This is a genomic window from Syntrophus buswellii, from assembly GCF_046097065.1.
Classification (GTDB): Bacteria; Desulfobacterota; Syntrophia; order Syntrophales; family Syntrophaceae; genus Syntrophus; species Syntrophus buswellii.
The window spans coordinates 2,452,843-2,567,259 of record NZ_CP175563.1 but is presented as its reverse complement, the minus strand read 5'-3'; the positions used below and the strand labels follow the sequence as shown (position 1 = coordinate 2,567,259).

At 54.6% G+C, this 114,417-nt stretch carries 111 protein-coding genes, 1 tRNA gene and 2 pseudogenes (1 of these 114 only partly in view); 50 read left to right on the top strand and 64 right to left on the bottom strand.

Annotated elements, in window-relative coordinates; genetic code table 11:
- Nucleotides 1-1,181, top strand: the 3' portion of a protein-coding gene (locus ACJ77P_RS11755; RefSeq protein WP_408998329.1) for a YecA family protein. The gene continues 184 nt to the left of window position 1, outside the view; the window shows 1,181 of its 1,365 coding nt (coding positions 185-1,365); the start codon falls outside the window, past its left edge; its stop codon occupies nt 1,179-1,181.
- 193 nt (nt 1,182-1,374) lie between these two features.
- Here ACJ77P_RS11755 and ACJ77P_RS11750 read toward each other — a convergent pair whose 3' ends face one another.
- From ACJ77P_RS11750 to ACJ77P_RS11715, 8 genes and pseudogenes are all read right to left on the bottom strand, one after another.
- Nucleotides 1,375-1,992: a DNA-3-methyladenine glycosylase I gene (locus ACJ77P_RS11750; protein ID WP_367359831.1), complete on the bottom strand. Its 618-nt coding sequence runs from the start codon at nt 1,990-1,992 to the stop codon at nt 1,375-1,377.
- A 48-nt stretch (nt 1,993-2,040) separates the two neighbouring features.
- Nucleotides 2,041-2,391 (bottom strand): annotated as a pseudogene (locus ACJ77P_RS11745) (SAM-dependent methyltransferase); the annotation flags it as partial.
- Nucleotides 2,392-2,465: 74 nt separating this feature from the next.
- The gene (locus ACJ77P_RS11740; RefSeq protein ID WP_408998328.1) at nt 2,466-3,053 is read right to left on the bottom strand and encodes a hypothetical protein; all 588 of its coding nucleotides are present in this window, start codon (nt 3,051-3,053) and stop codon (nt 2,466-2,468) included.
- Between the two features lie 156 nt (nt 3,054-3,209).
- Nucleotides 3,210-3,956 (bottom strand): SAM-dependent methyltransferase, encoded by a 747-nt coding sequence (locus ACJ77P_RS11735; protein ID WP_408998327.1) that lies wholly within the window; start codon nt 3,954-3,956, stop codon nt 3,210-3,212.
- 141 nt (nt 3,957-4,097) lie between these two features.
- Nucleotides 4,098-4,700 (bottom strand): Eco29kI family restriction endonuclease, encoded by a 603-nt coding sequence (locus ACJ77P_RS11730; RefSeq protein WP_408998326.1) that lies wholly within the window; start codon nt 4,698-4,700, stop codon nt 4,098-4,100.
- Complete coding sequence (locus ACJ77P_RS11725; RefSeq protein WP_408998325.1) at nt 4,700-5,905, bottom strand: DNA cytosine methyltransferase; 1,206 nt, start codon at nt 5,903-5,905, stop codon at nt 4,700-4,702. The genes ACJ77P_RS11730 and ACJ77P_RS11725 overlap by 1 nt, the downstream gene beginning before the upstream one ends.
- Nucleotides 5,892-6,329, bottom strand: coding sequence for a very short patch repair endonuclease (locus ACJ77P_RS11720; protein WP_408998324.1), 438 nt, complete (start codon nt 6,327-6,329; stop codon nt 5,892-5,894). The genes ACJ77P_RS11725 and ACJ77P_RS11720 overlap by 14 nt, the downstream gene beginning before the upstream one ends.
- A 36-nt stretch (nt 6,330-6,365) precedes the next feature.
- Complete coding sequence (locus tag ACJ77P_RS11715) at nt 6,366-6,923, bottom strand: hypothetical protein (RefSeq protein ID WP_367359828.1); 558 nt, start codon at nt 6,921-6,923, stop codon at nt 6,366-6,368.
- A 162-nt stretch (nt 6,924-7,085) separates the two neighbouring features.
- On the opposite strand from ACJ77P_RS11715, the pseudogene ACJ77P_RS11710 reads away from it, so the two are divergent.
- Together ACJ77P_RS11710 and ACJ77P_RS11705 are read left to right on the top strand one after the other, a co-directional pair.
- Nucleotides 7,086-7,809: pseudogene (locus ACJ77P_RS11710) on the top strand (integron integrase).
- 243 nt (nt 7,810-8,052) lie between these two features.
- Nucleotides 8,053-10,179, top strand: coding sequence for an acetate--CoA ligase family protein (locus tag ACJ77P_RS11705; RefSeq protein ID WP_408998323.1), 2,127 nt, complete (start codon nt 8,053-8,055; stop codon nt 10,177-10,179).
- Nucleotides 10,180-10,283: 104 nt separating this feature from the next.
- Here ACJ77P_RS11705 and ACJ77P_RS11700 read toward each other — a convergent pair whose 3' ends face one another.
- Nucleotides 10,284-11,219: a bifunctional riboflavin kinase/FAD synthetase gene (locus ACJ77P_RS11700; protein ID WP_408998322.1), complete on the bottom strand. Its 936-nt coding sequence runs from the start codon at nt 11,217-11,219 to the stop codon at nt 10,284-10,286.
- 180 nt (nt 11,220-11,399) lie between these two features.
- Here ACJ77P_RS11700 and ACJ77P_RS11695 point away from each other — a divergent pair.
- Nucleotides 11,400-11,486 (top strand) — tRNA-Leu (locus ACJ77P_RS11695).
- 69 nt (nt 11,487-11,555) lie between these two features.
- Here the strand turns inward: ACJ77P_RS11695 and ACJ77P_RS11690 are convergent.
- From ACJ77P_RS11690 to ACJ77P_RS11680, 3 genes are all read right to left on the bottom strand, one after another.
- Entirely contained in the window at nt 11,556-12,701 is a 1,146-nt protein-coding gene (locus tag ACJ77P_RS11690) for an integrase (protein WP_408998321.1), read from the bottom strand.
- A 145-nt stretch (nt 12,702-12,846) separates the two neighbouring features.
- Nucleotides 12,847-13,098, bottom strand: coding sequence for a hypothetical protein (locus tag ACJ77P_RS11685; protein ID WP_408998320.1), 252 nt, complete (start codon nt 13,096-13,098; stop codon nt 12,847-12,849).
- Between the two features lie 17 nt (nt 13,099-13,115).
- Entirely contained in the window at nt 13,116-13,742 is a 627-nt protein-coding gene (locus ACJ77P_RS11680; protein ID WP_408998319.1) for a recombinase family protein, read from the bottom strand.
- 413 nt (nt 13,743-14,155) lie between these two features.
- Between ACJ77P_RS11680 and ACJ77P_RS11675 the strand changes: the two genes are divergently transcribed.
- Nucleotides 14,156-14,767 (top strand): PEP-CTERM sorting domain-containing protein, encoded by a 612-nt coding sequence (locus tag ACJ77P_RS11675; protein ID WP_408998318.1) that lies wholly within the window; start codon nt 14,156-14,158, stop codon nt 14,765-14,767.
- Between the two features lie 171 nt (nt 14,768-14,938).
- On the top strand, nt 14,939-15,871 hold the full coding sequence (locus ACJ77P_RS11670; RefSeq protein ID WP_408998317.1) for a TIR domain-containing protein: 933 nt from the start codon (nt 14,939-14,941) through the stop codon (nt 15,869-15,871).
- A 949-nt stretch (nt 15,872-16,820) separates the two neighbouring features.
- On the opposite strand, the gene ACJ77P_RS11665 is transcribed toward ACJ77P_RS11670, so the two are convergent.
- From ACJ77P_RS11665 to ACJ77P_RS11655, 3 genes are all read right to left on the bottom strand, one after another.
- Nucleotides 16,821-17,522: a hypothetical protein gene (locus ACJ77P_RS11665; protein ID WP_408998316.1), complete on the bottom strand. Its 702-nt coding sequence runs from the start codon at nt 17,520-17,522 to the stop codon at nt 16,821-16,823.
- Between the two features lie 171 nt (nt 17,523-17,693).
- Nucleotides 17,694-17,912, bottom strand: a complete 219-nt coding sequence (locus ACJ77P_RS11660; RefSeq protein ID WP_408998315.1) for a helix-turn-helix transcriptional regulator — start codon at nt 17,910-17,912, stop codon at nt 17,694-17,696.
- 55 nt (nt 17,913-17,967) lie between these two features.
- Nucleotides 17,968-18,558, bottom strand: coding sequence for a hypothetical protein (locus tag ACJ77P_RS11655; RefSeq protein WP_408998314.1), 591 nt, complete (start codon nt 18,556-18,558; stop codon nt 17,968-17,970).
- Nucleotides 18,559-19,099: 541 nt separating this feature from the next.
- Between ACJ77P_RS11655 and ACJ77P_RS11650 the strand changes: the two genes are divergently transcribed.
- Nucleotides 19,100-19,996, top strand: coding sequence for a radical SAM protein (locus ACJ77P_RS11650; protein ID WP_408998313.1), 897 nt, complete (start codon nt 19,100-19,102; stop codon nt 19,994-19,996).
- A 210-nt stretch (nt 19,997-20,206) separates the two neighbouring features.
- On the opposite strand, the gene ACJ77P_RS11645 is transcribed toward ACJ77P_RS11650, so the two are convergent.
- Together ACJ77P_RS11645 and ACJ77P_RS11640 are read right to left on the bottom strand one after the other, a co-directional pair.
- Nucleotides 20,207-20,980, bottom strand: coding sequence for a class I SAM-dependent methyltransferase (locus tag ACJ77P_RS11645; protein ID WP_408998312.1), 774 nt, complete (start codon nt 20,978-20,980; stop codon nt 20,207-20,209).
- Nucleotides 20,981-21,049: 69 nt separating this feature from the next.
- On the bottom strand, nt 21,050-22,489 hold the full coding sequence (locus ACJ77P_RS11640) for an META domain-containing protein (RefSeq protein WP_408998311.1): 1,440 nt from the start codon (nt 22,487-22,489) through the stop codon (nt 21,050-21,052).
- A 456-nt stretch (nt 22,490-22,945) separates the two neighbouring features.
- Here ACJ77P_RS11640 and trpD point away from each other — a divergent pair, with 456 nt between their 5' ends.
- From trpD to ACJ77P_RS11615, 5 genes are all read left to right on the top strand, one after another.
- The gene (trpD, locus tag ACJ77P_RS11635) at nt 22,946-24,292 is read left to right on the top strand and encodes an anthranilate phosphoribosyltransferase (protein ID WP_367359822.1); all 1,347 of its coding nucleotides are present in this window, start codon (nt 22,946-22,948) and stop codon (nt 24,290-24,292) included.
- Nucleotides 24,282-25,043, top strand: a complete 762-nt coding sequence (locus tag ACJ77P_RS11630; protein ID WP_408998310.1) for an indole-3-glycerol-phosphate synthase — start codon at nt 24,282-24,284, stop codon at nt 25,041-25,043. The genes trpD and ACJ77P_RS11630 overlap by 11 nt, the downstream gene beginning before the upstream one ends.
- On the top strand, nt 25,040-25,735 hold the full coding sequence (locus tag ACJ77P_RS11625) for a phosphoribosylanthranilate isomerase (protein WP_408998309.1): 696 nt from the start codon (nt 25,040-25,042) through the stop codon (nt 25,733-25,735). Before ACJ77P_RS11630 ends, ACJ77P_RS11625 begins: the two co-directional genes overlap by 4 nt.
- 173 nt (nt 25,736-25,908) lie before the next feature.
- Nucleotides 25,909-27,150: a DUF1015 domain-containing protein gene (locus ACJ77P_RS11620; protein WP_408998308.1), complete on the top strand. Its 1,242-nt coding sequence runs from the start codon at nt 25,909-25,911 to the stop codon at nt 27,148-27,150.
- Between the two features lie 25 nt (nt 27,151-27,175).
- Nucleotides 27,176-27,940 carry a tRNA1(Val) (adenine(37)-N6)-methyltransferase gene (locus ACJ77P_RS11615; protein ID WP_367361464.1) on the top strand — a complete coding sequence of 255 codons (765 nt, stop codon included), beginning with the start codon at nt 27,176-27,178 and terminating at the stop codon, nt 27,938-27,940.
- Here ACJ77P_RS11615 and ACJ77P_RS11610 read toward each other — a convergent pair.
- Nucleotides 27,909-28,412: a DUF721 domain-containing protein gene (locus ACJ77P_RS11610; RefSeq protein WP_367359818.1), complete on the bottom strand. Its 504-nt coding sequence runs from the start codon at nt 28,410-28,412 to the stop codon at nt 27,909-27,911. The two genes, ACJ77P_RS11615 and ACJ77P_RS11610, sit on opposite strands and share 32 nt — an antisense overlap.
- A gap of 113 nt (nt 28,413-28,525) precedes the next feature.
- Here ACJ77P_RS11610 and ACJ77P_RS11605 point away from each other — a divergent pair, with 113 nt between their 5' ends.
- Nucleotides 28,526-28,882, top strand: coding sequence for a molybdenum cofactor biosynthesis protein MoaE (locus tag ACJ77P_RS11605; protein WP_367359817.1), 357 nt, complete (start codon nt 28,526-28,528; stop codon nt 28,880-28,882).
- On the opposite strand, the gene ACJ77P_RS11600 is transcribed toward ACJ77P_RS11605, so the two are convergent.
- Nucleotides 28,874-29,413, bottom strand: coding sequence for an O-acetyl-ADP-ribose deacetylase (locus ACJ77P_RS11600; protein WP_367359816.1), 540 nt, complete (start codon nt 29,411-29,413; stop codon nt 28,874-28,876). The genes ACJ77P_RS11605 and ACJ77P_RS11600 overlap by 9 nt on opposite strands.
- 51 nt (nt 29,414-29,464) lie before the next feature.
- Entirely contained in the window at nt 29,465-31,057 is a 1,593-nt protein-coding gene (locus ACJ77P_RS11595; RefSeq protein WP_408998307.1) for an alkaline phosphatase family protein, read from the bottom strand.
- A 222-nt stretch (nt 31,058-31,279) separates the two neighbouring features.
- Here ACJ77P_RS11595 and ACJ77P_RS11590 point away from each other — a divergent pair, with 222 nt between their 5' ends.
- The 9 genes from ACJ77P_RS11590 to gltX all read left to right on the top strand — a co-directional run bounded on the left by ACJ77P_RS11590 (nt 31,280) and on the right by gltX (nt 39,440).
- A complete protein-coding gene (locus ACJ77P_RS11590) occupies nt 31,280-31,678 on the top strand; it encodes a hypothetical protein (protein WP_367359812.1) in 399 nt (132 codons plus the stop codon).
- Nucleotides 31,675-32,331: a protein-L-isoaspartate(D-aspartate) O-methyltransferase gene (locus ACJ77P_RS11585; RefSeq protein ID WP_367359811.1), complete on the top strand. Its 657-nt coding sequence runs from the start codon at nt 31,675-31,677 to the stop codon at nt 32,329-32,331. Before ACJ77P_RS11590 ends, ACJ77P_RS11585 begins: the two co-directional genes overlap by 4 nt.
- 158 nt (nt 32,332-32,489) lie before the next feature.
- The gene (locus tag ACJ77P_RS11580) at nt 32,490-33,374 is read left to right on the top strand and encodes a peptidoglycan DD-metalloendopeptidase family protein (protein ID WP_408998306.1); all 885 of its coding nucleotides are present in this window, start codon (nt 32,490-32,492) and stop codon (nt 33,372-33,374) included.
- Between the two features lie 49 nt (nt 33,375-33,423).
- Complete coding sequence (locus tag ACJ77P_RS11575) at nt 33,424-34,572, top strand: radical SAM protein (RefSeq protein WP_408998305.1); 1,149 nt, start codon at nt 33,424-33,426, stop codon at nt 34,570-34,572.
- 123 nt (nt 34,573-34,695) lie between these two features.
- Complete coding sequence (locus ACJ77P_RS11570) at nt 34,696-35,181, top strand: CarD family transcriptional regulator (RefSeq protein ID WP_367359966.1); 486 nt, start codon at nt 34,696-34,698, stop codon at nt 35,179-35,181.
- A 417-nt stretch (nt 35,182-35,598) separates the two neighbouring features.
- Nucleotides 35,599-36,636 carry a PIN/TRAM domain-containing protein gene (locus tag ACJ77P_RS11565; protein WP_408998304.1) on the top strand — a complete coding sequence of 346 codons (1,038 nt, stop codon included), beginning with the start codon at nt 35,599-35,601 and terminating at the stop codon, nt 36,634-36,636.
- A gap of 102 nt (nt 36,637-36,738) precedes the next feature.
- A complete protein-coding gene (gene ispD / locus ACJ77P_RS11560) occupies nt 36,739-37,431 on the top strand; it encodes a 2-C-methyl-D-erythritol 4-phosphate cytidylyltransferase (RefSeq protein ID WP_367359807.1) in 693 nt (230 codons plus the stop codon).
- Nucleotides 37,432-37,518: 87 nt separating this feature from the next.
- The gene (ispF, locus tag ACJ77P_RS11555) at nt 37,519-37,998 is read left to right on the top strand and encodes a 2-C-methyl-D-erythritol 2,4-cyclodiphosphate synthase (protein ID WP_367359806.1); all 480 of its coding nucleotides are present in this window, start codon (nt 37,519-37,521) and stop codon (nt 37,996-37,998) included.
- Nucleotides 37,998-39,440 carry a glutamate--tRNA ligase gene (gene gltX, locus ACJ77P_RS11550; protein WP_408998303.1) on the top strand — a complete coding sequence of 481 codons (1,443 nt, stop codon included), beginning with the start codon at nt 37,998-38,000 and terminating at the stop codon, nt 39,438-39,440. Before ispF ends, gltX begins: the two co-directional genes overlap by 1 nt.
- 230 nt (nt 39,441-39,670) lie before the next feature.
- Here the strand turns inward: gltX and modC are convergent, their stop codons facing one another.
- The 3 genes from modC to modA are packed head-to-tail and all read right to left on the bottom strand — an operon-like array spanning nt 39,671 to nt 42,171.
- Complete coding sequence (modC, locus tag ACJ77P_RS11545) at nt 39,671-40,726, bottom strand: molybdenum ABC transporter ATP-binding protein (RefSeq protein ID WP_367359804.1); 1,056 nt, start codon at nt 40,724-40,726, stop codon at nt 39,671-39,673.
- A 1-nt stretch (nt 40,727) separates the two neighbouring features.
- The gene (gene modB, locus ACJ77P_RS11540; RefSeq protein ID WP_367359803.1) at nt 40,728-41,414 is read right to left on the bottom strand and encodes a molybdate ABC transporter permease subunit; all 687 of its coding nucleotides are present in this window, start codon (nt 41,412-41,414) and stop codon (nt 40,728-40,730) included.
- 7 nt (nt 41,415-41,421) lie between these two features.
- Nucleotides 41,422-42,171, bottom strand: coding sequence for a molybdate ABC transporter substrate-binding protein (gene modA / locus ACJ77P_RS11535; RefSeq protein WP_408998302.1), 750 nt, complete (start codon nt 42,169-42,171; stop codon nt 41,422-41,424).
- A 691-nt stretch (nt 42,172-42,862) separates the two neighbouring features.
- On the opposite strand from modA, the gene ACJ77P_RS11530 reads away from it, so the two are divergent.
- The 5 genes from ACJ77P_RS11530 (at nt 42,863) to ACJ77P_RS11510 (ending at nt 48,491) form a co-directional block, all read left to right on the top strand.
- Nucleotides 42,863-43,210, top strand: coding sequence for a hypothetical protein (locus ACJ77P_RS11530; protein WP_367359801.1), 348 nt, complete (start codon nt 42,863-42,865; stop codon nt 43,208-43,210).
- 262 nt (nt 43,211-43,472) lie between these two features.
- Nucleotides 43,473-43,754, top strand: a complete 282-nt coding sequence (locus ACJ77P_RS11525; RefSeq protein WP_367359800.1) for an NHLP leader peptide family RiPP precursor — start codon at nt 43,473-43,475, stop codon at nt 43,752-43,754.
- A 70-nt stretch (nt 43,755-43,824) separates the two neighbouring features.
- Nucleotides 43,825-44,817 carry a radical SAM/SPASM domain-containing protein gene (locus ACJ77P_RS11520; protein WP_367359799.1) on the top strand — a complete coding sequence of 331 codons (993 nt, stop codon included), beginning with the start codon at nt 43,825-43,827 and terminating at the stop codon, nt 44,815-44,817.
- Between the two features lie 9 nt (nt 44,818-44,826).
- Complete coding sequence (locus tag ACJ77P_RS11515; protein ID WP_408998301.1) at nt 44,827-47,100, top strand: TOMM precursor leader peptide-binding protein; 2,274 nt, start codon at nt 44,827-44,829, stop codon at nt 47,098-47,100.
- A gap of 68 nt (nt 47,101-47,168) precedes the next feature.
- A complete protein-coding gene (locus ACJ77P_RS11510) occupies nt 47,169-48,491 on the top strand; it encodes a SagB family peptide dehydrogenase (RefSeq protein WP_408998300.1) in 1,323 nt (440 codons plus the stop codon).
- Between the two features lie 215 nt (nt 48,492-48,706).
- Here ACJ77P_RS11510 and ACJ77P_RS11505 read toward each other — a convergent pair whose 3' ends face one another.
- The 15 genes from ACJ77P_RS11505 to ACJ77P_RS11435 form a co-directional block, all read right to left on the bottom strand.
- Nucleotides 48,707-49,714, bottom strand: coding sequence for a calcium-binding protein (locus tag ACJ77P_RS11505; protein WP_408998299.1), 1,008 nt, complete (start codon nt 49,712-49,714; stop codon nt 48,707-48,709).
- A gap of 366 nt (nt 49,715-50,080) precedes the next feature.
- Nucleotides 50,081-50,356 carry a hypothetical protein gene (locus ACJ77P_RS11500; protein WP_408998298.1) on the bottom strand — a complete coding sequence of 92 codons (276 nt, stop codon included), beginning with the start codon at nt 50,354-50,356 and terminating at the stop codon, nt 50,081-50,083.
- Between the two features lie 170 nt (nt 50,357-50,526).
- A complete protein-coding gene (locus tag ACJ77P_RS11495) occupies nt 50,527-51,375 on the bottom strand; it encodes a calcium-binding protein (RefSeq protein ID WP_408999427.1) in 849 nt (282 codons plus the stop codon).
- Nucleotides 51,372-51,518 carry a hypothetical protein gene (locus ACJ77P_RS11490; RefSeq protein WP_408998297.1) on the bottom strand — a complete coding sequence of 49 codons (147 nt, stop codon included), beginning with the start codon at nt 51,516-51,518 and terminating at the stop codon, nt 51,372-51,374. The genes ACJ77P_RS11495 and ACJ77P_RS11490 overlap by 4 nt, the downstream gene beginning before the upstream one ends.
- A gap of 465 nt (nt 51,519-51,983) precedes the next feature.
- Nucleotides 51,984-53,240, bottom strand: coding sequence for a [FeFe] hydrogenase H-cluster maturation GTPase HydF (gene hydF, locus ACJ77P_RS11485; RefSeq protein ID WP_408998296.1), 1,257 nt, complete (start codon nt 53,238-53,240; stop codon nt 51,984-51,986).
- A gap of 115 nt (nt 53,241-53,355) precedes the next feature.
- Complete coding sequence (locus ACJ77P_RS11480) at nt 53,356-53,874, bottom strand: hypothetical protein (protein WP_367359794.1); 519 nt, start codon at nt 53,872-53,874, stop codon at nt 53,356-53,358.
- A gap of 83 nt (nt 53,875-53,957) precedes the next feature.
- Nucleotides 53,958-55,391, bottom strand: coding sequence for a Ni/Fe hydrogenase subunit alpha (locus tag ACJ77P_RS11475; RefSeq protein ID WP_408998295.1), 1,434 nt, complete (start codon nt 55,389-55,391; stop codon nt 53,958-53,960).
- Between the two features lie 12 nt (nt 55,392-55,403).
- On the bottom strand, nt 55,404-55,949 hold the full coding sequence (locus tag ACJ77P_RS11470) for an NADP oxidoreductase (RefSeq protein WP_367359792.1): 546 nt from the start codon (nt 55,947-55,949) through the stop codon (nt 55,404-55,406).
- 14 nt (nt 55,950-55,963) lie between these two features.
- Nucleotides 55,964-57,748, bottom strand: coding sequence for a molybdopterin-dependent oxidoreductase (locus tag ACJ77P_RS11465; protein ID WP_408998294.1), 1,785 nt, complete (start codon nt 57,746-57,748; stop codon nt 55,964-55,966).
- Nucleotides 57,749-58,363: 615 nt separating this feature from the next.
- The gene (locus tag ACJ77P_RS11460) at nt 58,364-60,190 is read right to left on the bottom strand and encodes an NADH-dependent [FeFe] hydrogenase, group A6 (RefSeq protein ID WP_367359790.1); all 1,827 of its coding nucleotides are present in this window, start codon (nt 60,188-60,190) and stop codon (nt 58,364-58,366) included.
- A gap of 91 nt (nt 60,191-60,281) precedes the next feature.
- Nucleotides 60,282-63,341 (bottom strand): NADH-quinone oxidoreductase subunit NuoF, encoded by a 3,060-nt coding sequence (nuoF, locus tag ACJ77P_RS11455; protein WP_367359789.1) that lies wholly within the window; start codon nt 63,339-63,341, stop codon nt 60,282-60,284.
- Between the two features lie 59 nt (nt 63,342-63,400).
- On the bottom strand, nt 63,401-63,784 hold the full coding sequence (locus ACJ77P_RS11450) for a ferredoxin (protein WP_367359788.1): 384 nt from the start codon (nt 63,782-63,784) through the stop codon (nt 63,401-63,403).
- 116 nt (nt 63,785-63,900) lie between these two features.
- Complete coding sequence (locus ACJ77P_RS11445) at nt 63,901-64,395, bottom strand: NAD(P)H-dependent oxidoreductase subunit E (protein ID WP_367359787.1); 495 nt, start codon at nt 64,393-64,395, stop codon at nt 63,901-63,903.
- A 25-nt stretch (nt 64,396-64,420) separates the two neighbouring features.
- The gene (locus ACJ77P_RS11440) at nt 64,421-64,969 is read right to left on the bottom strand and encodes a sensor histidine kinase (protein ID WP_367359786.1); all 549 of its coding nucleotides are present in this window, start codon (nt 64,967-64,969) and stop codon (nt 64,421-64,423) included.
- A 4-nt stretch (nt 64,970-64,973) separates the two neighbouring features.
- Nucleotides 64,974-65,711, bottom strand: coding sequence for a PHP domain-containing protein (locus ACJ77P_RS11435; protein WP_408998293.1), 738 nt, complete (start codon nt 65,709-65,711; stop codon nt 64,974-64,976).
- Nucleotides 65,712-66,213: 502 nt separating this feature from the next.
- Here ACJ77P_RS11435 and ACJ77P_RS11430 point away from each other — a divergent pair.
- From ACJ77P_RS11430 to ACJ77P_RS11395, 8 genes are all read left to right on the top strand, one after another.
- A complete protein-coding gene (locus tag ACJ77P_RS11430; protein ID WP_367359784.1) occupies nt 66,214-66,579 on the top strand; it encodes a DRTGG domain-containing protein in 366 nt (121 codons plus the stop codon).
- 7 nt (nt 66,580-66,586) lie between these two features.
- Nucleotides 66,587-67,045 (top strand): ATP-binding protein, encoded by a 459-nt coding sequence (locus tag ACJ77P_RS11425; protein ID WP_408998292.1) that lies wholly within the window; start codon nt 66,587-66,589, stop codon nt 67,043-67,045.
- A gap of 13 nt (nt 67,046-67,058) precedes the next feature.
- Entirely contained in the window at nt 67,059-68,423 is a 1,365-nt protein-coding gene (locus tag ACJ77P_RS11420) for a [Fe-Fe] hydrogenase large subunit C-terminal domain-containing protein (protein ID WP_408998291.1), read from the top strand.
- A gap of 67 nt (nt 68,424-68,490) precedes the next feature.
- Entirely contained in the window at nt 68,491-68,823 is a 333-nt protein-coding gene (locus ACJ77P_RS11415; protein WP_408998290.1) for a serine kinase, read from the top strand.
- A 347-nt stretch (nt 68,824-69,170) separates the two neighbouring features.
- Entirely contained in the window at nt 69,171-69,962 is a 792-nt protein-coding gene (locus ACJ77P_RS11410; protein ID WP_408998289.1) for a UDP-2,3-diacylglucosamine diphosphatase, read from the top strand.
- Between the two features lie 202 nt (nt 69,963-70,164).
- A complete protein-coding gene (locus ACJ77P_RS11405) occupies nt 70,165-70,713 on the top strand; it encodes a pyruvoyl-dependent arginine decarboxylase (RefSeq protein WP_408998288.1) in 549 nt (182 codons plus the stop codon).
- 650 nt (nt 70,714-71,363) lie between these two features.
- On the top strand, nt 71,364-71,798 hold the full coding sequence (locus ACJ77P_RS11400) for a universal stress protein (protein ID WP_367359779.1): 435 nt from the start codon (nt 71,364-71,366) through the stop codon (nt 71,796-71,798).
- 64 nt (nt 71,799-71,862) lie between these two features.
- Complete coding sequence (locus ACJ77P_RS11395) at nt 71,863-72,297, top strand: universal stress protein (RefSeq protein WP_367359778.1); 435 nt, start codon at nt 71,863-71,865, stop codon at nt 72,295-72,297.
- A 51-nt stretch (nt 72,298-72,348) separates the two neighbouring features.
- Here the strand turns inward: ACJ77P_RS11395 and glyS are convergent, their stop codons facing one another.
- From glyS to pyrR, 6 genes are all read right to left on the bottom strand, one after another.
- Nucleotides 72,349-74,421, bottom strand: a complete 2,073-nt coding sequence (glyS, locus tag ACJ77P_RS11390) for a glycine--tRNA ligase subunit beta (RefSeq protein ID WP_408998287.1) — start codon at nt 74,419-74,421, stop codon at nt 72,349-72,351.
- 81 nt (nt 74,422-74,502) lie between these two features.
- Entirely contained in the window at nt 74,503-75,381 is an 879-nt protein-coding gene (gene glyQ / locus ACJ77P_RS11385; RefSeq protein ID WP_367359776.1) for a glycine--tRNA ligase subunit alpha, read from the bottom strand.
- A 227-nt stretch (nt 75,382-75,608) separates the two neighbouring features.
- Nucleotides 75,609-76,388, bottom strand: a complete 780-nt coding sequence (recO, locus tag ACJ77P_RS11380; RefSeq protein WP_367359775.1) for a DNA repair protein RecO — start codon at nt 76,386-76,388, stop codon at nt 75,609-75,611.
- 47 nt (nt 76,389-76,435) lie between these two features.
- Complete coding sequence (locus ACJ77P_RS11375; RefSeq protein WP_408998286.1) at nt 76,436-77,716, bottom strand: dihydroorotase; 1,281 nt, start codon at nt 77,714-77,716, stop codon at nt 76,436-76,438.
- Nucleotides 77,713-78,636: an aspartate carbamoyltransferase catalytic subunit gene (locus ACJ77P_RS11370; RefSeq protein ID WP_367359773.1), complete on the bottom strand. Its 924-nt coding sequence runs from the start codon at nt 78,634-78,636 to the stop codon at nt 77,713-77,715. Before ACJ77P_RS11370 ends, ACJ77P_RS11375 begins: the two co-directional genes overlap by 4 nt.
- 55 nt (nt 78,637-78,691) lie before the next feature.
- Entirely contained in the window at nt 78,692-79,228 is a 537-nt protein-coding gene (gene pyrR / locus ACJ77P_RS11365; RefSeq protein WP_367359772.1) for a bifunctional pyr operon transcriptional regulator/uracil phosphoribosyltransferase PyrR, read from the bottom strand.
- A gap of 422 nt (nt 79,229-79,650) precedes the next feature.
- Between pyrR and ACJ77P_RS11360 the strand changes: the two genes are divergently transcribed.
- Together ACJ77P_RS11360 and ACJ77P_RS11355 are read left to right on the top strand one after the other, a co-directional pair.
- Complete coding sequence (locus tag ACJ77P_RS11360) at nt 79,651-80,853, top strand: magnesium transporter MgtE N-terminal domain-containing protein (protein WP_367359771.1); 1,203 nt, start codon at nt 79,651-79,653, stop codon at nt 80,851-80,853.
- 27 nt (nt 80,854-80,880) lie between these two features.
- A complete protein-coding gene (locus ACJ77P_RS11355; RefSeq protein ID WP_408998285.1) occupies nt 80,881-82,161 on the top strand; it encodes an Nramp family divalent metal transporter in 1,281 nt (426 codons plus the stop codon).
- Nucleotides 82,162-82,172: 11 nt separating this feature from the next.
- On the opposite strand, the gene lepB is transcribed toward ACJ77P_RS11355, so the two are convergent.
- The 10 genes from lepB to ACJ77P_RS11305 form a co-directional block, all read right to left on the bottom strand.
- Entirely contained in the window at nt 82,173-82,784 is a 612-nt protein-coding gene (gene lepB, locus ACJ77P_RS11350) for a signal peptidase I (protein ID WP_367359769.1), read from the bottom strand.
- A 19-nt stretch (nt 82,785-82,803) separates the two neighbouring features.
- Nucleotides 82,804-83,316: a DUF456 domain-containing protein gene (locus ACJ77P_RS11345; protein WP_367359768.1), complete on the bottom strand. Its 513-nt coding sequence runs from the start codon at nt 83,314-83,316 to the stop codon at nt 82,804-82,806.
- Between the two features lie 2 nt (nt 83,317-83,318).
- Entirely contained in the window at nt 83,319-84,230 is a 912-nt protein-coding gene (gene secF / locus ACJ77P_RS11340) for a protein translocase subunit SecF (RefSeq protein ID WP_367359767.1), read from the bottom strand.
- Nucleotides 84,231-84,268: 38 nt separating this feature from the next.
- Nucleotides 84,269-85,870 (bottom strand): protein translocase subunit SecD, encoded by a 1,602-nt coding sequence (gene secD / locus ACJ77P_RS11335; RefSeq protein ID WP_367359766.1) that lies wholly within the window; start codon nt 85,868-85,870, stop codon nt 84,269-84,271.
- A gap of 17 nt (nt 85,871-85,887) precedes the next feature.
- Nucleotides 85,888-86,223, bottom strand: coding sequence for a preprotein translocase subunit YajC (yajC, locus tag ACJ77P_RS11330; protein WP_367359765.1), 336 nt, complete (start codon nt 86,221-86,223; stop codon nt 85,888-85,890).
- 60 nt (nt 86,224-86,283) lie between these two features.
- A complete protein-coding gene (gene tgt / locus ACJ77P_RS11325) occupies nt 86,284-87,408 on the bottom strand; it encodes a tRNA guanosine(34) transglycosylase Tgt (protein ID WP_367359764.1) in 1,125 nt (374 codons plus the stop codon).
- Nucleotides 87,409-87,446: 38 nt separating this feature from the next.
- Complete coding sequence (queA, locus tag ACJ77P_RS11320; protein WP_408998284.1) at nt 87,447-88,532, bottom strand: tRNA preQ1(34) S-adenosylmethionine ribosyltransferase-isomerase QueA; 1,086 nt, start codon at nt 88,530-88,532, stop codon at nt 87,447-87,449.
- Between the two features lie 123 nt (nt 88,533-88,655).
- On the bottom strand, nt 88,656-88,841 hold the full coding sequence (locus ACJ77P_RS11315) for a DUF2065 domain-containing protein (protein WP_367359762.1): 186 nt from the start codon (nt 88,839-88,841) through the stop codon (nt 88,656-88,658).
- 7 nt (nt 88,842-88,848) lie between these two features.
- Nucleotides 88,849-89,649 (bottom strand): nucleoside triphosphate pyrophosphohydrolase, encoded by an 801-nt coding sequence (mazG, locus tag ACJ77P_RS11310; protein WP_408998283.1) that lies wholly within the window; start codon nt 89,647-89,649, stop codon nt 88,849-88,851.
- Nucleotides 89,646-90,107, bottom strand: a complete 462-nt coding sequence (locus ACJ77P_RS11305; RefSeq protein ID WP_367359760.1) for a GNAT family N-acetyltransferase — start codon at nt 90,105-90,107, stop codon at nt 89,646-89,648. Before ACJ77P_RS11305 ends, mazG begins: the two co-directional genes overlap by 4 nt.
- 353 nt (nt 90,108-90,460) lie before the next feature.
- Here ACJ77P_RS11305 and ACJ77P_RS11300 point away from each other — a divergent pair, with 353 nt between their 5' ends.
- Complete coding sequence (locus tag ACJ77P_RS11300; RefSeq protein WP_408998282.1) at nt 90,461-92,905, top strand: PAS domain S-box protein; 2,445 nt, start codon at nt 90,461-90,463, stop codon at nt 92,903-92,905.
- Nucleotides 92,906-93,012: 107 nt separating this feature from the next.
- Here the strand turns inward: ACJ77P_RS11300 and ACJ77P_RS11295 are convergent, their stop codons facing one another.
- Nucleotides 93,013-93,786 (bottom strand): SIR2 family NAD-dependent protein deacylase, encoded by a 774-nt coding sequence (locus ACJ77P_RS11295; protein ID WP_408998281.1) that lies wholly within the window; start codon nt 93,784-93,786, stop codon nt 93,013-93,015.
- 375 nt (nt 93,787-94,161) lie between these two features.
- On the opposite strand from ACJ77P_RS11295, the gene ACJ77P_RS11290 reads away from it, so the two are divergent.
- Nucleotides 94,162-95,757, top strand: a complete 1,596-nt coding sequence (locus ACJ77P_RS11290; RefSeq protein ID WP_408998280.1) for an AAA family ATPase — start codon at nt 94,162-94,164, stop codon at nt 95,755-95,757.
- Between the two features lie 53 nt (nt 95,758-95,810).
- Here ACJ77P_RS11290 and ACJ77P_RS11285 read toward each other — a convergent pair whose 3' ends face one another.
- Nucleotides 95,811-96,521, bottom strand: coding sequence for an outer membrane protein assembly factor BamD (locus tag ACJ77P_RS11285; protein WP_408999426.1), 711 nt, complete (start codon nt 96,519-96,521; stop codon nt 95,811-95,813).
- Nucleotides 96,522-96,547: 26 nt separating this feature from the next.
- Nucleotides 96,548-96,880 carry a thioredoxin gene (gene trxA / locus ACJ77P_RS11280; RefSeq protein ID WP_367359755.1) on the bottom strand — a complete coding sequence of 111 codons (333 nt, stop codon included), beginning with the start codon at nt 96,878-96,880 and terminating at the stop codon, nt 96,548-96,550.
- Between the two features lie 174 nt (nt 96,881-97,054).
- On the opposite strand from trxA, the gene ACJ77P_RS11275 reads away from it, so the two are divergent.
- Nucleotides 97,055-97,777, top strand: a complete 723-nt coding sequence (locus tag ACJ77P_RS11275) for an MTAP family purine nucleoside phosphorylase (protein ID WP_408998279.1) — start codon at nt 97,055-97,057, stop codon at nt 97,775-97,777.
- Here the strand turns inward: ACJ77P_RS11275 and ACJ77P_RS11270 are convergent.
- The 3 genes from ACJ77P_RS11270 to ACJ77P_RS11260 form a co-directional block, all read right to left on the bottom strand.
- The gene (locus ACJ77P_RS11270) at nt 97,774-98,187 is read right to left on the bottom strand and encodes a hypothetical protein (protein WP_367359753.1); all 414 of its coding nucleotides are present in this window, start codon (nt 98,185-98,187) and stop codon (nt 97,774-97,776) included. The genes ACJ77P_RS11275 and ACJ77P_RS11270 overlap by 4 nt on opposite strands.
- 12 nt (nt 98,188-98,199) lie before the next feature.
- Nucleotides 98,200-100,326, bottom strand: a complete 2,127-nt coding sequence (locus ACJ77P_RS11265) for an acetate--CoA ligase family protein (protein ID WP_408998278.1) — start codon at nt 100,324-100,326, stop codon at nt 98,200-98,202.
- A gap of 79 nt (nt 100,327-100,405) precedes the next feature.
- Complete coding sequence (locus ACJ77P_RS11260; protein ID WP_367359751.1) at nt 100,406-100,714, bottom strand: hypothetical protein; 309 nt, start codon at nt 100,712-100,714, stop codon at nt 100,406-100,408.
- A 284-nt stretch (nt 100,715-100,998) separates the two neighbouring features.
- On the opposite strand from ACJ77P_RS11260, the gene hisI reads away from it, so the two are divergent.
- The 9 genes from hisI to rpoD all read left to right on the top strand — a co-directional run bounded on the left by hisI (nt 100,999) and on the right by rpoD (nt 109,403).
- Nucleotides 100,999-101,370 (top strand): phosphoribosyl-AMP cyclohydrolase, encoded by a 372-nt coding sequence (hisI, locus tag ACJ77P_RS11255; RefSeq protein WP_367359750.1) that lies wholly within the window; start codon nt 100,999-101,001, stop codon nt 101,368-101,370.
- Nucleotides 101,367-102,242, top strand: coding sequence for an ATP phosphoribosyltransferase (hisG, locus tag ACJ77P_RS11250; RefSeq protein ID WP_367359749.1), 876 nt, complete (start codon nt 101,367-101,369; stop codon nt 102,240-102,242). Before hisI ends, hisG begins: the two co-directional genes overlap by 4 nt.
- Before the next feature lie 66 nt (nt 102,243-102,308).
- Nucleotides 102,309-102,902, top strand: coding sequence for an imidazoleglycerol-phosphate dehydratase HisB (hisB, locus tag ACJ77P_RS11245; RefSeq protein ID WP_408998277.1), 594 nt, complete (start codon nt 102,309-102,311; stop codon nt 102,900-102,902).
- A gap of 31 nt (nt 102,903-102,933) precedes the next feature.
- Nucleotides 102,934-103,644, top strand: a complete 711-nt coding sequence (locus ACJ77P_RS11240) for a hypothetical protein (RefSeq protein ID WP_408998276.1) — start codon at nt 102,934-102,936, stop codon at nt 103,642-103,644.
- Nucleotides 103,645-103,754: 110 nt separating this feature from the next.
- On the top strand, nt 103,755-104,483 hold the full coding sequence (gene hisA, locus ACJ77P_RS11235; RefSeq protein WP_408998275.1) for a 1-(5-phosphoribosyl)-5-[(5-phosphoribosylamino)methylideneamino]imidazole-4-carboxamide isomerase: 729 nt from the start codon (nt 103,755-103,757) through the stop codon (nt 104,481-104,483).
- A gap of 204 nt (nt 104,484-104,687) precedes the next feature.
- Entirely contained in the window at nt 104,688-105,035 is a 348-nt protein-coding gene (locus ACJ77P_RS11230) for a histidine triad nucleotide-binding protein (protein ID WP_367359745.1), read from the top strand.
- Between the two features lie 317 nt (nt 105,036-105,352).
- Nucleotides 105,353-105,802: a GatB/YqeY domain-containing protein gene (locus tag ACJ77P_RS11225; protein ID WP_367359744.1), complete on the top strand. Its 450-nt coding sequence runs from the start codon at nt 105,353-105,355 to the stop codon at nt 105,800-105,802.
- A gap of 26 nt (nt 105,803-105,828) precedes the next feature.
- Nucleotides 105,829-107,610, top strand: coding sequence for a DNA primase (dnaG, locus tag ACJ77P_RS11220; protein ID WP_408998274.1), 1,782 nt, complete (start codon nt 105,829-105,831; stop codon nt 107,608-107,610).
- Nucleotides 107,611-107,663: 53 nt separating this feature from the next.
- Complete coding sequence (rpoD, locus tag ACJ77P_RS11215; RefSeq protein WP_408998273.1) at nt 107,664-109,403, top strand: RNA polymerase sigma factor RpoD; 1,740 nt, start codon at nt 107,664-107,666, stop codon at nt 109,401-109,403.
- A 180-nt stretch (nt 109,404-109,583) separates the two neighbouring features.
- On the opposite strand, the gene lpxC is transcribed toward rpoD, so the two are convergent.
- Nucleotides 109,584-110,516, bottom strand: a complete 933-nt coding sequence (gene lpxC / locus ACJ77P_RS11210; RefSeq protein WP_367359741.1) for a UDP-3-O-acyl-N-acetylglucosamine deacetylase — start codon at nt 110,514-110,516, stop codon at nt 109,584-109,586.
- A 422-nt stretch (nt 110,517-110,938) separates the two neighbouring features.
- Here lpxC and ACJ77P_RS11205 point away from each other — a divergent pair, with 422 nt between their 5' ends.
- On the top strand, nt 110,939-111,598 hold the full coding sequence (locus tag ACJ77P_RS11205; protein WP_367359740.1) for an NAD(P)/FAD-dependent oxidoreductase: 660 nt from the start codon (nt 110,939-110,941) through the stop codon (nt 111,596-111,598).
- Nucleotides 111,599-111,843: 245 nt separating this feature from the next.
- Here ACJ77P_RS11205 and ACJ77P_RS11200 read toward each other — a convergent pair whose 3' ends face one another.
- The 3 genes from ACJ77P_RS11200 to ACJ77P_RS11190 all read right to left on the bottom strand — a co-directional run bounded on the left by ACJ77P_RS11200 (nt 111,844) and on the right by ACJ77P_RS11190 (nt 114,321).
- Nucleotides 111,844-112,452 carry a CARDB domain-containing protein gene (locus ACJ77P_RS11200; protein WP_367359739.1) on the bottom strand — a complete coding sequence of 203 codons (609 nt, stop codon included), beginning with the start codon at nt 112,450-112,452 and terminating at the stop codon, nt 111,844-111,846.
- A gap of 178 nt (nt 112,453-112,630) precedes the next feature.
- Entirely contained in the window at nt 112,631-113,053 is a 423-nt protein-coding gene (locus ACJ77P_RS11195; protein ID WP_367359738.1) for a hypothetical protein, read from the bottom strand.
- Nucleotides 113,054-113,268: 215 nt separating this feature from the next.
- Nucleotides 113,269-114,321 (bottom strand): histone deacetylase, encoded by a 1,053-nt coding sequence (locus ACJ77P_RS11190; protein WP_408998272.1) that lies wholly within the window; start codon nt 114,319-114,321, stop codon nt 113,269-113,271.
- Nucleotides 114,322-114,417 lie beyond the last annotated feature (96 nt).

The window sequence follows — 114,417 nt, the reverse complement described above, 5'->3', positions numbered from 1 at the left end:
ATTTCATGGACGGGCCTGATGAAGGGAAATTGGACGCCATTGATGACCTGTCACCACGACTTGCCCAGGCCCTATCCATAAATATCGGCGAGTGGCTGCTGGCGGATGCGGTACTGGATGTCAACGGTAAAGACATCAAGGCGCACGAGCTGATTCTCGGCAAAGGCGGGCCGCTGCTGACATCCCGTGGCAGGGAGTGGATTCGGGAACTGGCAAAGCACCCCTTGTCGCTGTATGAGGTGAAAGAGGTGATCAAAGACCAGGGCCTGGTTCTGACAGACATGCTTCATCCCGACCAACCGCCGGTACGGGTCAGGGAAAGGGCGGCCACCGGCTTTTTAGTGCCATGGGATACCTTGGGCACCCGTCTGATGTGGCAGGACGACAGTTTTGTCATGAGCGGTGCGACGTATCTCATGGAGAGGGAGACGGCCCTTGACTGCCTGGCTGAGATCAAAAGCGAGCGGGAGCATGAATCTGGTGATCCCGCGATTGATCGTTACATCACGGCCAGCATCATTATCAACTGCTGGCTTGACTCTATCCTGGAGATAAGAACGCTTCCCGAACTGGTTGACATGTCAACCGGAGACAAAATCCTGCTGACCACCGATCATTACCGGGTGGCAGACTGGAAAGAGGTTGAGCGTATCCTTGAAGCACAGGAAGATGTCGACGGCGATCGTGACGAAGGCTGGAACCGGTTTGAAGAACTGGAGGATGGGCGGTGCCGCTCCCGCGCTTCCATGGTGCCAAAGGGACCGGACACCCTGGAGGTTTTTTGCCGTACAACGAAATTGGCCGACGAAGCACGGCAGTGGCTGGAAGAAATCGCCGGAAGTGTCATCACTTACAAAATCCGCGAGGTCGTCGATCCCCGTTCGGAAAAAGCCCTTGATGCAGCAAAACTTGCGCCGGAGCCTGACATCCCGCAGGAAATTCAGCGCCAGCTCATCCACCAGTACCTTGCCAAGCACTACGAAACCTGGCCGGAAATTGCACTGCCTGCTCTGAAGGGGAAATCCCCTCTTGAGGCGGTGAAAGACAAGAAGCTGCGTCCATTGGTGGTCGAACTGCTAAAAGCCATCGATCAGCTCGAGGCGCGCCGTATCGATCAGACTGGCGGAGAACCCTTTGACGTCACTTTTCTCTGGGAGAGACTGGGATTGAGGAGAGAATAAAAATTTTCTATGGCAGAAGACCCGTCAGCCAGGGAGAATATTGCTCTTCCAAAACTGAGAGACAACGAATAAGGATTGAACCGACCCTGCGGGCTCGTCTCAGTCCTTATTCGTTCGAGCCCCTTGCGGCGAGAGACATCAATAGCGAAGCTTGCACCCGTTCGCGCCGCCGCAGGCGGCGCGAACGGGAAAATCAGCGGGAGGCAGGCGCAGCCAGCCGGTCCCCTGTATTGATTTGCTGGGCCATTTGCTTCACTTCAGCATGGCGAAAACAGTAAACGACGTGGTCATTCACCATGCCGACCGCCTGCATAAATGAATAGCAGATCGTTGAACCAACGAAGTTGAACCCGCGGCGTTTCAGGTCCTTGCTCATCGCGTCTGATTGATAAGTCCGTGCCGGCAGTTCCGCTATCGATTTCCAATGATTCTGATAGGGCGTTCCGTCCACATACTGCCAGAGAAATGCGGCCAGCGTCCCATACTCCTCTTTTATCTTTAGTACACCCCGTGCATTCTTGATCGCCGATTCTATTTTGAGGCGGTTCCGTACGATGCCGGGGTTGGTGAGCAAGCGTTGGACATCCCGCTCAGAATAAGCGGCTACTTTCTCGGGATCAAAGGAATGGAAAGATTTTCGGTAGTTCTCTCGCTTTTTGAGTATAGTCAACCAACTCAGTCCTGCCTGTGCCCCTTCTAAGAGCAGCATTTCGAATAGGTACCGGTCATCATGAGCAGGCACACCCCACTCCTCATCATGGTAAGTCATGTAAAGAGGATTGTTTCCACTCCATTCACATCTGCATTTCATCCAGTTCTCCCAGCAAGCCCAACGCCTGCATTAAGACACGCCAACGCATCACCGCGCCATCAGCGCGAACACACCCCAGCCCAGGTATTCACGCGTGTAAGCGGCGCAGCGCGCGGGTTTCGAGGTCAGTTGGGCACGAACTTCTTTCGCGAACTCGCCGCCGGGATCGGCTTCAAGCCATCGGCGCATGGTGAGCCATTTGGCCGCCTCGTATCTGTCCCAGCTGTCCTGGTCTGCCAGAACCATTTCCACGACGTCGCAGCCGAGGTGGCCGAAAGACGCGAGAAGTTCCGGAAGCAGGAGAATGTCGGAGATTGAGTTGGCAAGACACCCCTTGGCAACATCTTCCGTCGGCGGCAACTGCCGCCAGTAGGGCTCGCCGATGAGGACCCGCTTGCCGGGTGGTTTGGGGAGGGGAGAGAAAATCTCCCCCTTATCCGATTAGAATATGCCGCAATGATTACCAGCTCAATCTACCCTATATCAATAAACCAGAGAGTATAGCTGCCACCCTGTTTATTGTCGCTGTCGCCATCAAGTTTCAGCCCCTCTTTAGACAGAATCCCATCGGTAAGGGTGAGCTTGAACTCGCAGTCAGGGTCATATTTACAGATGTCAAATCTACTGCTACTCTGCTGTACCCATTTGAATTCCCGGTCGTTTATCCAGATAATCTGTCCGGGTGAGTTTGCAGCCTTGGGAAAGTCGAATATCACGGTACTGCCCGCAATGACGGTATTCCGGTCCATATCCGTATTGAAACGAACAGTGATGGAGAACTTCATGCCGTCATAACCCAGGTGGTGGCTCATGGAGGGATATATCACCCTGGGAAGGACAGCATTGGCAAACTTGGCTGCGTTCTTGTCAATATGATCGGCCTTTAAGGGAGCCGTCTGCCGTATGTTCGTCCCACTTTTCACTTTCCCGGGAATAGCCTTCTGGGTTTCCACTGCCTTTTTATCCTTCAGTAAATCAGGATTCTGAAGTTCTGCAGCAACAGCATAGGTGATACCGACAATACACAGTGCCATCACAACCGATAAAACAAGTTTCCTCATTATAGCCTCCTTTGCTGTTTGAATTCAGTTTGCTTTCTTTCCAACGATCCCTGCAACCGGCTTGTTGGGCAAACCTTGCAATAGCCATCGCCCACGCCCTTTCAAAGAACTGTGGGTGAACATTCACTCCCCGGCTACGACCCGGTAATACCCTCATCACCGCGCCATCAACGCGAACACGCCCCAGCCCAGGTATTCACGCGTGTAAGCGGTGTAACGCTCGGGTTCCGAGGTCAGTTGGGCTCGAACATCTTTCGCGAACTCGTCGCCGGGGTTGGCTTCAAGCCATCGGCGCATGGTGAGCCACTTGGCCGCCTCGTATCTGTCCCAGCTGTCCTGGTCTGCCAGAACCATTTCCACGATGTCGTAGCCAAGGTGGCCGAAAGACGCGAGAAGTTCCGGAAGCAGGAGAAAGTCGGAGATTGATCCGGCAAGACACCCCCTGGCAACATCTTCCGACGGCGGCAACTGCCGCCAGTAGGGCTCACCGATGAGGATGATCCCTCCGGGGCGCAGGCTTTGTGCCAGAAGTTCGATGGTGCCGGCGACTCCCCCGGCGATCCACGTGGCGCCGACACAGGCTGCCACACCGGCTTTCTCGTCAGAGACGTAGCCCGCAGCATCGCCATGGATGAACCTGACTTGATCGGCGACACCGAGTTCTACAGCGCGGAGTTTCGCTTGCTCGGTGAACAACCGGCTCATGTCGATGCCAGTACCGATGACGCCGTGATCGCGTGCCCAGGTGCACAGCATTTCGCCCGAACCGCTGCCGAGGTCGAGCACCCGGGTCCCCGTTTCCAGACGCAGCGCCGTGCCGAGAGTGGCGAGCTTTTCGGGTGTGAACGGGTTATGGATGCGGTGAGCACTTTCGGTGATGTTGAAGATCCGTGGAATATCCAATGCAGAAAATCTCCTTATGGGTGTGAATAGATTCGGTCAGGGCCTAACGATCCGCATAAGCCGCGCCGGCCAATGACCTTGCCGCGAAGCGCCTCGACCAGCTTACCGGCGTCGGTCTTGATGCGGTTGTTGGGCAGTCTTTTATGTTGTTTCCCTGAAGAATTCTTCTATTTCCGTCCTGATTTGTTCCGCCGTTTCAGAGCGGCTTTGACATTTTTCAACCCACGTTCTCCCTGGGTGAATGGTGTCCCAACGGGAACACAATTGATTGTATCTCCCCTTTCCAGGGTCATGATTGCCAAAACCGTCAATAAGTTTATTCCAGATAGGACTAAATTTTGCGATTAATAAAGCCTCGCCAAGTGGAATCCATATGTCATCCACAACGAGATATCGACATAAAAAATCTTCAATATTTAGATTGGTTGCTTGTGCAATGCTTTCGGCATGCTCTTGCAGCCGCTTATATAAAGCGAGTCCTGGGTCTGAGTTTAAACCAAAATTGCCTTTGCGTGCTCCAGGCGGAACTGCTTTGCCGACATATATTGGAATTTCCTTACAGTTTTCTATTGAAATTGGTTTGTATATTGATGAATTGCCTCGATAATAAATTGCATAGATTCCTGCCCCTATGAACGGCTCGATAGCTTGCATTAAAATTTTTTCTTTAGACAACAATGCGTCAGCCACACTCTCTCCAAGATGCACCTTGTCAAGTGGGTTGTATGGCGTTTCTTCCCTCATTAGTTCAGCCCTTTAATCTTATTACACAGGTCAATTTCCCTGTTTCGCACAAGTTCTTTTGCGATACTTGCCCCAACGGTTTTTGCGAGAATAACTGGAACGGCATTGCCAAGTTGACGCATCGTTTCCGTCCACGAACCATGAAAACGGTAACAGTCTGGAAATGTCTGTAATCTAGCAGACTCCCTGACAGTAAAATAACGGACAGAGCCATCGGGCAGCACCATCATGTTCTCCCCACCAGGAACGCCGTGGTCACCTGCTTTTAACGTTTTTGAAGGTAAATCCAGTGGACTACCGGTATGCCCGTGATAAGTTTTTGCCCCCGCCTGAAAGGTGTGGTTGAAATATACCCTTGCCTCGGAGCTTTGAGGGTCTGGCAAACCAAAAAGCGCATCTCTTGTGGTTCGCCAGGGCTTGCTTTCCGTGCCGGGCAGAACAGCTTGACGAAGTTTGTTAACCTTATGAAGATATTTTTCTGGCATTAATGGCCTTTTTTTTGATGAGACATTATGACGTTCCCAATATTCACCCGTTATCCATTGATCATGCAACAGTGCATCAAGAGAGTGAGTTTCTAGAGGAAAACACCATGCTCTATTTTGGTCAGATCGGAAGCCAACTATAAAAACGCGTTCTCGCTGCTGAGGAACACCAAAGTTTGCAGCATTAAGAAGACGAGCCACGACGTTGTAATGAAGTCCGTGCATGTTTCCATGTGTTTTATGTTTTTCGAGTCTGGACAAATGTTGATTCCATGACTCATTGTCTTTTCTTGCCACTTCTGGATATGAAAGTTGAAGCAATATATACAGAAAATAGTTTGCGAAAGATTCTCTTGTGATTCCTTTTACATTTTCAAAAACAAAAGCTCTTGGCGCCAGTTTTCTGACAATATCAACCGCAGCGGGAAACATATCCCGCTTGTCTTGAAATGCTTTGTGCTTTCCTCCAAGTGAAAATGGTTGACATGGTGGGCCACCAGACACCAAATCAATGTCATTTAGTTGTGAAAAATCGAAAGTACGAACATCACCTTCATGAACTTCCCAACCTTGCACCAAGGGATAACCAGATTTTTTATTTTCCCGTATTGTGTCGCAAGCCCATTTATCCCACTCAATAACAACCGAAGGTTCGAACCCCACTAGGCTCAAACCAAGGCCCAACCCGCCGCTACCGGCAAATAGTTCAATGGATTTCATTTGTTTCCTCGCACATCGGAGATAAAAAATTCGTAATTTTTTCTTTCATCTTATCTTGATTGCCTATTTCGCATTCCCAAATTACTAAAAAACTCCATCCCATGTCATGCAATAATTTTTGGTTTTTCTGATCTCGAAGTTTATTGCTTTCAAGTTTTGGCAGCCAAAAATCAAGCCGCGATTTTGGAAGGCGGGCCAGTTTACAGTTTTCATGCCTATGCCAATAACAACCATGTATAAATATCACTTTCTTTTTAGATTTGAATACAAGATCAGGTTTCCCAGGAAGTTTATTGCCATGCAACCGGTAACGATATCCAAGGCCATAAACCATACTACGAACAAGCATCTCGGGTTTGGTGTTTTTATTTTTCACCAAGGCCATTCGCTTGCTTCTTTCAGCTTTATCGAGCGTGTCAACCATCGTTCATTTGTTCGCCCAACCGGAATTGAGCCGGCGCTAGCGATCGGCTCCAATGTCTTGTTGGACGCCCTGTTTCCGTCTGTTATTCCAAACGTATAGCTCCCATTTCGACAAGGACATCTTCGGCCCAGTTCGCTGAATGTGTGCCTGGATGCGCTCAATCGCATCACGGTAGTCTTCGATATCATCCATTTTCGTCCACTTTGTTCGCCTGTCGCCAATCTCGGCGAGGACTATGCTGTCGATAGGACAATGGGGTGGTTCGGGAATCCAACCGTAACACCAAAGCAGTTTCAGGTATATATTCACCGCCTTCTGTGCGATGCCGACGCGAAAGCGTCCGTTCTTCAGAATATGGCCGTGTTTGTCCGACATTCCTTTTGCAACGCCAGCTATCGTCCGCAAATGCTTCTCTGACGAGACATTTTGCTGATACTGAGTCTCGATTCGGCGTAGATATCCCTCAAGATCACGTTTGAGCTGGTCCTTTAAACCATCGTCTTTCCCATCGCTGTAAATGAGGGCGCGCTGAAACGCAGCACCTATCGCGTTGAACAAAGCCGTCTGGCGTAGAAACTCCTTCCGATCTGTCATTTCATATCCTGTCCAACATCGTGTAGACTGCCTCATGTCGGTCTTATAAAACCGCTTAGATTGAAATAAATTGCAAAAACATCATTACATAAGAGGTATGTTGACTGTCAAACGAATACTATAGAGATATAAAAATACCGCAGGTGGTTGTGCTAACCTAAAATTGATCAGGTCAGAGACATCATCCGAAAGAAGCATTACTCCATCCGAACCAAACAGGCTTACGTGGATTGGATGAAACGATATATCTTTTTCAACGATAAACGACATCCAAAAGATATGGGCGCGAAGGAAATATCCGCGTTTCTTTCATATCTGGCGAGAGACAGGAACGTTTCAGCCAGCACTCAGAATCAGGCTCTTAATGCGCTCGTGTTTCTTTATAAACAGGTTCTTGGAATAGATATCGGGGATCTGGGGCCGACAGAGCGGGCCAAAAAACCGGAACGTCTTCCCACTGTCATGTCCCGTGAGGAAGTCGGACTCCTCCTTGCCGCTATGACGGGAACTTATCAACCGATGGCCAAGCTGCTTTATGGTTGCGGTTTGCGTCTCATGGAATGCGCGCTTTTACGGGTGAAGGATATCGATTTCGATCAAAACCACATCATCATCCGGGACGGTAAAGGGATGAAGGATCGATCAACGATGCTTCCGGAGCAATTAAAACCGCATATATCTCAACAGATTGGTAGGGTTAAGGTTCTCCACGACCAGGATTTGCGAAGCGGCCTTGGGTGCGTTTATTTGCCCTTTGCACTGGAAAGAAAGTATCCGCACGGTTCAGGAACTCCTCGGCCATAAAAAGGTAACAACGACGATGATCTATACTCATGTGATGAAGAAGGGCGGCCTGGATGTCCGAAGTCCGCTGGATACGTTGTGAAGGCGCCTGCGAAATGCCGAAGCAGCCTCCGCGGGTGTGCCGGACGTTCTTGTCAGACAAACACCGGCAACGGCACGTTTTTCCGTCTGACAAAAAAAAGGGGGAGGCGCTGATAGAAACACTTTCAACCACGTGTTAGGTTGCCTCAACAACGTGATCCTGGACATCGTTTTTTCGGTCCGGTGAACTTTGTACCCCATACGCCAGTACAGTCAAAGGAAAGGATTGGAGGAGGTTAACATCATGGATTCTCGGACAGGGGAAACAGGTGTCAGTGTTACGTCGGGAGAGGAATGCCGGGCTATTTTCAGCCAGGCCATCGGGGAAAACCGCACCTACCTGATGGAGCACGAATGCAAGGAAATCCTCGAAAGCATGGGGATTGCCACGACGGGTTTTCTGGTGGCCGGTTCCGAGGATGAAGCCGTCGAGATGAGCAACAAGCTGGGTTATCCCGTGGTCTTGAAAATCGTCTCCCCGGACGTGGTTCATAAAACCGATTCGGGCGGGGTCAAGTTGAATCTCGCGGATGAGGATGCCGTTCGAGCCGCCTATGGGGAGATCGTCGGGGCCTTCAAATATCAGCACATCATCGGCGTTGCCGTCCAGAAAATGGCTGATCCCGGAGTGGAGGCGATTATCGGCGTCACCCGCGATCCCAACTTCGGTCCCGTTCTGATGTTCGGCCTCGGGGGGATTTTTGTGGAGGTCCTGAAGGATGTCACCTTTCGGGTGCTGCCCGTGACGCTTCAGGATATCGACGAGATGATCCAGGAAATCAAGGGATACCCCCTGTTGAAGGGATATCGGGGCAAGGCGGTGGATATTGATGCCCTGAAGAACCTGCTGCTCAAGATTTCCGAATTGGTCCTCACCTTTCCGGAAATCCGGGAGCTGGATCTCAACCCGGTTTTCCTCTATCCCCGGGGAAACATGACCGTCGATGCCCGGATGTTTGTGAGCCCTGTGCCGGAGACGGCACCCCAGCAGTCATCGGGGAACACCGTGGAGCAGATGCGGACCCTCTTCTATCCGGGCAGCATCGCCGTTCTCGGGGCGACCAGCGTCGAGGGGAAGCTGGGCTATAATGTCTTCCGCAATCTCCTCTTTCATAAATTTGCGGGGAAGCTCTATCCCATCAACCCGAAAAGCGAGTCTGTCCAGGGGGTGAAGGCTTACCGGAGCATTACCGAGGTCCCCGATCCGGTGGACCTGGCGATTGTCCTTGTCCCGGCTTCAGCCGCCGTGACAGCGGTTGAAGAGTGCTGCAGAAAAGGCGTGAAGATCATCGTCGTGGAGACGGCTGGATTTGCCGAAACCGGCGCGGACGGAAAGGCCGCCCAGGAGAGAATCCGGGAGATCATCAAGGCCCACGGATGCCGGCTGCTGGGCCCCAACTGCTCCGGCGTGATCAACACCCATGTGGGGAACGTCCAATCCATCGGATTGGTGGAAGAGGTGGAAAAGGGGAACATCGGGATGACGGCCCAGGCCGGCGTTTATGCGGCGGGGATCCTCACCGGGCTGCGCCACGTGATGAATTTCGGGATTGTCGCCACCATCGGGAACAAGATGGACATCAGTGAAACGGACATCCTGGAATATCTCGGCAGCGACGATCACATCGATGTCGTGGCCATGTACATGGAGGACGTGAAGAGCGGTAGACGGTTTATCGATGTCGCCAGCAAGGTTACGGAAAAGAAACCCGTCATTGCCCTGAAGGGCGGACGTACGGCGGCGGGAACAAAAGTCGTCTCCTCCCACACGGCCTCCCTGGCCGGCAACGACGAAATCAACAGCGCCGCCTTCCGGCAGAGCGGGATCATCCGGGCCAGGGACAACGAGCATCTCTTCGGTTTGCTCAAAGCCTTCGCCCGACAGCCCCTTCCTCGAGGGGACGGCATCCTGGTGATCACCTACACCGGTTCACTGGGGGTTGCGGCTACGGATACGCTGTATCTCAACGGCATGCGCCTGGCCGAGCTGGAACCGGAGCTGAAGGAGCGCCTCAAGGGAATTCTCCCGGATTATGTCACCTCGTTGAATCCTGTCGATTATTCCTTCAGCATGGACGCCGAGCAGCTGCGCAAGACCATCGAGCTTGGAATTGTAAGTGAGGACGTGGGCGGCCTGATTGTGGTCCTGCAGGGAGAAATTCTGGGGTCCTTCGTGGACACGCTCCGATCGATCGACTATAAGGGTAAACCCATCCTGAGCTGCGTGGCCGTCAAGGAATTCATGATGGAAGACGTGATCCGGATGGAAAAGGCCGGGTTCCCGGTTTATTCCACGGTGGAAATGGCGGCGGAGATTCTAGCCGACATGTATCGGTACAGTCTGAGAAAAGATCGACAAGCACAAGCCTAGTCACATTTGTGCTTCTCTTCCCTTCCGCCGGTTTCCTCCCAAGCCGGCGGAAGGCCCTTCCTCTTTTCAGGGGGTCGAGGCGGCGGCACCGCTGCCGTCGTGCTTCACGAAACGTGCGGCTTCAAGATGTCCCTGGCCCGGGCGACATCCTGGCGAATCCGGTTCGCCAGGGACTCCGGACCGTCAAAGCGGATCTCGTCACGGATTCTGTCGATGAAGAAAATTTCCAGTTCCTCCCTGTAAAGGTCTGCTGAAAAATCCAGAATATGGAGCTCCACGGTCTGGTCCTGGTTCTCGAAGGTGGGATTGTGCCCGATATTGAGGACACCCTGGTGGCGTGTTCCCTTCCGTTCGGCGATGACGGCGTAAACGCCCTCCGGCGGCAGAAGGTCTTTCTCCGGTTCCAGGTTGGCCGTGGGAAACCCCAGCCCGATACCCCGGCGGTACCCTTCGGTTACCCGTCCCTTGACATTGTAGGGCCGCCCCAGGAGAGCCCCCGCCGTCTTCACATCCCCCTCACAGATCGAGTTGCGTATCTGGGTGCTGCTGATGACGATTTCCCCCACTTTGACGGCATTGGTCACATCCACCTGGAAACCGAGTTTTTTCCCGAAGCGGGTCAGATACTCCTCGCTCCCCTCCTTGCCCCGGCCGAAGGTGTAATCGTGGCCGATGAAGATTTTCCGGATTCTCAACTGCTCCCAGAGAATCCCGCAGACGAAATCCTTTGCCGTCGTCTTCGAGAATTCGAGAGAAAAAGGGATCAGCATGACGGCGTCAATCTGAAGGGATTCGATGAGCTTCAACTTCTCTTCCAGGGTTGTGAGCAGGTAGAAGGGGCGTTTTTCCGGATGGAGAACACTCTTGGGATGCGGGTCAAAGGTGATGACCACCGCTTTGCTCTGGTATTGCCTCGCCTCTTCGACAACCTTCCGGAAAATCTGCTGGTGGCCGAGATGGACCCCGTCGAAGTTACCGATGGTGGCGACTGCGCCCTTGAATTCGTCCGACACACTGTCAAAGCTGTTAATGATCTTCATGGTGATTCTGTTCCCGTGGCATCTCCTGGTGATATTTTTAGAGAATGAATACGATGTAAGCTCAGCGGAGGTTCTTAGCACTATCGGCATAATTTTGAAACTCAATTTTGCTTGACAAGGCCAAAAGGATCATTGTAAAAAAGCACCTGCTTCCGGATAGGGAGCTCCGGACTTACGGATGCCGAAGTGGCGGAATTGGTAGACGCGCTAGGTTCAGGGTCTAGTGGGTGTAGGCCTGTCCGGGTTCAAATCCCGGCTTCGGCACCAAATAAAAACAATAGGTTAGCTCACAATGAGCTAGCCTTTTTTGTTGCCTGAAATGGCTTAGTCACTATTTTAGTCACTATTTCCGAAAAATGTCTCCACCTGCTTCATGGCTTGATGAATATCTTGATCATCGATAGTATTGTAACGATCAAACATCTCTCTTGTTGAATGCCCTGTAATTGCCATAATGACGGATTCTGAAACACCGGCCTTTCTCATGTTCGTGTTGGCAGTGTGACGGTAATCATGAAAGATAAATCCCTCCTTTTGAAATCTACCATAAGGTATATTTGCTTTATCACAGGCATTTTTCAAAGCTGTCCGTATGTCTTTAACGGGTTTTCCCTTGAACAAAAAAACGTGATCATCATGAATTGCCCTTGGTATTTTTTTAAATACCGCATAAAGTTCATTACAGATGGGAATTTTTCGTGCTTCACGATCCTTTGTGTCCGATGCTTCCAAACAGATAAATCGATTTTTCAAATCAACCTTATTCCAAGTCAGCCCCAGGATTTCACCCCTTCGCATTCCGGTATAGTAAGCGGTCATCATAATTTGCTGAATATGCGGGGATGCATTGGCTAACAGATTCTTAAATTCATCATGAGTTAGAATCTTGTTTCTTGCGTTTCCGTTCCGCTTCACTAACTTTTTCATTTTCTTGAATGTTCGTATTGTATCACCACTCACAATGTCATTATCAAATGCCTTGAATACCATAGTTTTTGCTGAACCTATTTCGTGATCAATAGTAGCATCAGCACAGCCTTCTTTTCTTCGCTTCTCTCGCAGATTTTCCAAATCTGCTGGTTTGATTTTACTGACAATCATGTGACCATATTCAGAATTGAATTTCCTAAGATAAACCTGAAGGATTGAATACGAAGCAAGTACCTTCACTGATTCAAGTTTTAGATACCATGTTGTCAGTTCAGAAAATGTCATTTTGCTTTCTGGCTTAATATCAAAGAAGCGATTTTCCTTTTTCTCGACTTTCTTTTTCCCCTCAGCTGCTTGTGCAGCTTTGATTGAATAGCCGATAGATTCACGGACTCTCTTTCTTTTTCCATCACTCGAAATGTAATAATAATCTCTCCAATACTTAACCCGATTAGATCCTTTTGCTTTCACAAGATCCACTCCACAAGAGCAGATTCGATTTTTTGCTGATTGTTTCTTCCGGCATACTGGACATTCTGCAAAAATAGCCATATTTCCTCCACCATATTGCCTTCTATTTGAACAACAGGATAATAGCCAGTAATGTTACTTTTCCGATTTTTGGGAAAAAATTTGTGGTCAGGTGCCCCCCGACACCCTCAAAATTTTCTTTTGAGATAGATGGAGACGTACCCCCCTACCTGATGATTCCTCTTCTGTCTTTGTTGTTCGCTTCAAGTTTCTTGTAATAGTTTGGGTCACCGTCTTCCAGCGGGTCATACTCTTTCTCTTTGTCTTTATCTCTTTCGATTAATCGGCTGTAGGCATTCACAAGTTTAGCAAGGGAGTCCAGTTTGTCAGCACCCGATCCACCTTTCTTATCCTTTATGTCTTTACATATCCGATTGATTGCGGATTCAAGATTCTTCACCACTGTCTGTGTATTCATGATTGATACCCTCCTTGCTACCCTCTTGCAGCAACATCCAACCTGTTCTTATCAATCCAATTGTAAAGATTAACAGCGGAGCTTCCGTATTTGCTGGCTACCCGTTTCTTCGGCACTCCGTTTCTGAGCAGGGCAATGATTTCTTCTTGATGTTCATCCAGTTTGCTCTTCCCCGGTCCTTTCGGTCTTCCTAATGTCACACCCGATTCCTTTTTCACTCTCAGTGCTTCTTTTGTTCTTGAGCTTATCAAGTCTCTTTCAATCTCCGCAGCCATTGAAAACACCATCAATATGATCTTGCTCTCCATGCTATTGTCTAAAGTCCAGTTGTTCTTAATTGCATAGATGTTGATTCCTTTTTCTTTTGCCTCTTGAATGATTTCTAAAATATCAAGCATTGATCGTCCAAGTCGGCTCAGTTCCGGGACTATCAGCCAGTCATCCTTTCCCAATTGATCGATGACTTCTTTAATCCGTCTTCTTTTCCATGACACTTTTCCGGAAACGACTTCCTGAACAAAGTGGACTTTCCCTAAATCGTGATCATTGGCATAAGTAAGAATGTCAGCTTTGTTCTTTTCCAAATCCTGATTGATCGTGCTGACTCTCAGATAGCCAATCACTTTACGCGGCTTTTCGTTCATGAATATTCCCTCTCTTTCCGTAAGTGGTGGATAATTAAAAGAAAACGTCTGTTACTGACTTTTTCTTTAAAGCCGTATTAAACGAAAGTCAAGGGATTTATTAGTATATTGGTATAAGATAATTATGTTCGTTTATACTTTATGCTTGTGGATGCTTGGAATCTTGAAGAAATGAAAATACTCAAAATAACGACATTTAATGAGATTTGACTTAAAATCAAAAAATATTTGCAGCCGGTTATTATATCAAAACGCAAATGTGCACATCATCATTACTTAAGGATGATACAGACCAATCCTTACCCTTACAAATATTAGTTTATTTTTACTATAAGATAAGTATTTTAACGGATTGCGTGATGCTGTGTTATCTGGTATTTGTTATTCCAAACTTATAAATGGAGGGTGGCATCATGAGAAATTTAAAATTCTTATTTATTGTTTTTATCCTGATACTTATGCCGAGTGTCGCTAGGAGTAACACAATATTTATTGATTTCACGGACGTTAATCTCTGGAGCGGGGCTAACGGGACGACTTCATATACACAAAATTATGGAAACTTTGATGTGGTGATTAATAGCTATGCCGGAAACATCAATTATAACTTACCACCATTCAATGTTAGCACTAGTGGGATAGAACTAACCGCACCCTTTATCGATGACTCACAATTAACAATAAATTTTCGCCAAATCAATAGCGCTGGAATAGACTACCCCGTACATCTCATTGGCTATTCATATCTCAATTTCGACCAAGGTGACGGTGCTCGTGTTGAAGTGACACGTCTAGGCCCCAATGCCATCTTCTATGACTATGGAAGTGCTGGCTATTATTCTAGAGGAGCAATAAACGAATACGTGGGGACTGGGATTAAATTCTGTGCCATGTCAGGAGATTTTTCATTATCTGGAGTTTGGGTAGAAGCAAACACATATAGTGTTCCTGAACCAGCTACTATACTGCTTTATGGTCTTGGGTTGATCGGATTGGTAAGTGTGAGGAGAAAATTCCCAAATTAACCCTAGTTTCAGCAAATTTCTTAACGACGGTTTATAAAATGGGAGGGAAAGGTAGGGTTAAATGTCTCTGCCTTTTTGTACACGCTGCAGATTTACTCGTAAAGTACGCATTATCCTGAGGTGCCTTAATTTATCAGACCTCTCTATAAAATAGGAGCGTGAACTTTTTAGATGGAGCCAATATTCGATGCTTTTATATGTCACGCCAGCGAGGACAAAGAAGATGTTGTACGGCCCTTGGCTCGAATGCTTGCAGGAACCGGACTCAACATTTGGTATGATGAATTTTCTTTAAAATTGGGGGACTCTCTAAGGCAGAGCATAGAAAAAGGTCTAGCGAATTCCCGATATGGAATAGTGGTAATCAGCCACCATTTCTTTGAAAAGGGCTGGCCGCAAGCTGAATTAAATGGGCTTTTTGCAAGAGAAATGATGGGTGAGAAGATTATAGTACCAATCTGGTTCAATATTGAATATGCAGACATTGTGAAAATATCTCCTATTATAGCAGACAAATATGCGGCAAAAATATCTGACGGTCTAGATAGGGTTGTTGAACAGTTGCTCGATGTTTTAGAACCCACACTCCTCCATGTAAGCAAAAACAATCTTATTACATCGATAGCACCAAATAATTTTCGACTTCAGGGTGGTGATTGGTCAGTAAAGACTTCAGTGTTCGTTTCCAATCGAAGTGAAAGCACTCTATATGCATTAAGTATTAAGCTTACAATACAAAGCGATAATTATAGTGCTAAAGATGTGCATGTCGATATTGTTGGGGATCAAGGCACTGATGTTAAAGCAAGTCCCGGGTTACCTCCTGTTTCTGGTGATAGCATCATATTCGACGGTATTGATTCAGAACGACATGAGGCATTATTGGTGATACTCTCCAAAATTGCACCAAAGCAGAATCGAGAAATCATATTTTCTGGTAGAAGGACTTTAAAAAAGACAGAAGAGGCATTGGCTAGCGTTAAAATATGCGATTTCAACACAGAACCTGTTGAGTTCTTTATGGAATGCCAAGGGAAGGTCGCATTCAAATTCCAAGTTCCTGAAACCTTTACAATGAAGAGTATAAGATGGAAAAAGGCCTAAATGAGCCACACATCGTTCTGGCTTCTAGTGCTGTCAAGCTTCAGCCATACGATGAGTATCAGAATGCTTTAACATTTTTCAGGCATTTCCAAAAAGATGATATACACAGCCCCCTTTTCAGAAGATCGTTCAAGGAAAGGCAGGTTACCAGCGTCAGAAGGGGCATTTTGATGTAAAATTAGACAAGATTTTCAAGCAGAGAATTTGTTATGATTATCCAGCACCGCTGGAACTTGGAAGTCAGGAAAGATCCACCACCGGAAGAATGAGAAGCCATCCAAGATGGAACCATCAAAGTAGCAACCCCGGAATATTTGCCCTCATGAGCAGGAAGCTCCATGAAGTACCAAGCAACCAAATCCATCAAATGAATTTTTTTCAGGAAAACTCAGGCTCCATATGTGTCATAGCAGAATATTCATGTCTTCAATCGTTCTTGATGGAATCGTGCTGTATAGCGCAAATTTGATCAGCTAGAATCAGGATTTCACATCAAAGAAGACAAGTTTTTTCAATGAAGCGCAAATCCATTTTTTGAGCAGAGTGGATCACTGGTTGATCGGCAACCCGCTCCTATCTCGAAAATATTTTAAATCTAAAAAATCCTTCCTGATAAAAAACTTCCCGGAGGGTAAGTACGTCCAAGGACCGGCTTGCCGGTCTACGGACGTCTTTACTAATGATTTAAAAGATATGGACATGGTTAATAAACATAGTTGTTGAAGTTCATGATAATGAACGAAACATGTTTTGCAAACATGTCCATATCTTTTAAATCATTAGACGAATAAACTTATTTTATTTACGTTTTGATTAGAAACGACAATTATTCTGTAATTACATCTATTTATAAATATTCTCAATATATCGATCAATAAAAAGCCCTGATGAACACTGAGTTTCCTAAAGATCGATATATTGAGTCGATATATTCAATATATCGACATTGTCAGTATTTAAAATTTCTCAACGCTTGCAGATGATCTTTTTGATTGAGGATACGGTCTTTTTTCCATCTTCCTAAGGTATCCACTTTGCGAAAATATCCATCAATGTACAGCATAGCTCTGTTATGTGTCTGTAGCTGACCAACCATGTCAAGAATTCCAATATCACCGAAGGCTTGCAGGTATTTCTGCATCGTTTTTTGGCTTATCCCTAAAGCTTCCTCTGCTCTCCTGAAAAAATCCTTATTGACAATGACATGGGACCATTTCCTTATCTCGACTCCGTTCTTTGTTTTTGCCTCGAATGTACTCCAATTTTCAACCTTTATGGAGTCATCATGCTTGCCTTCTTTATCAATGAAATTGATGATGTCCAGAAGCTTCGGATATCGTTTTATTATTTCTTTTATTTTGCTGTCGTTGACAATCCATTTTCTGTTGTATGGATAAGCATCCTTTTGCCAAATTTCACCATTGGACTTGCATTCTTCAATAAATTCATCAAGTTTCTTTGAGACGAATTTAGCAAAATCGGTGTTGGCCTTCGTCCTGAAGTGTTTCAGTGTATCTTTTTGAGATTCATTTTCAAAGGATTCTTCATCGTTTTCTAGCGCATTACCGGTTTTGATGCCGAATTCTAAACGGCTATTTTCAATATGCTCTGCAAGGAATTGGTCCTTGAAGTTGCTCCAATACTGTTCCATCGGATCATTTCCTCTCGTATGTAGTGGTTTTGCATCGGATCTTTAATCCTTACCTTGTGACGTTATAATAGATGTCGTTCCCGGGTGTCCGTCATCCATAAGATACCGAATCATAACAAATACCGGCAAAACTTCAGCCCGCGCTTTTTACAGATAAACATTATTGCTTATCTACGCAGCATCTTTAAGAGATTCTATGTAACTTTCTACGTCTCTGATATCGAACCTTAACAGTCTTCCTACTCGTCGAGGTTTGATGGGAAAGGGGTTTTTAGCCTTTCTCCCTGTTCCGTTGTAAATTGTACGTGGAGAGATACCCAGAACAGCCGCAACTTCCTCCAGTGTTAAAAGCCTTTTAGGACTGCCACATTCAATTTTATAGTATGTCATGTTTTCACCAAAAGCGTGCGCATTGCAAGTTACACACTTATTTTATACAAAAAAATTATACCTCTAACAATGCAGCTTCAACATCGTTTCTTAATTTGCTGAAATTGACTATATAGATTGAATTCCAATCTTTATTTTTCTCAAACAGAACGGCCTTCATATAAGACCACCAGTTTTCATAATTTTCATAGTTGTCGTCGTGCGTAATAACAGGGTATTTGTCTCTTTTGTTAATGAATTTGTCATCTATTAGAATCTTCTCAACAAAGAAAAGTTGATGGACATCGCCCGCGTTGTAATCTGTTATAAGTACCGATGATTTAATCTGTTTATCATCGTTTTTTCCGATGAGTATTTGAAACACCACATACAAGATTTTTGTAATGTCGCTTTCCGCATCAATATTTTCTGTGAAGTCTTTGACATAAATAGCGGCAACGTGCCTATTGAAACCTTCATCGAGCATCCTCCGAAAGAGTTCAACACCGTACACATCCACAATGCTGAATATGTGCTTTGTCCCAGGTCCAACGCCCTTATGGATGCTTGGTGTAACAAACCCTTCGTCAATCCAGACCCTGAGACGTTCTTTCTTGATAAAAAGAGCTTTTGAAATATCGTTTGTGGAATAGTCCTTTTCGGTCATAGATTACCACGTAAGTATGTGTGTTACACACAACCTACCATGCTTCCAGGTTTAGTGTCAATATAAAAATGAAAAAGATGAAAAATTTTTACGGATTTGGTATGGGAGAGGAACTTAGTCACTAAATAGTCACTAAACGAAAGGATATATCCTCAAAATTTGATTATTTTACTTCTATATCATTCTGTTTCTGGAATTAATATAACTATATAATATATAAATGAAATACATTTTTGCTCCTCTTCTTTTGATTTACTTCTTTTTGCAATGGAACTATCTTCAGGGTCTAGTGGGTGTAGGCCTGTCCGGGTTCAAATCCCGGCTTCGGCACCATTTTAAAAATCTGACATGATGGGGATTTAGATCTGATTTCTAAGTCCCCATTCTTGTTTCTGGAGCGGCGGAAAAAGAGGGGGCCGTGTTTACATCTCCGGGTGTCGTGCATAAATTAAGGGCACTGAACGAAAAAGCCCGGTAAAGGTCGCCTATCCAGGCGGAAGGCGGTCTTTCAGCCATGATGTCAAAGTTAAGGAGGTTTCTGGTGAGTATTTTTTCCGAAGACGAAGGGATGCACTACGAGGGGTTTTGTATCCGGCCGCCAAGCGAGGCGGACAGCATCCTCCTGCAGGTAACTCTCGGCTGCTCCCACAACCGCTGCACCTTTTGCGGCACATACCGTGACAAGGGCTTTCGGATCAAGGATAATGATATCATCCTGAGCGACATCCGCTACGCGGCGCGCCATATGTCCCACAATAACCGCCTGTTCCTGATGGACGGAGACGCCCTGATCATCCCCCAGAAAAGGCTGATGTGGATCCTGGGGCAGATTGAAGAGCACCTGCCCCGGGTTCAGCAGGTGGGCGCCTATGCAAACGTAAAGAGCATCAAGAAGAAGACCAGTGAGGAACTGGAGGAGCTGCGCCGGCACAATCTCCGCATTCTTTATCTGGGGGTGGAAACCGGTGACGATGAGATCCGGGAGGCAATCCAGAAGGGTTCCGACGCTGCGACCTGCATTGAGATGGGACGGAAATTGAAGGAGGCGGGCATCCAGGTGTGGGTGACGGTTCTGCTGGGGATCGGCGGGCGGGAAAAATCCCTCCGGCACGCCCGGGCGACGGGCGAACTGCTCAGCGCCATGGACCCGGATTTTGTGGGGGCGTTGACCGTGATGCTCATTCCCGGGACGCCGCTTCATGAGGATTATCTCCACGGCAGATTTGAACTTCCCGATCAGGCCGGACTTCTGATGGAGCTGCGGGAGATGATCGCCCACACCAATTTGAGCCGGGGGTATTTTTTCTCGAACCACGCCTCAAACTATCTGCCGATCAAGGCGAAATTCCCCGGCGGGAAGCAGAAGGCCCTCGATCTGATCGATGCGGCCCTGCGTGGGGACGTCCGCTTGAAGCCGGAATGGATGCGGGCGCTGTAGGACGCCGGCAGAGATCTCTCGAAGGGAAGGGGCGTAAAGTCAAGAAGCGTTTCGTTACGGGCCTGGCAGGCTGTTCCTGAGTGCATCGACGGGCAACAGGCCCGGGTAACCGGAAAGGTGTTTTGGGCGGGCCATTGATATCCGATCGATCCCGCCGAGCCTGGTTTTCAGCGTTTGATGTCGCGGCGGTGAAGGGATGCGCCCATTTCTTCAAATCTTTTTCCCGATATAGAAAACATACCCGTAAAACTCTTTATATATCTCATAGAGCCTGGCTTCATGCCGTTCGTTTTCTACGAGCTCTTCGGCCGTTTTGTTGCCGGCATGCTTTTTTAGAAATTTCTCCTGTGCAGAAACCTGCGGGGCATAAAAATGTTCCGTCCAGCAGTTTTCAGGCTCGACAAACGTCGCTGTCGGGATATATCCGGCTTTTTCCATTTGTCCGACTTTATGGGAGATGATGTCGATTTCCGGATAAGCATCTTGCCAGTACCGTTCGATTTCGACGGGCCGCCTTCGCGTGAACCAGGACGCTTCTGAAACGGCAAGATACCCACCTGGTTTCAGGAACTTCCGCCATTCGCTTATGCCCCGCTCAAACCCGATATTATAGATCGCCCCTTCCGACCAGATCAGATCCAGTTCTTCCTTCTGGAAAGCAAGATGTTCCATGGAGCCGACGATGCCCCGCACTCTGTCTTGGAGATTCCGTTTCCGGCTGTTGGCGTTGAAGATATCGATGAAGTCGGCAAACAAATCAATGCCTGTAATGTGCCCCGGTGCATGTTCAGCGAGCACCATTGTCTGGCCGCCGGTTCCACAGCCGATATCGGCAATATGTGACTCCCCTGTCAGGTTGTCAATAAAGCTCAGGGCTTTAAGCGTTACTTCGGGGCTTCCGGGTCCCTGCCGTTCTACGCTTGAAAAATATTCGCAGATCAATTCGAAATCGAACTCATGGATGGATTTGTTTTCCTCGCTCATTCCTCATCCTTTATCTTCCCTGTGGAATATGATCGGTGCCGTGAACCAGGATCGAATCCCGCGGATCGGTCATTTCTCCTGCAGTGCGACCGCCTCGAACCGCGCGATCACAGTGCCGGCTGCATCCAGGAGCTCGAGGTGGCTGCCCCGGATGCGGTAGCACGCCACATGCTTCAGCGTCTCGATGAGCCGCTTTTCCTGATCCATGCCATCCGGGCAGGACATCCTGGTCGACGCCATGCGGCCGAAACGCAGCCTGTCACCGTCGAGCTCGATGCTGCCGATGATGCGGTTGCAACCGCCGCTTCCGGTGACGCGCAATGCATCGGCGGCAAAGATCAGATGCGCTTCGCGCTGCTTCGTGGCCGCAGTCGCGGGATATTCGCCCAGGCGCACAAGCTTCCAATAGGTGCCGCGCAGGGGGCTGTCAGCCAGCGGATTGCCGCAGCTTTCACGAGGCCAGACAGCGACAAACCGCTCAATCACCAGTGTGGTTTGGGCCGGGCGGCCCTCCTCCATCGACGGACGCTGCGTGATGAGACCTTCCAGGCTTGCCAGCACGGGTTGTCCCGGTTGTGGGGTAGACTTCTGATACGCGGCTTCGAGGGCCTTGTAATCGCCCTCCATCGCCACCGGCAGCCGCCGGCCGTCGACGCAGAGCGTAATGGCGGCGGCATCGGCCATGTAGGTGAACATGCCGGTGAGCATCAGCCTCGGCTCGATGAGGCGGGGTTCGGGCAGCCGGAGCAAGCGGTCGTTATGGCCGGATTCGATGGGCCGGCCGAGAAGATCGAGCTTGCGAAGCGCCGCACCGTCCTTGAGCGGCATGAGGAAAACCAGGGCCTCGCGTCCGCCGCGCAGCACGATGCGTCCTGATTTGTCGCGCGTCCAGCGGCCGATGTCATCGTAGCGGTTCGGCTCAGGCCGGCCGACGTGGATCGTGCGCAGTTGGTAGCGCCCTTCGGGCAGCAGGTCCACGTGCCACACAACGGGGTTTCCGGCACCGGGCAGTTCGCCCTCGTAGGAGGCGGGCAGAACGCCGAGGTCGTCAGTCATCGAGCCCGGCTGCCGTCCGCCGCGGACGGACACCATCTGTATGTGCAGCGGCGCGTTGCGGCCGTCGAGCACCGGGTGGATCCGATCGGTAGTGAACAGCAGCCGTCTCTGGTGCCTGATGGTCGCGCGGACGGTGTAGCGGTGGCCCGATTGCACGGCGGCATCGTCGTAGACAATCGCGAACCGGAATGGCGGCTGCCCGGACGGAGCCAACGTGCTGCGGCCGAGTACCACGGCCGGCGCATCCGCTCTCGAGATTTCCTGCAGCTCAGCCTCAAACACCGCATCGGCCGGCAACGCGATGCGCTCCCGATAGGTTGCGGTGCCCTGCAGGGTGCCGGCCCATGCCGTGCTGAAAACCATAACCCCTGACCAGATCAGCGCACAGGCGGCCAACCGCCAGGGGAGCCTGACCAAGGTTGTCCTCCAGACCACGATCATGTATCTGCTCATTTTCCCCTCCTTGTTGCGGAACCGTGGGGCAGTGTCATACGTCCGGGAGTCATCCGATCTGCCCCTCTCCGACCCTGTCTGCTGATTAACTTTTTTTCAATATAAAATACTTGACAGGGAAAATAAATTTTAATTAAAAGGGCGATCGGGAAGGGTGAAGGAAAACCATGAAACACGTTTTCAACAGCGAAAAGGCCATCCAGTTCTGGTGGTGGACCGCCATATCCGGGTCCGCCAGCGTGACTTTCCTTTGCTATTGAGCCGCATCAAATAAAACAGCAAGGGGCCGTAGGCAGATCCACTGCCTGCGGCCTTTTTTTATCCAATGGGAGCTGGCTTGCCCTGGCGTTCGCTCCAATCCCATGACCGGGTGGAGGGAACTCTCTTTGGATGCAGAGGGTGTTTCCCGGCGCAGCGTCGCCGACAGACAGGTTATTTTCACAGGAGGGTATGTTGATGATTACAGCACTGGTTCTTTTCAAGGCAGAGAAGGGAAAAATCTCCGGGCTGGCCAACAAGGTGGGAGCCATCGACGAGGTCGTTGAAGTCCTGTCGATAACCGGCGAGTATGATCTGATGGCCAAGATTCAGGTCCAGGACTACGAAAATCTGGCGGACATCGTGACGGAGAAGATGCAGAATATGGAGGGCGTTCTGTCGACGAGGACCATGATGGCCTTTAAGACCTATAAGTTCCATGAACTCATCGTGGGCGCTCCTTCGGCATTGATCATGCCGGAGGACGCTCCGGAGACGGCCATGGTGCTGGAGAACGGCAAGAAGACGATCGCGCCGATCCTTGCCAAGCTGACGGAGCACTTCAACCTCGATAAAAATGAAATCAATAACGTGATCGATGCCATCAACGCCGGGCAGTTGTCCGACGTGCAGATTGCCGGATTTCTGGTCGGTCTTCTGTGCAAGGGGCCCAGCATCAAGGAAGTGGCCCACATCGCCCAGGCCATGCGCCGAAACTGTGTGCCCATCAAGGTCTCCACGACAGCGGAACTCACGGACACATGCGGGACCGGAGGCGGGTTGACCACCTTCAATGTGAGCACCGCCAACGCCATCATGGCGGCCTCCGCCGGCATTCCGGTGGCCAAGCACGGCAGCCGCTCCATTTCGTCATCTTCGGGCAGCGCCGATGTCCTGGAGGCCCTGGGCGTCAACATCGACCGGACACCGGAGCAGGTGGCCCGGATGATCGAGGACATCGGGATCAGCTTCATCTATGCCCCCAATTTCCATCCCGTCATGCTCAAGGTATTTGGGCCGGAAAACCAGCTCGGCATCAAGACGATCTTTTTCACGATCATCGGCCCGCTCATCAATCCTGCCGGCGCCAGGAACCACACCATGGGCGTCTACAAGCCGGAGCTGGTTAACATGATGGCGGAAGTGGTTGCCGAGATGGATTTCAACCATGTCATCATTGCCCACGGCATGGACGGGCTGGATGAGATATCCCTGATCGGCAAGACCTCGATTGCGGAAATCAGGCAGAAGCAGATCAAGTACTATGAGTTCGTCCCGGAGGATTTCGGACTGAAGCGCTGCACGCTCAGCGATATCGCCGGCGGCGGGCCGGAGTTCAACGCCCGGGTGATTCGAAACATCTTTGCCGGCACGGAGCGCGGACCCCGCCGGGATTTCCTGGTCCTGAACAATGCCGCCACGCTCTATGTGAATGGCAAGGCGCCCAGCATCCAGGAGGGGATAGAGCTGTCCCGCTCCCTGATCGATTCCGGGGCGGCACAGAGAAAGCTCAATGAACTGGTGGAACGGTCACATGCCGGTTGACGGGAATTTCGATAGAGAAAAAATGGAAGCCCGATGCGGAGGAAGGGGCAAGCCGCCTCTGTCCGCGTCCATACGAATGCGGCAGCGCTCAGGCCTCTTCCCTGTGATCTCCGAGATCAAGGTGCGGTCTGACAAGGAGGGCGATCTCCTGCGGGGCCGCGATCCGGTGGCGCTGGCGCAGGAAATGTCACAGCGCCCTGTGGCGGGAATCAGCGTCGTGACGGAACCGGGGCACTTTGGCGGCCACATGGGCCTTCTGAAGGAGGTCGCCGCCGCGGTCGGCGTCCCCGTCCTCCACAAGGACTTCATCACCACGGAACGCCAGGTTCAGGAATCGGCCGACTGCGGCGCTTCAGCGATCCTCCTGATTACGGCCATGCTCGATCTGCGGCAGATGACGCGGCTCATAGAGGCAGCCAGGGACTGCGGCCTGGAGACTCTGGTGGAGGGACACGATGCGGCAGAGATCAGGAAGATCGAGCATCTTCCCTTCGATCTGCGCGGTATCAACAATCGGGACATCACCGTCTTCGAAGTGGACGACTCCGATGTGAGCCGGACGGAGGAGCTTGCGGGCTTCTGCCGGGGATCCCGTATCCTGATCAGTGAGAGCTCGATCCGCTCGGCGGCGGATGTCCGCCGCGCCGGCAGAAGCGGCGCCGATGCCGTTCTGGTCGGTACGGCCGTGCTGAAAGCGGAGAACGTGGGCTCTTTCCTGGACGAGCTGGTCGCTGTAGGATGGCCGGTATGACACGGATCAAGATCTGCGGCATCACGACCGTCGAAGACATCCGCCTCTGTGCGGCGGTGGGAGTTGACGATCTGGGCTTTGTGGTGGAATACCCCATCGATGTCCCCTGGAATCTTGATCGGGAGCAGGCCGGAAAGCTCATCCGCATCGTCCCCCCTTCCGTCTCGCCGGTCATTGTGGTCGGGGAGGATCCCCGGACGATCATCGAACTGACGCAACTGCTGAAGCCCCGCTCGGTGCAGCTCCACGGCAATGAACCCATTTCCGTGACGGCGGAGCTGGTGTCCGCCATCCATGCGCTCGGGGTGAAGGTCCTCAAACCGCTGCGGTTCTCCGTCGAAACGGGGAGGTGCCGATCCTCCTGTGAAGACCCTGTCGATGCCGCCCGGCAGATAGAGGATACGGGGGTGGATGGACTGGTCCTGGATTCCGTCAGCGAATCCCGGCCGGCGGGGACCGGTCGGAACATGGATTGGGGCCTCGCCCGGCGCATACGGGATCAGGTGCGGGTACCCGTTATTCTTGCCGGAGGATTGAACGCCGACAACGTTGCGAAGGCTGTCGCTGCTGTGAATCCCCACGGGGTGGACGTGATCAGCGGTGTCGAAAACCCGGTGGGGAGGAAAGATCCCGCCAGGTTGAAGGCTTTTGTGGCGGCCATCCGCTCGCTGAACGGCAGCTTGAAATCGTGAGCGGGCTCCCCGATGAGGCTGCGGACCGTGCCAACATCGTAGACCGGGGCCGGAACAGGTTGTGCGGATTTCTGATTTCTGCGCCCCGAGGGGATCGCTGGCCTGTTTGGGGATTGATTTAGCGATTTCAATGTGTCAGTATTCGGGCAAATTTCATATCAGGAGAATTCGTTATGTCCGTCGTGATCCCCTTTCGAGCCCTGAGACCTGCTCGTTCCTTTGCCAGGGATGTGGCCTCCCTTCCCTATGATGTCCTCAACCGGGACGAAGCCAGGGCGCTTGCTTCCGGTAACCCCCTGAGTTTCCTGCGGGTTGAAAAATCTGAAATCGATCTGGACCCGCCCGAGAGCGACGTGCCGGAAAAGGTGTTCGCAAGGGCCAGAGAAAATCTGGACAGCCTGGTTCGCCAGGGCGTTCTTTTCCAGGAGAGTACCCCCGGCTTTTATATCTATCAGCAGCGCATGGGCGATCACGAGCAGACGGGGATCGTCGGCTGCGCCAGCGTCGCCGAATATGAATCGGGGCGGATCAAAAAGCATGAATTGACGCGGGCGGACAAGGAACTGGAGCGAACCCGCCATGTCGATACGGTCAACGCCCAGACGGGACCCGTCTTCCTGACCTACCGCTCAACGGACGATCTTGACCGCCTCGTCCGGGATTTCAAGGCTGCCTCCCCTGAATACGACTTTTCCGCCGATGACGGGATCGTGCACAGGGTATGGGTCGTAAGCGAGCCGGCGGATGTCCGCAAACTGGAGGAAGGGCTGAAAGGACTCGATGCGCTTTATATCGCCGACGGCCACCATCGGGCGGCGGCAGCCTGTTCCGTCTGCCGCTCCCGTCGGGAAAGCAATCCCGGGCACCGGGGCGACGAACCCTATAATTTTTTCCTTTCCGTGATTTTCCCCCACAACCAGTTGAGGATCATGGACTACAACCGGGCCGTCCGGGACCTCAACGGTTTGGATCGGGAAACCTTTTTCCGGAAGGTCGAAGAAAAGTTTGAAATCCGCCCCGATTTCAGCCGGAAATCTCCCGAGGCGTTCCATTCTTACGGAATGTATCTGGACGGTAAGTGGCACCAGCTGATTGCCCGGGAAAATCTCTGCGATGAAGCGGACCCCATCGGCCGTCTTGACGTATCCATTCTGCAGAACCACCTTCTGCACCCGTTGCTGGGCATCGAGGATCCCCGGACGGACCAGCGCATTGATTTTGTCGGGGGCATCCGGGGAATGAAAGAGCTGGAGCGGCTGGTGGATTCCGGCAAGTTCGCCGTCGCCTTTTCCCTCTTTCCCACAACATTGGAGCAGCTGATGGCGGTGGCGGATGCCGGACTGGTCATGCCTCCCAAATCCACCTGGTTTGAACCGAAACTACGCAGCGGCCTGTTTGTCCATCGCCTTTCTTAGCGGGAGGGTCGGCACAGGGGGCATCATGATTCTGGCGCGGGAAAACGAGACCGTGGACGGCCTTCTGAACGGACGCCTCCAGGTTATCCAGAAGAAGAGGGGCTATCGCTTTTCCCTGGATGCCCTGCTGCTGGCTTCTTTTATCCGTCTGGGACAGGAACATTCGCTTCTGGACATGGGAACGGGCAGCGGGGTTCTTGCCCTCATCACCGCCATGCGGCGTACGGATGTCCGGGCTGTCGGGGTCGACATCCAGGAGAGCATGGTTGAAATGGCCATGCGCAGCGCGGCCCTGAATGGTCTCGATGGCCGGGTGTCCTTTAAGGTGGGGGATGTCCGTCAAATCCGACGGTTTCTTGATGCGGAATCTTTTGATGCCGTTGTCTGCAATCCACCTTATCGGAAGGCGAATACCGGACGAATCAACCCCTTGGGCGAGAAGGCCCTGGCAAGGCACGAGATCCGGGGGGCTCTCCGGGACTTTCTTGAAGCGGCCGCCTATGTCTTGAAGCCTGGCGGCCGCTTCTTTGTGATCTATCCCGCTCAGCGGCTGGTGCCCCTTATCGCGGGGATGCGGGAAGCGGCCCTCGAACCTAAACGGTTCCGGTTGGTTCATTCCCGGAGTGACACAGCGGGGACTTTTGTCCTGTCCGAGGGCTGCAAGGGGGGAGGCGAGGAACTGGATGTTCTTCCTCCCCTTTTTATCTACAGGGATTCGGAGCTCTATACCGAAGATATGGAGGAGCTTTTCAGGGAGCTTAACCGGTTTCCGACAGCCGGCGGCGGCTGATTTCCTTCGTCATGACGCGCTTGACGATTTCCCGGAGCTCTTCGTCGGCGATGTGTTTCGTGCAGTCGGCGATCATCTGTAAATCCCTTTTCTTCAGGCTTCGGGAGGCTTCTGACGCTGAAGAAGGGGGCGGCGCGGAAGAGGTTGTCGGACGGGCGTCAACCCGGCCCAGAGAAAAGAAAATATTCCGGATTTCCTCTTTTTGTGCTAGGGAATTGAACTGCCTGATGATATTCTCTTTGAGAAAATGGAGCTGCTGCATCCAGACCGATGTGGAAACGGCCACAAAGAGCGTCCTGGCCCTGATACGGCTGGGCCTTGTCTGGGCGGCAATCTGTGGACCGACGGCCTGGTCCCAAAGGGCGAGAATCCGCTTCTCTTCGAGATCAAAGGGAACATGCCGCCTCTTCAAGGCCTTTTGAAGAACCGGGCCAAGAGGTTCCATTTTTTTCTGTGCAGCTCTTCTTCGCATGGCAAATCTCTTCTCACAGTTACGGGCTCGGGTCAATACGGGTTTGGGCGGGATCTCGATTATTCTAAACGCCCCTTGTTTTTTTTTTCAGGGATTCGAAAAAGGAGGTTGCGATGGATCTGATGGAAATGATTCAAAAGGTAAAGAGTCACCCCGATTTTCATAAGGCGGGGATGATTCTGTGTCATAACGGCGTGGTCCGGGCGACGACCCGGGACGGGAAGCCCGTCTCCGAGCTTACTTTAACAGCCGACCGGCAGCGTCTTGAAGCCATTGTAGCGGAGGCGAAGAAGCGGCCGGGCATTGTGGAAGTCCTCGTTGAAATCCGCGAAGGTCTGCACCCTGTCGGTGACGACGTGATGTACATCGTCGTCGCCGGTGATATCCGCGAGAACGTCTCCGAAACCCTGATGGATACCCTGAACCGGATCAAGGCCGAGGTCACCAGGAAGCAGGAAACGTTAATATGACGGAATAAGGTCCCGGAGAACGGCTGAAAAGGCCTCGAAGGTCTCCTGCCCGAACAGGACAAAGCGGACAAGCTCGATGTCCCGGTGGGCCGCGAGGTAGTCAAGAACCGTTGTCAGGGCAATCCTGGCGGCCTCCTGGAGCGGATAGCCATAAACCCCGGCGCTGATGGCCGGGAAGGACAGGCTTTTCAACCTGTTTGCGGAAGCCAGTTTCAGGCTTTCCCGGTACGCGCCGGCCAGGATGTCCGCTTCACCGTGGGCGCCGCCCCGATAGATTGGACCGACGGTGTGAATGACGTACCGGGCCTTGAGATTGCCGCCCGTGGTTATGACCGCCTGGCCGGGGGGGCAACCCCCGATTTTGCGGCATTGAGCCATAATGGCCGGTCCGCCGGCCCGGTGAATGGCGCCGTCGACCCCGCCCCCGCCTCTCAGGCCGCTGTTGGCGGCATTGACCAGGGCATCCGTTTCATCCAGGGTGATGTCGCCCTGAACCAGGACGACTCTTCTGTTTCCGATTCGATGTTCCATATTCCCATCTTCCTCAGCCGGATGTTGTCACGACAGGGGCTGACCGTTCTTTTATGATTGACAGAAGACGGCTTGCCCCGTTCCGAAGACAAGCATGTCGTAGGTTTTTTTGATTCGGTCCCAGTTTTCTTCCCGGTCCATGGACCAGTACCGGCCAATGACCGAAACCACCTTTCCCCTTTGCAGTTCCGCCGCCTTGTTTTCAATCTTTTCAATATACAGAGCGCCGCTTTCCGGCTGTTCACCCCGACGGCCGAGCATGGCATGAATGTAGACCTCGGGGACACCTTCCCGTTTGGCCATCTCCATCAGGGCAAACAGATGCGAAAGGGAGCCGTGCGAGCTGAAAAAGGAAACGATGCCCAGCAGATGCAGGGCCTTGGAATTGCGCTTTGCCGCAGACATGACGGAAAGGAAGGCTTCGTTCTCGTAGAACGTTCCGTCGGAAATGGCCTGATTGATGCGGACCCGATCGGCATAGATCGGCCTTCCGGCGCCAATGTGCAGATGTCCCGCTTCCGAATTTCCGACCGTTCCTTCAGGAAGCCCGACGGCTTCTCCCGCCGCCTTCAGGGTCGTCCATGGACCGGTCGTTTTCAGGCGATCCATGGTCGGCGTGGCGGCTTGGGCAATGAGGTTGCCCAAGGTCTGGTCGCTTTCTCCCCAGCCGTCGAGAATGAGAACAAGGAGCCTCTGCGCCGGCTTGATCCCTTCGGGACCGGGGGTGATGATCAGCGATTTTCCGGTCATGGCCGCCGGAACGGGGAGGCGGAACAGCTGGAGGACGGTTGGGGCGATATCCGTCAGGGCTCCATCCCGGCGAAGCTCAAGGTCCGGGGTATCGTGGAGCAGGATGAAAGGGACGGGGCTGTCTGTGTGGCCCGTGTCAATAACGCCGTCGGGATAAAGCCATTTTTCGACTGTCCCGTGGTCGGCGGTGACCATGACCGTCAAGCCCCGGCGCTTCGCCTCGTCAATGACCCGGCCCGTCTGGCGGTCGACTGCTTCCACGGCCCTCAGGATGGCCTGCTCATTTTCAATGTGGCCGACCACGTCCACATTGGGGAAATTTGCAAGGATGAACCGGCAGGACGGATCGGCAATCTTGTCGAGAATGGCTTCGGTTATTGCCTCGATGGACATCTCCGGGGCTTCATCGAAAAGATGGACGTCTCTGCGCGTGGGCACGATGATCCTCTCTTCTCCCGGGAGGGGATGCTCCTTCTTCCCGTTCAGGAAATAAGAAACATGGACCGCCTTTTCCGCTTCGGTGATCTTGGCTTGGCTGATGTGGTTCCGGGAAAGGACGTCGCTTAAGGTATCCTGCAGCTCTCCCTCCGGGGGAAAGGCCACTTGCACATTCAATCCCTTTTTGTATTCAATCATGGTGGCAAAGGACAGCAACAGGTCATCCACCGGGGAGAAAGCAGAGAACCCTATTTCCGTCAGGCTGCGGGTCAGTTCGATTTCACGTTCTCCCCGGATGTTGTAGAAAATGACGGCATCATTTTTCCCGATGCGGCCAACCGGCCGCTGACCGGCATCCATCAGAACCAGAGGTTCCAGGGTCTCGTCATCGCTGTTGCGCAGATACGCATTCCTGACGGCCTCTGACATGGCGTGACCTGTGGAGAGTTTCCCCATGGGCATTTCCTCCTTCTTGATTCTTACTAACGAAAGCGGCCGGTGATGTAAAGGAAAAATCAGAGAAGACGGGGTTTGCCTTTTCAGTTGAAAAAAGGAGTGTTCAATGCTAATAATCACCAAATATTGAATTTGAAAATATTTATTTTTATTTAATATATTCAGGGAAATCTTCCAAAATCTGCCATAGATAATTTATGGAATGAAGCGGAGCAGACAATCATGATTCTTCTGACAAAAACCCCCGAAAATGTCCTTCAGGAGGAACTGCTTAGAGAAAAAGCAGAAGTCCTCAGCCGGGCCGGCGAGAGGGTCTCCTCGATCCTTCAGCAACTGCAGGACATGGAAGAGGACATAGAAGGGTCCCTCCGTTTCCTGACGGGGGATTGCTCGGAAGGTTCCGTGAACGTCGCCCTCTCTCCCGATGCGGTCATGCCTGAACCGTTGATGATCGAAAAAATCAATGAAAAAATCCTCCAGTTTAACGCGTTGAGAGAGGAGGCGAAACTGCGCTATCACTATCTGATCATCACCCGGGAGGCCCTGGGTATGCGGAAACATCACTGGGTTGAAGCTATTTATAAAATTCCTGCGCGGAAGGGATATATGCACGGTCGATGATGGACAGATTTCAAAAGCAGCGTTGGCGGATGGTTGAAACCCAGATCCAGGCCAGGGGGGTCACAAATCCCCGCATTCTTGAGGCGATGTCCAAAATACAGCGCCATCTTTTTGTTGAAGAGGCCCTGGCGGATCAGGCATACAACGACAACCCCCTCCCGATTGGTGAGTTGCAGACCATTTCTCAGCCCTACATGGTGGCCCTGATGACGGACGCCCTGGAGCTCAAAGGGAGGGAGCGGGTTCTGGAGATTGGAACCGGATCGGGATATCAGACCGCCCTGCTGGCGGAACTGGCCGAACAGGTCTTCTCCATAGAGCGGGTTGCGTCGCTGGCCAACAATGCCCGTCGCATCCTGGATCATCTGGGATATTACAATGTGGCGATCCGGGTAGGGGACGGCACTTACGGCTGGAAAGAGGAAGCGCCCTTCGACGCCATCCTGGTAACGGCGGGGGCGCCCGGAATCCCGCAGCCGCTGGTTGAGCAGCTGGCGGTGGGAGGGCGGCTGGTTGTGCCGGTGGGTGGAAGGTCTGTTCAGGATCTTCTGAAAATTACGAGACAATCCGAGGATGTGCAGGACTTGAAAAAAGAACACCTGGGAGGCTGCCGTTTTGTAGACCTGATTGGAGAATATGGCTGGTCCGGCTGATCTTCCTTAAGATGTATTTGTGAAACGAGGAGCCGACACTGAGCAGATTGACCCTTTCCAAAAAACATTTCATCTTTTTGTTTCTGCTGTTTATTCCGTTTATCTTCTCTGACGTCTACGGTTTTAAATCCGGAAAACCGAAAGGTGTATACCATCGAGTGAAGAAGGGGGAGACCCTTTACAGCATCGCCAAGGCGTATTCCGTGCATGTGCAGGACCTGGCGGAGGTCAATAATGTTGAAAATCCCGACCTGATTGAAGCGGATCAGGTTCTCTTTGTCCCGCATGCGAATGAGGTCATCGAAGATGTCATGCTGTTGCTGAGGGCTCAGGGATTCGACCCTCTGCGGAACAAACCCCCCGCTGGCGAAGAGCCCGTTGCCAAGAGTCCGCCCGGCGGAGAAAGTCCTTCCCGTTCCAAACCCCTTTTGAAATCTGACGGCAGCCGGACTTCGGATGTTGAGTCCCCCAAGGCTTCGCCTTCCCTTCCAGGCAGCGCAGCAGGAGAGATTTCTGAAACGCCGGAAGAGGAAGCCGCTCCGAAGGAGCGGGAAGAATTGCCTCCCAAAGCGCCCCCCCCCGCCCCTCCGCCGAAGCCTGTAAAAAACGCCGCCGGTTCTTTGAACAAGGAGGAGTTGCCGACGGATGCTTCCGGTAAGCTGCAGTTTGACAAAAAGCGGTTTATCTGGCCTGTCAAGGGCAGGGTCATCTCCCGTTTCGGCATTCAGCCCAACAAAATGTATCACAACTGGATCAGTATCAGCGGAAAGGATATGACGCCCGTCGTTGCAGCGGCCGGGGGAACGGTGATTTTTTCATCGGAGTTGAAGGATTACGGTGAAACGATTATTATCAAACATGCAGATAATTTCGCCACAGTCTATACCCATCTGAAAACCCGGAAGGTCCGGTTGGACGACACGGTCCGAAAAGGGGACACGATCGCCCTGATTGGAAAGATCGGCGAAGAGGATAAAGTGTATCTTAATTTCGAGGTTCGACACCAGAACCGGGCAAGGAATCCGCTTTTTTTCCTTCCCTGATGATCATCGCCCTCTTGGAGAGCGAATGTCATGACATATGAGGTGCCCCATGGATTTTTCGTTTGAACAGGGTCCAATCCGGCCGCCCAGTGAGGCAAAAAGCCTGCTGATCCGGGTGACGCGCAACTGTCCCTGGAACAAGTGCGCGTTCTGCAATTCTTATCGGGGGAAAAAATTTGAGCTGCGGCCTCTCGATGAGATTATTGCCGACATCAAGAAAATGCAGGAAATTGCAAGCCATGTTCAAAAGCTGTCCTGGAAACTCGGTGAAGGGGGGAAGGTGACTAATCGGGTGATCCGGCTCATTTTTGGCCAGGAAAGCACCTACGATGACAATTTCCGCTCCGTGGCCGCCTGGCTGTATTTCGGGGGGCAATCCATTTTCCTCCAGGATGCCGACTCGCTGATCCTGAAAACGGAAACCCTTGTTTCTGTCCTCAACGAAATCAAAAACGCCTTTCCATTCGTAACGCGGATTACCTCCTATTGCCGTTCAAAGACAGCCTCCAGAAAATCGGTGGATGAATTGAAGCGGCTCAAGTCCGCCGGATTGTCGAGAATTCACATCGGGATGGAAAGCGGATACGATCCGTTGCTGGCCTATATCCGCAAGGGGGTTACCGCCGCCGAGCACATTAATGGCGGGCGCCATGTCGTTGAGGCGGGGCTCTCCCTCAGCGAGTACGTGGTGCCCGGTCTTGGAGGGATCCGGTGGACGCGGGAGCATGCCGAAGAAACGGCCCATGTGCTCAACCAGATCAATCCTGACTTCATCCGGCTGAGATCCCTGCACGCCGTTCCGGGGACCGATCTTCACGACAAACTGCTGAAGGGTGACTTTATTCCTTTAAGCGATAATGATGTCGTAAAGGAAATCCGGTCTTTGATTGAAGGGCTTGAAGGCATTGAATCTTGCGTGGTCAGTGATCATATCCTGAACCTCCTGGAAGAGGTCGAGGGGAAATTGCCCCAGGACAAGGAAAAGATCCTGAGCGTTATTGACCGCTATCTGGCCCTGCCGGAAAAGGACCAGCTCATTTTTCGGCTGGGCAGGAGAAAGGGCATCTACCGCAGCGTTGATGATTTCTCCGATAGCCGCCTCTACAATTCCCTGCGGGAGACGGTTGAAGAATATGAACTCCGGGAGCCCGGCCAGCTCGATAAGGCGCTATCCCTTATGATGCATAGCTATATCTAGAGGGGACCTGGATCCTGTTCTTCCGGAGACGAAGAATAAAGAACGTAGATGGGAATTATATTGACGTTTTTTCAAATATTTGATAGTAATAGCAATTCAAAATAGCTTTAAGGAGTGTGGATGATGTTTAAGGTGGGTGATTTGGCAGTATATCCAGCGCAGGGTGTGGGTGTCATTGAGGCCATTGAGAGCAGGGAAGTCATGGGCAGCACTCAGAAGTTCTATATCATGAAAATTATGAGCAATGGCATGAAGATCATGATCCCCACTGGCAGTGCGGAGTCCGTAGGGCTCAGAGAGCTGATTCTCGAGGATGACGTCCCGAAGGTTTATGAGATCCTGAAGAACAAAGATATAACCATCGACAAGCAGACCTGGAATAAGAGATACAGGGAATATCTGGAAAAGATCAAAACGGGTTCGGTATTTGAGATTGCCCGGGTGCTCCGGGATCTGCTCATTCTGAAAAATGACAAGAACCTCTCGTTCGGTGAACGGAAGATGATGGATACGGCCAAAAGTCTTCTGATCAAAGAAATCTCTATCGCCAGTAACGCAGAAGAGACGAAAATCGAGCAGGATCTGAAGTCAATTTTCTCGTTGCAGTAAGTCTGTCCGAAATATTTGCCTTCTTGAAATGCTTTCCTTAAGCCGCAGACGAACGCGAACGATGAGAAGGAGGTAGATAAGCGATCAGGAAAGAGATGAGAGAAGGCTATTCCTTCTGTACAACAGTGTTGACGGTGCTCTTGAATTCTCCATATGAAATATCCCCTTGCTTTCGCAAAAGAAAGCATGAGTGGTGTTTTGTATCAAATTTAACTTCAGCCAAAAAATTCGAAGGAGTTTATTCCGGGTTGCATTCAAAAGGATAACAGGGCGGCAGAGGACAGGCGGTGCGGCAGTTTCTGAACCGGTCGACCAGCCTGTGGCGAAGCCAGCCGTTAGCCTGCAATGAAGGCCGCCTAGTATGGGCCTCGCCGTGCGCGAGGAATAGGGTTGACCCATTTCAGCGAAGGAAAGGAGGTGAAAAAGTTGATCGTCAGATTCCTTTTAGGATTTGTATGTTCCATCAGTGGTTATTTTATTGCCAGCAATTATTATAGTTTCCCGCTTTCATTGATCGGATTGTTGTTGGGATGCCTCACGGCTTTATTTGTAATACAGGTTGAACAGGCCCTCAGGAAGCTGTCTCTGCGGATCATCTTCGGCGGTGTGGCCGGTATGATCGTCGGCTTGCTGATTGCTTTTTTGTTTGCCTATGGTCTGAATTTTATAACCGATATTGAAGAGAAATATCAGATCGCCCCTTGGATCTATGCGCTTTGGACGGCGGTCATGGGTTATCTCGGGCTTGTCCTCGGATCTAAAAAAATTGAAGAACTTTACAACATCATTGGACGTGGCCAGAGTGCAGATAAGGAAAACAGGGATTACAGGATTCTTGATACCAGTACCATCATCGACGGCAGACTGGCAGATATCTGTGACACCGGTTTTTTGGAGGGAACGCTCATCGTTCCTCGATTTGTTCTGGATGAATTGCAGTACATTGCCGATTCGTCTGATTCCATGAAGCGTTCCCGGGGCAGGCGCGGGCTGGATATCCTCAACAGGATGCAGAAGAGCGCCGGGATCAGCATCGAGATTGTCGATCAGGATTTTCCCCGGATAAAAAGTGTGGACGCCAAACTGGTTGCTTTGGCAAAGAAGATGAACGGCAAGATTATCACGAACGATTTTAATCTGAATAAGGTAGCTGAACTGCAGGGGATCCGGATACTTAATGTCAACGAGTTGGCGAATGCCCTGAAGCCGGTCGTTCTTCCGGGAGAAGTGATGACGGTGAAGATCATCAAGGAAGGGAAGGAAGCCGGCCAGGGGGTGGCATACCTCGATGACGGGACGATGATTGTCGTGGACAACGCACAGAGGTACCAGGGAGCGACCGTTGAAGCTCTGGTGACCAGCGTTCTGCAGACGACGGCGGGCCGGATGATCTTTTCGGAGCTGAAGGACATCGTTGGCGAAAAGAAAGCCTATGGAAACGGCGCCAGACAATAACAGGCCCGACAAAAGCCCGGGAGAGTTCTGCTCCCCGGGCTTTTTCCATGTGGTTCTCCTGCCAGGACTTACCATGATGAATTGAAGAATGGACGATTACCGATGAATCCGAAAGTGGTCGCCATCATTCCTGCCGGAGGCTCCGGGCGGCGTATGCAGAGCCGCAATCCCAAACAGTATCTTCTGCTCGATGGCAAGCCTGTTCTTGTTCATACCCTGCTTCGGCTGCAGCAACATTCACTGATTGATGAGATTCTGCTCGTTGTTCCAGAACAGGACCGTTCTTTTGTCGTGGAAAACATTGAAAAACCTTACCGCCTGACGAAGATCCGGGAGGTGATTTCCGGGGGAAAAGAGCGGCAGGATTCGGTCAGAAACGGCCTGGCAAGGGTCGGGGATGACTGCGACATTATTGTGGTTCATGATGGCGTTCGCCCTTTTGTTGCGGAAGAAACGCTTTCTCAGGTCATCGGCGCGGCCCTCAGGTTCGGTGCGGCGATTGCCGGGGTTCCTGTAACGGACACGGTAAAGCAGAGCGACGGGGCCGGAAATATCTCCCGGACTCTGAATCGGGAAGCGCTCTGGCTGGCGCAGACTCCCCAGGCCTTTGGTCGGCGGATTCTCCAGGAAGCCTACCTGAAGGCTGCTGAAGAGGATTTTCACGGGACGGATGATGCGAGCCTCGTGGAGCACCTGGGAATTCCGGTAAAATTGATTCCTGGAAGTTATCGAAACATCAAAATCACAACCCCCGATGATCTTGTCCTGGCGGGGGCTTTCTTGAAGCAGGATTGAGGAGGGATCTTTCCGCCCTCCGATGATCCGGAACCGCCTTGGCTTTCATCCAGGCCGTGCGTTGCATGTCAAAGGAGACGATAGACCGTGAGAATCGGCTGCGGGTATGACAGTCACCGATGGGCTGACGATCGGGAATTGATCCTCGGCGGGGTGAACATTCCTCACGATCAGGGGCTGACAGGCCATTCCGACGCAGATGCGCTGACCCATGCCATCTGTGACGCTCTTCTGGGCGCCATTGCCGGGGGCGACATCGGCCTGCACTTTCCCGACACCGATCCGGCCTTTTCCGGAATATCGAGTCTGAAGCTGCTGGCAATCGTCAAGGACATGGTCACAAAGAAGGGCTTTGCCATCGACTACATCGATTCCACCGTCATCATGGAAAGACCAAGGCTGAGGCCTTATATCGCAGAGATGGAGGAGCGTCTTGCCGAGGTCCTGGACCTGCCTCCCGGTCGGATCAACATCAAGGGCAAGACGAATGAGGGAATGGGATTTGTGGGGCGCCAGGAGGGGGTTGCCGTTTTGGCCGTGGCAACGGTTAGAGAGAGTTCGGATTGATGAGCAGAGAAAAACCGAGAGTGCGCTTTGCCCCCTCACCGACGGGGGATCTTCATGTGGGCAATGCCCGGACCGCCCTGTTCAACTGGCTTTATGCCCGTCACTACGGTGGCAGGCTGATCCTGAGGATTGAAGACACCGATCGTGAGCGGACAACAAAAGCCTTTGAAGACAATCTCATTGAAGATTTGAAATGGCTGACCCTCGACTGGGACGAAGGTCCGGAAAAAGGCGGCTTTCTGGGACCCTATCGGCAGAGCGACAGGTTGGACCTTTATGACGTCTTCCTGAAAAAGCTGATCCAGGAGGAAATGGTTTATCCCTGTTACTGCACCGAGGAAGAGCTGGAGCTGGAAAGAACCGCCCTCCTTTCCAGGAAAATCGCACCCCGCTATCTGGGAAAGTGCCGAAACCTGACCCTGAAAGAGCGCGGAAGGCTGGAAGCCCAGGGACGGAAGCCGGCCTACCGGTTCAAGGTCCAGCCGGGACCGATTGCTTTTCCGGACCAGATCCGGGGACCGATGAAATTTGAGGGGGAGGCGATCGGCGATTTCATCATCGTCCGCTCCAATGGAATCCCCGCCTACAATTTTGCCGTCGTCATCGATGACCACTTCATGGAAATTTCCACTGTGATCCGAGGGGAAGACCATCTGTCCAATACGGCAATCCAGCTGATGCTCTATGAGGCCCTGGGGTTTGCCCCGCCTCAGTTTGCCCATCATGCCCTCATCCTGGGAAGGGATCGGACGAAATTGAGTAAACGACACGGTTCTGTTTCCGTGCGGGAATTCCGGGAGCAGGGGATCCTTCCCGAGGCGCTTCTCAACTATCTGGCTCTCCTTGGCGGTTCCCTCGGGGAAGGCCGGGAAGTCTGTTCTGTGGATGAGCTTGTCGCTGCTTTTTCCCTGGACAGAGCGGGCAAGAGCGGTGCCGTTTTTGACGAGGACAAGCTGGTCTGGCTCAACAGCCTTTACATTCATAACGCGTCGTCGGAGGATCTGAAGAATCGGCTGTGGCCCTTTATCCTGAAAACAGGATATGATCCCGCTTTGATGGACTTGCAGTGGCTGGAAGGGATGGTGGCGGCGGTGCAGCCGAACCTGGCCAGACTGTCCGATATCGGGCCGTATCTTGCGATGTTCGTGAACGAGGGATTTCCCCTCGAAGAGCAAGCCCTTGCTCTTCTCCGGGAAAAGGACTCGCAGGCTGTGCTTCAAGCCCTGTTGAAGCTGGTCGAGGAGGGGGGAAATGGAGCGGACGATTACCCCCAGCTGATGAGGCAGCTTCGCAGCATCACGTCCGTCAAGGGAAAAGGGCTCTTTATGCCCGTGCGGGCAGCCCTGACAGGGTCTATCCGGGGTCCGGAACTGGATAAAATCTTTTCCCTGCTGGAGAAGCAGGAGATCCTGGCCCGGTTGAGGCGGGCCCTGTCTCCTTAGGACAGCTTTCCCCCTCTTTCTAGAACCATCTTCATTTCAACGATATATATCTATTCCATTTCGTTACTATCGTTTGAAGAACGGCGGCTGTGGCTCCCCTGCGGGGCAGGGGTGCGATTCCGTTTCTTCAGCAGCAGGACGCACCGGTTACGGTAGGGAGAAAGAGGCGGCAAGGCCGTTCCGAAAGAGTTTCCTGACGGGGCCTTGAACTGCTGAAATCCTGTCCCGCCTTACCCAAGCCGCCGAAAGGCCGTGGCCTTGAATGCGGCAAAAATCTGTATCCCCCTGACAATGCCGAGATCCTCGGCAGCCTGCCTGGAAATCGCCGCGATCAGGCGTTCTCCTCCACACTCCAGCTCCACGCCCAGCCTAAGACCCGTTTCAAAGATATTGGTCACGCGGCATTCAATGAGATTCCGGGCGCTGATCGCCTCCGGATGCCGTTTGAAGAGAATGATGTCCGTCGAGGAAAGTTCGAAGAGGGCTTCGGACAGATCGCTTTTTCCGGAAACAAGCAGCGGAACCTGGCCCCAGAGGTAAACCTGCAGCCCATCGATGAGTCGGGATAATCTCAGTTTCAGAAGATTGGTGTAATCGGTTTCATTCGCGCCCATCCGGCTCCGCGCCAGTTCCTCCGCCGTCATCTGCCCGGTGACATTCCCGTCGGCGACATTGAGCACCATGTCTGTCATGATTCTCATTTCGAGCAGGGAATGGGAGATGAACAGATACGGAATGTGAAAGGTCTCAGAAACGCTTTTCAAAAAGGGAAGAATCTGAAACTTGAGGATGTCATCAAGGCCTGAGAGGGGCTCGTCCATGATCAGCAGCCGTGGGTTGGACAGGATTGCCCGGCCGATGGCCACCCTTTGCCTCTCGCCACCGGAGAGATTTCCCACGCCCCGCTCCAGGAGATGTTCGATCTGCAGGACGCCGATCACGTTATCCAGGTTAATCTGGCGGTGTTCCTGGGTGCAGCGCTTGTAGCCGTAGAGTAGGTTTTTCCTGACGCTCAGGTGCGGAAAAAGATGGGGGCGTTGAAAGACCATCCCGATCCGCCGGTGCTCCACCGGAACGTTGATCCCCTGCCTGCTGTCGAAAAGTGCCTCTGCATCGAGAAGGATCTTTCCGCGGTCGGGTCTGATCATTCCGGCAACGAGCCCTACCAGGGTGGACTTTCCGCTTCCCGAGGGGCCGAAGAGGCCGATTCGCTCTCCGGCAATCGAGCATTCGGCCTTCAGCTGAAACAGGTCGAAATTTTTTGATATGTCGATGCTCAATTCCATATCAGTCCATCCGGATCATTTTCCTTCCCAGCCATTCATGGAAGATAAGCACGGCTACCGAGAGCGAGAGGGATACGAGGCACAGGGCCATGGCCATCTCATCGCCTCGAGGGGAACTGACGTATTCATAGATTGCCAGCGGTATGGTCTGGGTTAGGCCGGGAATGTTCCCGGCAACAATAATGGTCGCCCCGAATTCACCCAGCCCCCGGGCGAACATGAGAACGGAGCCAGCGATGATCCCCCGGACCGAAAGGGGCAGAATCACTGTGACGATGTTGTCGAACCAGCCGGCTCCCAGGGTACGGGAGGCCTGAATCAGTCGAATGTCGATGGTTTCCATCCCGGTCCGGATCGATCGGACCATCAGGGGAAAGCCCACCACCGCCGTGGCAATGACCGCCGCCTTCCAGGTAAAAATCACCTGAATGCCAAGGGGCTGAAGGATCATTCTTCCAACCCATCCCTGCTGACCCAGGAGAAGCAGCAGAAGGTAGCCGACCACGACGGGCGGCAGCGTCAGGGGGAGATTCACCAGAACATCAAGGGCGATTCTGCCCCGGAATTTCCGGAAGGTCATAAGGTAGGCAACAGCAAAAGCGAAGGGAAGAGAAATCAAAGTGGCCACGATGGCCACCTTGACGGAGAGCAGGATTGCCGAATAATCGGTTGGCGTAAACCCGGGCATGAGGAATTCAGCTTACTGTAAAGCCATATCTGATGAGGACTTTTTTGGCCTCGTCGGATTGCAGGAACCTGTAAAATGCGGCCGCTTCGGCCTTCCTGCTGCCCGATGGGGTCAGCGCCATGAGGAACGTCACCCTTGGGTAGTAGTTCTGGGGAACAATGAAAAGGATCTTCGCATGCTTGGCAAGTGCCGCATCCGTCCTGTAGACGAAGGCGCCGTCCACTTCGCCGCGCTCAGCGTACATCAGGCATTCCCGAACGTCTTTCGCCATCACCAGCTTGTTTTCCAGCTGCCTGTCTATTTTCGCGCTCTTGATCGCCTCCATGGCGTATTGACCTGCAGGAACGCTCTTCGGGCTGCCGATGGCGATCCGCTCCAATGTGACCACATCCTGAAGAGTTTTCAAATGGAGGCTGGATTTGCCCACGAAAACCAGTTGACTGAAAGCAAAGTTGGAAACGGTCTTGGCATCGACCAGCATCTTTTCCTTCAGATAGTTCATCCATTCCACATTGGCGGATAAGTAAACGTCACAGGGGGCACCGTTCGCGATCTGCTTTGCCAGCGCCCCGGAGGCGGCAAAGTTTCTCTGGAATGCCGTTCCACGGTTTTTCTTCTCAAATTCCGATGAAAGTTCAGTGACCACATCCTTGAGACCGAGCGCAGCGGACAGGTTGATATCAGCCGCAAGGGCGGATCCTGTCCACGAGACAAACCAGATCACAGCAAACAGCACGTTCATGACACACTTTTTCATTGTTCATCGTCCTTTCCGTCGTTTGATTTTGGGGGCTGCAAAGGCTGATGACGGAGCCCCGGCTCCCGCCGATTAACTTATATTATGCCTGGCATAACATAAACAGATTCAAAAAACAAGCTTCCCTCTTGCCACAAATTTCATTGCTGCAGGCGAGCAGAACATCTTGCATCGGCCATGGGCATTTCCGGAGGTGGAATGTCTTCCCATCCCCTTTATTTTACAGGAGAATTTCAATAATTAACCTAATATTACGAATACTAACATAAGATAACCTTAAATTCTTGATTTCGGATTCCCGCCGTGATAGGGTCGAAAAAAGCTTCTAAAAGGCCATGCAGTGCGGCATCTCTCCGGGGACCATGGAGTCTGAAAGGGACGTGACGCTGACCTTTTTTCCCGTGATGTCATGGCCTTTAGATGTGTTAATATTGGTATATTTTCCGTATGAAAGTTGAGTCGGCATGCAATGAGTGAAAGCGGGAATCCAGCCCTTGAAAGCTCTCTCTGTTATGAGAGCTCTGAAACAACGTCCCATGTTCGGACAGGCGGTCTTTCTGGTGGGAGATCTTGTTCTCGTGCCAGTCACGTTGTCTTAAATAAGATGAAAGTTCTTGTGGTTTCCGGTGCACGCTCCCATGTCGGAAAGACTTCTCTTGCACGGGCACTTTGTCGGATGCTTCCAGGAGCTGTGCGAATCAAGATCGGCCATCATCCCCGTAAAGCAGGTTATGATGACGGTTTCTTCTATCCAAAGGGGACCGGTTTTAAGGTGATTGCCTCCGAACACGACACGGTGGAGTTTCTGATCATTGAAAGCAACAGCATCCTGGAGGAGGTCAGTCCCGACTGCACCATTTACCTCCCGGCGGATAACCCCAAACCTTCGGCTGAAATGGCCCTGAAAAAAGCGGATATCATCCGTGGGCATCCCGTTTCGCTCTCAGGAATAGCCATGCTGGCGCAACGGCTTGGATGCAAAGAAGCGGTCATTGAGAAAATCATAGAGGTGTCAGGGGCGCACAAAGAGCAGGGATGAAGGTTTTCTTTTCACTGTCCGTGATGTGAATATGGTTTTTTCTTAAAAGAATCGATATCCCCGGGCGGCAGCCATCGGAGATGGGTTCTTTCGACAATACCTCCCGATATTCCTTCCCAGGCAAATGCGTATCAGGATCTGACCGTTCACGTTCTTCCTGACAGCGATCAGGTGGACCGGATTGATAACTCTATCCAGGCCTTTTCCGGAGGTGAAAACAGGGTGGTTTTGTATTATCAGAAATAAATGCAACGAGGAAAAAATGAAAAAAGAAGACGAAAAAAAAGAGCAAAACAAAAAGATGGCGAAAATCATAGCCAGGGCCTGGAGTGACGAATCCTTCAAAGGGCGTTTCCTTTCCAACCCCAGGGCTGTTTTGTCCGAATATGATGTTTCTGTTCCGGCGGGAGTTGAAGTAACGGTCCTCGAGCAGACCGATAAACTCATGTATATCGTCCTGCCGTTGAAACCGGGTGAAGAGCTGCTGGTCAAGCCCATGATGAGTGATGAAACGGATGAGATATCCTGTGTCAGATGCGTTTAAAGGGATGCCTGACTGCATGCCGCTTACGATTCATCGACAGACCAGCGCCATGGCATCGGATGAATAACCCATGTTGATTTCCCCTCTGAACCCGCTCGAACTGAAGATTGAAATCACGGACGCATGCAACTTGAACTGCACGTTCTGCTACCTCGGGGGAGAGATCCGTCAGGGCAGATCGTTCATGCCGGACCAGGAGGTCCTTGGCTGGATCGACTGGGCTGTGGATAACGGCATTCCGGGAGTCCGTTTTACAGGGGGAGAGGCCACGATGCATCCGCAGATTGAAATGTTCTGCTGTTATGCACACCTCTGCGGCCGCACCGTCATCCTGAACACCAACGGCACCGGCGACACCGTGCTCTACCGGAGGCTTTTCCCTGTCGTGGATGACCTTCGGATCAGCCTGCCCTCGCTCGATGCCGGGCACCTGGACCGGATGACTGGAGGGCTGGGCCTGCTGCACCAAAAGGAAGGGCTCATCGAACAGGCGCTGGAGGCTGATGTGCCGCGAATCTGTCTTCTAACGCCCCTGTTGCCGGAACTGCATGGAACATTGGAGAAGTTTGTCCGGTTTGCAAAAAAATCTCCCCGGCTTTTCTGGATGCCGCTGCGCTACGAATCTACGCCGATTCTGCCCCGCCCCTGGACGCGGCCGGATGCACAGGCCTTTGCCGAGGAAATGGCGGATTTGATGGATAAGCACCCCGATCAGGCCAGGGGGGTCTTTCTGGCCATGCCCTTCTGCGCGGTCAGGCCGACGGAGCTTGGGGCGCGTGTGTTTCACGGCCGAACGAGGGACTGCGGCCCCTTCGTGGCATTGAACGTCAGCGCCCGCGGCCGGATGCAGGCCTGCTTCGATGTATGCGAGCTGAAGGAAACCGGGAATCTCGAAGAAATCCGGAAGAGCCCGGAAATCCTGTCCTGCGCATCGACCGAAGCGCTGCCTGCGGAATGCCGTCACTGTGCTTATCTCGCCCGGTGCGCCGGCGGCTGCCGCAAACCCTATGGCCTGGTTCAGCACGGCGGCCGGAACATCGATTATCTGGCTGGATATCTATAAGTTTTCATTATGGGAAATCTTAAGATCAAACGCGGAATGGTTCCGGTCGCCGATGGGAAGGGCGGCTGGTTTCTTCTGGATGAGGCGGGACCAGGCAGGGTTACCTCGGCCCTGGCTTCGGAATTGATCGGCCTGATTCTGCAGGGGATTTCCGGTGAAGACGATCTCGCTTCGGCCCTTGAGAGCCGTTTTTCTCCCGAGGAGGTCTTTTTCACTCTCATCCATCTCGAACGGCAAGGGGTGATCGTCAAGGATTCCGGGCAGCGCGAAACGCCTGCGGATGTGTTCCGGGCCGGGGTTCTCAGCCAGGGATTTTCGGTATCTCCCGGTCGGCGGACTTCAACCCTGGCTGTGAAGATCTTTGCCACCGGCGGGGCGGATTCCCTCGCCGACGACCTTGCCGGGCTGTTGTCGCGTTCAGACATGCTGAACATTGAGCGGATCCCTGACGGTTATCAGAAAGAACTCAGTCCCGATGACCTTTATGTGGCCGTTACATCCGATATCCTCGATCCGGAGCTGGAGGCGTTCGGACGCTTAGCCCTGCAGCGCGGGCTCCGCTGGCTGTCCGTCAAACCCAGTGGGATCGTTCCGCAGATCGGGCCGCTCTTCCTTCCGGAACAGACAGGGTGCGCGGTTTGCCTCCTGGACCGGGTCAAGGGGCATCGCCGGCGGGAATGGGAAGCAATCCTTGCCGCGAAGGATCGGAAACCCCTTCTCCTGTCCGTGGGAATGACGCCTTTCTCCCTGGAAGCGGTGACGGGCGTGCTTGCCGTCGAACTGGAAAAACTCGCCGCAGGCGATGTGTCGGATCTGGTCGGGTGCGCACTTACCCTCAATTTCCGCGAGCTTCGACTCGATCGGCATCTTCTCACAAGACGGCCCCAATGTCCGGAGTGCGGCACCCTGGCCAAAGGGGGGGCTCATTTCGGTTCCCTTCCGGAGGAACCCCTGCGGCTGCAGTCGAGAATCAAGGCGGATCATCGCGACGGCGGCGAACGGGTCTGTTCGGCTGTGGAGACGCTGGAGACGTATGCTTCCCTGATCAGCCCGGTGACAGGTGTGGTGAAACAGCTGACGTCTCTTGATAAATGTCCGGCTTGCTTCGGCCACATTGTCCGCAGCGACTGGATTGTCCGAAACGCCGGCAAGCCGGCGCGAAGTGAGGGGAATTCCCGTCTGACCGCTACAGGTTTCAGCACAGGAAAGGGGAGAACCGTCCCGCAGGCGCGTGCCAGCGCTCTGGGGGAGGCCGTTGAGCGTTACTGTTCTCAGTATGAGGGATATGAACCCTCTGTCCGAGCTACCTTTTCGGAACTGGGGGACGCGGCGATTTCTCCAAGCGACCTGATGGGCTTCAGCCAGCGGCAGTACAGGGACCGCGAAGCCTGGCGCCAAAAGGGGAGCACGGCTTATGTGGCGGATCCCTATGACGAAGGGCGCTCCATCGACTGGACGTCTGCCTGGTCTCTGACGCGGAAGCGCTGGCGACTGATTCCCAGCGCCTTTGCCTATTATTTTTATCCCGCGGAGGGAGGCGGCGACATCTGCTGGGGTTGCAGCAACGGCGTGGCTGCGGGAAACTGCCTTGAAGAGGCGATCATGCAGGGCTTTTTCGAACTGGTCGAGCGCGACGCCACGGCGATGTGGTGGTACCAAAGGCTGCGTAAACCCTCCGTGGATTTGAACCGGATCGGCTCGCCGTTTGCCGCTTCTGTGAATGCGGCCATGGATGAAATGGGCATGAGGCTGGAGGTGCTGGATCTGACCCATGATCTGGGAATTCCCGTCTTCTCGGCCACCCTCTTCGAATCCGGGGTTGGCGGCCGCCTTCATTCCCTGGGGCTGGGCTGCCACCGCGATGCGCGGATCGCCCTGGAACGGGCCCTTGGGGAATTGGGGCAGTGCTGGGGGCTGGCGGACAGAGACGAATACAGTCTCCAGTTTCAAGGCACCCCCTTGAGCAGAGAGCCTTTTTTAAAGCCTGATCCCGATAAGCCTCCAAAGACCCTTTCGGATTTCTCTCGTGGACAGAGCATCGATTTCCTTGATGACATCGAAGATTCCGTGCGCCTGTTGCAGGAGTTGGGATTGGAGATGCTGGTGATGGATCTGACCCGACCGGATGTTGGCTTTCCCGTGGTCCGGGTGATCATCCCCGGGCTGATGCATTTCTGGCCCCGTTTCGGTTTCCGCCGTCTTTTCGAGGTCCCGAGGGCTCTTGGATGGATTGGAGAGAACGCCGGCGAAGATGACCTCAATTCCGTTCCGTTTTTCTTATAGGTACCATGGCGAAATCAACCGAAGCCGAGAATCCGTTTTCCTCCCCGACAGATGATGCCGCTTTTTTCGTGAAGCTGAGGGATGGACTGACGGAGGAAAGGCAGGAAAACGGACGAATCGCCCTCGTTCGAAGCGGGGTAACCGTTCTGGATGCGCCCGACCATCCCCTTGTTGAAGATCTGATGAACGGCTGGATGACGGAGGCCTGGATTGACCGCCTGGCGGAATCAGCCGATAATCCGCCGGTTGTCTATTTTCTCTGCGAAACGTTATTTTCCCGGGGGCTTCTGCAGGTTCAATGCAGAGCCGGCGGACGTGCTCTGTTTTCACTTCAACCCGCGCCGCCCTGGCAGGCCTGGAAGGAGCCTCTGCCGGAGTCCTTCCCCGGGTTCTCACCTTCCGCCTGTCTGCGGCGATCTGGTGATGCGCTTTTACTGGAGATGCCCCTTTCCCGTAAGAAGTGTCTCATCCATGACGAACGCTGCATGATCTGGCTCATGGAGATGATCCGGGAGGGATCTTCCCCTCCTTCAGAGGACACCGCCCGCATGGCCTTCTATCGGGCCTTGCAGCTCATGAACGCTCTGGAAGAGGTAAAGACGGACAGTCCCATCTGGGAGTTTCACGACCTGTTGTTTTTTCATGCCTCGAGCATCGGTTTTCATGATGACCGCATCGGCGCAACCTGGCGGCTCAGGAAAAAGCTTCCTCCCGCACCCCTTTTCAAACCCTGCAGGGGGAGGGAGCTTCCGCTGCCGAAGCCTGACGAACACTTCAAGGAACTGCTGGACACCCCTCTTGCCGAGGTGCTTGCAGGCCGCCGCAGCGGCCGAATCCCCGGCAGGCGGCCGATTTCCCTGGAGGAACTGAGCGCGTTGCTGTATGCCACGGCTCGCTGTCAGGACATCCTCGATGACGCTTCACGTCCCTGTCAGGGGTCCCGACGCCCATCACCCAGCGGCGGCGCCCTCCATTCGCTGGAAATCTATCCCCTGATCCACCAATGCATCGGCCTTGGAACCGGAGCTTGGCGCTATGATCCGGAAACCCATGGTCTGGAATCCATTCCTGTGGACGGCAAGTTGCTGAACGTTTACCTGAACAGCAATCCCCACGACCAAATCCACGGGGCCGGGCTGCCCAATGTCCGGCTTGTTATAACCTCCCGTTTTCTAAGGAATTCCTGGAAGTACGAAAAGATTGCATACCGCCTGATCCTGCAGGATCTGGGCTGCCTCTATCAGACCCTCAGCCTTACCGCCGCGGCCCTGGGATTGGCGTCCTGCATCCTGGGAGTTGTGGATTCCAAGCGCCTGGGGAAGGTTATGAACCTGGAATCGCTCGTCGAGCCGGTCATTGGCGAGATGACCCTATCCTCACAGCCCGGCTAGGGTCAGGGTTGCCGCCTGCCTTTACGGACGGCACAGGGATGGGGGAACTGTGTTCCCGACGTTCGAGAATTTTCACCTGTTGGCTTCGCTTTACGGGCTCCGGGCGGGACCTACCATGCTTTAAGCGCCGGACTCAGGATTTTTTGAGGGGCCGAAAGGGAAAACAGGGGCGGGGCGCGTTCATGAACGCGCCCCGCAGACGAGATTGGAACTGCTCAGGCTGAATAGGTGATGTCGGCGCTGTCCAGCAGGGTGGCTATTGCACCCGGGACTCCGATCAGGGTGCATATTTTGACGGAGTCTCCGCCCTCACCGGTTGTAGGATTGTACCAGACGTCCCCGTTTGCCGTGTCATAATAAATTCCGCTGTCTTCGGCTCCGTTACCCGTAAAACCGTCGCCCTCGAAATAGCAGTCGTCATCCAGTACGGTTCCATCGAACTCAAGGCCCTCGATGGAGCCGTCTGTTGCACCGTCAAGGATGTCCTTCAGCACGATCGTGTCGCTGGCGTCATGGGAAAAGTCGGCAATCTTATCGGCATTGGCTTCACCTTTGTGGCTGAAGACAAAACGGTCCTGACCTGCCCCGCCGTTCAGATAGTCGTTGCCCTTTTCGCCATACAGAGTGTCGTTTCCGTCACCGCCATAAAGGAAGTCTCTGCCCGCCCCTCCATACAGGATGTCATTGTCGGCATATCCCTTCAGGATGTCGTCGCCGTTGCCGCCTCTCAGGGTGTCGTTGCCGCCCAGGCCATACAGGGTGTTGGCATTGCCGTTGCCGACGAGCTCGTTGTCAAGGCTGTTGCCGGTCCCCTTAACGGCTGTGTCATACAGATACAGGTTTTCCACATTGGCGCCCAAGGTATAGTCAACATAGGCATTGACCCTGTCTATACCCGCATCCAGGGTTTCGTAAACCATGTCATTTGCACTGTCGACGATATAGGTGTCGTCGCCGTCGTGACCTCTCATGATGTCATCGCCTGCGCCGCCGCTCAAATAATCGTTTCCTGCGCCGCCAAAGAGGGTGTCGTTTCCCGCACCGCCGTAAAGGCTGTCGTCGCCGTTGCCGCCTTTGAGGGTGTCGTTGCCGTCACCACCCTTTAGAATATCGTTGCCCGCATATCCACTGATGATGTCGTCGCCGTCCAGCCCGTAAAGCGTGTCATTTCCGGTCGTCCCATCGATCACATCGTTGCCGTTTGTTCCATATTGAGTCGCCACGATTTTATACCTCCTGAAGTTTATATTGTGTAATGATGCACGGTAATACTTTTAGACGTTTTACAGGCCGCTTTCAATCAGGGAAACCCTTAATTTTTGCTTCCAAATCCCTTAATCTTTTTATTCCTGGGAAAAAAAGAGGCGTCCTCCGAAGTGGAATATGGAACGCCTCGGAGGCGTTCATTGTCAATGGGATCCATAGCCACCCGGTGGTCATTGGGCTCGGCGGCTTTTTGCCTTGGGGCCTTTCTGTTTACCGTGATCGTTGACAGCGCTGCGGGTTGTATCAGGATTTTTAAGGAGGATAATAACGGAAACAGGGCGGGGCGCGTCATGAACGCGCCCCGGAGTCGAGATTGGAACTGCTTATGCTGAATAGGTGATGTCGACGTTGTCCAGCAGGGAGGCTCTTTCTCCCGGAACTCCAATCAGGGTGCATATTTTGACGGAGTCTCCGCCCTTGTCGGTTGTAGGATTGTACCAGACGTCGCCATTTGCTGTATCATAATAAATTCCGCTGTCTTCGGCGCCGTTACCCTTAAAGCCGTCGCCTTCGAAATAGCAGGCTTCGTCCAGTACGTTTCCAGTGAACGTAAGACCCTGGATGGAATAACTATATTTTTTATCCAGATAATCCCCCAAAACGATCGAGTCACCTTCATTGTGGGAGAAGTCGACAATTTTATCGGCATTGGCTTCACCGGTGCAATAGAAGAAGAAACGGTCCTGACCTGAGCCGCCGTTCAGATAATCGTTGCCGTCACTTCCTACTAAACTGTCGTTGCCGTCACCGCCGTAAAGGAAGTCTCTGCCTACCCCCCCCCATACAGGATGTCATTGCCGGCATGTCCCTTCAGGGTGTCGTCTCCGTCACTGGCGGACAGATAATCGTTGCCGTTGCCGCCATAAAGGAGATCCCGGCCTTCCCCGCCATAAAGTATATCGTTTCCATCACCGTCTCTCAAGATGTCGTCACCGTCGCGGCCGTTTAAAAAGTCGTCGCCGTCCAGGCCATACAGGGTGTTGGCAAGGTCGTTGCCGACGATCCTGTTGTCAAGGCTGTTGCCGGTTCCCTTTACGGCCGTGCCATACAGGGACAGGTTTTCCACATTGGCACCCAGGGGATAGTCAACATAGGCATTGACGCTGTCGTTTCCCGCAATCAAGTTCTCGTAAACCATATCATCCGAACTGTCGACGACATAGGTGTCTCTGCCGCCGCCACCACTCATGATGTCCTTGCCTGTGCCTCCATCCAGATAATCTTTGCCCCTGTTTCCGTAGAGGGTGTCGTCTCCGTCACCGCCGCTGAGGGTGTCGTCGCCGTCCAGGCCATACAGGGTGTTGGCAAGGTCGTTGCCGACGATCACGTTGTCAAGGCTGTTGCCGGTCCCTTTTACGGCCGTGCCATACAGGTACAGGCGTTCCACATTGGCGCCCAGGGTGTAGTCAAGAGAGGCACGGACCCGGTCGGTCCCTGCATCCAGGGTCTCGTAAACCCTGTCATTGGCACTGTCGACGACATAGGTATCGTTGCCGTTGTGACCTCTCATGATGTCATCGCCTGTGCCGCCGTTCAAATAATCGTTTCCGACACCGCCAAAGAGAATGTTGTTGCCTCCGTCGCCGTAAAGGGTGTCGTCTCCGTTGCCGCCTTTCAGGGTGTCGTTGCCGTTGCCACCCCCAGGATGTCGTTGCCCGTATATCCACTGATGATGTCGTCGCCGTCCCGACCGTAAAGAGCGTCATTACCGGTCGTTCCATCGATCACATCGTTGCCGTTTGTACCATATTGAGTCGCCACGATTTTACACCTCCTGAAGTTGATTGTGTTGAAATGTACACGATAATAGTACCAAACTTTTGATCGTCAGATTGCAATAAGTGATATATTTAAATTATTCTAGTATTCATCTCATATATTTTTCTAAGGAAAAACCAGGGGCACCTCCGAAATGTAGGATGGAAACGCTGACACATAAATAAATCGGAGCAGGAGGCCTTGAAAGAAAAGGTGGAATCAGGAAATGAGACAGCGGTACAAAGGCTCCACCAGCCGGGAAATCATCGCTCCGAGACCCAGGGGAACAAATTCCGGAAAAAGGGGGAATCGAGACGTGATCAGAAGGTTCCTTAATTTTGTCCGGAATGGGAAAATCGAGGAGTCCCGTCAATGAAAAGGGGTGAGATCATCCGTCCTGCCCGGCGATGGAAGACAAGCGCCCGGCATGACAACGCCGCTATAGCCGGGGCATCGGGTTGCAGGCGGTTAGGGGGGGTGAAGCTCCTTGATTTTCCGGTCAAAGGCGAGCAGGGCGGAAGGGAAGGGGGAGAGGGTCCGCCGGACGACCCCCTGGGTGAAAGAGATCGCCAGTCCGTAATTGGTGACCGGCACTTCAGCCTCTCTGGCCTGCTGTTGCCGGCCGAGCATTTCGCGCCGGGTCAGCATGCAGGCGCCGCAGTGGATGATCAACTTGTATTCCCGCAGGTTTTCCGGGTAATCCCGTCCTGCCGAGATATCGGTCTGAATATTTCCTCCCGCATACTGCTTCAGCCAGCGGGGGATTTTGACCCGGCCGATATCGTCCTCCAGGGGGTGATGGGAACAGGCTTCGGCGATGAGGACCTTGTCCCCGGATTGCAGGTTCTCAATGTAAGCGACCCCTTCAGCCGCTGTAGCGAGATCCCCTTTCTGCCGGGCGAAAAGAATGGAAAAGGTCGTCAGGGGAATGGCCGGGGCCACATCGGCGGAAACCTTGAGGATCACCTGGGAATCACAGATGACGATGTCCGGTGGCCGGTTCAGCAGGGCCAGCGTGGCGGGCAGTTCCCTTTCCTTGACGACAAGAACCGCCGCATCGTTGTCCAGGGCGTCGCGGATCGTCTGAACCTGGGGAAGGATCAGGCGGCCCCTGGGAGCCTGCAGATCGATGGGAACCACGAGGACGGCCAGCCCTCCGGGAGGAAGGAGATCCCCCACCAGAGACGGAGGCTGAACAAAATCGTCGGGGGCCGCTTCCAGCAGCCGTCGCTTCAAGGTGTCCAGGAAGGCATTTCGTCCGGCTGTGTCGAGACTGGAGACGGGTATGACGTGAGAGACTTTTGCCTTGAGATTTTGGAGAAAGCTGTCTGAGGGCCGGTGGAGATCGATCTTGTTGACCACAACGATCACGGGAACCCTTCTCTTATCCATTTCCGCCAGAACTTCCTCTTCGTAAGTTCCCCAGACGTCCGGTTCCGTCACCAGAAGAGCGATGTCGGCCCGGTCAAAAATCTTTTCCGTTTTTTTGAGACGGAGTGCCGAGAGTTCCGAGGCGTCGTCCAGTCCGGCCGTGTCAAGAAACAGGACCGGACCCAGGGGTAGCAGCTCCATGGCTTTCTCCACGACATCCGTCGTGGTCCCTGCCACGGAGGAGGTGATGGCGATGTCCTGCCCGACTACCAGATTGAGAAAACTGGATTTTCCCACATTGGTGCGCCCCAGCAGGGCAATGTGGAGGCGGTTTCCCTTGGGGGTGGTGTCCATTTTCGCTGAACCTCGAAGAGATATTGGATTTAAATCGATCAAAGCGTCCTGATCATTGCAGAAAAAGGGGAGGAAAGGCAACGTCTTTTTATCGGGGACGGACGGGTTGGGCGATTCAGCAGCCGGGTGCAGTGGCTGGTGCCTCTCGCTCAAGCAGGCTCAGGATCCGGTCTGTCGCTTCCTCTACGAGGGCGTCTGTTTCCGGAGAGAGTTTCCGAAGAAAGTCGAAGTTGTGGCCGACAATCGAAACAAGGTATCCCTTGATGTCACGGCCATGGAGAGCCTTGAAAAACGCCAGAAGGGTTGCCGGGCTCATGTGATGCGTCAATGTCAGGCCGGCCTCATCGGGCGATACCAAGCCGCAATGTAGCTCATCCAGGTTAGGATCGACATGGGCGTCCACGAAGATCACCTGCTCGTATCCTTCAAGGAGATCGATTAGTTCCGGCACCAGCTCAACCATGAAGATGGAGTCCAGAAGACCGCCGAGATCTTCGAGTCCCGTGCAGCCCTCGTCCAGTGCCGCCTGTCCCAGCCGTTTCCGGAATGCATTGACCACGAAAAAGGCAACCCCGTCATCGGCACGGTCCAGGTTGCCGAAACCCACCAGCAGGGTTCGTTTTTTTGAATTCATTGGAATCTCTTCGGAAGGCGAAAGAAGGGAAGGGGGGAAATAATCCGTTCCCCGCTTCTCTTCTTCATCGTATGATTTGCGCATCAACGTGCGATGCGGTCCAGCACAGTTCCATCCGCAGCGATCAGCGATACCTCGAGGGGCATCTTGCCGATCGCATGGGTGGAGCAGGAAAGGCATGGATCGTAGCAGCGGATGGCGGCCTCGACCCTGTTGAGCATGCCCTCCGTAAGTTCGTTGCCTTTCACAAAGGCCTTCGCCACGGCTCCGGAGGCCGTATGCATGGCCCAGTTGTTGTGGCCCGTGGCCACAATGAGGTTCACCCTTGTCAAGAGTCCGTTTTCGTCGGTGCTGTAGTCGTGGATCAGGGTCCCGCGGGGGGCTTCGATGACGCCCACTCCCTGGCCGGGAATATTCAGCTTCGTCGGATAGGTCCGAACGTCCCTGGACATAATATCCGGGTCGTCGAGCAGCTGACCGATACGTTCGAGACTGCTCAGGACTTCGATCATCCGGGCGTAATGATAATAGAGGGATCCTTCGACAGGCCTGCCGCCGTTGATCGTCCGGAAGTGACGGAACTCCTCGTTGGCCATGGGCGTTCCGATCTCGTCAATCACATTCATGCGCCCCAGAGGGCCGACTCGATAGAAACCCTGGGGGAAGCCCTGCTTCCTGTAATAAGGGTGCTTTAGAAAAGACCAGGGTTCCACGTGTTCGGCGATGTGCGAAAGGTAAGCAACGTCCTCAAACTGGGCGAGGTATTCCCCCTTCGCATCCTTTATGCGGATTTCACCGTCGTAGAGCTGCATGCCGCCTTTCTCATCAACAAGCCCCATGTAGTTGGAGGGGAAGGAAGCGAAGGTGTCGGCCAGGGCCTTGTTGGACTCGAGCCAGCCACGGGCGATGCCGATGGCGATTTTTCCGATTTCAATCATGTCATCAAGTTCGGAGGCGATGGCGTCACGGTCCTGCATACTGAGCGGTGCGTTAACCCCGCCGGGGACAGCGAAATTGGGGTGAACACGTTTGCCTCCCCCAAGCCTTTCGATGATCTGCTGGCCATAGCGGCGCAGATTGACGGCCTTGATCGCCAGCTCGGGGTTGGCCTTGACGATCCCGAAGACGTTGCGCTCCGCAGGATCGGCATCGAAACCCAGGATGAGATCCGGTGCCGCTAGATGGAAAAAGTGCATCCCGTGTGACTGGATGATCTGGCCCATGTGCATCAGCTCGCGCAGTAGATTTGCCGGCCGCGGCGGTTCCACCCGGGCAACGGCATCGCAGGCCTTGGCGGCCGCCAGGTGATGGCTTACGGGGCAGATGCCGCAGATGCGCTGGGTGATCTGCGGCATCTCAAGATAAGGACGCCCTTCCGTGAACTTCTCCAATCCGCGGAACTCGTCCACATGGAAAAAAGTCTCCTCAACCTCTCCCTGTTCGTTCAGATGAATCGTTATACGCCCGTGGCCCTCGATTCTCGTCACGGGTTCAATGGTTATTTTGCGAGCGCTCATGGTTGTTCTCCTTTAGTCATACTTGAAGTATTGGGGCGGAAGGACAACAGGCGTGCGCCCCGCGAGCAGTTCCGACAGGGCATAGAATATCGCATCGGCACTCGGAGGGCACCCGGGGATGAACAGATCAACCTTTACCACCTTGTCGACACCAACCACTTCATCGAGAGGGATGCCGAGTTCCGGGGAGTCGGGAATGAGGCCATCAACGGTGCTTTCCGTCTCCAGGTAGGCACGCTTTAATGTCGCCTGCGTTCCGCTGAGATTACGCATGGCGGGAATGCCCCCGAAAGTGGCGCAGTCGCCCAGGGCGATAAGGATCTCGCATCGCTCGCGCATCTGCTTGGCGACTTCCACGTTATGGGTATTGCAGATGGCGCCCTCGAGAATTCCCACGGTCACACCCTCCTTCGGAGGGTGCTTCAGGTCCGTTATAGGGCTTGATGTAAATTCCACCAGCTCCATCAACTTGAGGATGCGATCGTCAATGTCGAGAAAAGACATGTGACATCCGGCGCAACCGGCCAGCCAGTCTGTAGCAATCTTGACCTTTGACATGGATCAGTCTCCTTTCACTTCAATTCCTGTGCGGCGCGGGCCGAGATATCAGCGAAGGATGCGCCGATGTTTTTTCCCAGTCTGTCGCCCAGCATGGCGAGGATTTCCCAGTCAGGCTTGGCTTCTCCTTCGGGCTCCACGGCCTGGTTGGCCATCTGTACAATTCCTTCGGTATTGGTCAGGGAGCCGGACCGCTCCGACCAGATCGCAGAGGGAAGCACCACGTCGGCCCTGTCGGTAAGCAGGGAGGCGTAACCGGCCTGGAGGATGACGAAGGCGTCTGGATCCAATGTGTTCAGGATATCTCCTCCATTCCAATCCGCCTCGCCCAACATCGTGTAGAGGATCTTGGCCGAGGCTGGCTGGAAGCCGTTATTCATCCCGAATGCCACGGCAGCTCGCGTATTGACGCCCGGTTCAAGGGAGACGAAAACGGCTTTTGCGGCGAGCCTTGTGAGGGCCTGCGCCGCCTGCCCGGTGACATCCTTTCCATAGAGAACGGCCACCTTCTTCACGGTGTCGGCGATCTCGATCGCTTTCCCGATGTCTTCAATGTTCAGGGTGGTTTCGGCAACAGGGGACAGTCCGTTTTGCCCGTCATCGACTACGATCAGCCGCGTCCCTTTGTCGACGAGACGCTTAACCAGGAAGGAGGCGACGGGCTGATCCGAAACGGGATTTGCGCCAACCACAAGAATCAGGTCGCTCCCTGAAAGGTCGCTGAGGTTGCCCGTTTTCTGAGCCATCAAATCAGGGGATGCGCCGGAGAGGAGGCCCACATTTTGGGCATTAAGTCCTTCCTTGAAGAGGCGGTTGGCTAGATACAGCGCTTCGTTGGTTGCGTCACCCGAAATCAGCAAGCCTATCTCCGTTGCCTTGGCATTTTCCATTTTGTCGGCGATTCCTGCAATGGCTTCTTCCCAGCTTGCCGTCTCAAGCTTTTTCCCACGGCGGATCATGGGCTGGAGAAGGCGCTTTCGTTCGTCATAGAGCGGTTCAAAACGGCCGCTTTTGCAGAGCAATCCGCCATTTACCGGTGAGCCCCAGTCACCTTCGATGCGCAGGACGTTGCCGCCCCGCGTTATGATCGATGTCCCGCAACCGATGCTGCACCGGTTGCAGATGCTCTTAACACGCTCCGCCTGATTGCTGCGTCCCATAAAAGAGCTGCGCCGGTCGGTAAGGGTTCCCGTGGGGCAAAACTGCAGGCAGTTGCCACAGGAAATACAGGTGGACTGGGAAAAAGGCATGTTGGCGTCTGCGCTGACCATCGCCAGGGATCCGCGCTGACTGAGCCCGAGGGTGTGGTTGGCAACAAGTTCATTACAGGCCCGTACACAGCGCTGGCACAACACGCAGCGGTTCTGGTCCATGAAGAAATACGTTCGGGTGGAATCTACGGGGAATGCCCGGGTGTAAGTCGGAAAGACCCAGTGATCAATTCCATAGAGATATCCGAGGTTTTGCAGTTCACAATCACCGCTCATCTCGCAGAACGGACAGTAGTGGTTTCGCTCGGAAAACAGCATGTCCAGGATGAGCTTTCTGGCGGCCACCACTTTCGGAGATTCCGTTTCGACTTCCATGCCCTCAAAGACCGGAAACGTGCATGACGTTACAAGGCTTCTCTGTCCCTTCACTTCAACGACGCAAATTCGGCAGGCACCGATCGGTTCGAGTTTTGGGTGATGACAAAGTGTAGGAATGTTGATCCCCACTGATTTCGCGGCATCAAGAATCGTAACGCCCTGCGGCGCAAGCACTTCACTGCCGTTCATAGTGATTCTTATTTTAACCATATGATGCTCCTCCTTGTATCATGCAGCGATTACTTAGATAAGCTTAATGGAAACCGTAACGGCCTGGAACCCGCAAAGAATTATTTGATTGCCTTTTCACAGAAAAAGTTATCATTAATTTATAATAACACTCGGAAATTAGAGATGTCAATCACTATGACAATGCTCCTCAAACTCAACTTCAGCTGCGGTAACCCATTTTGTGCGACATGTTGAAGAGTATGCGGAACTTGGCAAAAACGTCTCTTATACGGATGGGTTAAACCAAAAAAATGATCGGGAGGTAAAAAAGCACCATCAAACGGGAAGATCGATGATCTTTTGAACATGTTCAAAAAAAACCGGGATCAGCCTGGAAAATGACTCCATGGGGATTTGTCGAACTGTCAGCGGGGCTGTGATCACTGGTTTGCTCTCTTATTCAGTTCATGGACCGGAAATCTTAAACTGGGAAAAAGGATGAAAGGCGGGTACGGCGTGCGGAAATAACGTATCGACAGCAGAGGAAGAGATAAGGGGATAGAATAAACCATTCTTCCAGATTCCCAAAATTCCGGGTTTTGTCGTGCAATAACCAAAGGGGGTTTGACCGGACGGTCAAACCCCCTCCTGGAATCAGTGAACTCGCTGCTCCAAGTTTTCTGCGTGGTGTTCAGGCATCTCCGTCCCGCCCAACTTGACATCCTTGTGGGGAAGTTCGGTGCCCCGCTTTGTGTAGTGGGTGTGAAGAAGCCTGTGTGAAAGTTCTCCGTTTGGCTGCCCCAGGAAGGTCTCATAGGCCTTCCTGATTGAGGCGTTCTCGTGTGACTGCCGGTGCTCCTGGACCTCGGAGTCATCTTCGTAGAGCGCCTGGGAGCGCAGTGTACGGATTTCGTTTGTCGTCGGAATCGGCTCACCGCCGCCGGCGATGCAGCCACCGGGGCAGGTCATGAACTCGATGAAGGCCCAGTCCGCCTCGCCGGAACGGATCCTGTCGAGGATTTTTCTGGCATTAGCCATTCCATGGGCAACGGCCACTTTGACCTTTCCCAGTTCCCCCACCTCAAGAGCGGCTTCTTTAACGCCATCCAGGCCGCGGACGGGGGTCACGTCGAGACTCTGAAGGTTCTCACCCGTTACAACGGCGTAAACGGTCCTCAGCGCCGCTTCCATGACTCCTCCCGTGGCTCCGAAAATCGTTGCCGCACCGGTATACTCACCCATGGGGGCGTCGAAGGTTTCATCGGGCAGATTGACAAAGTCAATGCCCGCTTCCTTGATCATCCGGCCGAGTTCTCTTGTCGTGAGAACGTAATCCACGTCCCGGTAACCCGATGCGCACATCTCAGGCCGCTGGGCTTCAAACTTCTTTGCCGTACAGGGCATGATCGAGACGACGACCATGTCTTTCGGGTCGACTCCTGCTGTCCTGGCATAATAGGTCTTGGCCATGGCCCCGAACATCTGCTGGGGCGATTTGCAGGTGGAAATGTGATCAAGAAGATCCGGGTAGAAGTGTTCACAGAACTTGATCCAGCCTGGGCTGCAGGAGGTGATCATCGGGAGGGCACCGCCGGTCTTGACCCTGTGCAGAAGCTCCGTCCCCTCCTCCATAATGGTGAGATCTGCAGCGAAGTTCGTGTCGAACACCTTGTCGAATCCAAGACGCCTCAGGGCCGCGATCATTTTTCCAGTTACAAGGCTTCCGGGGGGCATTCCGAATTCCTCGCCCAGGGCCGCACGGATTGCCGGTGCCTCCTGAACGACGACATGCTTTGTCGGGTCCTCGAGAGCCTTCCAGACTTTATCCACATCATCTTTCTCATAAAGGGCTCCCACGGGGCAGACCATGATGCACTGCCCGCAGGCGATACAGTTGGTCTCCAGCAGGGGAAGATTGAAGGCCGGCGCTACCTTGACTTCGCTGCCGCGCCACGACGGGGTCAGGACGTTGACGGTCTGGACCTTATCGCAAACGGCGACGCATCGGTGGCACTGGATGCACTTGCGGCTGTCGCGCACAATGGATGGGCTCGACATGTCTATCATGCTTTCCCTCTGGTATTCCGGGTATGGGAAGCGCACTTCCCTCACTCCCGTAATTTCGGCCACCTTCTGAAGATCGCAATTTCCGTTGCGGACGCAGTGGTTGCATTCCGTGGGATGATTGGACAGAAGCAGTTCGACGACCATGCGGCGCGCCGTTCTCACGCGCTCCGTGTTCGTCCGCACGACCATGTTGTTCGCTACCGGGTAAACACAAGAAGCCACAAGGCTTCTCATCCCGTCGACTTCCGTGACGCAGACGCGGCAAGCGCCCGGAAAATGATCCAGCTCCTGGTAGGCGCAAAGGGTAGGAATCCTGATCCCCAGCTTCTTTGCCGCCTGCAGGATGGTTGTTCCAGGTTCAACTTGCACACTTTGGTTGTCTATCGTAACGTTTAACATTTCATTGGAATCCATACAATTTTATTCTCCTATCAAGGGACGCTCCCTGCAGGCAGGCCCTTTGGCTCATTCCTGCAGGGAGTGCTGAAACATTAAAATTTCAGGATCAGAGCTCCACATCACAGCGCAGGCACCGGGTCGCCTCTTTCATGGCGATCTCCCGGGCATATCCGAGTTCGACCTCCAGGAAATTCGACTTCCGGAGAGATGATTCCATCTCAGGCATCGCTGCCATGGGGCATTCCACCGTTTCTTCATCCATGACGAAGGGGATGGAGATTTCTTCTTCCGGCGGGGGCGTCCAGGCCGGTTCGCCATTCTTCTTCCGGATGGAGGCATCGATATCGTCGGCGGCCTGGTGTCCTGCCGCGATTGCCTTGATGACCGTGCTGGGGCCTGTGACAGCGTCCCCGCCGGCGAAAAACTTCGGGTTTGTCGTTCCGGAGCGGAACCCGTTGCCTGCTACATCGAAACAGGACCATTTGTTGACGGAAACGTTGCTTCCCTCGGGAACAAAGGTCAGATCAGGCGTCTGGCCGATTGCGGCGATGACGGTGTTCACGGCAAGGGTGAAATTGGACCCCTCGATCACGACAGGGCGCTTGCGTCCACTGGAGTCGAAATCCCCAAGGGTCATCCTCTGGCACTCGATCGCCGTGGTCTGTCCGTCTGATCCGATCACCCGCACAGGCGCGACGAGGTACTCAATTTTGATTCCTTCGTGTTCGGCCGCTTCGATTTCCTCCTTGGCGGCGGGCATATCCTCCCGAAGGCGACGATAGAGGATGGTGACGTCAGCCCCGAGCCTCAGTGCCGTGCGCGCCGCGTCGATGGCGGAATTGCCGCCGCCGATGACGGCGACCCGGTCGCCCAGCGATTTCTGGCTGCTTGTCCAGGCCGCTTCGTTCATGTTGAAATCGCGCAGGAACTCAACACCGCCCCAGACGCCCTTGAGGTCCTCGCCCTCGATGCCCATTCTCTGGCTCTTGTGGGCGCCCGGTGCAAGGTAAACGACATCAAAGTCTCTGTTCACGTCATCCCAGGAGATGTCGCGTCCGACTCGAACGCCGCACTGAATAGCTACTCCAAGTTTCCGGATGTCATCGATTTCCCTGTTCAGAATTTCCCGGGGCAGCCGGTAGGAGGGGATACCCCAGCTGAGCATGCCGCCCGGAGTGGGAAGCTCTTCAAATACCTTGACGCTGTAACCGCGCAGCGCAAGGTCCCTGGCGCAGGTCAGGCCGGCAGGGCCTGCCCCGATCACGGCGATCTTTTCCTTCCGTGTCACGCTGACAGGCTTGATGTCAGGCCGAGGTGCCTGATCCGTAATGTATCGCTTCAGGTACTTGATGGAAACGGGTTCATCCAGGGTCCCCCGGCGGCATTTGGTCATGCACTGGTGGTCGCAGACGCGGCCGCAGGCTGAGGGGAAGGGGTTTGTTTTCAGCAGCACCTTGTAGGCATCCTCCACCCGGTCGGCGCGAACGAGCGCAATGTAGGAAGGAATGTCCATCTCGATCGGACAGGTATGCTGGCAGGGTGACTTGAAAAGAGCTGTACAGACAGCGGCGCGGCATTTTTTGTCGCGGATGTGCTCCTCATACTCATCCCGGAAATACCTGAGGGTGGAAAGCAGGGGATTGGGGGCCGTCTGGCCCAGACCGCACAGGGCGGCATCCTTGACCGTGTAGGCCATTTCCTCGAGAAGTTCGATGTCCCCTTCCTTCCCTTTTCCATTGCAGATGTTGGTGAGAATTTCGAGCATCCTCTTTGTGCCTTCGCGGCAGGGAGTGCACTTCCCGCAGGATTCTTCCTTGCAGAAATCCATGAAGAAACGCGCCATGTCGACGGCGCACTTGTCTTCGTTCATGACGATAAGTCCGCCGGATCCCATGATGGCGCCCAGTTCGGCCACCTTCTCATAATCGACGGACGCGTTGAGGTGCTGGATGGGAATGCAGCCGCCGGAAGGACCGCCGAGCTGTGCGGCCTTGAATTTCTTGCCGCCGGGGATCCCGTTGCCGATGTCATAGATGATGGTTCCCAAGGTTGTGCCCATGGGAACTTCCACGAGACCCACATTGTTGACGTCGCCGGTGAGCGCAAAAACCTTCGTCCCCTTGGACTTTTCCGTACCCACGTTGGCGTACCATTCGCCGCCCCGCAGAACGATCTGGCCGATATTAGCCAGCGTTTCCACGTTGTTGAGCACGCTGGGTTTTCCCCAAAGGCCGGCCTCGGCGGGGAAGGGCGGTCTCGGACGCGGCATGCCGCGCTTGCCCTCGATGGAGGTCATCAGGGCTGTTTCCTCGCCGCAGACGAAAGCGCCGGCGCCCTGGTAGATCTCGATGTCGAAATCAAAGCCGGTATCCAGGATGTTGTTGCCCAGAAGGCCCATTTCGCGGGCCTGCGCAAGGGCCACGTTAAGGCGCTGGATGGCAAGGGGATATTCGGCGCGGCAGTATATGTAACCCTTGTTCGATCCGATCGCCTTGGCGGCGATCACCATGCCCTCAAGAACGGCGTGGGGGTCCGCCTCCAGAACGCTGCGGTCCATGAACGCCCCGGGATCTCCCTCATCGGCGTTGCAGAGAACATACTTTGTGTCCCCTGTGAAGCGCTGGGCGAACTGCCACTTGAGCCCCGTCGGGAATCCTCCGCCGCCGCGGCCGCGCAGACCGGATGTGAGGACTTCCTGTACGATCTGTTCGGGCGTCAGTTCCGTGAGGGCCTTGGCCATGCCGGCATAACCGTCCCGGGCGATATACTCCTCGATGTTTTCCGGGTCGATGAGGCCGCGGTTACGCAGAACGCGGAGATCCTGGAGGGCAAAGAAAGGAATGTCCTGCATGGAGGGAATTCCCTCTTCCTTGCCCGGTTCCTTGAAGAAGAGTCTTTCCACGGGGCGTCCCTTGATAAAATGCTCTTCGACGAGTTCAGGGACATCCTCCGTCTTGATTTGCATATAGATGATACCCTCGGGGTAGACGACCATGATGGGCCCCATGGCGCAGAATCCGTTGCAGCCTGTTTCCACGACCTTGATTTCTTCCGACAGGTTGCGCTTATTGAGCTCGTCGATAAGGGCTTTCTTGACGGCAATACTGCCCGATGCGTGGCACCCGGTACCACCGCAGACAAGTGCGTGCGAGCGAAAAACTTTCATTAAATCTTATCCTCCTCTGTAAATGGAATCCACAATTGGGGACAACCGTCCCCGTCCCCCTACCGGACGATCTCGGCGCCTTTTGCGAGGACAAAGGGTGTCTGAATTTCACCTTCCATGACGTGGCGTTTGAAAACCTGCCGCATCTTGTTTTCATTCATCTTTTCGTATTTGATGGGTTCCTTGCCTGCCAGTTCCACGGTGACCAGGGGCTCCCGGCTGCACAACCCCATGCAGCCCGATGTGGTGACGATAACGTCCGACACGCCGGTTTCTTCCATCTCGCGCATCAGGGCGTCAAGGACTTCACGGGCGCCTGACGCGATGCCGCAGGTACCCATGTGAACGGTGACTTTGGCCCGGTGCCCGCCCTCTCTCAAAGCTGTCTGGGACTGAACTTTCTCTTTGATCTTCTTCAGATCTTCAATCTTCAACTTCGCCATTTTGTTTACCTCTTTCTCATAGCTCCCGGATTGAAGGTGTCAGGGAAAGGGGTGGAACGTTCCGTGCGTTCCTTCGTGCCCGATATCCACTGCCTTGAATCCATCAGGCCCGGTTGTTATTCGTACTCATCCAGAACCGTTTTCATCTTCTGCGCTTTGATCCGTCCGTGAACATTTTCATCCACCACGATGACCGGAGCAAGACCGCAGGCACCGAGGCAACGGACCGTCTCATAGGTAAAACGCCTGTCTTCCGTCGTTTCCCCTTCCGCAAGATTGAACTCTCTCTCCATGTTTTCCGCTAGGGCCTTCCCGCCGCGGCAGTAGCAGGCCGTTCCCAGGCAGACCCGCACCGTGTGACGGCCCCGCGGAGTCATCGTAAAGAAGGAATAGAATGTTACAACGCCGTAAACCTGGGACAACGGCACGTTTAGTCCCTCTGAAATTCTTTTCTGGACCGGGAGCGGGAGATACTCCAGGACCACCTGGGCCTCTTCCAGGCAGGGAATCAGCCCCCCTGGCTTTCCTTTGAAGCGGGCGATGATCTCGTCCAGCTTTACCACCTGTTCTTCTGTAAACTCTTGAAGTAATTCGCTGTTGCCGTTCTCCATGAAACCTCTCCTCTCTCAGGGGAAATTACACCGCTGCACCAATGTCCCGCAGCCCCTCCGCAATCTGCTCACGGAGGAAAGCTGTAACTTCAGGATGATTCAGCGGAACATCCTCTAATGCTTCTTTTATGTTTCTGGTGTCGAGCAGGTAGATCCTGCCCTGCACTTCGTGCCTGTAAATAAAGTCGATGCCGGGATTGCCCACGATGATCGCCATCAGGACCGAAACAATGTCGCCCATGGGTTGACGGTCGATGTGCCGATGCCCGAACTCTGCTGAAATTGCTGTTCCCACCCCGGGCCTCGATTTCAAAATCATTTTGCCCCCCGACCGTTCCGCCGCGTCGGACAGAAGAGGGAGCCCCATCCCTATCCTTCTCACCTTCTTTGTCGAATAGAATGGATCCATCGCCTTTCTCTGCTCTTCCGGCGACATGCCATGTCCGTTATCGGTGATCCGCAGCAGAAAAAGATCCCTGGCCTCGTCTTCCCGGACCTGGATGCGGACCAGGCCGGCCCCCGCGCGGATTGAATTTTCGACGATGTCCAGAATATGAAGTGCCAGTTCCAGCAAGATCCTACTCCGCGATGTAGCGGCCTCCCGTCTTCTTGAAGGCCATTTTCAATTCCGATGTCGTTGGTTCTTTCATGAACGCCCTGGTGATTCCCCTCCCGATGTCGCCGATCACATGGGAATCCGAAGATTCTATGAAGGCAAACCGTGCGAGCTCTGGATAAAGGAGACGCGCCTTGGCAATTCCTGTGCGGCTTGATATTTCAAGGGCGTCGAGCGGGATGTCTTTGGGGATGAATCCGAGCTGCCCCAGGATGCTGAAGCTTTCCCTGTCGATGTGGGCGGCTATGGCGACCCCGTTCCGGTTGTGGATTTCGTCCACAACCCGCTGAAGAGAAAGCTCTGTCGATCCGATCAGGAGCCGGTCGCTCAGCCCTTCCACTTCGTCATGTTCGTTGACGATGGCCTGGCATCCGAAGTATTTCTCGTCGTTTTGTCCGGGCAGGTGGCGGTAGACAAGTTCCTGCAGTGAAAGCAGATTTTCCATCTTATCAAAGAGCCCGAGAACGTGAACCTCTTCGCTGCTCGTGATTTCCATGCCTGCAAAGACGGTCAGCCCCGTTGTTTCCGCAGCCTTCATGACATAGAGAACGTTTTCCGATGCGTTGTGGTCGCAAATGGCAATGATATCGAGGCGTTTTGCAAGGGACATGGCTACGATGGCCCGGGGATACATATCAAGATCAGCGCACGGTGAAAGGCACGTATGAACGTGAAAATCGCAGCGGAACTCCCGGATCATCGGCGGAAGTCCCCGTGAGCTTTCCCTGTTATCCCCGGGGCAGGGCGCACTGAGAACGAACAAAAAAGGCGGTCCACACCTTGGTGGGCTTTTTTACTATCAATTCCCGGTTTAGTCAATTGTTTAGTCATCATTTTATGATTAATAATTGAAAAGGAATCAACAAATCAATCACTAATTAACGGAAGCCTGAAGTGCTTGCTTATTCTACTGTTTTCTCTACAGGCATTCTGCTGTCCATCCGGTCCCGCAGTTCGATGGGCACGGAAACTTCCCCACCCGTTTTCCGCCGCGGGCTTTGCTGAAAAAAAAAGCGTTCAGGACAGTAGAACCCTGCGTTGTGCGGACAATGATTGACAAGAGATTCATAATGCTCTATAGCCGTTACATTGAAAATAAGGGTAATGTATGGTGCATGATCTCTGCTCGGGGGGAAGTGCGGCACAGCCTTCACCCCGGGTTCGGATTGGTTGCCAAAACAAGCTTCTGCGGGATATCGTACATGAGAATAAGGGATATACAGGAAATTATTGAAGCGCAGTTGCTTTGCGGAGATGACTGCCTTGACCATGAGGTAAAGGACTGTTTCGCCTGCGACCTCATCAGCGAAATGCTCCTTCATCTCAAACCCGGCTCGCTCCTCGTCACATCGCTGCTCAATGCCCATGTCGTTCACACGGCCCATGTCATGGACGCCAGTGGCGTGGTCTTTGCCGGCGGGAAGAAGCCCAATGAGACGATCATCGTCAATGCCCAGCAGAATGGGATTCCTATCCTCTCGACATCTCTTCTGATTTATGAATGCTGCGGCCGACTTTTTATAAAGGGTGTTCACCAGGAAGATCTGAACCTGGTCAGCGGGGATTGACGGACCTATGGCGGCCAGCGATGCTTCCACTCCCCAGATTACCCTGGAATTTCCCATAGAAGAAAAGGATTTCTTCATGGCCGGAGAGTCTGCATCGCGCGTAAAAAAAATATTGCAGCAGCTGGGCTTAGGCCAGGATATCATCAGGCGGGTAGCCATCATTATCTACGAAGCGGCCATGAATGTCGCGATCCACGGAAGCCATGGGCAGCTTGAAGTCCATGTTGACCCGGTGGCCATCTACGTTAAGACGGCGGATGAAGGGGCCGGAATTCCCGATATTGAGCTGGCCATGTCGGAGGGATTTTCCACAGCCTCTGACGAAATACGGGAGATGGGCTTCGGCGCCGGGATGGGGCTTCCCAATATCAAAAAGAACTCAGATGACCTGTCCGTTGAATCGAAGATCAATGAAGGGACCCTTCTGAGAGCCACCGTTTATTTGAATTCTGTGCCCAGTCCTTAGGGGTGGAGGTGCTATGATGCAGTATTTTCATTCCGTGAAGCTCAACGTCAAAAAATGTATCGGATGCACCATCTGTATCAAGCACTGCCCAACGGAAGCGATCCGGGTGCATGACGGGAAAGCCGCCATTATGGATGAGAGGTGCATCGACTGTGGAGAATGCATCAAGTCATGCCCCCACCATGCCAAGTATGCCCACAGCGACACGCTCAAAAAGCTTTCCGAGTATAAGTACAACATCGCATTGCCGGATCCGTCATTTTTCGGGCAGTTTAAAGAGGGCGAGAACATTGAAGACATTCTTCAGGCCTTTCTGCACATCGGTTTCGATGAGGTATTTGAAGTTTCCCTTGCCGCTGAAATCGTCGCTTACATCGTCAGCCAGAAACTCCGGAGCTCAAAGATAAAGAAACCCATCTTTTCCACCTCCTGTCCCGCCGTTCTCCGCCTGATGCAGATCAAGTTTCCCGGCCTTCTGGAGCAGACAACCCAGGTCCTCTCTCCGATGGAGATTGCTGCACGCATTGCCAAGGATGAGGCGGTAAAGAAGACCGGGATCGCCTATGACGAGATCGGCGCCATCTTTATTTCACCGTGCCCCGCAAAGGTGACGGAGGCGAGGCAGCCCATCACAACGAAGCATTCCGCTGTCAACGGTGTAATCGGTGCCCACCTCATCTACCGGGACATCATTAAAAATCTCCACAAAGGGCCGGTCGATCAGGAAGCACAGGCACAACAGCGCAGTCTCCATAAGGCGACCAAAAAAGGCATGTCCTGGGGATACCTGACCGGAGAACCGCAGAGCATCGAAGTCGGAACCACGCTGGCGGTAAGCGGGGTTCAGAATGTCATGAGTCTTCTTGAAGAAATAGAGCGCGGTGAACTGCAGGATGTCGATTTCATCGAGATGAAGGTTTGCGATGCAGGATGTGTGGGCGGCCCCCTGAACATCCAGAACAGCTTTGTCGGGAGAGTCCACCTGAGGGGCCTGATCGCCCGTGCGGGCGGACAGCCATCCTACTACAGCGAGGAAGAGCTTCGTGACATGTACGGGAAAGGACACTTCGAATCCACGGAGCCGATCCTGCCCCGTCCCATTATGACCCTGGACGAGGACGTGGCCATGGCGCTCGTGAAGATGGAGCGCCTTGATCAAATTACAAAAGAGCTTCCCGGACTCGACTGCGGTGCCTGCGGCTGTCCGAGCTGCCGGGCGCTGGCTGAGGACATCATCCGGGGAACAGCCTTTGAAACGGATTGCGTAATCAAATTGAGAGATCGCATCAAGATCCTGGCCCAGGAAATTCTCTACCTGGCCCGTATCGTTCCGCCCTCCATGGCGGCGGATCATCCGGAAAAGAAGGAAGGCGCATAAAAGCAACCCCGGCCTGCTTGATGATTTCGCCGGCGGCATCGAAAAACCTATGGGAGAGATAAGAAAAATGACCCTTGCCGAGTTGATCGGGAACATTCGTTGTGAAGCAATAACAGGTGACATCAACATGGACCGGGAGATTCGAACCGGTTACACATCGGATCTCCTGTCCGATGCCATTGCAAACATTGAAGAAGACTCCGTCTGGATCACCATGCAGAGGCATATCAACATCCTCGGGGTCGCCAAACTGAAGGATGTGGTCGCCATTGTGATTCCCCGAAGCCTTCAGGTGGAGCAGAGCGTCATCGACAAGGCCCGCGAGGAGGGCATTGCAATCCTTCGGGGTCCGCAGACGGCCTTCGAGATTTCGGCGCTCATTTACAATGCCTTGAGATAAATTCGTTTTGCCCGGCGGAAGCACCGCATGTAAGCTGCCGGCCTGAATTCTCCGTTTCCGCAGCGGGGGAGGACCGGTGCGGCGTTTCAACGGTGTTTTCCTTCGCTGTAGCCGAACGGCCAGGTGCGCTCATGCGGCAGGGCTCCCCTGACTGTCCTGCAGCAGGGGAGCCCGCAGACAGCAAACCCGACTCTTCCCGAAACTTCGCCATCAGCCCCCATCTGCTTCCAGAGACTAAAAAAAATCACCTTTTTCCAGGTGATCCTTTATGCTAATGAAAAGCCCCTCCGGCACCCCAGAGGCTCAACAATCGAAAACGCACCAGGCGGAAGGAACCTTCGGCATTCATGAAAGCCCTCTTTATTGCTGATGCGCATCTGAAAAGCAGCCATGATGATCATTATCGGAAACTGATGGTGTTTCTGGATAATCTGGTTTCCACCGTCCATAGTGAGCATCCCCTGGAGACCTCATCGGGGAGCCATCCGCTGATCCCCGTGGACGATCTCTATATCGGTGGGGATTTTTTTGATTTCTGGTTTTGCCGGGGCGGGAGGGTTTACCCTGAATTCGTACCCGTCATAAAGGCGTTGACGGCAATCCGCGATCGGGGAATTCGCGTCCATTTCGCAGAAGGAAACCACGACTTTTTCCTGGCCGATTATTTTACAAGACTGCTGGGCATGGAAGTCTTTCCCGAATGGGGCACATTGATGCTGGATGACTGCAGGGTCCTTTTTTCACATGGCGACACGGTGGATCGGGAGAACCTGAAATACCTGCGCCTCCGGAAACTGTTGCGGAGTTCCCCGGCCTACCGGCTCCAGCGCCTCCTGCCGCTGCCCCTGCTCTGGAAGATAGCCGGCGCCAGTTCAGCGGCAAGCAAACAGTCCGTCCGATTCTCCGAAGAAAGGCTCACGGAGATTCTGCACGGCTATGCCGAGCGTAAAATCCGGCAGGGCTTTGACGCCGTGATTCTTGGACATTGCCACCAGCCCCTGATGAAGGAGTATTCCATCGGGAGCCGCAGAGGATATTCCATCACCCTGGGGGACTGGATCCGTCATTTTTCCTACCTGTATTACAAGGACGGAATTTTTGAACTCCGCTTCTTCGGTGATGAAGCCGGGAAGGGATGAGCTATTGCAACTGTTTGAAAATATAAACTAATAATTTATTTCCACGAAAATAACATAATGCTGGACATATCGTTAATGATGTGTTAGTCCGCCCACGGATTTGGTTAGGAACCCGGGGAACGGCTGCGGGGGCATGTTGACCCATCGCAGAATGTGCCCCTGGCGGGGCTCAGGAAAACAGTACGGTAAGGAGTGGATCAACGTGAACAGCCTTGTGCCGAAAAAAATATTTTTTACCAAAGGTGTCGGGACGCACCGGGAAGAGCTGCACTCCTTCGAATTGGCCCTGCGGGATGCCGGCATTGAAAAGTGCAATCTCGTTCAGGTGTCAAGCATCCTGCCTCCCGGCTGCAAGGTTGTTTCCCGGGGGATGGGGTTAAGGGAGCTGAAGCCGGGGGCGATCACCTACTGTGTCATGAGCCGCTGCAACAGTGACGAGCCCAGACGCCTGCTGGCCGCTTCCGTGGGCTGCGCCATTCCCGCCGACCGCAATACCTATGGTTATATCAGTGAATATCATGCCTTCGGCCAGACGGAACGCCAGGCAGGCGATCACGCGGAGGATCTTGCCGCGGCCATGCTGGCCTCCACCCTCGGGATTGACTTCAACATCGATGAAAGCTGGGATGACAAAAAAGAAATCTTTAAGATCAGCGGAAAGATCGTCGGCACGAGAAACATCACCCAGTCCAGCATCGTCAAGAACGGGGGGCACACCACCGTCGTCGCCGTTGCCGTTTTTCTCTTTTAGCCCGTTGGTTCTCCGGGTATTGGGCGGAAAGCACCCCCTCCTCGGCCGCAATGGTTCCATCGCTGCCCATTTCGGATAAAAATCCGTCTGTTTGCAAGCCGGCTGCAGAATCACCGAAAGCGGAATGAACATTTCCGGAAGCCCTGTTTTTGATTCCATGACACGGAACGGTCAAGATGGAAGGCCAAGACAGACAGGTCAAGGCGCTCCTTTGCCACGACGCCGACCCGCCCAAGATCCTCCCCCGGCAATATCGCCTTGAATTTCACGAAGAAGAAGCGTATAAAATGATATAGTATTTCAGTCCTTTATGCCTGTGAAGCCCCTTCCGGACATTTTGGCGGAGATCAAAAAGCGCGTTGATTTCCTCTTCGCCCGGCGGCCTTGGCCATTGATCCTGTTCCCTCTTTTCCGGAAGATTCTGCCATGCTCTCGGGACGGAGCATCAGGGACTGAAGAGATCCCTTTATTGAGGGAGCGGAAAAGCAGGTTGCCGTTTTTCGTTGTGACCATTTTAAAATACCCGGGTCTGGAACAAGAGAAGCTTTGGGTGATTTTTTGAAGGCCGGGCGGAAGCGTTGAGGACGGCGGCAGGATATCGGGCAGAAACGATGAACGCGATAACGTCACACAAAAAAGGAGGGAAGGCCATGTTTGATCGCATTCTGTACCCCACTGATTTTTCCGATGTGTCGATGAAAGCCGTAAATTATGTCAAACAGTTGAAGGACGCGGGCACAAGAGAGGTTACGGTTCTGCATGTAATCGATGAAAGGACTCTGCTGGCGCCGGATGTTCTGAGCGGCATCGATTTTATTGCCTTGCAGGATGAGCTGAGACGGATTGCCGACGAGGAGTGCAATAAAATTGTGGAGCAGTTACGGGAAGGGGGGCTCTCCGCCAAGTTCATTGTAAAAAATGGAGTTCCTTTTCTGGAAATTCTCAGAACAGCGCAGGAGGAAAAGGCTTCCCTCATCGTGATCGGATCTCACGGAAAAAGCAACCTGGAGGAAATGCTGCTGGGCTCCGTTTCTGAAAAGGTGATCCGTAAAGCTGTCCAGCCGGTTCTGGTGATCAAGCGTTAAGGAGGAGGCGCAGAGGGCGTCTGAAGAAAGGTTGTCATTGCCATCAAAAAAGGAGGAGAAGATCATGTTTGAGCGCATATTGTACCCCACCGATTTTTCTGATGTATCCATGAAAGCCGTTCGTTACGTCAAGCAGCTCAAGGACGCAGGCGCAAAAGAGGCCATCGTCCTTCATGTGATTGACGAAAGGTCCCTCGTTCTGACGTCACACGAAATTGCCATTGACTTTGCAGCCATTGAGAACGAACTGAGGAAGGCCGCCGATGAGAGGGGCAACAAGATTCTGGAAGAATTGAGGGAAAGAGGGCTGGAGGCCAGGTTGAAGATCGTAAAGGGGAATCCCTTTAAGACAATTCTCAAAACAGCGCAGGAAGAGGACGTTTCCCTGATCGTGATCGGGTCTCACGGCAGAAGCAACGTAGAGGAAATGCTGCTGGGGTCGGTCTCCGAAGCGGTGATCCGCAAGGCCGTCCGCCCGGTCCTGGTGGTGAAGAGGTAGGATGCACCGGGGCGCGTTGAAGGAAAACCGTTCGACGCGCCCCGATTTTTTTCAGGATGCCGTCACGATTTTCGAGAAGTCGGCAATGCGGCGGAAGAGGGAAAAAAGAGCCTCCAGAAGCGACAGCCGATTGAAGCGGATGGCTTCCTCCTCCACCATGACCATCACTGATCCGAAGAACCGGTCGATCGGCTCGCGCAGGGCGGCGAGTTCCAGAAGTGCGGCAGGATAATCCTCCTTCTGCAAAGCCTGGAGAACTTTATCGCGGGTTTCAATAAAGGTCGAATGCAGCAGGATCTCCTCTTCCAGGTTGAACAGTGACGGTTCGATGCGGCCCTTTCCGAATTCCTTCAGGATGTTTCCGGCCCGCTTGAAGGCGATTGCCAGCGGTTCGTAAGCGGGATGCGTTTTGAAGGTTTCCATGGCTTCAATCTTCTGGATGACCTGAACGAGGTCGGAGAATCCCGCGGCAAGAACGGCGCTGACGACGTCCTGGGGGTGACCCTGGGAAATCAGCATATTTTCGAGCCGCCCCCGGAAGAACTCCAGGACATCCTTCGCCGTTTCTTCCGCCGGGCGCGTCATCTTTCCATCCAGGATGGCCAGGCTTGTACTCACCAGGTCCTCCAGCATAAGGGGATACCGCTTTTCAAGGATGATGTTGATGATGCCCAGCGCCTGGCGGCGCAGGGCATAGGGATCCGCCGTGCCGGTGGGAACCAGGCGGACGCCGAAGAACCCGGCAATGGTGTCCATTTTGTCCGCTATGCTGACGATGGCGCCTTCATGGGTTTCAGGAAGATTTCCTCCGGCGGTGAGCGGGAGGTAATGCTCATAGATCGCCTTGGCCACGGCGGGATCTTCACCGGCCAGCAGGGCGTACTCTCGTCCCATGATCCCCTGAAGTTCTGAAAATTCGCCAACCATCTGGGTGTCCAGGTCGGCCTTGGCCAGCAGGGATGCGCGATCCACCCGGTCTTTCAGGGAGGGGCCGATGCGCTCGGCGATATAGGCCGCAAGTTTTCGAAAACGCTGAACCTTTTCGTAGGATGTACCCAGCAGTGTGTGGAAGACGACCTGCTGGAGCCCCTCGACGCGGTCCTCAAGGGGCGTTTTCTGATCTTCCTCAAAGAAGAACTGGGCATCGGACAACCTCGCCCGGATGACTTTTTCATTCCCCCGCTTTACAACGGCGGGGTCCCGGGCCAGGGTATTGTTGACCGTGATGAAATAGGGCAGCAGCTGACCCGCCGAATCGACGACGGGGAAATATTTCTGATGGGACATCATGGAGGTGGTCAGGACCTCCCCGGGAAGGTCCAGGTATTTCCGGTCAAAGCTGCCGCAGACAACGGTGGGGTACTCCACGAGGTACGTCACCGTTTCCAGCAGATCGCCGTTTTCCAGGATGCGGCCGGATACGGCGGCTGCGGCTTTGCGCGCCTCCTCGAGAATGATCCGCTTGCGCTCCCCGGGATCGACCATTACAAAATGGTCCCGTGTCCCTTCGAGATATTCGGACAGGTTGGAGACGGGGAATGCCTCGGGCTTCATGAACCGGTGTCCCCGGGACAGGTTTCCGCTCTCAATGGTTTCAATCCGGAAGGGGACCACGGCGCCGCCGTACAGGGCAAGAATCCAGTGGATCGGGCGGGCGAAACGGAAGTCCAGGTCTCCCCACCGCATGGACTTTTTGAAGGAAAGAGACGCCACCAGCCTGGATAGGATTTCCGGAAGCAGGGAAGCGCTGTCCTGGCCGGAAATGTGTTTGCGGATGCAGAGGTATTCCCCCTTGTCGGTCGACAGGGTGCCGACTTCCGAGATGTCGACGCCCTGCCCCTTTGCAAAGCCCAGGGCCGCCTTGGTGGGATTTCCCTCGGAATCAAAGGAGACCCTTTTTGCGGGGCCGAGCTTTTCAATCAGCTGATCCTCCTGCCTCTCGGCCACATCGGCCACGGCCAGACAGAGCCGTCGGGGGGTTCCGAAGGTCCGGATCGTTCCGTATGAAATCCGTTCATCGGTCAGCGCTTTGCGGATCAGTGAACTCATGTCGTTCAGCGCCTTGGGAATAAAGGCGGCAGGAATTTCCTCCGTCCCTATCTCCAGCAGCAGTTCGTTGCTCATCTGACTCTCCCATCTTTTCATCGTTATGGATTGCTTTTCAAAAAGCGTCGTGTTGGATTTGTTCGAAACCAGACCCCGGCTCTAGGCTTCTGCTCTGTTCAGCAGGGGAAATCCCATGCGCTCCCGCTGACGGATGTATCCTTCGGCGGAAAGCCTGGCCAGGTTTCGGACTCTTCCGATGTAGCTGGTCCGTTCGGCCACACTGATCGCTCCGCGGGCGTTGAGGAGGTTGAAGGTGTGCGAGCATTTGAGGCAGTAGTCGTAAGCGGGAAGAACCAGGTCCTTCTCCGCCGTCCGGATGGCTTCCGCTTCATAGGCATCGAAGAGTTTTCTCAGCATGTCCACGTCGGCAATTTCGAAGTTGTAGGTGGAGAATTCCACTTCGCCCTGGTGATGAACATCTCCATATTTGATGTTCTCACTCCATTGTAGATCATAGACATTGTCGATCCCCTGGATATACATGGCGATGCGTTCAATGCCGTAGGTCAGCTCAGCGCAGACGGGCTTCACATCGATGCCGCCCACCTGCTGGAAATAGGTGAACTGAGAGATCTCCATGCCGTCCAGCCAGACTTCCCAGCCCAGGCCCCAGGCCCCAACGGTGGGTGATTCCCAATCGTCTTCCACAAAGCGGATGTCATGATCCAGCGGATCGATGCCGAAGCTACGGAGAGAGTCCAGGTAGAGATCCTGGATGTTCAGGGGCGAGGGCTTCATGATGACCTGATACTGGTAGTAGTGCTGCAGGCGGTTCGGGTTTTCGCCGTAACGGCCGTCCGTCGGCCGGCGGGACGGCTCCACGTAGGCCACATTCCAGGGTTCCGGACCCAGGGCCCGCAGGAAGGTGGCGGGATTGAAGGTCCCTGCACCCACTTCGATATCGTAGGGCTGCTGAATCACGCAGCCCTGATTCGCCCAATAGTGTTCAAGGGCAAAGATCAGTTCCTGAAAAGTCACCTTGTGCCTCCTGTGCTTTATTGCATATTCCCATTATTTTTAAGAAGTTCCGGCGGCTACCTAACATGATGAGGTCTTCGTGTCAACACGAAAAAGCCGCGCTACCCGATTCCGCCGCCGGGAACGTTCTCCTTCGGCGACCGGATCGGACCCCTGGCCTGCCTCTCCGGGCGCCGGCGTGCTGCCGCGCTTTGCCTCCGGCGGTCACGTGTGATCCGGGACCGGGTTTACACGCCCATTGACTGGATTTCGTCAAGAACCTTGAGGGACTTCAGCTCCTTTCCGAGGATATGGCCGATAAAGAGGGAGAGGAGCGACTTGCTTTCCCGGGCGGTCTGCCCCGAGAACAGGATCCGCTTCATCTTTCCCGCTTCGATTTCCTTCCCGAGAAGGAGGGTCTTGATGGTGCCGAGGGAAACCGGCAGGATGTTGGAATCCGGCGATTTGGAAAAGCAGGACCGGCAATGCAGGCCGCCCTGGGCGATGCTGAACACGTACTGCTGCCGCGAATCCAGGGGCGAGTTGCACAGGATGCAGCGGTCAAGCGCCGGTGCGAAACCGGAAAGCTTCAGGTGACGGATCTCGAAGAAGCGCAGAAGTCGTTCCGAGGTGTCCCCCTCTTCAATAAGCGACAGAAAGGTCTGCAGATGCAGGAAGAGTTCCGGATCCGTTTTCTCCTCTGAAGAGAAATGATCGACGAGATCGATGAGATACGAGGCAAGAAGGGTTCGGTCCAGGGATTTGCGGATTTGAGGATATTCATTGAGCCGGTGGCAGCTTTCCAGCCAGGCCAGCTGATCCCGCTGCTTCCGGGCGAAAAGGAGGGAGGAACAGCAGAAGGGCTCAAGAACATTGACAAACCGTTTACGGCTGTTTCTCGCCCCCTTGGCGATGGCGGTCAGCTTTCCGAAATCCCGGGTGTAGAAGGTCACAATCAGATCCGAGTCGCCGTAGTTCAGCGCCTTCAGAACGATTCCCTCGGTTTTGTGAGTGGCTCGAGCATTCATGTCTGAACATTCAAAGAGGACGCTGCCGGCTTCGGGCGGGCCGCCTCCTAATCTTCCGAATAAACGACTCTCCCTTTCACCAGGGTCATGAGCACTTTCCCCTTTAGCGTCCAGCCGAAGAAGGGGGAATTTTTCCCTTTTGAACGCCAGCTGAGGGGGTCGACGATCCAGCTCCTGTCGGGATCGAAGACCGTAATGTCCGCGTCGGCTCCCGGAAGGAGCGCTCCCCCCGGGATGTTCAGGATCTTGGCCGGATTGGTGCTCATCTTCCGGACCAGTTCCGAAAGGGTCAAAAGCCCGTCATCGACGAGCCTGAGGCTCAGGGCAAGCGCCGTTTCAAGGCCGGAGATGCCGCTGGCGGCATATTCAAATTCCACCTCCTTGTCGGTGGCGGCATGGGGCGCATGGTCCGTGGCGATCACATCGAGGGTGCCGTCCCGCAGTCCTTCCCGGATGGCCTTCCGATCCAGGGGGCTCCTCAGGGGGGGATTGACCTTGAAGGAGGGGTCAAAATCCCGAAGGGCTTCGTCCGTCAGGGTGAAATAGTGGGGCGCTGTTTCCGCCGTGACCGGGATTCCCCGTGCTTTGGCGTTGCGGATCATCCGTACGGATCCGGCGGAGCTCACATGGGAGATGTGCAGGGCCGCCCCGGTATATTCGGCGAGAAGAAGGTCGCGGGCGATCATCACCTCTTCGGCCAGAGTGGGGATGCCGGGAAGCCCCAGCTCCGTGGAGATCCGCCCCTCGTTCATGAGGCCGCCGGCAGACAGCGAAAGATCTTCGCAGTGGGGGATAATCACCAGGCCCAGCGAAGAGGCATATTCCAGGGCCCGTCTCATGAGGCCGCTGTCCACGACGGGCTTTCCGTCGTCGGAAAAGGCGACCGCGCCGGCCTCTTTCAAATCGCCGAATTCTGCAAGGGTCCTTCCCTCGGACCTGAGGGAGATGGCGGCTACGGGATAGACATGGACAAGGTTGCACTCCCCGGCCCGCTTCACGATGTATTCCGTCACGGCCCGGCTGTCGTTGACGGGGTCGGTGTTCGGCATGCAGGCGATTGAAGTAAATCCCCCGGCCGCAGCCGCTTCGCTGCCTGAGCGGATGGTTTCCTTGTATTCATACCCGGGTTCCCGCAGATGGGTGTGCATGTCCACAAGGCCGGGCAGAACGACTTTGCCCTCAAGGTGCACAACGCGTGTTTCTCCGGTGGTGTCGTCCATGGAATCCGCGATGGCGGCAATCTTTCCTTCCTCGATGAGGATATCTTTTACACCATCGAGATTCCGGGAGGGGTCGACGACTCTGCCTCCTTTCAGCAGTATGCTCATTCTATGGCTCCTGTCAGAAGATAAAGAAGGGCCATCCGGACGGCGACCCCGTTGGTGACCTGTTCCAGAATGACGGAGTTCGCCCCGTCGGCTATTTCGGGAGAGATCTCCACGCCGCGATTGACGGGACCAGGGTGCATGACCAGGACATCCGGTCTGGCCCGTTGGATGTTGTCCCCGTTCAGGCAGTAAAACGCGGAATATTCCCGAAGGGAGGGAAAGACGCTCCGCTGTTCCCGCTCCGTCTGAATCCGGAGCATCATGACCACATCCGCGTCTTGAAGGGCCTCCTCCAGGCGAAAGGATACCTTGACCCCCAGTTCCCGGATGTCCCTCGGCATCATGGTGGCGGGGCCTGCCACAGTCAGATGGGCCCCCATTTTGTTCAATCCGTAGATGTTGGAACGGGCGACGCGGCTGTGGGCGATGTCGCCGACGATGGTCACGTTCAACCCGGAGAGGGTGCCCTTGCGGCTCCGTATCGTCATCATGTCGAGCAGCGCCTGGGTGGGGTGCTCATGGGCACCGTCGCCGGCATTGATGATGGACTGTCTGACCAGCCGGGCCAGCATGTGAGGCGCTCCGGCGCAGCTGTGGCGGATCACGATCACGTCCGGATTCATGGCTTCGAGGTTCCTTGCTGTATCCGCCAGGGTTTCCCCCTTGACCAGACTGCTCGTGGAGGCCGAGATATTGATGGTGTCGGCGCTCAGGCGCTTGCCGGCGATTTCAAAGGAGGTGCGGGTCCGGGTACTGGCCTCGACAAAAAAATTGATGATCGTTTTACCGCGGAGAGTCGGCACCTTTTTGATGTCACGCGTGGATACCTCGAGAAAAGACTCCGCCGTGTCGAGAATCAGGGATATTTCCTCCCCGGATAGGTCCTTGATCCCCAGAAGATCCTTACGTTCCCACTTCATGGTACAACTCCTGATTTCCATAGACGAACGGGTTAATTTTCTGCCGGCATTTCCTCTAGTTGCTGTCCTCGACGACCACTTCATCACGACCGTTCTTCTCAATCAGGTTGACGCTGATTTCCTCCCAGAGGAAAGAGGGAAGATTCGCCCCGACGAAATCAGCCCTTATGGGAAGTTCACGATGCCCGCGGTCGATCAGGACGGCAAGCTGGATCGATTGAGGGCGTCCAAAATCGATGAGGGCATCCATGGCGGCCCGGATGGTCCTTCCCGTGAAGAGAACGTCGTCAACGAGGATGGCCTTCTTCTTATCCAGGCTGAAGGGAATCTCCGTCTTCATGATCCTGGGCTTCCTGTGAGCTGAAAGCAGATCGTCACGGTACATCGTGATATCCAGGATGCACGAAGGGACTTTAACCCCTTCAATGTCGAAGATTTTTTTCTGAAGACGTTCTGCGAGAAAAACGCCTCCCGTCCGAATGCCCACCAGAACCAGATCGGTTACGCCCTTATTCTTTTCGAGGATCTCATAGGCGATGCGAGTCAGCGATCGGTCGATCTCCGCTGCATCCATGACCAGTTTCTTTTGCATTTTCCCGGATTCCTTTCCTGGATTTCTGCTGCCGCATCATAGAAAAAAGCCGAAGACCGGGATTTCCCGCAGTGTTTCTGTAACGACTATCGTTCGGCAAAAAAAAACCTTCCCGTAAATTGAGAAGGCTGGTCTCTCTGTATGAAAGCCGATTGTTACCAGGGTCATTCCTTGCCTCATGCTCACTGTTCCTATTGGAGATGCTTCTAGTAGAATATTCCTGTTCTGTCAAGCCGCAATGTGATTTCGGAGAGTTAAGACCGCCGTTTTCAGGATGCCATAAAAGGGAAGGCCGTCCGGGGGAAAAATCTTTTTTTTACCGGTCAATAATGTTATACGCACTGCACCTGGAGGGAAAATGTATGGCGGCTGAATACGAACCTCAGGTTTTTTTGTTTTTGAGCCAGATCCTGAGGAAAAAAATGATTGATGTCAAGGGGCGGCCCCTGGGCCAGATCCTTGATGTGGTGGTCCCTCTTGGTGAACCTTATCCCTCCGTAAGCGGTGTCCTGGTGAAGCCGGACCACCGCGGGACGCCGGTGATCATGCCCTGGCGGAATCTTGTCGAAGTGAACGGATGCTTCGTGGTTGACACCCGGGAAGCGGACACCTCCTGGGAAGGGGGGACGGAGGCGGAGGAGATCTGGCTGAAGGAAAGCCTCCTGGATAAGCAGATTGTTGACACCAATGGCGCCAAGGTGCGGCGGGTCAATGATCTCCAGTTCCTCATGGCCCGGGGAGGCCTTTACCTGATCCATGTGGATGTGGGCTTCCGGGGCCTCATGCGGCGGGTCGGCCTGGAAAAGGTGACGGATTATCTCCTGAAGGGGCTTTTTGAATACGACCTGCCCGATCAGTTCATCTCCTGGCAGTTTGTCCAGCCGCTGTCTTCACCGGGCCTTCTGCGCCTGAACGTTGCAGAAAGCCGGTTAGCCCAGCTTCACCCGGCGGATATCGCCGACATTATCGAAGAGCTCGATATCCGCCAGCGCACGGCGGTTTTCCAGTCCCTGGATGTGGAAACCGCGGCGGAAACGCTGGAGGAAACGGATCCGAAGATCCAGGTCACCCTGATCGAGAATATGGACGTTGAACAGGCCAGCGATATTATCGAGGAAATGTCCCTGAGTGATGCGGCGGACCTGCTGGCGGATCTTCCCAGGGACAAGGCGGAAGACATTCTCGAGGCCATGGAGCAGGACATTGCCGATGATGTCAAGGAGCTTCTTGCCCACCCTGAGGAAACGGCCGGGGGGCTCATGACGACGGCCTACCTGAGCTTCCTGCCGCAGACGACGGTTATGGAGGCCCTTCAGGTGGTCCACCGGGAGGCCGAAGATCTGGATTTTGTCTATTACCTGTATGTTGTCGATGAAGAGGAGCACCTCCTGGGGCTTTTGAGTCTCAGAGAGCTGCTGGTCGCCCTGCCGGAGACCTGCCTTTCAGACCTGATGTTCCGACGGGTCGTCACGGTCGAGCTTGATGAGGACAAAGATTCGATTGCCAGCGATTTTGCCAAGTACGGCATCATGGCCATCCCGGTGGTGGATGATCAGATGAGGCTGCAGGGGGTCATCATGTTCAAGGATCTGCTCGAAGTGGTTGCACCAAGACTGGGGAAATAAGGCGATGAAAGACGATGGTGGCCACCTATGCCCGGTGACGGTTTTCTCGGATCAATCCGCGATCGATTCCACGCCATTTCCTCGAAGAGATTCTGGAAGTCTCTCGGAGTTCTGCTTGCCTTTGTCGGGCCGGGGATCATCACCTCCAACGTGGACAACGATGCAGGCGGAATCACGACCTACTCCCTGGCCGGAGCCCATTACGGCCTTTCCCTCCTGTGGCTTCTGATTCCCATAACGGTCGCCCTTGTCATCATTCAGGAGATGGGCGCCCGGATGGGCGTTGTTTCCGGAAAAGGGCTGTCCGACCTCATCCGCGAGCGATTCGGTGCCAGAATCACCTTCTATCTCATGATTGTCCTTTTTCTGACCAACCTGGGCAATACGGTTGCCGAGTTTGCCGGTTTGGCGGCCAGCATGGAGATCTTCGGCTTGAGCAAATATCTGTCGGTGACCTTCGGTGCCGCTTTTGTCTGGTGGCTGGTGGTTAAGGGCAGCTACAAGTCCGTGGAAAAGGTTTTTCTCACCGCCTGCGTCTTCTACTTTTCGTACATCATTTCCGGCTTCACGGCAAACCCTGACTGGGGAGAAATCGGGCGTGCGACCGTGACGCCTTCTCTGCGTTTCGACGCCGGATATCTGACCATGGCGGTGGGTATCGTGGGGACGACCATTGCGCCCTGGATGCAGTTCTATCTCCAGTCTTCCGTGGTCGACAAGGGGCTGCAGGTCGAGGACTACCCCTATACCCGCCTGGATGTGGTGGTCGGTTCCGTGATGGTCAACGTGGTGGCCTTCTTCATCATCATGCTCTGCGCCATCACGCTCTACCAGGCGGGGATCCGGGTCGAAACGGCCAAGGACGCGGCCCTGGCTTTGAAGCCGATGGCAGGAACTTACTGTTCCGGTCTGTTTGCCTTCGGCCTTTTGAACGCCTCGCTGTTTGCCGCCTCCATCCTGCCGTTGTCCACGGCCTACACGATCTGCGAAGCCTTTGGCTGGGAATCGAGCCTGAACCGCAAGTTTCTCGAAGCGCCGCAGTTCTACGGGCTCTATTCCATCATGATCATCCTGGGGGCGGGGATTATCCTGTTGCCGAATGTTCCGTTGATTCCCATCATGTACTATACCCAGGTGGTCAACGGGCTTCTGCTTCCCGTGATCCTGATCTTCATCCTCCTGCTTGTCAACGACAGGAAAATCATGGGGGAGCACACCAACGGAACCGTCATGAATCTCATTTCCTGGCTGACCGTTGCCGTGCTGATTGTTCTGTCCCTGGCCACGGTGCTGGCTGCCGTCCTCTGAAAGCGGCCTCCCTAATGGAGAAGATCACCCAGCCGATCCCAGCGCACGCCGCGATTTTCCCGGTCCCATGACCAGTAGATGACGATGGCTTTTCCGAGAACGTCCTTCAGGTCTACGAATCCCCAGAAGCGGCTGTCATAGCTCTGATCCCGATTGTCACCCATCACGAAGAGGGAGGAGGGGGGAACGGTCACGGGTCCGAAATTGTCCCGGGGCTGAAGAGACCCTGGAAGGATGAACGAATCGACATAAACCCCCTTGCCGTCCTTATAAAGCTTTCCGTTGAGGTAAATCTTCTTGTTGCGGATTTCCACCGTGTCACCGCTGACGGCAATCACCCGCTTGATGAAGTCTTTGCTCCGGTCTTCCGGATAAATGAAAACCACGACGTCCCCCCTCTGCGGTTCATTGATGGGGAAGATGGTGTTGCGGAAGTGGGGGACCTTGATCCCGTAGAGAAATTTGTTGACGAGGATATGATCGCCCACCAGAAGGGTCGGTTTCATCGATCCGGAGGGGATTTTATACGCCTGGATCACGAAGGTCCGGATGAAGAAGGCGATGATCAGGGCAATAACAATGGCCTCGGCGTATTCCCGAAATTTTGATTTCCTTTTTGCCATAGAGATATCCTTGGGTTTTCTAGGAGTAAATGCTCATCAGAGCCAGGACCATCATCGACAGGGCCAGCCCCCCCTTTGTCAGAGTCCCTGCGGACCGTCCCAGAATCGAGCCTTTCGTCCTGCGCATGGAGGGCCTCAGCTGCATCTGGTGCATCAGCTCCATGAGCAGAATCCCCAGGAACCCGCCGAGAAAGATTCCAGCCAGGGTTCCCAGACCGTAGAGATAACGGGTCAACAGGAGCGCCCCGGCCACGCTGCCGAGGACCGAAACGGCGATACCCTTTTTCGAGACGGAGAAGCGGGACGCGCCGGCGGCATAAAGAATCAGCTCCAGGCCCTCAGCCAGGAGAGCGATGGCAAGAAGGGAAACAAGCAATGCCTTTCCGATCGTGCAGAAGCCTGTAACCGAAGCGTAGACCAGGACGTCGATAAAGATGAGCACGGTCCCCGGCAGTCCGTAGATGTTGGCATACAGGCCGACAATCAGGACGGCGAAGAAAAGCGACCATCCGGCGGTTTCCAGAGGCGGCAACCCTATTTCTTACCTTTCATCCGGGAGGGCCGGATCCTTTCAAAGGCCAGCACGATGGGGCTGGCAATAAAAACAGTCGAGTAAACTCCGGCAAGACAGCCTACCAGCAGCGTGAAGGCAAAGTCGTGGATGACTGAACCGCCGAAGAAGAACAGGACCACCAGGACGATCAGCACCGTGAAGGAGGTCAGAATGGTTCGGCTCAGGGTCTGATTCACGCTGAGATTGATCACGTCCATAAGGGGCATCTTCATGTTTTTCCGAGTATTTTCACGGATCCGGTCAAAAATGACGATGGTGTCGTTGATGGAATAACCGATGATCGTGAGCATGGCTGCGACGATGTTCAGATCGAACTCCTTGTTCAACAGGGAAAGGGTTCCGATCGTAACCAGGACATCGTGAATGAGGGCGATGATCCCGCCCAGGGCATAACGGAATTCGAAGCGAAAGCCCACATAAACGAGAATGCCGATCCATGAGAAGATGATGGCCAGCAGGGCCTTCCGCGTCAGATCCCGGCCGACTTTCGGCCCCACGGATTCCAGCCTGCGAATCTCCGTGGCACCCTGGCCGTAGGCTCCCTGGAGGGCGTTTTCAACCTGGCCGGAGAGCCCCTTGAGATCCACATTCGTAACCGGGATTCTCACCACCATTTCATGCGGTCCGAACTCCTGGATGATGCTGTTTTCCAGGCCGATGGATTTGAAGACCTGCCGGAGCTTTTCGACAGAGGTCTCTCCGCTGAACCGGATCTGGATCAAGGTCCCTCCCGCAAAATCGATTCCGAAATTCAGGCCTCCATGCCAGAAGATGGAACCGATTCCGATCAGGATATAGACCAGGGAGGCTATGGCGGCCATTTTCATCATGGCGACGAAATTAAAATGGGTTTCCGATTTAATGATTTCCATGAAGATCTCCTCGAAGGTTCAAATGCCCGTTGCCGGTTTTATATGCTGATGGACGAAATCTTGCGGTTCCATATGAAGTAGTCAAAGATGATTCTCGTGACAACGATCGCGGTGAACATGCTGACGATGATCCCGATGGTCAGGGTAACGGCGAACCCCTTGATCGGGCCCGTTCCGAAGCCGAAGAGGAAGAGGGCGGCCACCAGCGTGGTGACGTTGGAGTCCAGAATCGTCAGGAAAGCCTTGTTGTAACCGGCGTCAATGGCGGCGCGGGGCGTTTTCCCCGTCCGGAGTTCTTCCCGGGTCCTTTCGAAAATCAGCACGTTGGCATCCACCGCCATTCCGATGGTGAGAACGATGCCGGCGATGCCTGGAAGGGTCAAGGTTGCCTTGAAGGCGGCCATGGCGCCCATGAGGAGAATGAGATTGAGGACCAGTGCGATATCCGCCACGATGCCGGACAGCCTGTAGTAGAAAATCATGAAGGCGATGACAAGAATGCCGGCGATGACGCTCGACCAGATCCCCATATCAATGGAGTCCTTTCCGAGGGATGGCCCCACGGTCCTCTCCTCCAGGATCTTGACCGGAGCGGGCAGCGCACCGGCGCGAAGCACGATGGCAAGGTCGCGGGCCTCATCCATGGTGAAGGAGCCGGTAATCTGCGCCTGCCCCCCGGAAATCTTTTCCTGGATCACTGGAGCGGAATGGACGATGCCATCGAGGACGATGGCCAGGCGCTTTTTGACATTTTCGCCCGTGATCCGCTCGAAATCGGCAGCCCCGCGTGCATTGAACTTCAAGGCGACATGAGGTTCGCCGAAACGGTCGCTGATCTTAACCTGGGCGTTTTCCAGCGCGTCGCCGGTCAGCATGGCCTTGCCCTTCAGCAGATAGGGAACTTCCACACTCTTTCCGGACATGGGGTCGATCTTCCGCTCGTAGGCAATGATGTCGCCCTCGGGTACACTGCCTCTGAGGGCTTCCTCGAGGCTGTGCTCCTCGTCGACAAGCTTGAATTCCAGAAGAGCCGTTTTGCCGATCAGGCTCTTGGCCCGGGCGGGATCTTTGATCCCCGGGAGCTGGATGAGGATGCGGTCCTTTCCCTGGGGGACGATTTCCGGCTCCGTAATGCCGAACTGGTCGACCCTGTTTCGGATGGTTTCCAGGCTCTGCTCGATCGCCAGTTTGCGGATTTCTTCCTTCCGCTTCTCATTCATGCCCAGGGACACCCGTTCGACTCCCTCCACGGTTTCCGCAGATAGGATTTCCAGATCCGGATAGGATTCCCGGAGACTTTTTTCAAAGGCCATCCGCGAGGCGCTGTCCGGCAGTTCAACCGAGAGGGTCTGATTGGCGGTCCGCTCCAGACGGCGGAAGCGGATTCGTTTGTCCATCAGCGCCTCCTTGAGATCGACGGACGTTCGTTCCAGGGTTGCTTCAATGGCCTTGTCTGCCTCCACCTCGAGGACAAGATGCATCCCGCCCTGCAGGTCGAGCCCCAGGTGAATCTTGTCCTTGGGGAGCTTCTTTTCCCAGAATTCCGGGAGCTCCGACGTCATGGTGGGAACCAGATAGAAGACCGCAACCAGGATGACGACAAGGGCAAAAATACTTCGAACTTTCAGACTTCCGAACATAGGATTCCCCTTTTCGACTATTCCTTTCCGGCCTTATCCCCCGATTTTTCAAGGACGGCCGCAATAAAGCTTCTCGAAACCTTGATGCGGACCTTGTCGGCCACTTCAAGGGTTATGACGTCGCCGGTCATGGCGGCAATTTTTCCGTGAATGCCCCCCGAGGTCACCACGACGTCGCCGTGGTTCAGGTTGGCCAGCATTTCCTTGAGCTCCTTCTGCTTCTTCTGCTGCGGTCGGATCAGCAGGAAATAAAAAATGCCGAATATGACGGCCATCATGATCAGGAAAGAGACATCTCCACCTGCCGGCCCCCCTCCTCCCAGGTTTCCCATGGCATGAGCTAAGTCTGTCAATTCTTTGTCCTCCTTTAAGTTGTTTCCGTTATGAAATCTTTGCGGGTCAGGATTCCAGGCTTACGCCTTCAGCCGGCTCTCCAGAAACCGGGTTTTAAAAGCCGCGTATTGACCGCATCCTATGGCGTTGCGAATCTGCTCCATGAGGCGCATGTAATAGCGGATGTTGTGAAGAGTATTCAGGGTCATGGCCAGGATTTCTCCCGCCACATATAAATGCCTCAGGTAGGCCCGCGAGAAGTTCCGGCAGGTGTAGCAGTCGCATTCACTGTCCAGAGGCCCGTTGTCTTCCCGATAACGGGCGTTTTTTATAACAACCTTTTCCGCATTTGTAAACAACAATCCATGGCGTGCGCAGCGGGTGGGCATGACGCAGTCGAAGAGGTCAATGCCGCAATCCACCGCCTTTACGATGTCCTCCGGTGTCCCCACGCCCATGAGATAATGCGGCCGGTCTGCTGGAAGAAGGGGGGCCGTTTCCTGGACGATCTGCTCCATCTGCGCCTTGGGTTCTCCAACGCTGAGGCCTCCCAGGGCGTAGCCGTCAAAGTTCATGGCCGAAATGGCTTCAACCGCCCGCTTTCTCAATTCGGAATACATCCCGCCCTGGACGATGCCGTAGAGGGCCTGGTCAGAAGAGTCCGCCCTGGCCTTCCGGCTCCTTTCCGCCCAGGAGAGGGTCAGGGAAAGGGAGGACTCCGCCTCCCGGAAGGTGGCCGGGTAGGGCGTACATTCATCGAGGCACATCATGATGTCGGAATGGAGCGCCTCCTGGATTTCAACGGCCAGCTCCGGGGTGAGCCTGTGGCGGGAACCGTCGATATGGGACTGAAAGATGGCGCCTTCAGGCGTGATTTTCCGGAGCTTCCCCAGGCTGTAGACCTGAAAGCCGCCGCTGTCGGTCAGGATGGGGCCATGCCAGTTCATGAAGGAGTGCAGCCCGCCCAGGGAGGCGATGAGTCCGTGCCCCGGCCTCAGGTAGAGGTGGTATGTATTGCAGAGGATCATCTCCGCGCCGAGCTCCTTGACCGTGTCGGGAGCCAGGGACTTCACCGTGCCCTGGGTTCCCACCGGCATGAACGCCGGAGTGCGGACGTCGCCGTGAGGCGTGGAGAGCAGGCCGCACCGGGCCGCGGATCCCGGATCCGTCTCCAGAACCTTGAAATGTTGTTTTATCGGGGGCATAAGGTCATCCAAACCATCCTTCCGGGGAAGCGGGCCGCTCAGAGAATCAGCATGCAGTCGCCGTAACTGTAGAAGCGGTATTCCTCCTGCACGGCCTCGGCATAGGCCTTGAAGATCAGATCCCTTCCGGCAAAGGCGCACACGAGGAGGAACAGGGACGACTGGGGAAGATGAAAGTTCGTCAGCAGGGCATCCACGCGCCTGAAGCGGTATCCCGGATAGATGAAGAGGCTGGAAGAGGAGGCCATCGGCCGGACGCGGCCATGACCGTCCGACGCGGATTCCAGGACCCTGGTGGAGGTCGTTCCGACGGCGATGACCCGACGGGCGGAATTGATCCGATCCGCCGATTCCGGGGAAAGAGAGAACGATTCCTTCTCCATGACGTGGTCCTCCACGTTCTCCGCTTCTATGGGGGTAAAGGTGCCGAACCCGACGTGAAGGGTCACGGGGGCAATGGCAACTCCAAGGTCCTGCAGGGCCCGAAACTGCGTTTCCGAAAAGTGGAACCCCGCCGTCGGCGCGGCGACGGAACCTGGATGGCGGGCATAAATGGTCTGATAGCGCTCACGGTCCTGCGGCGCCGGTCCATCCTCCCGTTTCCGCTTGATGTAGGGGGGCAGGGGAGCCTTGCCGAACTGCTGGAGAAACAGATCAAAGGGCAGGGCCGTGAAGAAGGCCACCCGCCACTTCTTTTCGCTGACCCTCTCTCTGACCGAGGCCCAGTTCGAATCCCCGAAAAAAATTTTCGTTCCGATGGAAACCCGCTTGCCCGGCTTGAGAAGCACCTCCCATGTTTCTTCGGCGCCTGGTTCAGCCGGGGGCGAGGCCGCCGTCACGTCTTCCGACGGGCGGCGCGGATCGGGGCGGCGGGAAAGGAGAAGAACCTCGATGCGGCTTCCCGTCTCCTTTGTTCCGATGAGACGGGCCGGAATCACCTTGGAGTCGTTGATGACGAGGCAGTCGCCCTCCTGCAGAAATTCGGGGAAATCGAAGAAATGACGATGCTGAAGACGCGCTTCCCGGCGGTCAAGAACCATTATGCGGGCGTGATCCCGCTGGGCGCATGGATGCTGCGCAATCCTGGATTGCGGGAGATCGTAATGGAAGTCTTTCAGCTTCATCTCGTGACGGCCCCTGTCCTTACTCCTGATGTGCAGGGGCGGCTTCCCTCCCGTTTTCGGGCTCCGCCGCCGATGCTGCGGTCCTGATAATCCAAATTCACAGGGAAAGTCAATGATCTTGTTTCAGCTTCTTCCAAAGTAAACCAGAAGAACGCCGAAGAGCATGGCAATCAGCCCCAGGAACTGCAGGGTCGAGTCCGGAAGGGTGATAAGTCTGGACAGGTAGGCTTTGAGCTTTCCGGGAAAGGCGACATAAGGGAGGCCTTCGACAATGAAGACCATTCCCAGGACACAGAGAAAGAATTTCATAAGGGGCCTATTCCTCTAATTCAAACTTGGCTTTGTTCCACAAATGGTCCATCTCTTCCAGGGTGGCCTCCTCGGGGGATTTCCCCTGCTTTTTCAGTTGTTCCTCAATATAGCCAAATCGCGTTCGAAATTTGAGGATCGTCTTCGATAGGCTCTTCTCGGCATCCATGGAAAAAAAGCGGCAGAGATTCACCAGCGAAAAGAGGACGTCTCCCGTTTCCTCCTCGATGTTCCTGTGGTCCCCTGCGATAATCGCCGCTTTCAGTTCTGAGAATTCCTCCTCAATTTTGGCGAGCACCTCCTCGGCGTTCGGCCAATCGAATCCGCACTTCGAGGCCAGTGCGGACACCTTCTGGGCGCGCATCAGAGCGGGCAGAGAGCGGGGGACTTTATCCAGGAGGCTCGCATGCTTCTCGTACTTTTTCTCGGTATTCCTTTTGATCTCTTCCCAGTTGGCCCGGATATCGGCGACGCTGTTCACCTCCCGGTTCCCGAACACGTGTGGATGGCGGCGGATCATCTTGGCGCCGATGTCATCCAGGACCTCGCCGATTCCGAATTCGCCGGCCTCTTCAGCGAGCTGCGCCAGGAAAAGGATCTGAAAGAGCAGGTCCCCCAGCTCTTCCTTCAATTCCTCCGGCGAACCGCCAGCGACGGCATCGAGCACTTCGTAGGATTCGTCCAGGAGATACCGGCCGATATCCTCTTTCTTCTGCTGCCGGTCCCAGAGGCATCCCCCGGGGGAGCGGAGGCGGCGAAGAATCTCGACCAGGTTCGTAAAGCGGCGCTCCAGATGCGGATCGTTCACATGGACCTCCCTCGTATGTCCAGTTCCAGGTTGATCATGTCCCCCCGCTGAAAGCCCAGCTTGTCAAAGAACTCGAGCAGGTTTCCGGATCGCCAGCTCACCAGGGTATAGATCTTTTCCACGCCGACTTTTTTCATGTTTCCGATCATTTCGAAAAGAAGAAGCCGACCGATTCCCTGGTGATGATAAGCCGGGTCTACACCGAGCGTGTCGATCCAGCCTACCGTATCAGGGATTCCAAATTCCCATCCGCTGGCATTGCCCAGGACAAACCCCACGACCCGGCCTCCGTTGTCCGCAACCAGTGAAGCCAGGGGGGATGCCTGCTCTGACAGCTCGACCTTCAGCTGCCAGTACTCCGGTCTGCTCTGACCCAGCAGCTTCCGGTCAATTTCGATGATGGCCTTCAAATCCTTTTCCTCCAACTCCCGGATGACCACTTCCCCAACCTCAGCCATTTCAAACCATCTCCTTTAAAAATTCATTCATTATGGAGGGTCAAGCCAGCGCTTTTCCGGCAATCTATTATAAGGCACGAACGCAGTCAAGGCTTTCGAGAGCATCCACTGGATGGGGATTTTCTGATGAACGGGAGGTCCGACGGCCGGCCATCCCTTCAGATAGATGGCGCGAAAGGGAGAAAAGGGAATGAATCTTGAAATTCCATTTTCCCGGTCCAGGAAGCATCGGCGGCGCCCGGGGGGGCGTCCCTTCCGCTGATCCGGTGCGGGCCGGGGACGATCAGGGGCGGAACGCGTATCTTCAGGAAGCGTCAACAGGTGTTTACAGGTTCCTCCGGAGAGATGTTTTCATGATGAAAGATGAGGATAAGACCAGGGAGCAGCTCATGGCCGAATTGGCGGAAATGCGCCTGAAAACGGATGAGCTGGATCAATCGGGCAGGGAGCTCAAGCGGCTTGAAGAGGAGCTGAAGGCAGCCAGGGACTTTGCCAAGGAACTGATTCAGACCGCCAATATCCTGGTCGTGGGTCTGGATACCCAGGGCAACCTGAGGATGTTCAACCCGGCGGCGGAAGAGATCACCGGGTACACCATGGACGAGTTGAAGGGCAAAAACTGGTGCAAGGTGATGGTGCCGCAGGCCGGTTATGAGCAGATCTGCAGGGAGTTTTCCGGGCTTCTGAACGACAGGGTTCCCAGGAAATTCGATAATTCCATTCTCACCAGATCCGGTGAGGAGCGTTACATCGCCTGGCGTAACAGCGTGCTCGTTGAACAGGGGGAGATAACGGGGACGATTTCCTTTGGAATGGACATTACCGAGCGGAAGATGGCGGAGGAAGCCCTGAAGCAGTCCGAAGAGCTTTATCGGGCAATCTTCGAGAATACGGGAACGGCCACCGTCGTTCTGGAGAAGGACAAAACCATTTCCCTCGTCAACACGGAATATGAAAAATTATCCGGCTATTGCAGAGAGGAGATTGAAGGAAAGAAGCGCTGGACGGAATTTGTCGCTCAAGAGGATCTGGAAGGGCTGTTGAGCAGGCGGGGTCGGCGCGAAGGGGATGAAAGCCCCGACCGGAGGCGGGACGAATTCCGGTTTGTTGATCGTCATGGAGCCATCAAATACGTCGTCCTCTGTTTCGATTCGATTCCCGGCACCAGCAAGACGATTGCCTCGCTTCTGGATATAACGGAACTCAAGCGGGCAGAAGAAACATTGCGGGAGTCCCAGAGGGAACAGGCGGACATTATAGAATTTTTCCCCGACGCCACGATGGTCGTTGATCAGGACGGGAAGGTCACCGCCTGGAACCGTGCCATGGAAGCCCTGACCGGTATCAGGGCGGAAGACATGCTGGGCAGGGGAAATTATGAATATGCCATCCCGTTCTGCGGCCGGAGAACCCCCATTCTTGTCGATTTCGTCCTGGAGCCGGGCGACAGCGGGGACATCGAGAAGGATCATCCTGGCGTCCAGGGGCGAAAAGACATCCTGCGGGCAGAGGGCCTGGCTGCAAATCTGCCTTCAGGGGAAAGGTATCTTTCCACCACGGCAGCGGCGCTGCGCGATTCGCGGGGGAGAACAATCGCCGCCATAGAGTGCGTCCGCGATATGACGGAGTATAAAAAAATTGAGGCCCGCCTCCATCGGGCGGAAACGATGGAGGCCCTGGGGACGCTTGCCGGCGGAGTGGCCCATGACCTCAACAACGTCCTGGCGGTTCTGGTCGGTCACGCAGAGCTGCTGCTGGCGAAGCTGCCCGAAGGCAGCTCCCTGACGGGAAATGCGCGGCACATTCTGCAATCCAGCGAAAAGGGTTCGGCGATCATTCAGGATCTCCTGATCCTGGCAAGACGGGGAGTGTCCGTCTCGGAAGCGGTCAACCTCAACAAACTGATTTCCGACTATCTGGCTTCCCTCGAGTGCGAGAAGTTGAGGTCCCTCCATGGAGAGGTTCTCGTCAAATGTGTCCTCGCGGAAGATCTCTACAGCATCCGGGGGTCGTCGATCCACCTCGCCAGGACGGTCATGAATCTCGTCTCCAATGCCATGGAGGCTATTGCCGGACCGGGCACCGTGACGATCCGGACGGAGAACCGCTACGTGGACTACGCAATCAGCGGATACGACGATGTTCAGGAGGGAAATTACGTTATCCTCTCCATTTCCGACACGGGCAGCGGAATCCCGGCAAAGGATGTGGGAAAGATCTTTGAGCCCTTCTATACAAAGAAGATCATGGGAAGAAGCGGGACGGGGCTGGGATTGGCCATTGTGTGGGGAACCGTGAAGGATCATCACGGCTACGTCGAGGTGAAGAGCGATGAGGGGATAGGGAGCACGTTCACCCTCTATTTTCCCGTTTCCCGCGAGGAAATGATCCGGGAACGGAAGAAAAGGGATGACGCGTTGTGCATGGGGCGGGGAGAGTCGATTCTTATTGTCGATGACATGGAATTTCAGAGGGAGCTTGCCGAAAATCTGCTCGACAATCTGAATTATGAAACTGCCACGGCATCGAGCGGAGAAGAGGCCGTCGCCTATATACAGAACCGTCACGTCGACTTGATCCTGCTGGATATGATCATGGACCCCGGGATCGACGGCCTGGAGACGCTGAGAAGAATCCGGGAAATTCGACCCGATCAGAAGACCATCATCGTAAGCGGCTTTGCGGCGACCGAGCGGGTCAGAATGGCTCAGGAGCTTGGGGCGGGCGAGTACGTCAGAAAGCCCTACAGCCTGGAACAGATCGGAACGGCAATCCGGAGGGCGCTGGATCGGACGTAGGACGGAAAACTTGCCCGGCGCCATCGAGCCGTGTCCCGTCTTTTTGGAAAGTTGCAGTTCGGTATGAAGGCGGCGGAACCGCACGCTCCCGCCGTTCAAGAAGATCTTTAGCCCTGGGCGATCCTTTTTACGCCGTTCAGCAGGGCCGTCATCGCGGGACCGGCCAGGTCATGGATGACGATGTCGGCCATGCTGTCGCAGGGGGTCGGGTCTCGGTTGATGATGACGAGCCGTGCGCCGCTCCTCTTGGCGGTCACCGGCATGGATGCGGCAGGCTGAACGACGAGGGAAGACCCGATCACGATGAACAGGTCGCTGGCGGCGGAGCGGCTGTAAGCCTCCTGGGTTTCTCTGGCCGGCATGGCCTGGCCGAAGGAGATCGTGTCGGGCTTCAGAGGGCCGCCGCAGCTGTCGCAGTAGGGCACCTTCATTTCCTCCTTCAGTTTCTTCTGCACCTCCTCCCGGTCGAATTTTTTCCGGCAGTCGAGGCAGGAGACGGACATGGCCGTGCCGTGAAGTTCGATGACCTTCTCCGGCGAGCTTCCCGCCCGCACATGGAGATTATCGATGTTCTGGGTAATGACGCAATCCAGCCTTCCCATTTTTTCCAGCTCGGCAATGGCGATGTGGGCGGCATTGGGCTGCGCTTTTTTCATCGGCTCGTACATTTCCGTGGACATCTGCCAGTATTTCCAGCGGGAGATTTCCGAGGCGATAAAATTATCAAAATAGAAGTCTTCCGGATTGTACTTGTCCCAGACGCCTCCGGGACTGCGGAAATCGGGGATTCCCGACTCCGTGCTGAGCCCCGCCCCTGTGAAGATGACGACCGTCTTCGCCTCGACGATCCACCGGGCGATACGTTCTAGCTGCCTGTCCATAAAACCTTCCCTCCGGGACGTCAAAGTTGACGTTAAGATGATGTTCCAGCAGAAACCGGCAGGAAAGAACCCGGACGGCTCCGGCAGGCCTTGGGTTTGCCGTCGCAGCCGGGTGATGCCTCAAGCCGGTGACCTCACCTTTTTATGGGCGCCGGTGGGAAAAGGCAAGGGAAATGTTCTTTCCGGGAGTCCGTCCGAAAAGCCCTCCGCCGGCGATCACCACAGGCGGGAGGAACCCTGATCAGCCGCCCCATGGCGATTCTCAGTTTCATCTTGATTAACCTGGGCGGATTGATTAAAGGATGAGGCAGCCTTCGGGACAAAAAGCGAATCGAATTCCCGCCCATCACGGGGGAAATCCACAGAGGGGAAAAAATGGAGAAAACGCATCCTCAACTGGTTGCCGCCATGAGCCGGCCGGAGTTCTATCCCGGCAGCCCGGAGCGGGTTGAACTGCTGCAGACGCACATTTCTTTCATCTTCATCGCCGGAGATCTTGTTTATAAAATCAAGAAGGCCGTGGACTTTGGATTCCTGGATTTCACGACCCTCGAAAAGCGGCGATTCTACTGCGGGGAAGAATTGAGGCTGAACAGGAGGCTGGCCCCGGAGGTCTACCTGAACGTCGTCGAGATCGTCGAGAAACCGGATGGGCGGCTGGCGTTCGGCGATTCAGGGAAGGTCGTGGACTATGCCGTCGTCATGAAAAAAATTCCGGAGGAGCGCATGCTCAAGAGGCTGCTGGCCCGGGGAGACCTGCCGCCTGCCGCGATGGAGAGGGTCGCCGGAAAAGTCGAGGATTTTCACCGCCGGGCGGAAACAGGCGGAACGATCGACGAAGTGGGCGGACCGGAGACGATTCGAAGGAATATCGAGGAAAATTTCGAACAGACGCGAAGCTTCATCGGCGTAACGATTCCCGCCTATCAGTACTCTTTCATCCAATCCCGGGCCCTCGATTTTCTCGAAAGACGCGAAGGGCTGCTCCGGCGGCGGGTGGAGAACCACCGGATCCGGGATTGCCACGGCGATCTGCATCTCGAACACATCTGTCTTCTCGATCCTGAAATCGTCATTTTTGACTGCATCGAGTTCAATGAGCGGTTCCGCTACGAGGATGTGGCCGCGGAAGTGGCTTTCCTGGCCATGGACCTTGATTTCAACGGCTACCCGGAATACGGGAAGGCCTTTGTCGAAGCCTACATCTCGCTTTCGGGGGACGAGGAGATCCGCCGGCTCCTCAATTTCTACAAGTGCTATTATGCCTATGTCCGGGGGAAGGTCGTCGGCTTCAAAAGCCAGGACGCGGCCGTCGGTCGGGAAGAGCGGGAGGGGGCCAGAGCGGCGGCGGGACGGTACTTTGAACTGGCCTACGCCTGTGCCGGCCGTTTGGAGAGGCCGGCGCTGATCCTGCTGGCCGGCCTGATGGGGACGGGAAAGAGCGTTCTGGCCCGTAACCTGGCGACCCCGCTGGGGGCGGAGATCCTGCAGATGGATGCCCTCCGCAAGGAGCTTCTCAACATCCCGGCTGAGGATCATCATTTTTCGGAGTTCGGGCAGGGGATCTATTCGGAGGAAGTTACGCGGCGCACCTACGAGGCAGCCTTGAGCCGGGCGGAGGAAATTCTCAGGGATGGCAGGCCCGTCATCATCGACGCCTCCTACAAAAGGCGCGGTGAGCGGTTGAAGGCGAAGTCGCTTGCCGAAGGGTTGCACGCCGATTTCTTCGTGGTTGAATGCCTGTGCCCGGAGGAAATCCTCGAGGAGCGTCTGAACAGGCGTTTGACGGAGGCGGGTGAGGCGTCGGATGGCAGGTGGGAGATTTATATGGCGCAGAAAAGCGATTTCGACCCCATCAACGAACTTGCCCCTGGCGAGCACCTGTCCGTGAATACTGCCGGCTCTCCGGAGGCGTGCGCCCACGAAATTCTTCTGAAAATGAGGAAGGCTGGAGAAGGCCCCGCTCAATAGGCGGGGGGCCATTCCCCCGCGGCGAGGCCGCTGGATGAACGATCGGAGAATCCTTATTTCTTATCGGCTTTCTTCTTTTTGGACTCTTCGAGCTCCATCAGCTTTTTTGTTTCCTCAATGTAGACGGACGTTTTGTAATCCAGGCCCAGGCCCGCATATTCCCGGGTTATGGTTTCGAAGCGCATAAGCGCCGACGGATAATTCTTCTGCTTGAAATAGAATTCCCCCACGTAAAACTCATGTTCAGCGAGCCTGATGCGGCATTCCCTGAGCATTTTCTCCGCCATCAGGGAGAATTTGCTGTCCGGGAAGCGCAGCAGAAGCTTTTCGAATTCCTTGGCCGCTCTCCGGGCTTCGGTCTGGTCGCGGTCAATGGACAGAATCTGCTCGTAATGGCACATCCCTATCTGGTACATCACATAGGGGATGTTCTCGTTCGTGGGATGAAGGTAAATGAAGTCGCCGTAGGCGGCTTCCGCTTCCGCATAGGACTTGTCGCTGTAATGGGCGTCTCCGATTCCCAGCTTGGCCAGAATGGCCAGTTCGCTCATGGGATGCTCGTCCCGGAGCCGTTCAAAGGATTGAATAGCCTTTTTGTACCGGCCGTTCTGGTAGTCGGTATATCCTTTCTTGTAAAGGCCCTCGGGGGTCCCCCGGGTCATGTCCGACTTCCTGAACAACTGACAGCCTGTCGAAAGAGAGAGGATCAGGATCCAGGAAAGGACAGCGATCAGGAAGCGAAGGTAAGGGGTTCTGTGAGTCATGGGCTTTATGGTCTTGCGCCGGGCCATTAGAGGCTCTGATTGATGAATTCTTCCAGCCGTTCCCGCGAAACGACCCCGACCAGGGTGTCCATCACCTTGCCTTCCTTGAAAAGCATCAGCGTCGGGATGCTGCGCACCCCGAAATCTGCGGCGGTTTTCGGGTTTTCGTCCACGTTGAGCTTTGATATCTTCACCTTGTCCTTGTAGGCTTCGGCAAGTTCTTCCACCAGGGGACCGATGGCCCGGCAGGGCCCGCACCAGGTTGCCCAGAAATCAACCAGGGCCGGTTTATCTGATTTGATGATTTCCGCCTCGAAATTCGCATCGGAGACATGTACCACTGGTTCCTGCGTACTCATGGAGAGACCCTCCCTGTCAGATTTAAATTTCCTGTATCTATGTCATATCCTCCCGAGGGATGTCAATGGCATTTTCAGGGCGGAGCCGGGGAAAAGATCCGGCGCTTTTGACAGGAGGAAGGCGATCTGTTATAGGGGGGCAGTGATTGCAGGGAAAGGGGGATGAGGAGACGGATGCGGCCTTTGGGAATTCTTTCCGGGACGGTCATCCCGCGGGGCGGCGAGCTTTTCGGAAATCTCCGGGAGGCGCTCATTGAGACGGAATACGGCCCTGCGGAGGTGATGCGCTCCGACGAAGTCGCTTTTATTTCGCGGCATGGGGCAGACCCCGAACGATACGTCCTGCCGCACCGGATCAATCATCGGGCCAATATGAAAGCCCTTGCCGAACTGGGGGTGAAGGAGATCGTCGCCATCAACTCGGCCGGTTCCCTCCATCGAAAATGGAAGCCGGGAACGATCATGATTCCCGAGGATTTCATTTTCCTGGCCGGCATTCCCAGTATGTTCCGGGACCGCTACGCCCATATGACCCCGCGGCTCGATCCGGGAGTGAGGTGGCGTCTCCTCGAAGCCGCCCAACAAAGCGGGGTGAATGCGGTGAACCACGGGGTTTACTTCCAGATGCCGGGACCCCGGCTGGAAACGCGCGCCGAGATCCGCATGATCGCGCAGTTTGCCGACCTGGTCGGCATGACCCTGGCGAGTGAAGCCGTAACGGCGCAGGAATTCGGCCTGGCCTATGGGGCGCTCTGCTCTGTGGACAATTACGGAAACGGTCTGGCGGAAGAGCCTTTGACGGTCGAGCAGATTGTGGCCCATGCCCGGGAGAACGCCCGGGTCATGATTGCCGTGGCCACCCGGTACCTGGAGAATTATGGCCGCCGGACCCCCTAAAAGGCTCCGAGCTGGCAGGGGCTGATCTTGATCTTCAGGGTTTCGCAGGCCGAGGAAACGGCCATCTTGGGGATTCTTCTTCTCTTGGCGATGGCCCAAGCCTCTATGCAGGGCAGGGAATTTCCCTTCATGGCGTTTCGAATCTCCTCTTCCAACTCCGCCGATACTTCCGCCGCAGGTTGGACAATCTTCTTCTCGGGCTTGTAGCCGTAAAGCCCAAGCTGACATTTAACAAGGCGGATTTTCATTGCGTCGAGCCTCTGTCCCAGATTCCCGTGAGTCTCTCCGAACTGCGCGGAGATCTGCATGGCCGCCGCGCAGCTCAGCTCGCCGCCTTCGGCGCTTTTTCTGATTCCCTCTTCAAGAGCCGGGTCGCTCGCAATCTCTACTTCCTTTTTTGGACCTTTCACTCCTTTTTCTCCTTACCGGTGATCTGTCCTTGAAATGGGGCCGCCTAAAACGACCGTCGCATCCACGGCAACAGCGCTGTTTCCAGTCGCAAGGACGGGGTTGATGTCAATTTCCCGGATGCGGGGACAGCCGATCATCACGTTGCCCAGGTTGACCAGAAAAGCGGCGATCACGTTCCGGTCGACAGGTTCAGATCCGCGGAAGCCGTCTAAAATCTGGGGGGTCCGCAGCCGGCCGATGGCGTCTAGCGCTTCCTCCCGGCCCAGCGGGGCGGGCGCGAAAACGGTGTCGGCGACGAGATGGGCCAGGACTCCGCCAACGCCGATCATGACGCAGGGGCCGAACTGGGGATCACGGATGGCGCCCAGGATCAGCTCCACACCCCCCTGCACCTGCTTCTGGAGCAATACCGAACCGTTACCGTTCATCCTCTCCATGAGCCGCTCAAAGCTTTCTCCTGCCTCCTGCGGATTCCGGATGTTCAGTACGATCAGCCCGTGCTCCGTCTTGTGGACAACCCCCGGCTGCAGTCCCTTCATTACCAGGGGAAAACCCATCCGGGCCGCCACCCCCTCGAATCGGGAAAAATCCTCAATCACGGCCTCTTCCACGGATGGAATACCGAAGGCTTGAAGAATCCTTTTGGACGTCCACTCATCCTGGGGACCCTCCGCATCTTCCAGGACGCGGGAAAGATCCGCTGAAAGCCCCGTTGAACTTGGCGCCGGGACGGGCTGAGCCCCCTCGAACCGCGGAAGCTTTCCCGAGGGCTGAAAGAGAATGGACAGGCACTCCACGGCCCGGTGCAACTCCTGAAAGACCAGGAGCCCCAGGTCGCGGGCGCTTTTCCTGGCCTGAAAGACCTCTTCATGCCTGCCCAGCAGCCACAGCAGCACGGGTTTTCCGGAAGCGCGGCTCTGCCTGGACATTTCCTCCAGGTTCAGCCGGATTCGCGTGTATCCCGAAAAGGAATGGACGAGGACGGCATCCACACCCGGGTCGTCAAGAACCGCTTCCAGGGCGAGGCTGTAGATGTCGAGATCCGTTCCGCTGTGCTGTTCGATAGCCGGCCAGATGTCCACGGGATCGGCCACGGGCATCCACTGGGGAAAAAGGCGGCCCAGGCGGATTTTCGTTGCCTCCGAAAGCTCGGCAACGCTAAGACCCTGCTCTTCCATGAAATCGGAGGACACGATGCCCGAAGCGCCGCTGAAGGTGATCACGGCGATCCGTCCCCGGGATCGGCTGCGCCGGGGGGGGTGGAGGGCAAGCGTCCGGCAGAAATCGACAAGCTGCTTGAAGTCCTGCGCCTCGTAAACTCCGGCATGGGCGAGCGCGCCGGCGGCAACCCGGTAATTGCCTGCCAGGCTGGCGGTGTGGCTGATGGCGGCCTGCGCCCCCGTTTCGCTCTTTCCCCCCTTCAGGACGACCACGGGTTTGTCGCTGTTCCGGCAAAGATCCAGAAAGCGTCTGCCGTCAATGAAGGATTCGAGATAGAGGCCGACGGAACGGGTGTCGGGATCTTCGAGGAGATGGGCAAGGACGTCGCTTTCGTGGATGTCCGCCTTGTTGCCGATCGAGCAGATCTTGCTGAAGCCGGTGATCCCATGGCTCAAGATGTCGACGACAAACCCCGCGGAGAGCATGCCGCTCTGGACAATCAGGGACACCGGTCCGGGGAGGAGGCAGGAAGGAAGGACCTTCGGGTCCGTGAAAGAGAAGATGTGCCCCCTGATGCCGTCCACGAGCCCCATGCAGTTCGGTCCCCAAACCCGGATTCCCGTTCGTCTGACAAATTCCGAGATCGCCCGCTGAAGGGCTCTTCCCTCGTCATCCGTCTCCGCAAATCCGCCCGATTCGATCATAATCCCCCGGACGCCTTTGGCGGCGCATTGCTCCAGCGCTTCGGGAACCATCCTGGCCGCGATGAAGAGGATCACCAGGTCGACGGGTCCCTCGATGTCCGCCAGAGCGGGAAAGCAGGGAATGCCTTCAATGCTTGCATGCTGGGGGTTGACGGGATAAATCCGTCCCTGGAACGTCGAAATCAGATTCCTGAGAATGGCATATCCCCCCTTGAAGGTTTTGGGGGTTGCACCGAAGACGGCAATGCTCTGAGGATTAAAAAAATAGTGCATATTTCAGAAGGCGGTAAGGAAAAAGAATGTCTTTCGTCGACAGGACAGGTCATGGCAGCTGAGTGTTTTCAGAAGAGAGTCACTCCCCGGCGGATGTCTTCGAAGCCCCTTCCCTCAACCTGTCCAGCTCTTCACGATACAGGTTGGTCTGGGCCTTTACGGCCTCGATTTCATCCCGCGCCCTTGCCAGCTCTTCATCCTGCTTCTGCCGCTCGCGGTTCAATTTGTCCTGGATGTCATCGAAACCGATATAGACGGCCAGGACACCCCCCAGGATCAGGAATATGGGGACGGCCCCTTTCAAGAGCGCCACGAAATCAGACCACCAGAAGATCAGCCCAAGCAACCCAAGAAACGTCGAAATTGCGCCGCCGGTCAATAGTGACATCGCCGTTTACCTCCCTTACATAATGTGATGACTCATTATAAATAAAACGGCCCCGAGAATTCAAAGCAAATGTTTTCAGCGGACATTGGAGCCTCTGAGCGCTGTATCGCATCATCTGTTCTGAGATAGGTTGCTCTAAAATGAAAGTCAAGAGAAATCAGGGGGAAAATGGAAAAAAAGCTTGATCATCAGGGGTTTTTAAATTAGCATTTCCTGCTTTGATAATAGATGCGTTTTATTAAAAACGCGTTTGTGTAGGGTGATATTCAGCGAGGAGAAACAGGATGTTGGAACCGAATTTTGAAAAAGGAAACGGATTGATACCTGCAATCGTCCAGGATTACGACACCGGCGAAGTGCTGATGCTTGCGTACATGAATCGTGAAGCCTGGCTTAAAACTCTGGAGACCGGAAAAGCATCCTATTGGAGCCGCTCCAGGAACAGCCTCTGGATCAAGGGTGAGACATCGGGTCATTTTCAGACGGTCAGGGAGATTCGGATCGACTGCGATGAGGATACGGTTCTTCTGAAGGTCGAGCAGGCCGGCGCGGCCTGTCATACGGGCTACCGGTCCTGTTTCTACAGGAAGATCACCGCCGGGGGCGTCGAAATTGTCGGCGAAAGACTGGTGGATCCGGAGGACGTCTATAAATGAATAATAAGTTGAAGCTGGGGATACCCAAGGGGAGCCTTGAAACGAAAACCGTCGATCTTTTTGGAAGGGCCGGGTGGCACATCACCTATGACAGTCGAAGCTACTTCCCCGATGTCGACGACGAGGAGCTTTCCTGCACCCTGGTCAGGGCCCAGGAAATGTCCCGGTACGTGGAAGACGGCACGCTGGACATGGGGTTGACGGGAAAGGACTGGATCATCGAAAACGGCTCGAATGTCGTGGAGATACAGGACCTAGTCTACTCAAAGACATCGGCCAAGCAGGCCCGGTGGGTCCTCGTTGTCCGGGAGGACTCTCCGATCACCAGGATAGAGGATCTCGAAGGAAAGCGCATCGCAACGGAGCTGCGCAGCTTTACGGAGCGGTACTTCAAGGAGAGAAACATCCGTGTTCACGTCGAGTTTTCCTGGGGGGCGACGGAGGCCAAGGTCGTTGAAGGCCTGGTGGATGCCGTCGTGGAAGTCACCGAGACGGGGAGCACGATTCGAGCAAACAACCTGAAAATCATCCATGAACTGATGCGGACCAACACGGTTTTAATCGCCAACGAGGCGGCCTGGGATGATCCCTGGAAGCGTCAGAAGATCGAACAGATCCGGACGCTGCTGAACGGTTCCCTCCAGGCCATGGGCAAGGTGGGAATCAAAATGAACGTGCCCAGGCAGAACCTGGATCGGGTGATTCAGCTGCTCCCCTCACTGAGGGCTCCGACGATTTCCAACCTGTATTCCACCGACTGGCTTGCGGTTGAAACGATCCTTGATGCGAAGTCCGTCAGGGACCTGATCCCCCTGCTCCAGGAGGGCGGGGCCGAAGGGATCATCGAGTATCCCCTGCACAAGGTCATTTGAGGGCAGGGGGAACGGAAAGGCCGGAGACGAACGGGCAAGATCGGGAAAGGAGTGTTGACGGGAGCAATGACAGCAAGACAGGCTAGGGTTCAACGAAGCACCTCGGAGACCGACATCTCTGTGGAAATCAATCTCGACGGCAGCGGCCGGGCCGCCATAGACACCTCGGTCCCATTCTTCGATCATATGCTGACCCTCTTCGCCCGGCATGGACTTTTTGATCTGACGATCAAGGGCCGGGGGGATACCGAGATCGATGACCACCACCTTGTGGAAGACATGGGCATCTGCCTGGGGCAGGCATTGAAGGATGCCGTCGGTGACAAAACCGGCATGACCCGATATGGAACGGCGACCGTACCCATGGACGAGACCTTGTGCTCCGTGACCGTGGATGTTTCAGGAAGGCCTTACCTGGTGTACCGCGTCGAATTTTCTCCCGGTGCAAGGGCCGGAGGGTTCGATCTTCAGCTGATCAAGGAATTTTTCAAGTCCTTTTCAGATCATAGTGGAATCACCTTGCATATCAATGTATTTTATGGTGAAAATAACCATCACATTACAGAAGCCATCTTCAAGGCCTTTGCCCGTGCATTGAGCATGGCCGTAACCACCGACAACAGGATTTCCGGTGTGCTATCCACAAAAGGCTGCTTGTAAGTTAACATTTATGCCGTCACGGGGAGAGGAAATGGGGACTTTGTTCATCCTATTGAAAGCCAGGAGGCCTGCGGTTGCCTGCCTCCTGGTTGCTGTCATCTTGTCTGTATTTCTCATCGGTTGCGCTCCGCACAATCTTTCAACGAAAACCTATGCGTTGGATGAGCCGATCAACGTTCACCGCATCGCCGTATTCCCCATCCAGAAGCTCGATTCGGATGACGCCGTGGACAATACGGTGCGTTGCGAGGTTTGCGGTGCCGTTGTGACTCTCGGCAGTGTTGAGCCTCAAGCCGAAAGGGTTGTGGAGGAAGTTGTCCTGTCGCGGCTCGAGAAGACGGGAAAATTCGAAATCGTTCCGCCGGAAAGAACCCAGGGGGTATATCAGCGGATTTCCTCGAATTTCCTGAAGGATTCCCTGAAGGGCTCCCTGAGCAAGGTCGGGCGGGAGCTGGGCGCGGATGCGATCCTGTATGGCCATGTTTATCGTTTCCGGGAGCGCAAAGGTTACGCTTACGGGACGGACCAGGCCGCCTCGGTCGCCTTTGCCCTGCATCTCATCGATGTCCGCGACGGCTCACTGATCTGGAGGGGCAAGTTTGACAAAACCCAGACGTCGCTGATGGAAAACATCTTCCAGCTTTTTGCCTTTTACAAGGAGCGGGGCCGCTGGCTGACAGCCAGGGAGCTTACCGATGAAGGTGCGGCGGGAATGATTGAGACCTTTCCCGGTGCGAACTAACGGTTTCTGTCTCCAAATAGGCGTTCCGGCGGGCCCGGTTTAAGATTTTCCCAAAGGGCGTCAAGGCCCGGTCGTGTCAAATCCGTCAATTACTGAGAGGGTTTTTCGAAGTGGTTATTATTCCTGCAATAGATCTGAAGGATGGAAAATGCGTACGGCTCCTTCAGGGAGACTTTAACCGCGTCACGGTATACTCCGACCACCCTGCAGAGATGGCGCGGTTGTGGCGTGAGAAAGGTGCTGAGCGCCTGCACCTGGTGGATCTCGACGGATCGGTTGCCGGCGCACCGGTCAATGCCGGGATCATCCGTCAAATTGTCAGGGAGGTCTCCCTCCCCGTGGAAATCGGCGGCGGAATCCGGGACCTGGCGACCGCAAAGAGCTATCTGGATATGGGGGTGCAGTGGGTGATTCTGGGAACGGCCGCCCTCAAGGATCGTGTGCTTGTGTATAAAGCCTGTGAAATGTTCCCGGGGCGCATCATCCTCGGCATCGATGCGGCCAACGGGAAAGTTGCCGTCGAGGGCTGGACGGAGCAGAGCGAAATGACGGCTTCGGAGCTGGCAAAGTCCTACGAAAACCGCGGCGTGGCCGCCGTGGTCTATACCGATATCAGCAGGGACGGGATGCAGACCGGGGTAAACGTGGATGCTACGAAAAGCCTGGCCGAAGAGATTGAAATTCCGGTGATCGCCTCCGGTGGAGTCGCGACCCTCGAAGACATCAAAAAGCTCCTTCCCCTGGAAGAGGCGGGCATTTCCGGGGTTATTGTCGGCAAGGCCCTCTATTCAGGTGCCATTTCCCTTGAAGAGGCGATCCGCCTGACGAAGCGGGTCTGAAGCCCGGGGTGCGAACAGCGTGTTCCTTCCTCTGGCAGCCCCGTCCATTTTCCGGGCCGCGCCCGAAATGAACCTGCATCGCCTCCATCTGTCCGGCTTGCCCCCCCTGGCTCTGAAGCGGGCGGAAGGGGAGGACGGCAGGAAAGGAAGAGACCGAAAACCTGAAATCTGCCGGAATGTTTTATCAAAGAAGGAGAGCGCAACATGTCGGAAGACTGCCTGTTCTGCAAGATCATTGGGGGTGAGATTCCCTGCTCCAGGGTTTATGAGGATGATTCCGTACTGGCCTTTGATGACATTCACCCCATGGCACCGGTGCACGTCATTGTGATTCCCAAGCGCCACATCTCCACGTTGATGGATGTCTCCTCCGATTCCATGACGGATCTCATGAAGTTGATGGCCGCGGCCCAGAAAGTCGCCAAGCTCAAATCCATTGATGAAAAGGGGTTCCGAGTCGTCATCAACTGCAACGCGGAGGGCGGCCAGGTCATTTTCCATCTCCATATGCACGTGCTGGGGGGGCGCAAACTGAGGGATGAAGTTGGATAAATAAAGACGTTGACAAGTCTTAAGAAGTAATTAAATTTAGTTACGATATTGATTCTCAGATGCATTCCTGCGCGGCTGTCTGCTCCGCGGATTGGCCGCTTCCTGATGTGTAATGTAAGGCTCTTTCATGACATGGTGATTTTGAAATCCGCAGAGGTGCAGCCATAGATCCTTATTCTTTCAAAGAGAAACTCCTCGTTTAATCCCCAGCACGCAAGTCCGCCCTTGTGTGTTGTTTTGCTTTTGATGAATCCTCATCCTGTAGTAAGGGGCAAATCCCGGAATGGCGGAACAAAGAACGGAAAAAGGGAGAAACAATGAGCTTCAAGGAAATCGTGGAAACAGAGTTGATAAAGGCGGCGAAGCAGCAGGACAAGGCGCGTCTTTCGACGCTGCGTCTCATGAAGGCCGCCCTGCACAACAGGGAAATAGACTTGCACAGGGAGCTGAACGAAGCGGAAGTCCTGCAGCTGCTCTCATCCATGGCCAAGCAGAGAAGGGATTCCATCGAACAATTCAAACTCGGTGGAAGGGACGATTTAGTTCAGAAGGAGTCCCTGGAATTGGAGATGATACAGGCGTTCATGCCCCAACAGCTCTCCGAAGAGGAACTGGATGCCGAGATTGAAAAGGCCATCCAGGAGGTCCAGGCGGCCAGCATCAAGGATATGGGGAAGGTTATGAAAGTCCTGATGCCCAAGGTGACGGGAAAGGCGGACGGCAAGGCGGTCAACGAACGGTTGAAGGCGAGGCTTTCCGGTTCGTGATGATGCGGCCGTGACGGAGTGGCGAAGTGAAAGGAGTTCAGCCCGGGGACAAGGTAGCGGAAATCAAAAGCAGGCTGGATATCGTTGAACTGATATCGGAGTATGTCTCCCTGAAAAAAGCCGGGAGGAATTTTCTGGGGCTGTGCCCTTTTCACAACGAAAAGACCCCGTCTTTCACGGTGAATCGTGAAAAACAGATGTTCTATTGTTTCGGCTGCGGAGAAAAAGGGGATATTTTCGCCTTTTTGATGCGCCTGAACAACGCGACCTTTCCAGAGGCCTTGAAGCTGCTGGCGGACAGGGCGGGGGTTGCTCTTCCTGCTTCTCCTTTTCTTCGAGGGGGAAAACATTCACCCAATGCCAGAGAGCAGATCATCCAAATCAATCACATTGCAGCAGCCTATTTTACAGCCAACCTGTTATCCCCCGGCGGGAAGGCTGCGCTGAGCTATTTGAAGGAACGGGGGCTGAAAGAGTCCACCATAAAGGAATTTGGCCTGGGATATGCTTCCGATGGCTGGCGGCATTTGAAGAGCCATCTCGAACAGCAGAAGGTTTCGTTAAAAATGGCCGCCGAAGCCGGCCTCATCGTGGTCAAGGAAGACCGGCCGGACGTTCAGTACGATCGCTTTCGTCACCGGCTGATGTTTCCCGTCAAGGACGTGGAAGGAAGGATCATCGCCTTTGGAGGCAGAATTCTGGGGGACGGCGAGCCGAAGTACTTGAATTCGCCGGAATCGGCTGCTTACAGCAAAGGAAGGCAGCTTTACGGATTGAATTCGTCGAAAGACGCGATCCGAGAGAAGGGGTATGGAATCTTCGTTGAAGGATATTTTGATCTGATCGCTCTCTGGGATGCGGGAATCAGGAATGTCGTGGCGACGCTGGGCACGGCCCTGACCAGGGACCATGTCGTCTTGATCAAGCGTTATGCCGAGCGGGCTGCCGTTCTCTTCGATTCAGACGAGGCGGGAAAGAAGGCGCTGGCGAGAAGCGTGGAGCTGTTCGTTGCGGCGCACATGGATGCGAGGGCCGTCATTCTCCCTGAAGGGCTGGACCCCGACGATTTTGTACGCCGCTTCGGCGGAGAGGCTCTGGAACGGAGAGTGGAAGAGGCCCCCTCGATCGTTGATTATTATATCGACACCGTCATTGGGGGAGGTGCGACCTTCGAGGAGCGGGGAGAAGCCGCCGTCCGGGCGGCTGCGTTCATAACCGGGATCGAGGATGTCATCGACCGGAATCTCTTTATCAAGCGGGTGTCGGAGAAGCTGGGCATCGATCAGGACATCCTGAAAAAAGAAGTGTACGGGCGGCTTTCTCCAAAACGAAGCAGGGAAGCCCCACCGTCCCGGCGGCCGGAAAAAAGAGCGGCCGGACCGGAAGTCAATCTCATTCATCTCATGATGGAATGTCCGACGGTTGTTCCTTCCGTCGTTGAGGCAAATGCGATGAACTATTTTCTGGATCGCGAACTGAAGTCCATCGGAGAGGCCTGGGGCCGCTACGTATCCGGGGAGGCAAACCCGGCTCCCGAAAGCGCCCTTTCCTTTCTCCAGGGGCAGGAGCCTTCCGAACGTTCGGAGGCATTGGTGAAATTGCTGATCCAGGAAAGCCCTTTTTCGAAGGAGAGCCTGGGGCCTCTCTCCTCTGACATGATCCGGCAGGTGAAGAGGCGCTGGTACAAGGAGCGGCATAAAAGCCTGACGGAGCGTCTGTCGGCTGCTCAATCCTCCGGAGATTCAGATCTTGGCCGAAAACTTTTAATGGAAAAAGAGCGATTAATGAGGGAAGAAAAGGATTTGTAGGCCTTCCCCGGCTTTTTGTCCTGATCATTCACCGAATTCATGGAGTGACCGTTATGGGAAAAGATATACAATCAGAAGACTTTAAAAAGTTGATCTCGCTGGGCGAGGAAAAGGGATTCCTGACGTATGACGATGTAAACGACCTTTTGCCGTCCGACATCACGTCTTCCGATCAGATCGACGATATCATCATGCTGTTTGGAGAAAAGAACATCGATATCATCGATACGGACAAGGGCGAAAAGATCCTGGTGAAGAGCCCCGTCGAAGAGCACGAGACCACAGCAAAGGAAGGCGAACTCGTCGATATGATGTCCGTCGTGGGCAAAACGGGCGACCCGGTGAAGATGTATCTGCGCGAGATGGGCTACGTGTCCCTGCTGAGCCGTGAGGGTGAGGTGGAGATTGCCAAGATCATTGAAGAGGGCGCTTCCGAGGCCATGGGGGCCGTCTTCGGCGTCAAGGCCTCCGTAAAGGACGTCGTTGATATCGGGAAAAAGCTGAAAACGGATGAGATCCGCATCAAGAATGTCATTGATAATCTCGAGGATGAAGACGGTTATGTCGAGGAGGATACCCAGCGGGAGCGTGTTGTAAGACTGCTCGATAAGGTCGCCATGCTGGACGGCAAGAACGAAGTCATTCTTCAGAGGCTCAAGGCGAAGGACATCGGAGAGGAGGATAGAAAGGCCTTAAAAATCCAGCTGGAAAAAAACAAGAAAGCCATTACCCGGCTTTGCCGGAAAGTCCGGTTCGGGAAAAAACAGATCGACAAGCTCATTTCCAATATCAAGGTCTACCTTTCCGACCTGGAAAAGGCAGAGGAGGACATCCAGAGGTGCAAGGATGAAACAGGCCTTTCGCTCACGCAGATCGAAAAGGCCTGTGCCAGGCTGAAGAAGGAGTCGGAGGAGGCTGTCTGCGGAGAGTACGGCATTACGCTGGATAAGCTGCAAGCCGCGGATTCCGCGATCCGGGAGGCCAACCGGAAGCTCAAGAATATTTCGAGGGAGACAGGCTACTCGACCACCGCCTTCAAAAAAATACTCTTTAACATCGAGAACGGCGAAAAAAAGGCCGAGGAGGCCAAGCGGAAGCTGGTGGAAGCCAATCTGCGCCTGGTGGTCAGTATCGCGAAGAAATATACGAACCGTGGCCTGCAGTTTCTCGACCTGATCCAGGAAGGCAATATCGGGTTGATGAAGGCCGTGGATAAGTTCGAATATCAGCGGGGATATAAATTTTCAACCTATGCAACCTGGTGGATCCGGCAGGCGATCACCCGGGCGATTGCCGACCAGGCCCGAACCATCCGGATTCCCGTGCACATGATTGAGACCATCAACAAGCTGATCCGCACTTCGCGTTATCTGGTGCAGGAGCTGGGCCGGGAGCCGAGTCCCGACGAGATTGCCAACAAGATGGAGTATCCCCTGGAGAAGGTGAGAAAAGTTCTGAAAATCGCCAAGGAGCCCATCTCGCTGGAAACGCCCATCGGGGAAGAGGAGGACAGCCATCTGGGCGATTTCATCGAGGACAAGAAGATCATGTCGCCTTCGGAAGCAACAATCAGCATGGACCTGGCGGAGCAGACAAGAAAGATCTTGTCGACGCTTACCCCCCGGGAAGAAAAGGTTCTCCGGATGCGTTTTGGAATCAGCGAGAGAATGGATTACGGTGACGAAGAGCTGGAGAAGGGGGAAAGCGAGGAGGAGATTCCCGATCCCATCGAGATCAATGTCATCCGCAAACTGAGAAACCCATCCCGGCGGCGGGTGAACAAGCAGTTGTAATCCCGTGGCCGGGCGAAGATAACGGCCGGTCGACACGGCAGAGGGGGCGCGGGCATGTGCCCCAATGCGGCGGAGCCTACGATGCCGCCATGCGGGCGGACGTTGATGGGGAATCGGGATGGTAAGATTCCGGGAGGAAGTTCTCTGCGGCGTTTCCGCCGCAGGGGTCCGGTCGATGCCTTACGCGTGGACGGCGTTCAGCATTTTGTAGGAAGGGGCATCCAGGGCGTTCAGCGCTTCGTAAGGCTCCTGGATATTCACCGCCGTCGCCGTCGTCCAGCTTTCTTTTTGTTCGAACAATGCCTTCAACAGCATGGAATTCAATTTGTGGCCGGATTTGTAGGCTACAAAATGCCCCATAACGGGCATTCCTGTCAGCGAGAGATCCCCGATCGCATCCAGGATCTTGTGCTTGACGAATTCATCCGGGGCTCTCAGGCCCTCCTTGTTGATGATCCTGGTTTCGTCCAGGATGACGGCGTTCTTGAGAGAACCGCCGAGGGCCAGGCCTCTGGCCTGAAGGTATTCCACATCCTTTAAAAACCCGAAAGTCCGGGAATTGCAGATTTCCTGTTCGTACGATTCGTCCGACACGATGAGATGATAGGACTGAACCCCGATGGAGGGGTGGTCAAACTTGATTCTGTACGTGATTTCGAAAGAGGCCGAGGGCACAAACATCGCGTAACTCTCCCCTTCCGATACATGAACGGGTTTTGTTACGACCAGGTATTCCCTTAATTTCTCCTGCATGCAGGTGCCGGCCTTCTTCACCATTTCGACAAATGGAAGGGCACTGCCATCCATGATCGGAATTTCCGGCCCGTCAACTTCGATAATCGCGTTATCCACGCCCATGCCGCTGAATGCCGAAAGGATGTGTTCAACCGTGGAAACCGCCGTGCCGTTCGTGCCGATGGTTGTTGCCAAGGTGGTGTCCGTAACGTTTTCCAGGGAGACCTTGATGCGATGGCCGCGGTCCTTGTCCCTGCGGACCAGCAGAATGCCCTCATCTGAGGCCGCGGGCCTGATGGTCATGGTGATTTTTCTACCGGTATGCAACCCTACACTCTGGCAGGTCAGTTCATTTTTGAGAGTTTTTTGAAAATTCATAAATAGGATCCTTCGTTAATAGATAGCTGACCGGATAAAGCAAGACATGTTCCAGAGAAAAAAGTCACACTTCGCGAGGACCGCATTTCTAAGCAGTTGATAATATTATTATATTTTTTTGCCGTTCCGTGTTCCGCCCTCCGCGTTGAAAGCGCGCTGTGTTCTTTTTACCACAGTCCGGGTTGAAGAGGGAATCCCGCGGGGCGCTCCGGGATGACCGCCGTGACGGAATGCCATTGGCATTGAGATAACGGCCGGGGAGTATCTTTTTCCAGAAAAGGAAACGATTCAATCTGCTTCAGCATCCGGTGATCAATTCCGCCGATTCCGGTGGGTGCTGCCGCGATTTACTTACGGCTGAAAACAATGTAATATGGATTTTCAGAACAGTAAACTAAAACTTCAGGAGGTTCGAATCGATTATGTCCAAAGACATTCTGGAAAAGGGGGCCATTGTTCAGAGGGACAAGGAAACGTTTGCCATTGCTCCGCACATCCCCGGAGGAATCATCGATCCGGCGGGTCTGCGGAAGATCGCCGACGTCGCCGAGAAGTACAAGGCGAAGGCGCTGAAGATAACGTCGGCCCAGCGCATAGCCATCGTAGGAATCGATCCCGATGACATCGACCATGCCTGGGCGGATCTGGGAATGCCCCCCGGGGCGGCCATCGGCCTCTGCATCAGAAGCGTCAAGATCTGTCCGGGGACCACCTTCTGCAAGAGGGGGCAGCAGGATTCCGTGGGAGTGGGCCTGAAGCTGGACCAGATTTATCACGGCATGGAGCTCCCCTGGAAATTCAAGATGGGGGTGTCGGGGTGCATCAATTCGTGCGCTGAATCGGCCATCAAAGACGTGGGGCTGATCGGAACCCCCAAGGGCTGGAGGCTGCTGGTCGGCGGATGCGCCAGCGCGAGACCGAGAATCGGTCAGCTCCTGGCGGAGAACCTGTCGGATGACGAGGCCCTGGCCCTTATCGACAAGGTGGTGAACTACTATAAGGAAAATGCCAAGAAGCAGCGCCTGGGCGATTTCATCGAGGGCGTCGGCTTCGAGACGTTCAAACAGGCCGTCTTGCCCTGAAAGGGGAGAATTCCGTAAGGCCGGTCCGCCTGCCTGCTTTTTCCCCAATCCCGGGCCCGGCATCGAATCCCGGCGGTTTGCGGGGCCCGGGATGGCGGATCGGGATGAAAAGGGCGGCCGGGTCTTGCCGGCCGCCATCGATGACCCGGAAGACCGGTGGCTGCGGGCGGTGCGGTGAAAAGGCGCTTCCCGGTGGCCGGCATCCCGGAAGGGCGACAGGGGGCGTGATGGCGGGCCCCTTCCGCTCAGGGCCTGGCCACACGAATGGTCTGCCTGTAAACGTTGTTGGCCTCGTTGCTTTCCGGCACCTCGCCGGAAGAGTCGACGACCGATTTTGTCACCAGTTTCGCATACCAGCTTCGATATCCCTCGTAGGTGCCGGTGAGGACCCTTCCGCCCCGGGCCGCCAAGCCGTCTATCCGCCAGGTGCAGGCCGCTGCCGGGAAATTTTCGCCGGGCCACCACTGGACGGTAAAGGGTCCGGACGCGGCTTTTCCCCTGTTGTAAACACCGATGCGGACGGACACCGGCCTTCCCTGGACGGGAGGGGACGGATTCAAGGAGAACTCGCTGACAAACAAATCCGGAGCCGCTCCTGCTTCAGCGGCCGGTTCCGCTGCAGGCCGGGGTTTTTCTTCCGTCGCCGTTGGCTTCGCTTCCGGCCGAGGCTGCTCCACTTTTCCCTGTGAGGGGGATCCCTGTTCCGTCGACGTGGGTTTCCCTCCGCCACCCAGAATGCCCGCCTGGTGCAAAGCGATAATCAGCCCTGCAACCGCGGTGATGATGGCGGCAACCGCCGTCAGGACGCCGGGCAGGGTCTGCCACCAGCCCTTGGATTTTGACTCCTCCTCCATTTCGCCACTCCTCTCTTCCAGGCCGAAACGAACCCCGGATCACAAAACGTTCCCAGTTGCCCCGCTGCGGATTCCAGGATGGCGCCTTTTGATCAGGATCGCACAACAGGGGACGTTATTGAATGGACAGCCTTGACGGTTCCACTTCCGCGAATGCTGCGGCAAGGCCGGACCGGATCTATTCGCCCTCTGTACGCGCGTCCTGTTCAGGTCCGCCCGGTGTCGGTCCGCCGACTTTGCCCGCAGTGCTGCGCCCTTCGCTTTTTTGTTTTCCGGCGGGCTCCAGGGGGACCGTTCCCGCCTGTTCCGCCTCATGAATGTCACTCCATCGAAACCATATGTAGAGGGTGTCCAGTTCCCTCATGATGTCGGTTTCCGTGATGGTTCGAACATCGTGGCAGGCATGCCACGCGTTCATCCAGCGATGATAGGCGCACCCCTCTTCCTGAGAGGATATTTCATGGGAAAGCGGCATATAAACCCCGTCGGGTCTTTTCCAGTAGGGGGCCACTATCCGTCGAAAGACGAGCTCGACAAGCTCTTCCTCCCGCAGATTCCACCGGTTCTTCAAAAAATCCTTGTCGCGCCACTCGCTTTCCATGGCCTTTTCCTTTTTTGCCCCCTGTCCCGAACATTCTCACCAGAAGGTCAATGAAGCGCCGAATCCCGCTCTCATTGCCCCCGCGAAGACAGCTCTTTAAATTCCTCTCCCGACAGGTTTCCGATCCGCGCTTCTTCCCGAGCCACTTTCCGTGGACAGGGCGCAGGTCTGCCCGCTGAGAACATTCCGGCGTTCATGAAGAAGGTAAAAATCTGTCAAGGCCTCAAGTTCTTCCAGTACGGGCTGTGAACCCGGAAGACATGGCCCAACGCCCTGTCAACGGACACCGGGTTTGCCAGCGCCGCCATGGCCGCGTGGTTTGTGAAGGACAGCCCGGCCAGCTCTTTCAGGACCGCCCTGACGGAGTCTCTCAACCCCTTGAGGTCATACCCCCCTTCGAGGGTGAGCACAACCTTGCCGCGGCAGCAGGATTCGGCGATATCCAGAATGATGCGCATCAGCCCGGCAAAACCTTCCGGGGACACCTTCATCCCCCCCAGGGGGTCTCCCCGGTGGATGTCGAAGCCGGCCGACACCAGGATGAGGTCGGGCTTGAAGTCCGGTGCGATGCCGTGAAGGATCCTCTCATAAATGACGGCATATTCTCCGTCTCCGTATCCCGTGGACAGCGGGACATTTACGGTGAAGCCTTCCCCCTCCTGCCTGCCCACTTCTCGATAGGAACCGGTCCCCGGGTAATGGGGGTACTGGTGGGTTGAGAAGTAGAGGATGGAGGGATCCTGCTCGAAGGAGTGCTGGGTGCCGTTTCCATGATGAAGATCCCAGTCGATGATGAGGATCTTCTTGAGATGAAGGGCTGCCTGGGCGTACCTGGCGCCGATGGCCACATTGTTGAACAGGCAGAAGCCCCGGCCCTCGTCCGATTCGGCGTGATGCCCCGGAGGCCGCACCAGGGCGAAGGCGTTTTGCAGTTTGCCGGAGGCCACCATCGAGATGGCCTCGCACATCCCCCCCGCAGCGAGCAACGCCGCTTCGTAGGATCCGGACGAGGTGGTCGTGTCCGGGTCCAGGTAATCATAGGCCATTCCTGCGGTCGCTGCGACCCTCTTCACGTAACGCGGCACATGGATCCGGTGAAGCTCTTCCGCGCTGGCCTGCCTGGCCGGTATATCCACGAAATTTCCCGCCATGTCGGAATCTTCGAGCATGTCATAAATGGCTTCCAGCCTGCGGGGGCTTTCCGGATGTCCAAATCCGGGATGATGATCCAGATACCTGATGTCTCTTACAATGCCCGTCTTTCCCATGATCCTCTCCCGTTTAAAGGTCTATAGACGTTGGGCTGTGTTGACGATGATCGGCTGTCTCGTGTCCTCCTGCCTGGATTCCCGGGGCTGGCGAAG

Bases quoted from the DNA above. Each gene is read 5' to 3' on its own strand.
- ACJ77P_RS11750 (WP_367359831.1), bottom strand. From the start codon at position 1,992: ATGAAATGCAGATGTGAATGGAGTGGAAACAATCCTCTTTACATGACT.
- ACJ77P_RS11740 (WP_408998328.1), bottom strand. From the start codon at position 3,053: ATGAGGAAACTTGTTTTATCGGTTGTGATGGCACTGTGTATTGTCGGT.
- ACJ77P_RS11730 (WP_408998326.1), bottom strand. From the start codon at position 4,700: ATGAGGGAAGAAACGCCATACAACCCACTTGACAAGGTGCATCTTGGA.
- ACJ77P_RS11725 (WP_408998325.1), bottom strand. From the start codon at position 5,905: ATGAAATCCATTGAACTATTTGCCGGTAGCGGCGGGTTGGGCCTTGGT.
- ACJ77P_RS11720 (WP_408998324.1), bottom strand. From the start codon at position 6,329: ATGGTTGACACGCTCGATAAAGCTGAAAGAAGCAAGCGAATGGCCTTG.
- ACJ77P_RS11715 (WP_367359828.1), bottom strand. From the start codon at position 6,923: ATGACAGATCGGAAGGAGTTTCTACGCCAGACGGCTTTGTTCAACGCG.
- ACJ77P_RS11705 (WP_408998323.1), top strand. From the start codon at position 8,053: ATGGATTCTCGGACAGGGGAAACAGGTGTCAGTGTTACGTCGGGAGAG.
- ACJ77P_RS11700 (WP_408998322.1), bottom strand. From the start codon at position 11,219: ATGAAGATCATTAACAGCTTTGACAGTGTGTCGGACGAATTCAAGGGC.
- ACJ77P_RS11690 (WP_408998321.1), bottom strand. From the start codon at position 12,701: ATGGCTATTTTTGCAGAATGTCCAGTATGCCGGAAGAAACAATCAGCA.
- ACJ77P_RS11685 (WP_408998320.1), bottom strand. From the start codon at position 13,098: ATGAATACACAGACAGTGGTGAAGAATCTTGAATCCGCAATCAATCGG.
- ACJ77P_RS11680 (WP_408998319.1), bottom strand. From the start codon at position 13,742: ATGAACGAAAAGCCGCGTAAAGTGATTGGCTATCTGAGAGTCAGCACG.
- ACJ77P_RS11675 (WP_408998318.1), top strand. From the start codon at position 14,156: ATGAGAAATTTAAAATTCTTATTTATTGTTTTTATCCTGATACTTATG.
- ACJ77P_RS11670 (WP_408998317.1), top strand. From the start codon at position 14,939: ATGGAGCCAATATTCGATGCTTTTATATGTCACGCCAGCGAGGACAAA.
- ACJ77P_RS11665 (WP_408998316.1), bottom strand. From the start codon at position 17,522: ATGGAACAGTATTGGAGCAACTTCAAGGACCAATTCCTTGCAGAGCAT.
- ACJ77P_RS11660 (WP_408998315.1), bottom strand. From the start codon at position 17,912: ATGACATACTATAAAATTGAATGTGGCAGTCCTAAAAGGCTTTTAACA.
- ACJ77P_RS11655 (WP_408998314.1), bottom strand. From the start codon at position 18,558: ATGACCGAAAAGGACTATTCCACAAACGATATTTCAAAAGCTCTTTTT.
- ACJ77P_RS11645 (WP_408998312.1), bottom strand. From the start codon at position 20,980: ATGAGCGAGGAAAACAAATCCATCCATGAGTTCGATTTCGAATTGATC.
- ACJ77P_RS11640 (WP_408998311.1), bottom strand. From the start codon at position 22,489: ATGAGCAGATACATGATCGTGGTCTGGAGGACAACCTTGGTCAGGCTC.
- trpD (WP_367359822.1), top strand. From the start codon at position 22,946: ATGATTACAGCACTGGTTCTTTTCAAGGCAGAGAAGGGAAAAATCTCC.
- ACJ77P_RS11630 (WP_408998310.1), top strand. From the start codon at position 24,282: ATGCCGGTTGACGGGAATTTCGATAGAGAAAAAATGGAAGCCCGATGC.
- ACJ77P_RS11625 (WP_408998309.1), top strand. From the start codon at position 25,040: ATGACACGGATCAAGATCTGCGGCATCACGACCGTCGAAGACATCCGC.
- ACJ77P_RS11620 (WP_408998308.1), top strand. From the start codon at position 25,909: ATGTCCGTCGTGATCCCCTTTCGAGCCCTGAGACCTGCTCGTTCCTTT.
- ACJ77P_RS11615 (WP_367361464.1), top strand. From the start codon at position 27,176: ATGATTCTGGCGCGGGAAAACGAGACCGTGGACGGCCTTCTGAACGGA.
- ACJ77P_RS11610 (WP_367359818.1), bottom strand. From the start codon at position 28,412: ATGCGAAGAAGAGCTGCACAGAAAAAAATGGAACCTCTTGGCCCGGTT.
- ACJ77P_RS11605 (WP_367359817.1), top strand. From the start codon at position 28,526: ATGGATCTGATGGAAATGATTCAAAAGGTAAAGAGTCACCCCGATTTT.
- ACJ77P_RS11600 (WP_367359816.1), bottom strand. From the start codon at position 29,413: ATGGAACATCGAATCGGAAACAGAAGAGTCGTCCTGGTTCAGGGCGAC.
- ACJ77P_RS11595 (WP_408998307.1), bottom strand. From the start codon at position 31,057: ATGGGGAAACTCTCCACAGGTCACGCCATGTCAGAGGCCGTCAGGAAT.
- ACJ77P_RS11590 (WP_367359812.1), top strand. From the start codon at position 31,280: ATGATTCTTCTGACAAAAACCCCCGAAAATGTCCTTCAGGAGGAACTG.
- ACJ77P_RS11585 (WP_367359811.1), top strand. From the start codon at position 31,675: ATGATGGACAGATTTCAAAAGCAGCGTTGGCGGATGGTTGAAACCCAG.
- ACJ77P_RS11575 (WP_408998305.1), top strand. From the start codon at position 33,424: ATGGATTTTTCGTTTGAACAGGGTCCAATCCGGCCGCCCAGTGAGGCA.
- ACJ77P_RS11570 (WP_367359966.1), top strand. From the start codon at position 34,696: ATGTTTAAGGTGGGTGATTTGGCAGTATATCCAGCGCAGGGTGTGGGT.
- ispD (WP_367359807.1), top strand. From the start codon at position 36,739: ATGAATCCGAAAGTGGTCGCCATCATTCCTGCCGGAGGCTCCGGGCGG.
- gltX (WP_408998303.1), top strand. From the start codon at position 37,998: ATGAGCAGAGAAAAACCGAGAGTGCGCTTTGCCCCCTCACCGACGGGG.
- modC (WP_367359804.1), bottom strand. From the start codon at position 40,726: ATGGAATTGAGCATCGACATATCAAAAAATTTCGACCTGTTTCAGCTG.
- modB (WP_367359803.1), bottom strand. From the start codon at position 41,414: ATGCCCGGGTTTACGCCAACCGATTATTCGGCAATCCTGCTCTCCGTC.
- modA (WP_408998302.1), bottom strand. From the start codon at position 42,171: ATGAAAAAGTGTGTCATGAACGTGCTGTTTGCTGTGATCTGGTTTGTC.
- ACJ77P_RS11525 (WP_367359800.1), top strand. From the start codon at position 43,473: ATGAAAAAAGAAGACGAAAAAAAAGAGCAAAACAAAAAGATGGCGAAA.
- ACJ77P_RS11520 (WP_367359799.1), top strand. From the start codon at position 43,825: ATGTTGATTTCCCCTCTGAACCCGCTCGAACTGAAGATTGAAATCACG.
- ACJ77P_RS11515 (WP_408998301.1), top strand. From the start codon at position 44,827: ATGGGAAATCTTAAGATCAAACGCGGAATGGTTCCGGTCGCCGATGGG.
- hydF (WP_408998296.1), bottom strand. From the start codon at position 53,240: ATGGACACCACCCCCAAGGGAAACCGCCTCCACATTGCCCTGCTGGGG.
- ACJ77P_RS11480 (WP_367359794.1), bottom strand. From the start codon at position 53,874: ATGAATTCAAAAAAACGAACCCTGCTGGTGGGTTTCGGCAACCTGGAC.
- ACJ77P_RS11475 (WP_408998295.1), bottom strand. From the start codon at position 55,391: ATGAGCGCTCGCAAAATAACCATTGAACCCGTGACGAGAATCGAGGGC.
- ACJ77P_RS11470 (WP_367359792.1), bottom strand. From the start codon at position 55,949: ATGTCAAAGGTCAAGATTGCTACAGACTGGCTGGCCGGTTGCGCCGGA.
- ACJ77P_RS11465 (WP_408998294.1), bottom strand. From the start codon at position 57,748: ATGGTTAAAATAAGAATCACTATGAACGGCAGTGAAGTGCTTGCGCCG.
- ACJ77P_RS11460 (WP_367359790.1), bottom strand. From the start codon at position 60,190: ATGGATTCCAATGAAATGTTAAACGTTACGATAGACAACCAAAGTGTG.
- nuoF (WP_367359789.1), bottom strand. From the start codon at position 63,341: ATGAAAGTTTTTCGCTCGCACGCACTTGTCTGCGGTGGTACCGGGTGC.
- ACJ77P_RS11450 (WP_367359788.1), bottom strand. From the start codon at position 63,784: ATGGCGAAGTTGAAGATTGAAGATCTGAAGAAGATCAAAGAGAAAGTT.
- ACJ77P_RS11445 (WP_367359787.1), bottom strand. From the start codon at position 64,395: ATGGAGAACGGCAACAGCGAATTACTTCAAGAGTTTACAGAAGAACAG.
- ACJ77P_RS11435 (WP_408998293.1), bottom strand. From the start codon at position 65,711: ATGATCCGGGAGTTCCGCTGCGATTTTCACGTTCATACGTGCCTTTCA.
- ACJ77P_RS11430 (WP_367359784.1), top strand. From the start codon at position 66,214: ATGAGAATAAGGGATATACAGGAAATTATTGAAGCGCAGTTGCTTTGC.
- ACJ77P_RS11425 (WP_408998292.1), top strand. From the start codon at position 66,587: ATGGCGGCCAGCGATGCTTCCACTCCCCAGATTACCCTGGAATTTCCC.
- ACJ77P_RS11420 (WP_408998291.1), top strand. From the start codon at position 67,059: ATGATGCAGTATTTTCATTCCGTGAAGCTCAACGTCAAAAAATGTATC.
- ACJ77P_RS11415 (WP_408998290.1), top strand. From the start codon at position 68,491: ATGACCCTTGCCGAGTTGATCGGGAACATTCGTTGTGAAGCAATAACA.
- ACJ77P_RS11410 (WP_408998289.1), top strand. From the start codon at position 69,171: ATGAAAGCCCTCTTTATTGCTGATGCGCATCTGAAAAGCAGCCATGAT.
- ACJ77P_RS11400 (WP_367359779.1), top strand. From the start codon at position 71,364: ATGTTTGATCGCATTCTGTACCCCACTGATTTTTCCGATGTGTCGATG.
- ACJ77P_RS11395 (WP_367359778.1), top strand. From the start codon at position 71,863: ATGTTTGAGCGCATATTGTACCCCACCGATTTTTCTGATGTATCCATG.
- glyS (WP_408998287.1), bottom strand. From the start codon at position 74,421: ATGAGCAACGAACTGCTGCTGGAGATAGGGACGGAGGAAATTCCTGCC.
- recO (WP_367359775.1), bottom strand. From the start codon at position 76,388: ATGAATGCTCGAGCCACTCACAAAACCGAGGGAATCGTTCTGAAGGCG.
- ACJ77P_RS11375 (WP_408998286.1), bottom strand. From the start codon at position 77,716: ATGAGCATACTGCTGAAAGGAGGCAGAGTCGTCGACCCCTCCCGGAAT.
- ACJ77P_RS11370 (WP_367359773.1), bottom strand. From the start codon at position 78,636: ATGAAGTGGGAACGTAAGGATCTTCTGGGGATCAAGGACCTATCCGGG.
- pyrR (WP_367359772.1), bottom strand. From the start codon at position 79,228: ATGCAAAAGAAACTGGTCATGGATGCAGCGGAGATCGACCGATCGCTG.
- ACJ77P_RS11360 (WP_367359771.1), top strand. From the start codon at position 79,651: ATGATTGATGTCAAGGGGCGGCCCCTGGGCCAGATCCTTGATGTGGTG.
- ACJ77P_RS11355 (WP_408998285.1), top strand. From the start codon at position 80,881: ATGCCCGGTGACGGTTTTCTCGGATCAATCCGCGATCGATTCCACGCC.
- lepB (WP_367359769.1), bottom strand. From the start codon at position 82,784: ATGGCAAAAAGGAAATCAAAATTTCGGGAATACGCCGAGGCCATTGTT.
- secF (WP_367359767.1), bottom strand. From the start codon at position 84,230: ATGGAAATCATTAAATCGGAAACCCATTTTAATTTCGTCGCCATGATG.
- secD (WP_367359766.1), bottom strand. From the start codon at position 85,870: ATGTTCGGAAGTCTGAAAGTTCGAAGTATTTTTGCCCTTGTCGTCATC.
- tgt (WP_367359764.1), bottom strand. From the start codon at position 87,408: ATGCCCCCGATAAAACAACATTTCAAGGTTCTGGAGACGGATCCGGGA.
- queA (WP_408998284.1), bottom strand. From the start codon at position 88,532: ATGAAGCTGAAAGACTTCCATTACGATCTCCCGCAATCCAGGATTGCG.
- ACJ77P_RS11315 (WP_367359762.1), bottom strand. From the start codon at position 88,841: ATGAAATTCTTTCTCTGTGTCCTGGGAATGGTCTTCATTGTCGAAGGC.
- ACJ77P_RS11305 (WP_367359760.1), bottom strand. From the start codon at position 90,107: ATGGCTGAGGTTGGGGAAGTGGTCATCCGGGAGTTGGAGGAAAAGGAT.
- ACJ77P_RS11300 (WP_408998282.1), top strand. From the start codon at position 90,461: ATGATGAAAGATGAGGATAAGACCAGGGAGCAGCTCATGGCCGAATTG.
- ACJ77P_RS11295 (WP_408998281.1), bottom strand. From the start codon at position 93,786: ATGGACAGGCAGCTAGAACGTATCGCCCGGTGGATCGTCGAGGCGAAG.
- ACJ77P_RS11290 (WP_408998280.1), top strand. From the start codon at position 94,162: ATGGAGAAAACGCATCCTCAACTGGTTGCCGCCATGAGCCGGCCGGAG.
- ACJ77P_RS11285 (WP_408999426.1), bottom strand. From the start codon at position 96,521: ATGACTCACAGAACCCCTTACCTTCGCTTCCTGATCGCTGTCCTTTCC.
- trxA (WP_367359755.1), bottom strand. From the start codon at position 96,880: ATGAGTACGCAGGAACCAGTGGTACATGTCTCCGATGCGAATTTCGAG.
- ACJ77P_RS11275 (WP_408998279.1), top strand. From the start codon at position 97,055: ATGCGGCCTTTGGGAATTCTTTCCGGGACGGTCATCCCGCGGGGCGGC.
- ACJ77P_RS11265 (WP_408998278.1), bottom strand. From the start codon at position 100,326: ATGCACTATTTTTTTAATCCTCAGAGCATTGCCGTCTTCGGTGCAACC.
- ACJ77P_RS11260 (WP_367359751.1), bottom strand. From the start codon at position 100,714: ATGTCACTATTGACCGGCGGCGCAATTTCGACGTTTCTTGGGTTGCTT.
- hisI (WP_367359750.1), top strand. From the start codon at position 100,999: ATGTTGGAACCGAATTTTGAAAAAGGAAACGGATTGATACCTGCAATC.
- hisG (WP_367359749.1), top strand. From the start codon at position 101,367: ATGAATAATAAGTTGAAGCTGGGGATACCCAAGGGGAGCCTTGAAACG.
- hisB (WP_408998277.1), top strand. From the start codon at position 102,309: ATGACAGCAAGACAGGCTAGGGTTCAACGAAGCACCTCGGAGACCGAC.
- ACJ77P_RS11240 (WP_408998276.1), top strand. From the start codon at position 102,934: ATGGGGACTTTGTTCATCCTATTGAAAGCCAGGAGGCCTGCGGTTGCC.
- ACJ77P_RS11230 (WP_367359745.1), top strand. From the start codon at position 104,688: ATGTCGGAAGACTGCCTGTTCTGCAAGATCATTGGGGGTGAGATTCCC.
- ACJ77P_RS11225 (WP_367359744.1), top strand. From the start codon at position 105,353: ATGAGCTTCAAGGAAATCGTGGAAACAGAGTTGATAAAGGCGGCGAAG.
- rpoD (WP_408998273.1), top strand. From the start codon at position 107,664: ATGGGAAAAGATATACAATCAGAAGACTTTAAAAAGTTGATCTCGCTG.
- lpxC (WP_367359741.1), bottom strand. From the start codon at position 110,516: ATGAATTTTCAAAAAACTCTCAAAAATGAACTGACCTGCCAGAGTGTA.
- ACJ77P_RS11205 (WP_367359740.1), top strand. From the start codon at position 110,939: ATGTCCAAAGACATTCTGGAAAAGGGGGCCATTGTTCAGAGGGACAAG.
- ACJ77P_RS11200 (WP_367359739.1), bottom strand. From the start codon at position 112,452: ATGGAGGAGGAGTCAAAATCCAAGGGCTGGTGGCAGACCCTGCCCGGC.
- ACJ77P_RS11195 (WP_367359738.1), bottom strand. From the start codon at position 113,053: ATGGAAAGCGAGTGGCGCGACAAGGATTTTTTGAAGAACCGGTGGAAT.
- ACJ77P_RS11190 (WP_408998272.1), bottom strand. From the start codon at position 114,321: ATGGGAAAGACGGGCATTGTAAGAGACATCAGGTATCTGGATCATCAT.